Source organism: Aeromonas sp. 95A, from assembly GCF_051919235.1.
Taxonomy (GTDB): Bacteria; Pseudomonadota; Gammaproteobacteria; order Enterobacterales; family Aeromonadaceae; genus Aeromonas; species Aeromonas veronii.
In genome coordinates this window covers 2987501-3102843 of the sequence record NZ_JBQBFC010000001.1, presented here as the reverse complement: position 1 = coordinate 3102843, position 115343 = coordinate 2987501, and the positions used below count along the sequence as shown (strand labels likewise).

General features: G+C 59.0%; 96 protein-coding genes, 1 tRNA gene, 2 rRNA genes and 1 pseudogene (2 of these 100 running past the window's edge). 50 read left to right on the top strand and 50 right to left on the bottom strand.

What is annotated here, in order from left to right; genetic code table 11:
• Positions 1–1429, bottom strand: the 5' portion of a protein-coding gene (locus ACTG2U_RS14030) for a DUF2867 domain-containing protein (protein ID WP_439974638.1). It extends 5 nt beyond the left edge of the window; 1429 of the gene's 1434 nt are visible here — the first part of the coding sequence; the start codon lies at positions 1427–1429; its stop codon lies off the left edge, out of view.
• A gap of 198 nt (positions 1430–1627) precedes the next feature.
• Here ACTG2U_RS14030 and ACTG2U_RS14025 point away from each other — a divergent pair, with 198 nt between their 5' ends.
• The gene (locus ACTG2U_RS14025) at positions 1628–2719 is read left to right on the top strand and encodes a hypothetical protein (protein WP_439974637.1); all 1092 of its coding nucleotides are present in this window, start codon (positions 1628–1630) and stop codon (positions 2717–2719) included.
• A gap of 66 nt (positions 2720–2785) precedes the next feature.
• Here the strand turns inward: ACTG2U_RS14025 and priA are convergent, their stop codons facing one another.
• Complete coding sequence (priA, locus tag ACTG2U_RS14020; RefSeq protein WP_439974636.1) at positions 2786–4993, bottom strand: primosomal protein N'; 2208 nt, start codon at positions 4991–4993, stop codon at positions 2786–2788.
• Between the two features lie 147 nt (positions 4994–5140).
• On the opposite strand from priA, the gene rpmE reads away from it, so the two are divergent.
• Positions 5141–5356, top strand: a complete 216-nt coding sequence (gene rpmE / locus ACTG2U_RS14015; protein WP_005340673.1) for a 50S ribosomal protein L31 — start codon at positions 5141–5143, stop codon at positions 5354–5356.
• 100 nt (positions 5357–5456) lie between these two features.
• Here the strand turns inward: rpmE and ACTG2U_RS14010 are convergent, their stop codons facing one another.
• Together ACTG2U_RS14010 and ACTG2U_RS14005 are read right to left on the bottom strand one after the other, a co-directional pair.
• Complete coding sequence (locus ACTG2U_RS14010; RefSeq protein ID WP_005340675.1) at positions 5457–6107, bottom strand: chromophore lyase CpcT/CpeT; 651 nt, start codon at positions 6105–6107, stop codon at positions 5457–5459.
• A gap of 122 nt (positions 6108–6229) precedes the next feature.
• Positions 6230–8083, bottom strand: a complete 1854-nt coding sequence (locus ACTG2U_RS14005; protein ID WP_416033385.1) for a methyl-accepting chemotaxis protein — start codon at positions 8081–8083, stop codon at positions 6230–6232.
• Positions 8084–8229: 146 nt separating this feature from the next.
• Between ACTG2U_RS14005 and rraA the strand changes: the two genes are divergently transcribed.
• Complete coding sequence (gene rraA, locus ACTG2U_RS14000) at positions 8230–8715, top strand: ribonuclease E activity regulator RraA (protein WP_005340678.1); 486 nt, start codon at positions 8230–8232, stop codon at positions 8713–8715.
• A gap of 270 nt (positions 8716–8985) precedes the next feature.
• Here the strand turns inward: rraA and ACTG2U_RS13995 are convergent, their stop codons facing one another.
• The 3 genes from ACTG2U_RS13995 to ACTG2U_RS13985 form a co-directional block, all read right to left on the bottom strand.
• Positions 8986–9660: a 7-cyano-7-deazaguanine/7-aminomethyl-7-deazaguanine transporter gene (locus ACTG2U_RS13995; RefSeq protein ID WP_005340680.1), complete on the bottom strand. Its 675-nt coding sequence runs from the start codon at positions 9658–9660 to the stop codon at positions 8986–8988.
• A 159-nt stretch (positions 9661–9819) separates the two neighbouring features.
• Positions 9820–10107, bottom strand: coding sequence for a DUF3630 family protein (locus tag ACTG2U_RS13990; RefSeq protein ID WP_159157841.1), 288 nt, complete (start codon positions 10105–10107; stop codon positions 9820–9822).
• 10 nt (positions 10108–10117) lie between these two features.
• Entirely contained in the window at positions 10118–11545 is a 1428-nt protein-coding gene (locus ACTG2U_RS13985) for a protein adenylyltransferase SelO (RefSeq protein ID WP_416033387.1), read from the bottom strand.
• A gap of 105 nt (positions 11546–11650) precedes the next feature.
• On the opposite strand from ACTG2U_RS13985, the gene ACTG2U_RS13980 reads away from it, so the two are divergent.
• Entirely contained in the window at positions 11651–11953 is a 303-nt protein-coding gene (locus ACTG2U_RS13980; RefSeq protein WP_005340687.1) for a c-type cytochrome, read from the top strand.
• 67 nt (positions 11954–12020) lie between these two features.
• On the opposite strand, the gene recQ is transcribed toward ACTG2U_RS13980, so the two are convergent.
• Positions 12021–13856 carry an ATP-dependent DNA helicase RecQ gene (gene recQ, locus ACTG2U_RS13975; RefSeq protein WP_042081697.1) on the bottom strand — a complete coding sequence of 612 codons (1836 nt, stop codon included), beginning with the start codon at positions 13854–13856 and terminating at the stop codon, positions 12021–12023.
• A gap of 133 nt (positions 13857–13989) precedes the next feature.
• On the opposite strand from recQ, the gene ACTG2U_RS13970 reads away from it, so the two are divergent.
• Both ACTG2U_RS13970 and ACTG2U_RS13965 read left to right on the top strand, forming a co-directional pair.
• Positions 13990–14454, top strand: coding sequence for a thioesterase family protein (locus ACTG2U_RS13970; RefSeq protein WP_005355465.1), 465 nt, complete (start codon positions 13990–13992; stop codon positions 14452–14454).
• Positions 14455–14578: 124 nt separating this feature from the next.
• Positions 14579–15106: an AbiTii domain-containing protein gene (locus ACTG2U_RS13965; protein WP_005356927.1), complete on the top strand. Its 528-nt coding sequence runs from the start codon at positions 14579–14581 to the stop codon at positions 15104–15106.
• A gap of 260 nt (positions 15107–15366) precedes the next feature.
• Here the strand turns inward: ACTG2U_RS13965 and ACTG2U_RS13960 are convergent.
• From ACTG2U_RS13960 to ACTG2U_RS13920, 9 genes are all read right to left on the bottom strand, one after another.
• Positions 15367–15443 (bottom strand) — tRNA-Pro (locus ACTG2U_RS13960).
• 155 nt (positions 15444–15598) lie between these two features.
• Entirely contained in the window at positions 15599–16303 is a 705-nt protein-coding gene (locus ACTG2U_RS13955) for an MOSC domain-containing protein (RefSeq protein WP_439974635.1), read from the bottom strand.
• 45 nt (positions 16304–16348) lie between these two features.
• Entirely contained in the window at positions 16349–17194 is an 846-nt protein-coding gene (locus ACTG2U_RS13950) for an ABC transporter permease subunit (protein ID WP_005340701.1), read from the bottom strand.
• Complete coding sequence (locus ACTG2U_RS13945; RefSeq protein WP_005340703.1) at positions 17191–18096, bottom strand: ABC transporter permease subunit; 906 nt, start codon at positions 18094–18096, stop codon at positions 17191–17193. Before ACTG2U_RS13945 ends, ACTG2U_RS13950 begins: the two co-directional genes overlap by 4 nt.
• Positions 18093–19247, bottom strand: coding sequence for a polyamine ABC transporter ATP-binding protein (gene potA / locus ACTG2U_RS13940; RefSeq protein ID WP_005340704.1), 1155 nt, complete (start codon positions 19245–19247; stop codon positions 18093–18095). The genes ACTG2U_RS13945 and potA overlap by 4 nt, the downstream gene beginning before the upstream one ends.
• A gap of 78 nt (positions 19248–19325) precedes the next feature.
• The gene (locus ACTG2U_RS13935; protein ID WP_335812667.1) at positions 19326–20411 is read right to left on the bottom strand and encodes a polyamine ABC transporter substrate-binding protein; all 1086 of its coding nucleotides are present in this window, start codon (positions 20409–20411) and stop codon (positions 19326–19328) included.
• A 119-nt stretch (positions 20412–20530) separates the two neighbouring features.
• Positions 20531–21628 (bottom strand): extracellular solute-binding protein, encoded by a 1098-nt coding sequence (locus ACTG2U_RS13930; protein ID WP_005340709.1) that lies wholly within the window; start codon positions 21626–21628, stop codon positions 20531–20533.
• A 53-nt stretch (positions 21629–21681) separates the two neighbouring features.
• Positions 21682–23043 (bottom strand): aspartate aminotransferase family protein, encoded by a 1362-nt coding sequence (locus ACTG2U_RS13925; protein ID WP_058056392.1) that lies wholly within the window; start codon positions 23041–23043, stop codon positions 21682–21684.
• Positions 23044–23229: 186 nt separating this feature from the next.
• Positions 23230–24561, bottom strand: a complete 1332-nt coding sequence (locus ACTG2U_RS13920; RefSeq protein WP_013723370.1) for a glutamine synthetase family protein — start codon at positions 24559–24561, stop codon at positions 23230–23232.
• A gap of 480 nt (positions 24562–25041) precedes the next feature.
• On the opposite strand from ACTG2U_RS13920, the gene ACTG2U_RS13915 reads away from it, so the two are divergent.
• The 9 genes and pseudogenes from ACTG2U_RS13915 (at position 25042) to malZ (ending at position 33316) form a co-directional block, all read left to right on the top strand.
• The gene (locus tag ACTG2U_RS13915) at positions 25042–25428 is read left to right on the top strand and encodes a TraR/DksA family transcriptional regulator (RefSeq protein ID WP_005356952.1); all 387 of its coding nucleotides are present in this window, start codon (positions 25042–25044) and stop codon (positions 25426–25428) included.
• Positions 25429–25575: 147 nt separating this feature from the next.
• Positions 25576–26433 (top strand): hypothetical protein, encoded by an 858-nt coding sequence (locus ACTG2U_RS13910; RefSeq protein ID WP_335812666.1) that lies wholly within the window; start codon positions 25576–25578, stop codon positions 26431–26433.
• 62 nt (positions 26434–26495) lie between these two features.
• Positions 26496–26942: an Mpo1 family 2-hydroxy fatty acid dioxygenase gene (locus tag ACTG2U_RS13905; RefSeq protein WP_439974634.1), complete on the top strand. Its 447-nt coding sequence runs from the start codon at positions 26496–26498 to the stop codon at positions 26940–26942.
• A gap of 26 nt (positions 26943–26968) precedes the next feature.
• Positions 26969–27463, top strand: a complete 495-nt coding sequence (locus tag ACTG2U_RS13900) for a CreA family protein (RefSeq protein WP_005355485.1) — start codon at positions 26969–26971, stop codon at positions 27461–27463.
• Between the two features lie 74 nt (positions 27464–27537).
• Positions 27538–28527, top strand: a complete 990-nt coding sequence (locus ACTG2U_RS13895; protein WP_439974633.1) for a 2-hydroxyacid dehydrogenase — start codon at positions 27538–27540, stop codon at positions 28525–28527.
• A 92-nt stretch (positions 28528–28619) separates the two neighbouring features.
• Complete coding sequence (gene yegD, locus ACTG2U_RS13890; protein ID WP_323969297.1) at positions 28620–29981, top strand: molecular chaperone; 1362 nt, start codon at positions 28620–28622, stop codon at positions 29979–29981.
• A 165-nt stretch (positions 29982–30146) separates the two neighbouring features.
• Positions 30147–30562, top strand: a pseudogene (locus ACTG2U_RS13885) (META domain-containing protein).
• A gap of 88 nt (positions 30563–30650) precedes the next feature.
• The gene (locus ACTG2U_RS13880) at positions 30651–31481 is read left to right on the top strand and encodes an HDOD domain-containing protein (RefSeq protein WP_005355498.1); all 831 of its coding nucleotides are present in this window, start codon (positions 30651–30653) and stop codon (positions 31479–31481) included.
• Positions 31482–31486: 5 nt separating this feature from the next.
• Entirely contained in the window at positions 31487–33316 is a 1830-nt protein-coding gene (malZ, locus tag ACTG2U_RS13875) for a maltodextrin glucosidase (RefSeq protein WP_005356962.1), read from the top strand.
• A 99-nt stretch (positions 33317–33415) separates the two neighbouring features.
• Here malZ and ACTG2U_RS13870 read toward each other — a convergent pair whose 3' ends face one another.
• Positions 33416–33949, bottom strand: coding sequence for an ATP--cob(I)alamin adenosyltransferase (locus ACTG2U_RS13870; RefSeq protein WP_043821496.1), 534 nt, complete (start codon positions 33947–33949; stop codon positions 33416–33418).
• Positions 33950–34038: 89 nt separating this feature from the next.
• Positions 34039–35181, bottom strand: coding sequence for a DUF5610 domain-containing protein (locus tag ACTG2U_RS13865; RefSeq protein WP_257691412.1), 1143 nt, complete (start codon positions 35179–35181; stop codon positions 34039–34041).
• Between the two features lie 170 nt (positions 35182–35351).
• Here ACTG2U_RS13865 and trmA point away from each other — a divergent pair, with 170 nt between their 5' ends.
• Positions 35352–36485 carry a tRNA (uridine(54)-C5)-methyltransferase TrmA gene (gene trmA / locus ACTG2U_RS13860; protein WP_421345411.1) on the top strand — a complete coding sequence of 378 codons (1134 nt, stop codon included), beginning with the start codon at positions 35352–35354 and terminating at the stop codon, positions 36483–36485.
• A 67-nt stretch (positions 36486–36552) separates the two neighbouring features.
• Here the strand turns inward: trmA and ACTG2U_RS13855 are convergent, their stop codons facing one another.
• The 6 genes from ACTG2U_RS13855 to ACTG2U_RS13830 form a co-directional block, all read right to left on the bottom strand.
• Positions 36553–38286, bottom strand: coding sequence for a methyl-accepting chemotaxis protein (locus tag ACTG2U_RS13855; RefSeq protein ID WP_439974632.1), 1734 nt, complete (start codon positions 38284–38286; stop codon positions 36553–36555).
• A gap of 51 nt (positions 38287–38337) precedes the next feature.
• Positions 38338–39348, bottom strand: coding sequence for a galactose/methyl galactoside ABC transporter permease MglC (gene mglC / locus ACTG2U_RS13850; RefSeq protein WP_033136342.1), 1011 nt, complete (start codon positions 39346–39348; stop codon positions 38338–38340).
• 16 nt (positions 39349–39364) lie between these two features.
• Positions 39365–40885, bottom strand: coding sequence for a galactose/methyl galactoside ABC transporter ATP-binding protein MglA (gene mglA / locus ACTG2U_RS13845; protein ID WP_439974631.1), 1521 nt, complete (start codon positions 40883–40885; stop codon positions 39365–39367).
• A 53-nt stretch (positions 40886–40938) separates the two neighbouring features.
• The gene (gene mglB / locus ACTG2U_RS13840; RefSeq protein WP_439974630.1) at positions 40939–41925 is read right to left on the bottom strand and encodes a galactose/glucose ABC transporter substrate-binding protein MglB; all 987 of its coding nucleotides are present in this window, start codon (positions 41923–41925) and stop codon (positions 40939–40941) included.
• Positions 41926–42201: 276 nt separating this feature from the next.
• Positions 42202–45261: a beta-galactosidase gene (locus ACTG2U_RS13835; protein WP_439974629.1), complete on the bottom strand. Its 3060-nt coding sequence runs from the start codon at positions 45259–45261 to the stop codon at positions 42202–42204.
• A 189-nt stretch (positions 45262–45450) separates the two neighbouring features.
• The gene (locus tag ACTG2U_RS13830) at positions 45451–46458 is read right to left on the bottom strand and encodes a substrate-binding domain-containing protein (RefSeq protein WP_041915397.1); all 1008 of its coding nucleotides are present in this window, start codon (positions 46456–46458) and stop codon (positions 45451–45453) included.
• Positions 46459–46659: 201 nt separating this feature from the next.
• Here ACTG2U_RS13830 and galE point away from each other — a divergent pair, with 201 nt between their 5' ends.
• From galE to bacA, 5 genes are all read left to right on the top strand, one after another.
• The gene (gene galE, locus ACTG2U_RS13825; RefSeq protein WP_429117921.1) at positions 46660–47673 is read left to right on the top strand and encodes a UDP-glucose 4-epimerase GalE; all 1014 of its coding nucleotides are present in this window, start codon (positions 46660–46662) and stop codon (positions 47671–47673) included.
• A gap of 60 nt (positions 47674–47733) precedes the next feature.
• The gene (locus tag ACTG2U_RS13820; RefSeq protein ID WP_439974628.1) at positions 47734–48792 is read left to right on the top strand and encodes a UDP-glucose--hexose-1-phosphate uridylyltransferase; all 1059 of its coding nucleotides are present in this window, start codon (positions 47734–47736) and stop codon (positions 48790–48792) included.
• The gene (galK, locus tag ACTG2U_RS13815) at positions 48789–49937 is read left to right on the top strand and encodes a galactokinase (protein ID WP_439974627.1); all 1149 of its coding nucleotides are present in this window, start codon (positions 48789–48791) and stop codon (positions 49935–49937) included. Before ACTG2U_RS13820 ends, galK begins: the two co-directional genes overlap by 4 nt.
• Positions 49934–50923 (top strand): galactose-1-epimerase, encoded by a 990-nt coding sequence (gene galM / locus ACTG2U_RS13810; RefSeq protein WP_439974626.1) that lies wholly within the window; start codon positions 49934–49936, stop codon positions 50921–50923. The genes galK and galM overlap by 4 nt, the downstream gene beginning before the upstream one ends.
• A gap of 115 nt (positions 50924–51038) precedes the next feature.
• Positions 51039–51854, top strand: a complete 816-nt coding sequence (gene bacA, locus ACTG2U_RS13805) for an undecaprenyl-diphosphate phosphatase (RefSeq protein ID WP_005355537.1) — start codon at positions 51039–51041, stop codon at positions 51852–51854.
• Positions 51855–51920: 66 nt separating this feature from the next.
• On the opposite strand, the gene ACTG2U_RS13800 is transcribed toward bacA, so the two are convergent.
• The 3 genes from ACTG2U_RS13800 to ACTG2U_RS13790 all read right to left on the bottom strand — a co-directional run bounded on the left by ACTG2U_RS13800 (position 51921) and on the right by ACTG2U_RS13790 (position 53885).
• Positions 51921–52616, bottom strand: a complete 696-nt coding sequence (locus tag ACTG2U_RS13800) for a ChrR family anti-sigma-E factor (RefSeq protein WP_439974625.1) — start codon at positions 52614–52616, stop codon at positions 51921–51923.
• The gene (locus ACTG2U_RS13795; RefSeq protein ID WP_005355542.1) at positions 52609–53178 is read right to left on the bottom strand and encodes a sigma-70 family RNA polymerase sigma factor; all 570 of its coding nucleotides are present in this window, start codon (positions 53176–53178) and stop codon (positions 52609–52611) included. The genes ACTG2U_RS13800 and ACTG2U_RS13795 overlap by 8 nt, the downstream gene beginning before the upstream one ends.
• A gap of 140 nt (positions 53179–53318) precedes the next feature.
• Positions 53319–53885: an LON peptidase substrate-binding domain-containing protein gene (locus ACTG2U_RS13790; RefSeq protein WP_439974624.1), complete on the bottom strand. Its 567-nt coding sequence runs from the start codon at positions 53883–53885 to the stop codon at positions 53319–53321.
• A gap of 310 nt (positions 53886–54195) precedes the next feature.
• On the opposite strand from ACTG2U_RS13790, the gene argS reads away from it, so the two are divergent.
• From argS to mgtE, 15 genes are all read left to right on the top strand, one after another.
• Positions 54196–55941 (top strand): arginine--tRNA ligase, encoded by a 1746-nt coding sequence (gene argS / locus ACTG2U_RS13785; protein WP_439974623.1) that lies wholly within the window; start codon positions 54196–54198, stop codon positions 55939–55941.
• 3 nt (positions 55942–55944) lie between these two features.
• Positions 55945–56790 carry an SPOR domain-containing protein gene (locus ACTG2U_RS13780; RefSeq protein ID WP_005340771.1) on the top strand — a complete coding sequence of 282 codons (846 nt, stop codon included), beginning with the start codon at positions 55945–55947 and terminating at the stop codon, positions 56788–56790.
• Positions 56791–56992: 202 nt separating this feature from the next.
• Positions 56993–57526 (top strand): ATP-dependent protease subunit HslV, encoded by a 534-nt coding sequence (hslV, locus tag ACTG2U_RS13775; RefSeq protein WP_005342555.1) that lies wholly within the window; start codon positions 56993–56995, stop codon positions 57524–57526.
• 66 nt (positions 57527–57592) lie between these two features.
• Positions 57593–58921, top strand: a complete 1329-nt coding sequence (gene hslU, locus ACTG2U_RS13770) for an HslU--HslV peptidase ATPase subunit (RefSeq protein ID WP_005340773.1) — start codon at positions 57593–57595, stop codon at positions 58919–58921.
• Positions 58922–59063: 142 nt separating this feature from the next.
• Entirely contained in the window at positions 59064–59408 is a 345-nt protein-coding gene (locus tag ACTG2U_RS13765) for a hypothetical protein (RefSeq protein ID WP_236269093.1), read from the top strand.
• A 145-nt stretch (positions 59409–59553) separates the two neighbouring features.
• Positions 59554–60195, top strand: coding sequence for a TetR/AcrR family transcriptional regulator (locus ACTG2U_RS13760; RefSeq protein ID WP_439974622.1), 642 nt, complete (start codon positions 59554–59556; stop codon positions 60193–60195).
• Between the two features lie 85 nt (positions 60196–60280).
• Complete coding sequence (gene hlyD, locus ACTG2U_RS13755) at positions 60281–61249, top strand: secretion protein HlyD (protein WP_439974621.1); 969 nt, start codon at positions 60281–60283, stop codon at positions 61247–61249.
• Complete coding sequence (locus tag ACTG2U_RS13750; protein WP_439974620.1) at positions 61246–63015, top strand: ATP-binding cassette domain-containing protein; 1770 nt, start codon at positions 61246–61248, stop codon at positions 63013–63015. Before hlyD ends, ACTG2U_RS13750 begins: the two co-directional genes overlap by 4 nt.
• On the top strand, positions 63012–64121 hold the full coding sequence (locus tag ACTG2U_RS13745) for an ABC transporter permease (protein ID WP_439974619.1): 1110 nt from the start codon (positions 63012–63014) through the stop codon (positions 64119–64121). The genes ACTG2U_RS13750 and ACTG2U_RS13745 overlap by 4 nt, the downstream gene beginning before the upstream one ends.
• A 3-nt stretch (positions 64122–64124) precedes the next feature.
• Positions 64125–65213, top strand: coding sequence for an ABC transporter permease (locus ACTG2U_RS13740; RefSeq protein WP_439974618.1), 1089 nt, complete (start codon positions 64125–64127; stop codon positions 65211–65213).
• 295 nt (positions 65214–65508) lie between these two features.
• On the top strand, positions 65509–68055 hold the full coding sequence (nirB, locus tag ACTG2U_RS13735) for a nitrite reductase large subunit NirB (RefSeq protein WP_439974617.1): 2547 nt from the start codon (positions 65509–65511) through the stop codon (positions 68053–68055).
• Complete coding sequence (nirD, locus tag ACTG2U_RS13730; RefSeq protein ID WP_257687618.1) at positions 68055–68372, top strand: nitrite reductase small subunit NirD; 318 nt, start codon at positions 68055–68057, stop codon at positions 68370–68372. Before nirB ends, nirD begins: the two co-directional genes overlap by 1 nt.
• 57 nt (positions 68373–68429) lie before the next feature.
• Positions 68430–69242: a nitrite transporter NirC gene (gene nirC, locus ACTG2U_RS13725; protein ID WP_439974616.1), complete on the top strand. Its 813-nt coding sequence runs from the start codon at positions 68430–68432 to the stop codon at positions 69240–69242.
• Between the two features lie 12 nt (positions 69243–69254).
• A complete protein-coding gene (gene cysG / locus ACTG2U_RS13720) occupies positions 69255–70655 on the top strand; it encodes a siroheme synthase CysG (RefSeq protein ID WP_439974615.1) in 1401 nt (466 codons plus the stop codon).
• A gap of 146 nt (positions 70656–70801) precedes the next feature.
• On the top strand, positions 70802–72226 hold the full coding sequence (mgtE, locus tag ACTG2U_RS13715) for a magnesium transporter (RefSeq protein WP_439974614.1): 1425 nt from the start codon (positions 70802–70804) through the stop codon (positions 72224–72226).
• An 81-nt stretch (positions 72227–72307) separates the two neighbouring features.
• Here mgtE and ACTG2U_RS13710 read toward each other — a convergent pair whose 3' ends face one another.
• Complete coding sequence (locus tag ACTG2U_RS13710) at positions 72308–73249, bottom strand: hypothetical protein (protein ID WP_439974613.1); 942 nt, start codon at positions 73247–73249, stop codon at positions 72308–72310.
• 348 nt (positions 73250–73597) lie between these two features.
• On the opposite strand from ACTG2U_RS13710, the gene ACTG2U_RS13705 reads away from it, so the two are divergent.
• Entirely contained in the window at positions 73598–75589 is a 1992-nt protein-coding gene (locus ACTG2U_RS13705) for a bifunctional 2',3'-cyclic-nucleotide 2'-phosphodiesterase/3'-nucleotidase (RefSeq protein ID WP_439974612.1), read from the top strand.
• Positions 75590–75855: 266 nt separating this feature from the next.
• Here the strand turns inward: ACTG2U_RS13705 and ACTG2U_RS13700 are convergent, their stop codons facing one another.
• The 4 genes from ACTG2U_RS13700 to ACTG2U_RS13685 all read right to left on the bottom strand — a co-directional run bounded on the left by ACTG2U_RS13700 (position 75856) and on the right by ACTG2U_RS13685 (position 80609).
• On the bottom strand, positions 75856–76821 hold the full coding sequence (locus ACTG2U_RS13700) for an ABC transporter permease (RefSeq protein ID WP_005340795.1): 966 nt from the start codon (positions 76819–76821) through the stop codon (positions 75856–75858).
• Positions 76822–76823: 2 nt separating this feature from the next.
• On the bottom strand, positions 76824–77942 hold the full coding sequence (locus ACTG2U_RS13695) for an ABC transporter permease (RefSeq protein ID WP_005357011.1): 1119 nt from the start codon (positions 77940–77942) through the stop codon (positions 76824–76826).
• Entirely contained in the window at positions 77942–79525 is a 1584-nt protein-coding gene (locus ACTG2U_RS13690; RefSeq protein WP_139746971.1) for an ABC transporter ATP-binding protein, read from the bottom strand. Before ACTG2U_RS13690 ends, ACTG2U_RS13695 begins: the two co-directional genes overlap by 1 nt.
• 85 nt (positions 79526–79610) lie before the next feature.
• Entirely contained in the window at positions 79611–80609 is a 999-nt protein-coding gene (locus tag ACTG2U_RS13685) for a BMP family lipoprotein (RefSeq protein ID WP_005340803.1), read from the bottom strand.
• Between the two features lie 643 nt (positions 80610–81252).
• On the opposite strand from ACTG2U_RS13685, the gene ACTG2U_RS13680 reads away from it, so the two are divergent.
• The 4 genes from ACTG2U_RS13680 (at position 81253) to ACTG2U_RS13665 (ending at position 88553) form a co-directional block, all read left to right on the top strand.
• A complete protein-coding gene (locus ACTG2U_RS13680; RefSeq protein WP_106844241.1) occupies positions 81253–83247 on the top strand; it encodes a hypothetical protein in 1995 nt (664 codons plus the stop codon).
• 38 nt (positions 83248–83285) lie between these two features.
• Positions 83286–83708, top strand: a complete 423-nt coding sequence (locus ACTG2U_RS13675) for a hypothetical protein (protein WP_236341995.1) — start codon at positions 83286–83288, stop codon at positions 83706–83708.
• 69 nt (positions 83709–83777) lie between these two features.
• The gene (uvrD, locus tag ACTG2U_RS13670) at positions 83778–85949 is read left to right on the top strand and encodes a DNA helicase II (RefSeq protein WP_439974611.1); all 2172 of its coding nucleotides are present in this window, start codon (positions 83778–83780) and stop codon (positions 85947–85949) included.
• Positions 85950–86096: 147 nt separating this feature from the next.
• Positions 86097–88553 (top strand): hypothetical protein, encoded by a 2457-nt coding sequence (locus ACTG2U_RS13665; protein ID WP_439974610.1) that lies wholly within the window; start codon positions 86097–86099, stop codon positions 88551–88553.
• 86 nt (positions 88554–88639) lie between these two features.
• Here ACTG2U_RS13665 and ACTG2U_RS13660 read toward each other — a convergent pair whose 3' ends face one another.
• Both ACTG2U_RS13660 and ydfZ read right to left on the bottom strand, forming a co-directional pair.
• Entirely contained in the window at positions 88640–89077 is a 438-nt protein-coding gene (locus ACTG2U_RS13660) for a DUF2846 domain-containing protein (protein ID WP_439974609.1), read from the bottom strand.
• A gap of 203 nt (positions 89078–89280) precedes the next feature.
• Complete coding sequence (gene ydfZ / locus ACTG2U_RS13655; protein WP_005342516.1) at positions 89281–89478, bottom strand: putative selenium delivery protein YdfZ; 198 nt, start codon at positions 89476–89478, stop codon at positions 89281–89283.
• Positions 89479–89789: 311 nt separating this feature from the next.
• On the opposite strand from ydfZ, the gene ACTG2U_RS13650 reads away from it, so the two are divergent.
• Positions 89790–90290: a DUF1993 domain-containing protein gene (locus ACTG2U_RS13650; protein WP_439974608.1), complete on the top strand. Its 501-nt coding sequence runs from the start codon at positions 89790–89792 to the stop codon at positions 90288–90290.
• 103 nt (positions 90291–90393) lie between these two features.
• Here ACTG2U_RS13650 and ACTG2U_RS13645 read toward each other — a convergent pair whose 3' ends face one another.
• The 6 genes from ACTG2U_RS13645 to ACTG2U_RS13620 form a co-directional block, all read right to left on the bottom strand.
• Entirely contained in the window at positions 90394–90906 is a 513-nt protein-coding gene (locus ACTG2U_RS13645; protein ID WP_019445003.1) for a cupin domain-containing protein, read from the bottom strand.
• Between the two features lie 278 nt (positions 90907–91184).
• A complete protein-coding gene (locus tag ACTG2U_RS13640) occupies positions 91185–91841 on the bottom strand; it encodes a DUF3313 domain-containing protein (RefSeq protein ID WP_439974607.1) in 657 nt (218 codons plus the stop codon).
• Between the two features lie 390 nt (positions 91842–92231).
• The gene (locus ACTG2U_RS13635) at positions 92232–93362 is read right to left on the bottom strand and encodes an ABC transporter substrate-binding protein (protein ID WP_439974606.1); all 1131 of its coding nucleotides are present in this window, start codon (positions 93360–93362) and stop codon (positions 92232–92234) included.
• Between the two features lie 57 nt (positions 93363–93419).
• A complete protein-coding gene (locus tag ACTG2U_RS13630; RefSeq protein WP_439974605.1) occupies positions 93420–94055 on the bottom strand; it encodes a LysE family translocator in 636 nt (211 codons plus the stop codon).
• A gap of 40 nt (positions 94056–94095) precedes the next feature.
• The gene (locus ACTG2U_RS13625) at positions 94096–94917 is read right to left on the bottom strand and encodes a helix-turn-helix transcriptional regulator (protein WP_005357044.1); all 822 of its coding nucleotides are present in this window, start codon (positions 94915–94917) and stop codon (positions 94096–94098) included.
• A 60-nt stretch (positions 94918–94977) separates the two neighbouring features.
• Positions 94978–95694 (bottom strand): substrate-binding periplasmic protein, encoded by a 717-nt coding sequence (locus ACTG2U_RS13620; protein WP_439974604.1) that lies wholly within the window; start codon positions 95692–95694, stop codon positions 94978–94980.
• Positions 95695–95993: 299 nt separating this feature from the next.
• Here ACTG2U_RS13620 and ACTG2U_RS13615 point away from each other — a divergent pair, with 299 nt between their 5' ends.
• Positions 95994–96533 (top strand): hypothetical protein, encoded by a 540-nt coding sequence (locus ACTG2U_RS13615; RefSeq protein ID WP_224969224.1) that lies wholly within the window; start codon positions 95994–95996, stop codon positions 96531–96533.
• Between the two features lie 43 nt (positions 96534–96576).
• Here ACTG2U_RS13615 and ACTG2U_RS13610 read toward each other — a convergent pair whose 3' ends face one another.
• The 5 genes from ACTG2U_RS13610 to rfaD all read right to left on the bottom strand — a co-directional run bounded on the left by ACTG2U_RS13610 (position 96577) and on the right by rfaD (position 103046).
• Positions 96577–97776 carry a 3-deoxy-D-manno-octulosonic acid transferase gene (locus ACTG2U_RS13610; protein WP_224969223.1) on the bottom strand — a complete coding sequence of 400 codons (1200 nt, stop codon included), beginning with the start codon at positions 97774–97776 and terminating at the stop codon, positions 96577–96579.
• Positions 97777–98022: 246 nt separating this feature from the next.
• Entirely contained in the window at positions 98023–98931 is a 909-nt protein-coding gene (locus tag ACTG2U_RS13605; RefSeq protein WP_224969222.1) for a glycosyltransferase family 2 protein, read from the bottom strand.
• A gap of 31 nt (positions 98932–98962) precedes the next feature.
• On the bottom strand, positions 98963–100207 hold the full coding sequence (locus ACTG2U_RS13600; protein WP_224969221.1) for an O-antigen ligase family protein: 1245 nt from the start codon (positions 100205–100207) through the stop codon (positions 98963–98965).
• 3 nt (positions 100208–100210) lie between these two features.
• Positions 100211–101971 carry a polysaccharide deacetylase family protein gene (locus ACTG2U_RS13595; RefSeq protein ID WP_224969220.1) on the bottom strand — a complete coding sequence of 587 codons (1761 nt, stop codon included), beginning with the start codon at positions 101969–101971 and terminating at the stop codon, positions 100211–100213.
• Between the two features lie 118 nt (positions 101972–102089).
• The gene (gene rfaD, locus ACTG2U_RS13590; protein ID WP_005340846.1) at positions 102090–103046 is read right to left on the bottom strand and encodes an ADP-glyceromanno-heptose 6-epimerase; all 957 of its coding nucleotides are present in this window, start codon (positions 103044–103046) and stop codon (positions 102090–102092) included.
• A gap of 158 nt (positions 103047–103204) precedes the next feature.
• On the opposite strand from rfaD, the gene ACTG2U_RS13585 reads away from it, so the two are divergent.
• The 5 genes from ACTG2U_RS13585 to ACTG2U_RS13565 all read left to right on the top strand — a co-directional run bounded on the left by ACTG2U_RS13585 (position 103205) and on the right by ACTG2U_RS13565 (position 109253).
• Complete coding sequence (locus tag ACTG2U_RS13585; RefSeq protein WP_042054294.1) at positions 103205–103849, top strand: TetR/AcrR family transcriptional regulator; 645 nt, start codon at positions 103205–103207, stop codon at positions 103847–103849.
• Between the two features lie 115 nt (positions 103850–103964).
• Positions 103965–105155 carry a glycine C-acetyltransferase gene (locus tag ACTG2U_RS13580; RefSeq protein ID WP_224969219.1) on the top strand — a complete coding sequence of 397 codons (1191 nt, stop codon included), beginning with the start codon at positions 103965–103967 and terminating at the stop codon, positions 105153–105155.
• A gap of 55 nt (positions 105156–105210) precedes the next feature.
• On the top strand, positions 105211–106239 hold the full coding sequence (gene tdh, locus ACTG2U_RS13575; protein ID WP_005340852.1) for an L-threonine 3-dehydrogenase: 1029 nt from the start codon (positions 105211–105213) through the stop codon (positions 106237–106239).
• 197 nt (positions 106240–106436) lie between these two features.
• Positions 106437–106892 carry a c-type cytochrome gene (locus ACTG2U_RS13570; RefSeq protein WP_041234042.1) on the top strand — a complete coding sequence of 152 codons (456 nt, stop codon included), beginning with the start codon at positions 106437–106439 and terminating at the stop codon, positions 106890–106892.
• 84 nt (positions 106893–106976) lie between these two features.
• Positions 106977–109253 (top strand): putative bifunctional diguanylate cyclase/phosphodiesterase, encoded by a 2277-nt coding sequence (locus tag ACTG2U_RS13565; protein WP_005355671.1) that lies wholly within the window; start codon positions 106977–106979, stop codon positions 109251–109253.
• 2 nt (positions 109254–109255) lie between these two features.
• Here the strand turns inward: ACTG2U_RS13565 and rep are convergent, their stop codons facing one another.
• Positions 109256–111268: a DNA helicase Rep gene (gene rep, locus ACTG2U_RS13560; RefSeq protein WP_019444985.1), complete on the bottom strand. Its 2013-nt coding sequence runs from the start codon at positions 111266–111268 to the stop codon at positions 109256–109258.
• A 181-nt stretch (positions 111269–111449) separates the two neighbouring features.
• Between rep and ACTG2U_RS13555 the strand changes: the two genes are divergently transcribed.
• Both ACTG2U_RS13555 and ACTG2U_RS13550 read left to right on the top strand, forming a co-directional pair.
• Positions 111450–112670: an aminotransferase class V-fold PLP-dependent enzyme gene (locus tag ACTG2U_RS13555; protein ID WP_439974602.1), complete on the top strand. Its 1221-nt coding sequence runs from the start codon at positions 111450–111452 to the stop codon at positions 112668–112670.
• Between the two features lie 13 nt (positions 112671–112683).
• On the top strand, positions 112684–113118 hold the full coding sequence (locus ACTG2U_RS13550) for a SufE family protein (protein WP_429012125.1): 435 nt from the start codon (positions 112684–112686) through the stop codon (positions 113116–113118).
• 21 nt (positions 113119–113139) lie between these two features.
• Here the strand turns inward: ACTG2U_RS13550 and tcdA are convergent, their stop codons facing one another.
• The 3 genes from tcdA to ACTG2U_RS13535 all read right to left on the bottom strand — a co-directional run.
• Complete coding sequence (tcdA, locus tag ACTG2U_RS13545; protein WP_429012124.1) at positions 113140–113976, bottom strand: tRNA cyclic N6-threonylcarbamoyladenosine(37) synthase TcdA; 837 nt, start codon at positions 113974–113976, stop codon at positions 113140–113142.
• Between the two features lie 194 nt (positions 113977–114170).
• A 5S ribosomal RNA gene (gene rrf / locus ACTG2U_RS13540) occupies positions 114171–114285 on the bottom strand.
• Positions 114286–114406: 121 nt separating this feature from the next.
• Positions 114407–115343, bottom strand: a 23S ribosomal RNA gene (locus ACTG2U_RS13535); it runs 1953 nt beyond the window's last position.

Sequence of the window (115343 nt, the reverse complement as noted above, 5' to 3'; positions counted from 1 at the left end):
CCATCACCGGGATACCTGCCCTCGCTTCGGCCTGACGGGCGATGGCCTCGGTCATGCCCTGAAAGATAAAGAGGTGGAACGGCAGCATGGCGAGCCAGTAGGCCAGCCCCCAGGCGCCCTGCGGGTGCCAGTGAGCGGTGACCCGGATGCGGGTCAACCCGGACTCCTCCGGCAGGATGTTGAACTCCAGCCGCCCGACGCCCGGGGCCTTCATGTTGAACAACAGATCGAGCCTGCGCCCCTCATCCACCCCGAGGATCTGCCAGGAGTCGAGCATGTCACCCTTCACGAAGCGATCCGGATTGGTGCGGCCACGGGTGCGGGCCGGACCGCCGATCAGGTGATCCATCCATTCGCGCACCACCCACAGCTGGTTCATGTAGAAGTAGCGCTGCTCACCCCCCAGTTGCTGCAACACCTGCCACACCACCTCGGGAGAGGCGAGGCAGATGGCCTCGCCGCTGGCGGTACGGTCGTAGAAGCCATATTCGGGATGGCGCCAGCGCAGGCCGAGGGGGGTCTCCTGCCCCTGCTGTTCGGCACCCAGCTTCTGCTCCAGCGCCAGACTCTCCGCCAGCGCCTCGTCGAAGCTGAGCAGAGCCTGTGGCAGCAGGGCCCGCAGCGGGCCATCGTCGGCCGGGATATCGTGCTTGAGACCGCCCACCAGCGCCTTGGCCACCGGTTGCGGTACCGAAGTGACGAACTGCAGCCACCAGGCGGAGAGACGCGGGCTCAGAAACGGGATGGGAATGATGGGGCAGCGCTTGCCGATATGGGCGGCGAACTTCTGCAACTGCTGCTGATAGCTGAGCAGCTCGGGGCCGACCGCATTGAAAATGCGGCCATCCACCTCGTCGGCTTCCACCAGCCCGCCCAGATAGTGAAGCAGGTTGGACAGCGCAATGGGCGGCGTGCGCGAGCGCACCCATTTGGGCGTCACCATCATCGGCAGGTTGAACACCAGATCCCGCATCACCTCGAACGCCGCCGAACCGGGCCCGATGATGATGCCGGCGCGCAGCTCCACCGTCGGCACACCGGAGTCGCGAAACAGCTCGCCACAGTGGCGGCGAGAGTTGAGATGGCGGCTGTTGCACTGCTCAGGCTGGATCGCCCCCAGATAGATGATGCGACGCACCCCGGCGGCACGAGCGGCGGCAGCAAAGTTCTTTACCCCCTGCTGCTCCAGCCGATGAAAATCGGCCCCCGCCCCCATGGCATGCACCAGATAGAAGACTGTGTCTACGTTCGCCAGCGCAGGCAGCAAGGTGATCGGCTTGAGGCTGTCGGCGAGGCGAAACTCGACTCCCTCAGGCAAGCGGCAGGGACGGCGCGCCCCGGCAATCACCCTGTAGCCCAGCGTTTGCAGGTGGGGCACCAGATAGGAACCGATATAGCCTGCCGCCCCCATCACCAGACAATTTCTCATGTAATTCTCCCTATCCTCACCGATGCCGCTTGTCAGCCAGAGTGCGCAGCGCTACCTGAAAATGTTCAACTAGAGCGCCACTATCCAGTCTCTTGCCATCCTGCCACGCCACCACCTTGCAACCTAGTACTAACCACCTCCCTGATTAGTCCGATTTGGTGTTAAGCCCTGCTTATTCACTGGTCGATAACTGACCAGATGTATAGCGCCGAGGGCGAACGTATGCGCATCGATCACTACGACCTCCAGGGGGAGGTGCAATACCGGCAACAACAGGCCCAGAGCCGCAAGGTGCGCAAACTCGGGCCAGTGCCACCCGTCGTCAATCCACCGGAAGGCAACAACGCGGCAGTGGCCGGCAAACGCAGCAGCACCCTGACCCTCACCAGCGCCCTGACGCTGCAAACCGCGAGGCAATCCGCCGCCAGCCAGCAAGCGGCAACACCTCCCGCCCCGCCCGCAGCGGACGTTGGCAAAGAGCAGGATGGCATTCCCGACGATGGACTGGATAACCGCCAGCGGCTGATCAAGCTGATGATTGAAGCGATGCTGGGCCACGAAATCGAGCTGCCCAAGCCGATCAAGCCCACCGAAGAGGGGGGCGAAGGGGTGACCCAAGGAGAAGCCGCAGCTCAGGCTACCGAGCCGGATCAACTGGTGGAGGTGACAGACACCCTGCTGCAACAGGAGCAGCTCAACGTGGTGGCGTCAGCCAGCGTAGCGACTCGGGATGGTCAGACTATTCAGCTCGATCTCGGCTTTGTGCTCGACTGGCGTCAGCTGGAGGTGAGCCAGCGGCGCACCACCCTCAATGCCCTCAAAGATCCGCTGGTGCTCAGTCTGGATGGCAAGATTGCCGATCTGACCGAGGCACGGGTCACTTTCGATATTGATCAGGATGGCAAGGAGGATAGCCTGCCGGGTCTGCGGGAAGGGAGCGGCTTTGTGGCGCTGGATCGCAATGGCAACGGCACCATAGACGATGGGGGCGAGCTGTTTGGTGCACGCTCCGGCAATGGCTTCGGCGAGTTGGCCACCCTGGATGAGGATGGCAACGGGGTGCTGGATGAGGGGGATAGCCAGTTTTCAGCGCTGCAGTTCTGGCATCCGGAGCACGCACCTATAGCTCTGGTCGAACTGGGGATCGGCGCCATCCTGCTACGCCCCCTCGACACCCCCTTCAACCATCTGGGGGAGAGCGGCACTCAGGGGGTGCTGCGCCAATCCGGCCTCTATCTCACCGAACAGGGTAAAGGAGGCTGGGTGCAGCAGATCGATCTGCGGGTCTGAGCCTTGAAATGAAATTACCCATCGGTCGCTGACGATAACTGCTAGCGACCGGCTCCGGTGCCACCATCAACTCAGCTCGGTGGGGTCGATATCCAGACTCCAGCGCACCTTTTTGGTCTCGGTCCAGCCTTCCAGCTCCTTCACCGCCCAATCCAGCAGTTGGGCCAGCGGTGCCCGATTCGGCCCCTGCACCAGCAACTGCATGCGGAACTTGCCCGCCTTGCGCTCCATAAAGCCGCTGATGGGCCCCAGCACCTGAACGTGGGGATAGCGGGCGCTGCGCAGGGTATCGGCGAGGCGGGCGAGGAACAGCTGCACCTCGTCACGGCCATTGGCCTCGGCGCGGAACAGCCCCTGATAGCTGAACGGCGGCAGCCCCAACAGGCGGCGCTCTTTCAACGCCGTATCGGCGAAGTGGCCGTAACCGTTCTGGGTCAGATCCTGCAGCAGGGCGTGCTCGGGATGGTGGCTCTGCAGCACCACCAACCCGGGCTTGCTGGCACGACCGGCACGGCCAGCCACCTGGGTGTAGAGCTGGGCCAGTTTCTCGGCGGCGCGAAAATCGGCGCTGAACAGGGCACCATCCACATCCAGCAGACCCACTAGCGTCACATCCGGGAAGTGGTGGCCCTTGGCCAGCATCTGGGTGCCTATCAGGATCTTGTACTTGCCCGCCTTGATGTCGCCGAGATGGGTCTCCAGCTCCCCCTTGCGGCGGGTGTTGTCCCGATCGATGCGCACCACCGGATATTGCGGGAAAACCGTGGTGAGCAGCTGTTCCAGCTGCTCGGTGCCGACTCCCGATCCGATCAGTTCGTTGCTGCCACATTCGGGGCAGTGGTGGGGCAAGGGGCGCACGCTGTCACAGTGGTGGCAGTGCAGCCGTCGCCCGGCCTGATGCCAGGTGTACCAGGCATCGCAACGCTCGCAGGCGGCGCTCCAGCCACACTGGTGGCAGATCAGAGCCGGGGCATAGCCACGGCGGTTGAGAAACAGCATCACCTGATTGCCCGCCGCCAGATGCTCTGCCATCAGCTGCTCCAGCTGGGGAGAGAGCCCGGCCTGCAGCCGCACGCTCTTGATATCCAGGATCACCTGACGGGCGGTCTGGGCGTTACCGGCGCGGCGGGTCAGGGTGAGGTGGTGATACTTGCCGGTGCGGGCGTTGTGCAGCGTCTCCAGCGACGGGGTGGCCGAGCCAAGCAGGATGGGAATACCGGCACGATGAGCCCGCATCACCGCCAGATCCCGCGCGTGGTAGCGAAAACCGTCCTGCTGCTTGAAGGAGCCGTCGTGCTCCTCGTCGATGATGATGATGCCGAGGTTGTGAAACGGGGTGAACACCGCCGAGCGGGTGCCGATCAGGATGGCGGCGGCGCCGTCTCGACAGGCGAGCCAGGCATCGAGCCGCTCCCTGTCGTTCATGGCGGAGTTCATCGCCACCACCGGCACGTTGAAGCGGCGGCGAAAGCGGTTGATGGTCTGCGGGGTGAGGCCGATCTCCGGCACCATCACCAGCGCCTGCTTTCCCGCCTTGAGCAACGGCTCGAGGATGCTCAGGTAGACCTCGGTCTTGCCGGAACCTGTGATGCCATCCAGCAGGAAGGCGCCGAACTTGTCGCTCTGGCTGGTAACGGCAGAGACAGCCAACGCCTGTTCGCCATTGAGGCGCAGCCCCTCCCCCGGCTCGAAGCGGGCAGCCCAATCGCCATCGTGGCTCGGCTCCAGCGAACGCTTCTCCAGCAGCCCCTTCTTCTCCAGCGCGATGAGAGCGGCGCTCTGGATCTCCTCCTGCTTGAGGGAGGAAGAGGTCTGCGGCCCCTTGCGCAGCAGGGCGAGCGCCTGCTGCTGCTTGGCCGCCCGCTTGAGCTCGTTAAGGTCGATGGCCATGCCCGCCTCGGTGGCAAACCAGAACTCCAGTTCGCGATAAGCGGCAGGCTCCCCCTTGCGCACCAGCACCGGCAGGGCGTGAGGCAGCACTTCACCCAGCGGATGCTGGTAGTAGCTGGCGCTCCAGTTCATCAGCGCCAGAATATCCGGCCCCAGCACCGGCGTCGCATCGAGTACACGTTTGATGGGCTTGAGCTTGTTGCGGGGCACCTGGCTGTCGGCCGGATGATCCACCACCAGCCCGACCAGGGTCTGGGGACCGAAAGGGATCTCGACCCGGCAACCGGGGGCAGGTAACGGCAGGGGAGAGAGATAGTCGAAGTGACGGCGTAACGGTACCGGGACAGCGACACGAACCAGATCCAGCGTTTGGGAAGAATTCACCAGGGGTTGCCTATTTTTTCTGCGAAGCCACTTGCCTGATCTCAGGCATTTCCTATATTATTCGCAGCCTTTGAAACTGTGTTCAACAATCGTGTGGTGTCCGACAAGAGATCGGATGGCGACACGGCCTATTAATTGAGGTTGTCCATGAAAGCTGGTATCCATCCTGACTACGTAGCCATCACCGCCAAGTGCTCTTGCGGTAACGTCATCAACACTTTCTCTACCATCGGTAAAGATCTGAACCTGGACGTGTGCTCCGAGTGCCACCCGTTCTACACCGGCAAGCAGAAAGAAGTTTCTAGCGGCGGCCGCGTAGACAAGTTCAACAAGCGTTTCGGTGCGATGACCACCAAGAAGTAATTTTACTTCTGAAGAATTCTGAAAAAGGCGCCCAATGGGCGCCTTTTTTACGATCCCTGTTTTTCATCCTTCATGTTCCCGCAACCAGACGTACTCTCCCCTACTGACCAAACCCCTTGGAACGACGCAAATAGACATACCCCTCACCTGGGCTACCCCAGCGCGGACTCCCTGCGTTGTCATAGGCGCGATCCAGCAATCTGACGCTATCGGGGCCAATCCAGATATGCTGCACCAGCGTCGTGGCACCGCCAAAATCGGTGGAGCAATGGCCCACCCGGGTGTGACCGGCATATTCGCCGGAGGGGGTACGGGTCAGCCAGATCTCGCAACCGTGGCGCAAGGAGAGCTGCTGCGGGGTCAGACTGTCGAGCAGGGCGGGATCATGCCAGGCACCGGCAAAATCGGTGGCTCGGGGCATGGTCAGCTCTGCCATCAGGATCCGCCCGTCAGGGGCGGGTGAGAAGCGATAGATGCGCTGGCGAAAGGGACGGACGGAGCGCAGACTCAGGTACTGCTCGGCATAGACCCAGCGATAGCCCTGATAGCCGGGCCAGATCTCCATCAAGCGCAGTTCGGCACTGGTAAAGCGGCTGTCGTAACTGGCCTGCTCCCGGCTCGTAAAGGCCCCGTTGAACCAGCTGAGCAGCGGTTCCATACCGGGCTTGAGTGGGGTAGCCTGAGGCGCCGAACCTGCCAACACCAGACAGGAACAGAGCAGCCCGAATACGGCCACCAGCAACTTTGCCATCGAATCCTTCCGAATCATCATAGTGGCGGCGATTATATGAGCGAATTACCCCAATAACAGCCACTACGATCAAATCATTGCCACTCTGGTGCAAAAACCTCACAAGGATGCCAGTCCGCTCACTAAACCCGATATTTTGCCACCGCCTTGTTGAGCAGTTGGGCCTGCTCGTTGAGGCCCTCGCTGGATCTCGCATTTTCCTCCGCCATGATACTCGACTCTTGGGCGATGTCGCGGATGTTGTTGACGTTGCGGTTCACCTCGTTGGCCACCAGACTCTGCTGTTCGATAGCCGCAGCAATCTGGGTGCTCATGTCCATGATGTTGGTAACATCCTGAGTGATCTGCCCCAGCAACTCCCCTGCGGTACTGGCCTGATCCGAGCTGCGGTTGCCCTGCTCGCGGCAGGTCGCCATCACCTCGACGATGCTGCCGGTCTGTTTCTGCAGCGAGCTGATGATACCGGCAATCTCCTGGGTCGATTTCTGGGTACGGATGGCCAGATTGCGCACCTCATCGGCCACCACCGCAAAGCCGCGCCCCTGATCCCCTGCCCTGGCTGCTTCTATAGCCGCGTTGAGGGCCAGCAGGTTGGTCTGCTCGGCAATGCCACGGATCACGTCAAGCACGGAGCCGATGGTCTCGCTCTCTTTTTGCAGCTGGCTCACCTCGCGGGATGAACTCTCCAGATTGCCCGCCAGCGAGCGGATCTGCTCGACAGTATTCTCGACCGCAGCCCGCCCCTCCATCGCCTTGTTGTTGGTCGCCTGCGCATTGTTTGCCGCCTGCTCGGTGTTGCGGGCGATCTCTTCGATGGTGGAGCCCATCTCGGTGGACGCGGTCGCCACCATGTCGGTCTCCTGCAGCTGGCGCGCCGCCCCTTCACTGGTGCGTTTGACGTTGGCCGAGAGGTGATCCGCCGCTTCAGTCAGGGTGTGCACGCTCTGCTTCACATCGCCGATCAGATCACGAAACCCGCCCAGCATCACGTCGAGATTGCCTGCCAGCTGGGCCATTTCATCTGCCCCGCGCAGATCTATCTTCAGGCGCAGGTCATTATCCTTACGAATGCGGTTGACGGTGTCATTCACCTGAGTAATGGGACGGTCGATGCTGCGCCCCAGCAACACGCTCATGATGCCGATCAGCACCACAATCACCCCGCCACAGACCAGCATCAGGCTGTTGAGGCGAGCGCTCTGCCGCTCCAGCTCAGCGACAATGTGCTGATCGACGGCGGCAAACCCCTGTTCGGTCTGATGCACCAGATCCCGCATCTGGTTACGCAGCCCCTCATCCTCTTTCAGCCCCAGTACCTGCATCCCCTGCACCAGCGCCACAAAGTCCTGCCGGTACTGCTTGCTGGCCTGCTCCAGCTTGCCGCGCTCCCCTTCTGGCAAGGCGGCAAGGCTATCCTGAAAACTCTTGTGCAAGGTCTCGAAACGCTCCAGATACTGGATATCGGAGCGCAGCATGAAGTCCTTCTCCGCCCGCCTCAGCTGCAACATGGTGATGAGCAACCCCTGCTGATCCAGCTGCTTGAGCCCATTCTCCACCTCATGCACCGCCGCCCTCAGCTTGCCATAGAGCCCCTCCTCCGGCCCCAGACCAATCTTCTGCTGCTGGGCCACCAGATCGTTGAAGGCTTTGCCATAACCGCTGATCTGCTGATCCAGTCTGGTCAGCTCCCCCTCGACAGCCGCCAGATTGTCATCGGTCACCAGCTCCCGATTGTGCTGGTGAAAGTCTGACAGCCCCTGATTGAAGCGCTCGACGAAGGTCATATCCTTGCGGATCAGAAAATCCTTCTCGGCCCGCCGCAGGTTGAGCATGGCGATCTCCAGCTGGTCGATATTACGCTGGGCTTCGGTCAGATGACGGTGCACCTGGCTGGAGTAGATAAACAGGCCGCTCAGTACCAGCATGGCAACAGCAACCAGCACGGTATTCAGGATCAACTTATGACGGATAAGCACGATGGACCTCTCGCAAACTGACAGTGAACTGCATTGAGCTTATGCAGAAAAGCGGCGACAGGTGATCTGTGCAAGGAATATTCATTGAAATGCCACACCCACTCCTTATACTGGTTGCACCTGTTTCCAGCCGTGGATTTGACACTATGGAATACAATACTTCTGAACTGTGCGACATCTATCAGGACATGGTGGATGTGCTTGAACCCATGCTCTGCTCCTTCGGCGGCCGCGCCTCTTTCGGCGGCGTCATCACCACCGTCAAATGCTTCGAATCGAATGGTCTTATCCGTGAACTCGTCAAAGAGAACGGACTGGGACGCGTCTTGCTGATCGATGGCGGTGGCTCCATGCGCCGCGCTCTGATCGACAGCGACATCGCCACAACAGCAGCAGAGAACGATTGGGAAGGGATTGTCTGCTACGGCTGCGTCCGCGAAGTCGATATTCTGGAAGATCTGGATATCGGCATTCAGGCACTGGCAGCCATTCCGGTCGGTGCCGACAGCAAGGATGTGGGGGAGACCGATCTGCCGGTCAACTTCGGTGGCGTGACCTTCCTGCCCGACGACCACCTCTACGCCGATACCACAGGGGTGATCCTCTCCCCCGAGGCACTCGATATCGAGTAAGCCACAGACAGAGTGACGACGGGAGCCTTGGCTCCCGTTTTTTATGCCTGCAACTGGCTGAAAAATGACAAAAAAAGAGGGCCAGATAAACTGGCCCTTAACTGGAAGCAATGTGAGCAATGTCGTGCCTTCACAAGAAGTCCATCACGTTGGAACGAATGAAGTCTTTCCCGGAAAACAAGTTAACAATAATCATTCTCATTTAACTAGGCAAGCGCTATTTGCAGAAAGTGAAAAAAAATTGACCACCGCGAAGGGTGGTCAATCTGGTCAGGCTTGCCGGGTGGCCGTTTGCAGGCTGGATAATCCGGCCTCGCCCACCAGCTTGCGGCTGAGGTAGCGCAGCAAGACACCGTAGAGCGGCACGAACAAACCAAGGCTTATCAGCAACTTGAATACGTAATCGACGGTTGCGATCTCGACCCAGTGCTCTGCCATGAAAGGATCTGTGGTGCGCCAGAAGGCCACACTGAAGAAAGCGATGGTATCGACCAGATTACCGAACAGGGTGGAGGCCGCTGGCGCAATCCACCACTGCTTGAGCAGACGCAGGCGGTTGAACACCACCACATCCATGAACTGCCCCACCAGATAGGCCATAAAGCTGGCCAGCGCGATACGCGCCACGAACAGGTTGAACTCGGCCAGATGACCAACGCCCTGGAAGCTCCCTTCGAAGAAGAGCACAGAGAGCGCATAGGAGACCGCCAGTGCTGGCAACATCACGGTCTGGATAATCTTGCGCGCCAGACCGGCACCGAAGATCCGCACCGTCAGGTCAGTGGCGAGGAAGATAAACGGGAAGCTGAACGCACCCCAGGTGGTGTGGAAGCCAAACACGGTGATCGGCAGCTGCACCAGATAGTTGCTGCTGGCAATGATCAGGATGTGGAACAACGACAGGCGAACGAGCGCCGTTTGGTACTGCGCAGGGGTCAGATTCATCTTGTGACCTTTTTGGTTAATGGGGTTAGGGAACCCATATCGCCACCATTGGCGATAATCGAGGGGCGAGATTATACGCCCCCAAACCGATAGTTCAATCTTTATGCGATTAGGCTCATCCAGGTTGGCCAGTGGTAGAGCTGGCCTTGTGGTCGATATTCACGCCTTGTGCTGTCTGGCGAGCCAGAGTAGCGCCTCCCGATCCGCCGGGCGCACCGCCTCCAGCCAGCAGCCGCTGTAGTGTTCGTACTCCAGCCGAAACTGGCTCCCTTCAAACGCCAGCAACCAGCTATGGCGGTCGGCCCCCGCATCCTGCTCGAGCGGCTGCAGCTCCCACTCTCGCAGCAAGGCCTGCGCCAACAGCGGGAACGTGTCCCAGTCGAGCGCCGGACAATCCAGCGTCACCACGCCAGCTTCGCTATCTACCTGTTTGATTTGCCAACTCATGCCCAATCTCTTAGCTACTGCAGGAGAGCTCACCACCGCAATACCATGCCGGAGTCGGGGTGGCGAGATCCTCATATTCGGGTTGTTCATCATAGGGGCGCTGCAAGGCGGCGAACAGCCGCTCGAAAGGCCGCATATCCCCTGCGTCGGCGGCGTCTATCACCTGCTGGGCCAGCGCATTACGCAGTACATACTTGGGATTGATGGCATCCATCTGCGCCTTACGCACGGCATCCTCGCTGCCTTCGCGCATTAGCCGCGCCCGATAGCGCTCCAGCCACGCCTGCCAACCCAGTGGTTCAGGCAACAGGGCCAGCAGAGATGCAGGCCACGCCCCCTCTTGCGTCACCTCACCGAGACGGCGAAGGAACAGGTGGTAATCCACCTTGTGGGCCGCCAGCAACCGGAACAGCTCGCGGAACAGCGCCGGGTCATCCTCCTCCCACACTGCCAGTCCGAGCTTGGCCCGCATCAACTCGGAGTAGTGCAACATCAGCTGCTGCTCGTACTGGGCCAACGCTGCAGCCAGCGCATCACCGTCTACATGGCCAGCCAGCGCCTGCGCCAGTTTTTGCAGATTCCAGTAACCGACCGCAGGCTGCTGATCCAGCGCATAGCGGCCCGCCGGATCCGAGTGGTTGCAGACAAAATCGGGCACATAGGCATCGATAAAGCCGTAGGGGCCGTAATCCAGCGTCAGGCCGAGCAGCGACATGTTGTCGGTATTCATTACCCCGTGACAGAAGCCCGCCGCCTGCCATTTTGCAATCAGGCGCGCGGTGCGGCGCACCACTTCGGCAAACAGTTCGGCACCACTCTCCAGTTCGGGGAAGTAGTGGCGCAGCAGATAGTCGATGAGTGGCGGGATCTTCTCCCCCTGCCCGCTCCAGGCGAAATACTCGATATGACCGAAGCGCAGATGGCTGGGGGCGGTGCGCAGCACAGTCGCCCCTGTCTCAACCTGCTCGCGATAAACGGGCTCCTGGCTGCCCACCAGCACCAGCGCACGGGTGGTTGGTATGCCGAGGGCATGGAGCGCCTCGGAGGCGAGATATTCGCGAATGCTGGAGCGCAGCACGGCGCGGCCGTCACCAAAACGGGAGAACGGGGTTTTACCTGCTCCCTTCAGGTGGAGATCCCAACGCTGACCATCCGGCGCCAGCTGCTCACCCAGCAGCAGCGCGCGACCATCCCCAAGCCGGGGGCTATAACCCCCGAACTGATGGCCGGCATAGACCTGCGCTACCGGTTGCATACCGGGCAGCACTTTTCCCTCGCCACAACAGGCGATCCAGTCAGCCTCGCTGATGCCTCCCAGCCCCAACTCATCCAGCAAAGCCCGGTTGAGATGAAGCAACCGGGGTTGCTGCAGCGGCTGGGGGACCACGGGTTCACAGGCCCAGGGCAACTCGGTCGCAAAAGTGTTGATCAACTTCATGGTTGTGCCATTCGTCCCTGCGTATGCTCGTGTCACTCTTTATACTGCCGTCAGCCATGCTTGCGCTAACTGGCGACCATCATTTTTCAATTCAAGGAGAAGAAGATGCAAAAATGGGTATATGCCCTGCCCCTGCTGGCACTGGCGTGGGGTCATCAGGCCAAGGCTGCCGATATTGAAGCCGGCAAAGCCAAAGCGGCGGTTTGTGCCGCCTGTCACGGCGTGGAAGGCAAGGCGATGATCCCCAACTATCCCCATCTGGCGGGTCAGAATGCCGCCTATCTGGTTAAACAGTTGAAAGCGTTCAAGGATGGCACCCGCAAAGAGCCCTTGATGGACCCCTTCATGGCGCCGCTGACCGATGCGGATATCGACAATCTGGCGGCCTTCTACGCCAGCCTGAAATAACCTCGCGTCTAACCCTTGGTTCTTCCGAGCCGCGCTTACCGTGGTCGATTAGGCTGCCTAATCGACCCTACCGCCGGCAGTAGTCGATGATCAGATCCATAAAGGCTTCGCCAAAGCGTTCCAGCTTGCGGTGCCCGACACCGTTGATGGCCAGCATCTCGTCTTCGGTCATCGGCATCAGCTGAGCCATCTCCACCAGGGTCGCATCGTTGAACACCACGTAGGGCGGCACCTCTTCGTCCTCGGCAATCTGCTTGCGCAGGCCGCGCAACTCCTTGAACAGCCGTTTGTCGTAGTTGGCGTTGTCGAGCAGGCCATTGCGCTTCTCCTTGCGGCTGGAGATGGGCTGCAAGCGGGGCACCGCCAGCTCCAGCTTCACCTCGCCACGCAGCACGGGGCGGGCCGCCTCGGTCAGCTGCAGCACCAGATTGCGGGTGATGTTCTGGGTCAGCAGCCCCTTGTGGATCAGCTGGCGGATCACGCTCATCCAGTATTCGTGGCTCTGATCCTTGCCGATGCCGTAGGTCGAGAGCTTGTCGTGGCCGTGATCCTTGATGCGCTGGTTCAGCGACCCGCGCAGCACCTCCACCACATAACCCACCCCGAAATTCTGCCCCACCCGCCAGACGCAGGAGAGCGCCTTCTGGGCATCTTCAGTGCCGTCATAGCTTTTGGGCGGATCGAGGCAGATATCGCAGTTGCCGCACGGCTTGTCGTTGTACTCGCCAAAGTAGTTGAGCAGCACCTGACGGCGGCAGGTCTGCGCCTCGGCGAAGGCGGCCATCACGTTGAGCTTGTACTGCTCCACCTGCAACTGCTGGGGATTCTCGATGTTGTCGAGCAGGCGACGCACTCGGCCGATATCGGCGGGATCGTAGAGCAGCAGCGCCTCGGCGGGGGTGCCATCACGCCCGGCACGGCCGGTCTCCTGATAGTAGGATTCAATGTTCTTCGGAATGTCGTAGTGCACCACGAAGCGTACGTTGGGCTTGTCGATACCCATCCCAAACGCCACCGTCGCCACTACTATCTCGATGTCATCCTTGAGGAAAGCATCCTGGGTCTGCTGACGCTGCTCGAGCGGCAGCCCAGCATGATAGGGCGCGGCTTTGCAGCCGTGGCGGGATAACCGCTCGGCCACCTCCTCCACCCGGTTGCGGCTGGAGCAGTAGACGATGCCGCAGTTGCCCTTCTGGCTCTGCACGTAACGCAGCAGCTGCTCGGCCGCCTTGAACTTCTCCACCAGGCTGTAGCGGATATTGGGGCGATCAAAGCTGGCTGTGTGAATAAAGGGATCGTTGAGCTCTAGGCGGTGCAGCATGTCGCTGCGGGTCGCCTCATCGGCGGTGGCGGTGAGCGCCACCACAGGCACCTGCGGGAACCACTGTTTGAGCCGCCCCAGCGCCGCATACTCAGGCCGGAAGTCGTGGCCCCACTGGGAAACGCAGTGCGCCTCGTCGATGGCGAACAGCCCGAGCGGCAGCTCGGCCAGCCGGTCCATAAACTCGTGCTGCAGCAAGCGCTCGGGGGAGACATAGACCAGCTTGATCTCGCCACGGCGCATGGCGGCGAAGTTCTGGATCATCTCCTCCCGACTGAGGGCCGAGTTGATGTAGACCGCCGCCACGCCGTTGGCGCGCAGACTGTCGACCTGATCCTTCATCAGCGAAATAAGGGGAGAAACCACCACCCCGAGCCCGGGCCGCAGCAGTGCCGGGATCTGGTAGCAGAGCGACTTGCCGCCGCCAGTGGGCTTGAGCACCAGCGCATCGCGCCCCGCGACGATCTGCTCGATGATTTCGAGCTGACCCGGCCGAAACTGCTGATAGCCGAAGACCGCCTGCAGCAGGGCAAGCGGACTCTCTGGCTGAGGATCTGGCAGGGTTTCGGCAATCGCAGTCATGGGCTCTCCTTTGGGGTCGCCATTCTAAAGCAGCCGCCGCCCACAATAAACCTGCCATTGCGACTGTTAAGGAACTGTTGCAGACTGGCTGGAGTTTTTACTCGGCTTTGATGACAAGGATTGGGATCAGAGAATGAAACAGATGCTCAAGAAGATGGCGCTCAGTGGCATTGCCAACCTGTTTGCCGAGAAGATGCCCTTCAACAAACTGATCGGCATGCAGGTGACCCACTACGACTTTGACAAGGTGGAGCTGCGTATCAAGATGGACGAGAAGCTGATCGGCAACCCTTTCCACAACATCCTGCACGGCGGCGTCACCGCCACGCTGCTCGATGTAGCGGGCGGCATGATCGTCGCCGCATCCTGCATCGACGAGCTGGAGGAGTTCTCCCCCAGTTATCTCAAGGAGCGCTTCGCCCGCCTCGGCACCATAGACCTGCGGGTGGATTACCTACGTCCGGGGCGCGGCAACGAGTTTATCGCCACCGCCCACATCATCCGGGCTGGCAGCAAGGTCGCCGTCGCCCGGATGGAGCTGCACAACGAAGAGGGCACCCACATCGCCTTCGGCACCGGTACCTATCTGGTGGGTTGAACCAAGTTAGTGCATAAAAACCACGCGGCTAATCCACTTTTAATCATTAGATTCCTTACCCCCTCTGGCCGAACAAGGTCCATACTGATAGTCGGGATTGTGTGCAGAGGGAGGATTGCAGGCGATGAGTGCGAAACTGGCCATCAAACCATCCAGAGCCTTGTTGACACAGCTCGAGTCCATGCTCGACGAGGTGCAGACACCCGAGTGTCGCCACTGGTTGGAACAGGAGCTTGAGGGGTATTCTCTCTCCTCACCCCTGCCTTGGTATCGCATCGTTCCCTGTCGGCAACGCGGTCACTTTCTGGATCTGAAAACGGGAAAATATTTGACCTGTCATATCAACAGTCAAACGCTATGCCAACGCGATCTGGCCCAAATTCAGTTCATTTATGCCCGTGAACCCGCCGCCCACTATTTGCTGCAACGCAATTCCGGTATTGAACCCTGGCCAGAACAGCTGCTGGAAGATTATCAGGAGCAGTTGATCCCCGGCCATTTATGCCTGCAAGCCTGGCATGAGCCCGTGATTTCATTACGTGCACAACTGATGGAGGGAATAGAACATTTCATTAGTGAGTACCCCAAGCACGCGGCCTTGCTGCCTCAACACAGTTTCAAGGCTTTGCGGCATCAGCACTGGCATATCTGAGTAAGCGCCTGGCGCGCAAGGAGGGCACCATAGACAAGACCCATAGCGAGATTGCCACAATCTAGAGTGCCGGAGTCAGGACCAGACTCCACCGATGGGCCACCGAGCGGTGGCCCTTTTAATGTCTGTGGTCTTGCTTCGACCCTGCATACTGCAAGTCAGATCACTTGGCCAGGTAACAGGTCAGCAGCTAAAGAAAATCGGGAAAACAGGAAGGATAAATGCAAAAAGGCCGCTCTATTGAGCGGCCTTTTCAAATTTGGTCGGTGTGAGAGGATTCGAACCTCCGACCCCTTCGTCCCGAACGAAGTGCGCTACCAAGCTGCGCTACACACCGATGTCTGCGGGACGGGAATTTACCGAAAGCCCAGACCCGACACAAGCCTTTTTTGCATTTGGCAGGAAAAAAAGTGCCGTTCGCTCAACTATTCAGCACTCTTTTCATCCGTTTACCGGGCTGCAGCCAGCTGGTGACATTCCGGTAACCGGCTGTCAGGCCAGGTGTAGGGATGCCGGTCCCAGCAGACGGCGCTGCCAGTCAGCCACAGTGCCATGCTCCAGCCAGTCGGCTGCATGCTGGCGCCAGTTGGGGGAAAGGGCCGGATTCTCCAGCAACATCAGCAGATCCGCTTCATTGCGCACCTGATTGAACAGGATATCCGCCGTGCGCTTCACCGTCAGTTCGGGATAGGGTCTGTCTACCAGCTCCATGGCTGACTCCGGCGACACCATCCCCTCCTCCAGCACCCGCAGCAGCCAGCCACAACGGCCATTCAGTTGTATTACCTGCGACATCTGGCCATAGCCAAAGCGCTGGTTGAGCTTGAAACAGGGGGATCTCGGCTGGCTGATCTGGATCAGCGCCTCGCCGAGTCGATAGACATCGCCAATGCAGGCTTGCACCTCGGTCAGCCCGATACCGGAGAGGTTCTCGCCAAAGGCGGCAGGTTGCCAAGGTGTACGTGGCGCAGGCAAGCCCAGTGCGATTTGCCAGGTCTGCCACCAGAGATAGTGATCGGCAGGATAGTAGTGGAGCGCCCGATCCGGGCCACCGTGGTGGCGCAGGTCACACTGTTCATCCCCTTCCAGACCGGCAAAGGTACAGCGAACTGGTGCAGAGATCGGTTGCTTGTGAATGGCGCTGGTGAGGCCGGGCACCAGCTCGGTGCCACGACCGCTAAAAAGGGAGATCCGCATACTCATCCTCCAGGTTGACGAAAGTAGGCGGATCTTATCATGGCGTCAGACGACGGCCTGCATCTGGGTGGTCATGGCGATCTCGGCACGACGGCGCTTCTCCGCCCTGGCCATCAGATACCAGCTGCCGAAGGTAAAGAGCGATACCGACAACAGGATCAGGCTGGCCACCGCGTTGATCTCGGGTTTAACCCCGAGCCGCACCGCCGAGAAGACCTCCATCGGCAAGGTGGTGGAGCCCGGGCCGGAGACGAAGCTCGCCAGCACCAGATCATCCAGCGACAGGGCGAACGACATCATGCCGCCTGCCGCCAGCGAGGGGGCGATCATCGGGATGGTGATCAGGAAGAACACCTTCCACGGCTTGGCGCCGAGATCCATTGCCGCCTCCTCGATAGAGAGATCCAGCTCCCGCAACCGCGCCGACACCACGATCGCCACGTAGGCGGTACAGAAGGTGGTGTGGGCAATCCAGATGGTCAGCATGCCCCGCTCGGCGGGCCAGCCCACCAGCTGGGCCATGGCCACGAACAGCAGCAGCAGCGACAGACCGGTGATCACCTCAGGCATCACCAGCGGCGCCGTCACCATGCCACCGAACAGGGTGCGACCACGGAAGTGGGGAATTCGGGTCAGCACGAAGGCTGCCACCGTCCCCAGCGCCACCGCGGCGATCGCGGTGTAGAAGGCGATCTCCAGCGAGCGGAACACAGACCCGATCAGCTGCTTGTTGTCGAGCAGGCCGAAGTACCACTTGAGCGACCAGCCACCCCACACCGTCACCAGCTTGGAGGCGTTGAAGGAGTAGATCACCATGATGATCATGGGCAGGTAGATAAACAGCAGCCCCAGCCAGAGCATCAGTTTGGCAAAACCGAAACGTCTCATCATGCCTTGCCCTCCAGCTCTTTGGCCTGGTTACGGTTGAAGAGGATGATCGGAATGATCAGCACCGCCAGCATCACTACCGCCAGCGCAGAGGCAACCGGCCAGTCGCGGTTGTTGAAGAACTCCTGCCACAGCACCTTGCCGATCATCAGGGTCTCCGGGCCGCCCAGCATTTCCGGAATAACGAACTCCCCTACCACCGGAATGAACACCAGCATGCAGCCGGCGATAATGCCGTTTTTGGAAAGCGGCACCGTGATCTGCCAGAAACGGGTCAGGTTGCGGGCCCCCAGGTCGGAGGCGGCCTCCAGCAGGCTCTGATCGTGTTTGACCAGATTGGCATAGAGCGGCAGCACCATGAAGGGCAGGTAGGAGTAAACAATGCCGATATAGACCGCCAGGTTGGTGTTGAGGATCTGTAGCGGTTCGTCGATCACCCCGATCCCCAGCAAAACGCTGTTGAGCAGGCCGTTGTTACTGAGGATCCCCATCCATGCGTAGACCCGGATCAGAATGGCGGTCCAAGTCGGCATCATGATCAGCAGCAGCAGAACGGTCTGGGTCTCCTTGTTGGCCCGAGCGATGGAGTAGGCCATCGGATAGCCAATCAGCAGGCAGAGCAAAGTGCTGACGAAGGCCATCTTGAGGGAGCCCAGATAGGCCGCGATATAGAGCTCATCCTCCTGCAGCAGCAGGTAGTTGCCCATATTGAGCAGTATGGTGAGCTGATTGTCGGCCCAGCTCACCACGTCGGTGTAGGGCGGGATCGCCACATCCGCTTCCGCAAAACTGATCTTCACCACGATGACGAAGGGCAGCAGGAAGAAGAGGAACAGCCAGAAGAAGGGGATGCCGATCACCAGCCGGCGCCCGCCGACCCGCTTCAGTCGTTGCAAGAACTTCATGATTGCAGCACCACGCCGCTGTCATCTTCCCAGTAGAGGAACACCTGGTCATCCCAGGTTGGCCGCTTGCCGTGGCGTTCGGCATTGGCGATGAAAGCCTGAACGATTTTGCCCGAGGGCAGCTGGATGTGATAAACCGAGTGACCGCCCAGATAAGCGATGTCATAGACCTCACCCTTGGTCCAGTTGAAGTCCGGGTGCTCGATCTCCTCCGGTTTTTGCAGACTCATCAGCAGTTTTTCCGGCCGCAGGGCGTAGGTCACCTTCTTGTTCTCGGCGCGGGAGCTGATGCCGTGGCCCACATAGATGGGCTGCTCCAGATCGGCGCAGGCGATGGTGGCGTGGTCCTGCTCATCCTCCACCAGCAGGCCGTCAAACAGGTTGACGTTGCCGATGAACTCGCACACCAGCCGACTGGCCGGAGTCTCGTAGATATCCATCGGGCTGCCGATCTGCTCGATGCAGCCGAGGTGCATGATGGCGATCCGCTCCGCCATGGTCATGGCCTCTTCCTGATCGTGGGTCACCATGACGCAGGTAACCCCGACCCGCTCGATGATCTCAACCAGCTCCAGCTGCATCTTGGAACGCAGCTTCTTGTCGAGCGCCCCCATGGGTTCATCCAGCAGCAACAGTTTGGGACGCTTGGCCAGGGAACGAGCCAACGCCACCCGCTGACGCTGGCCACCGGAAAGCTGATGTGGTTTGCGACGGGCATACTGGGTCATCTGCACAAGCTTGAGCATCTCCTCCACCCGGGCATCGATCTCGGCCTTGGGCAGGCCATCCTGCTTGAGGCCAAAGGCGATGTTCTGGGCCACCGTCATATGGGGGAACAGGGCGTAGGACTGGAACATCATGTTGATGGGGCGTTCATAGGGGGGCATGTCGGTGATGTCGACCCCGTCGAGGAACAGCCGCCCCTCGGTCGGGCGCTCGAAACCGGCCAGCATCCGCAGCAGGGTCGATTTGCCGGACCCGGACCCGCCGAGCAGGGCGAAAATCTCCCCCTTGTGAATATTGAGAGATACGTTATCGACCGCCAGCGTTTCGTCGAACTGCTTGCTTACCCGATCAATTTTCACCAGCACTTCTTTGCGCTGCTGACTGCCCTCGAGGGCTTTCTTGTAGGCACTGGAGGCTATCGCCATTACCAAACTCCCCAACGTGATACCAGCCTTGCGGCCGATTCATAAAAGCGATTTGGCGCCCCCGAACGGGCACCAAGGTTAGGTACCGGACTTGATCTTGGTCCAACTCCGGGTGATTAGACGCTGTACCGAGCGGGGATGTGCTTCCTGCACATAGAGTCGCTCCAGCACGGCCTGAGGGGGATAAACCTCCTCATTGTTGCGCACCGCCTCATCCATAAACTCGCCCGCCCTTGAGTTGGGATTCGCGTAGCCCACATAGTCGCTGACCTTGGCGATCACTTCGGGCTGCAGGACGTAGTTGATGAGGGCGTGCGCCTCTTTGACATTGGTGGCATCGGACGGGATCGCCATCATGTCGAACCAGAGATTGCCCCCCTCTTTCGGAATGCTGTAGGCAATTTTCACCCCCTTGCCAGCTTCATCGGCGCGAGCAGCGGCTTGCAGGATGTCGCCGGAAAAACCGGCCGCCACGCAGATGTCGCCATTGGCGAGATCGCCGATGTATTTGGAGGAGTGGAAGTAGGCCACATAGGGCCGCACCTTGAGCAACAGCGCCTCGGCCTGCTTGATATCCCCCGTCGCATGACTGTTGGGATCGAGCCCGAGGTAGTTGAGGGCAGCAGGGATCATCTCGTCGGCAGAGTCGAGGAAGGCGACGCCGCAGCGAGAGAGTTTCGCCATGTTTTCCGGTTCGAAGATGGTGGCCCAGGAGTCAATCTTGTCGACCCCCAGCACCGCCTTGATTTTGTCGACGTTGTAGCCGATGCCGTTGGTCCCCCACAGATAGGGCACCGCGTACTGATGACCCGGATCCACCTTGTCGAGCTGCTTGAGCAGCAAGGGATCCAGGTTGGCCAGATTGGGCAGCAGGGATTTATCCAGTTTCTGGAAGGCTCCCGCCTTGATCTGCTTGGCCAGGAAATTATTGGAGGGCACCACCAAATCGTAACCGGTCCGCCCCGTCAGCAACTTGCCTTCCAGGGTCTCGTTGGAGTCAAACACGTCATAGACGGTCTTGATGCCGGTCGCCTGCTGGAAATCGCTGAGGGTGGTCTCACCGATATAGTCAGACCAGTTGTAGAAGTGCAGCACAGGGGCAGCCTGGGCCACATTCGCCAATCCCATGGTCAGCGCTATGGTTAGCAATCTGGTTGTATTCACGGTGTCAGTTCTCCTGTTTCAGTGGTTGACCGTCTGCGCATCCATTCGCGCGGCCCATCCGGATGGATGGCATCACTACCCTCCCGGCCGAACTGCGGACCGGGAGGGGCATTCGTTACTTACTTGCCGGACTTGATCTTGGTCCAGCTGCGGGTCATCAGACGCTGCACCTTGGCCGGCAGATCCGGGAAGGTGTAGATCTTCTGCAGGGTCGCCGCATCAGGGTAGATACCCGGATCGGTGCGGATCGCCTCATCCACCAGCGGGGTCGCCGCCTTGTTGCCGTTCGGGAACTGCACCACGTTGGTGATATTGGCGATCACCTCAGGCTTCATCAGGTAGTTGATGAAGGTGTGGGCCGCCTCGACGTTCTTGGCATCCGCCGGAATGGCGATCATGTCAAAGAAGCTGCCTGCCCCCTCTTTCGGAATGGTGTAGGTGAGCGCGACGCCATTCTTGGCCTCGGCTGCCCGCGCCTTGGACTGCTGCAAGTCACCGGAGTAACCGACCGCGACGCAGAGGTTGCCGTTGGCCAGATCCGAGATGTACTTGGAGGAGTGGAAATAGGCGGTATAGGGACGGATGGAGAGGAACAGCTCCTCAGCCTTCTTCAGCTCGGCCGGTTTCTGGCTATCCGGTTTGAAGCCCAGATATTGCAGGGCAGCCGGCAGCATTTCGGTCGGTGAATCGAGGAAGGAGACGCCACACTCTTTCAACTTGGCCATGTTCTCCGGCTTGAACACCAGATCCCAGGAGTTGACCGGGGCATCGGCCCCCAGCACGGCTTTCACCTTCTCGGCGTTGTAGGCATAGCCGATGGTGCCCCACAGATAGGGGATGGAGTACTGGTTGCCCGGATCGCTCGGCTCGAGCGCCTTGAGCAGGTCGACATCCATGTTTTGCCAGTTGGAGAGCTTGGACTTGTCCAGTTTCTGGAACACGCCCGCCTTGATCTGCTTGGCCAGGAAGGGGTTGGATGGCACCACGATGTCGTAGCCCGAACTACCCGCCAGCAACTTGGCTTCCAGTACCTCGTTACTGTCGAACACGTCATAAACCACCTTGATCCCCGTCTCCTTCTGGAAGTTATCCAGGGTATCCGGCGCTATGTAGTCGCTCCAGTTGTAGACGTGCAGCACCTTCTCTTCAGCCATTGCTCCGGCACTTGCCATGACCAGAGCCACAGAGGCAGCGATCACTCCTGTTTTGAAAGACATCATCCTTGTCTCCTAAGCAAATTGTATGCGCATGCCAACCTGCCCGACCCGCCTCAACCCTTCAGCTTTGCGGCTGTCAGATCCAGACTGCGCCTGGCCAGATCGACCAATTCATCAACCTGTTCCTCGGTGATGACCAAGGGGGGCGATATGATCATGGTATCGCCTACCGCCCTCATCACCAAGCCATTGTTAAAGCAGAACTCCCGGCAAGTCATCCCCGCATTTGCCTGAGCCGGGAAACGCCGGTTGGTCTGCTTGTCCTCAACGATTTCCAGCGCGGCGACCAATCCTTTGCCACGGGTTTCTCCCACCAGCGGATGATCGGCCAGCTCCGCCCAGCGGCGCTGCAAATAGGGGCCGATAGTATCATGCACTCGCTTAACTATGCTCTCTTTCTGCATAAGCTGGATATTGGCCACCGCCACGGCGCAGGAGACCGGATGACCCGAGTAGGTGAAGCCGTGGTTGAACTCGCCCCCCTCCTCCACCAGCCCCTTGGCAACCCGGTCACTGACCATCACAGCGCCGAGCGGCAGATAACCGGAGGTGATCCCCTTGGCCAGACACATCAGGTCCGGCTTGATGCCAAACCCTTCGCTGGCAAACCAGTGGCCGGTACGGCCAAAGCCGCAGATCACCTCGTCGGCGATCAGCAGGATGCCGTAGTGATCGCAGATGCGCTGGATCTCCGGCCAGTAGCTGTCAGGCGGAATGATGACGCCGCCCGCCCCCTGGATCGGCTCGCCGATAAAGGCAGCCACCTTGTCCACCCCCAGCTCCAGAATCTTCTGCTCCAGCTGACGGGCCCGCTCCAGCCCGAACTCGTGGGCACTCATCCCCTGCCCCTCACCGAAGTGGTAGGGCTGATCGATGTGCACTATGCCGGGAATGGGCAGACCACCCTGGGCATGCATCCCCTTCATGCCACCCAGACTCGCCCCCGCCACGGTGGAGCCGTGATAGGCGTTGTGGCGGCTGATGATCACCTGTTTGTCAGGCTGACCCTTGCTGGCCCAGTAGTGGCGCACCATCCGCAGCACGGTGTCGTTGCACTCGGAGCCGGAGCCGGTGAAGAAGACGTGGTTGAGATGGGCTGGCGTCACCTCGGCCAGCAGGGTCGCCAGCTCGATCACCGGCGGGTGAGCGGTCTGGAAGAAGAGGTTGTAGTAGGGCAACTGCTGCATCTGACGGGTAGCGGCATCCACCAGCTCCTGGCGGCCATAGCCCATATTGACGCACCACAGGCCCGCCATGCCGTCGAGAATGCGTTTTCCCTCAGAGTCTTCCAGATAGACGCCGCTGGCTTTGGTAATGATGCGCGAACCCTTCTTGTTCAGGGCCTGAAAGTCGGTAAAGGGGTGCAGGTGGTGGCTGGCATCCAGTTGTTGCCACTCACGGGTTGTCTGCTGCATTTGTTGCTCCTCGGTTCCTTCGATTTAGCAAGATTCAGTCGTCAAATAGTCAGGTGGGTAGTCAGGCGGGCTTGCATGCTCGCAGCCACAACCACTCACAGGTGGCTGCCGCCACCTGACTCGCGTTCCGGTCTCTTCGATACAGGGATCGGGGAGACCGACTCCGGCCTCCCCGTTACAGGGGGATCAGACGTTCAGCAGCAGGAACTCCCGCTCCCAGCGACTGATCACCCCAAAGTAGGTCTCGTACTCTTTGCGTTTGACCGCGACGAAGGCGCGGGTGAAGCGCTCGCCCAGCATCTCCTTGATGGGCTCGCACTGTTCGAGATGGCTGAGTGCCTCCTCCAGCGAGCGGGGCAGGCTGTAGGGCAGGTCATAGGCGCTCGACTTCATCTCCGGCAGCGGCTCCAGCTTCTCCATCATGCCGAGATAGCCACAGGCCAGAGTGGCGGCCAGCGCCAGATAGGGGTTGGCATCGGCACCGGCGAAGCGGTTCTCCACCCGCCGAGCGCTCGGGTCGGAGAAGGGCACCCGCAGGCCGCAGGTGCGGTTCTCTACGCCCCACTGGACGTTGCGCGGCGCGCTCTCGCCAAAGGTGAGGCGGCGGTAGGAGTTGACGTTGGGGGCCAGCAGGGCAGTCACCGCCGGGGTGTATTTCTGCAGACCGGCGATGAAGTGCATGAACTGTTCGCTGTTGCCGCCGTTCGGAGTGCCGAACAGGTTGTGGCCGTTCACATCTTCCAGACTCTGGTGGATGTGCATGGCCGACCCCGGTTCGTCGCTCATCGGCTTGGCCATAAAGGTGGCATAGATGCCGTGGCGGTGAGCGGCCTCACGCATGGTACGCTTGAACAGGAACACCTGATCCGCCAGATCGATGGCATCACCATGCAGGAAGTTGATCTCCATCTGGGCGGCGCCCGACTCGTGGATCAGGGTGTCCACTTCCAGTTCCTGCGCCTCACAGTAGTCATACATGTCTTCAAAGATGGGGTCGAACTCGTTGACCGCATCGATGCTGAACGACTGACGGGCGGTCTCCGGGCGGCCGTTGCGACCGACCGGCGGCACCAGCGGATAGTCGGGGTCTTCGTTGCGGGTGACTAGATAGAATTCCAGCTCGGGCGCCACCACCGGCTTCCAGCCCTGCTTCTCGTAAAATGACAGAACCCGACGCAGCACGGAGCGCGGCGCGATGTCGATCAGCTTGCCGTTGACGTCGAAACAGTCGTGGATCACCTGGGCAGTGGGCTCCAGCGCCCAGGGGACAAAACGGATGGTGTTGGGGTCGGGATAGAGCTGCATGTCCCGCTCCAGCGGGTCGATCATGCTGTCGTCATCCGGATATTCGCCGGTCACCGTCTGGGTGAAAATCACCTCGGGCAGACGCATGCCCCCTTCACGCAAAAACTTGTTGGCTGGGATGATCTTGCCCCGGGCGTTGCCGGTGAAATCCGGGAACAGGCACTCCACCTCCGTGATGCGATTGCTCTCCATCCAGCCTTTGATACTGTCCATGTTAAACCCCGACTTTACGGTTGCCATTGGCAAGGGTGTCTAATATATGGAACACCCTTGTTATAAAATTGTAATCAACATCACCATAAAAGCCCGCCATCAAGGGCAATGTCAAGCGGGTGTGTTTAAAAAACTATAAATAACGGCGCATATAATGACCAAGGCGGCACCAAATACTAAACACTCAAATCCGTACGAAGCCCCCCCCTCTCATCGTTGCAAAGGCGATGCCAACAGAGGGTGAAGCAGGCGCCAGATCCCGACCAATCCCCCGCAGGAACGGACCATTTTTTTGCAAGGGCGCACAATCCTTATCCTATTTGCTTTGCTTGGCTGCATTTTTTTGGTACAAGGCCCGCCCTGATTTGCACTCTCTTGCATGAAACAGGTGCAAATCGGGATACAAGGGCTTGGTCTGTAGGCAGACAGCCCCCATAAACAGGGATAATTGGGTTAGTAAACTGACTGGTAGTTAATCGTATGTGTGATTTCATGACTGAAGACCAACTGGCCTTTTACAAGGGGCAGATCGAGCGACAGATCGTCGAGCTCGAAGAGCGCCTGAACTCCCAGGCCAGCCAGGCCATCGCCACCGACACCAACGAGATGGCTGATGAAATTGACCGTGCCAGTATCGAGGAAGCCCGCCGTCTGGAGCTGAACCGCATCGAGCACGACAAGCTGCACCTGCGCAAGCTGCGGGGCGCATTGAAGCGCATCAGCGAAGGGGATTTTGGTTACTGCGAATCTTGCGGTGACGAGATCTCCCTCAAGCGGCTGCATGCCCGTCCGGAATCCCGTTTCTGCGTCGAATGCCAGAGCACCAAGGAATTTAACGATACCCACGTGTTCCGTCGCGTCGCCTGATTCTTCGAAGAACCGTCACCATTCTGGTGCAACAGACGCCAGCAAGGCAGGGCCCCGCGCTCAAACCTTGCACAACGCCTCGCAGCAAGATGATGACAAGTTCTGTTAGACTCCGGACACCTTCCGGAATCTACAGGAGAACAGAGAGTGAAATGGCTCATCAAGCTGTGTTTGTGCCTGCCACTGCTGGCACAAGCACAGGTTCTGACGGTCAAGGTCCCCAGCCGTCCCGTCAACAATCTTGACCAGGAGTACCAGTACAAGCTGCTGGAACTGGCCCTAACCCGCTCCGGGCAACCCTTTCGCATCCAGCCTGTCGAACTCGACCTCAACCAGTTCACCCTCCAGCAGCAGCTGAGCAAGGGCAAGACCATCAACGTCTTCTGGATGGGCACCTCCAGCGAGCTCGAATCCTCCCTGATTGCCGTCCCCATTCCGCTGTTTCGCGGGCTGGAAGGATTGCGGCTGTCGTTCATCCACGCGGATGCTCAGGAGAAGTTCAACCAGATCAATAACCTGGCCGACCTCAAACAGCTGAAGGCAGCGCAAGGGGTCGGTTGGGCCGATAACAAAATTCTGGAAAATGCGGGTATCCCGACCTTATCCGGCCGATACAGCAGCCTGTTTCGCCTTATCAACGACGGCGACAAGATCGACTTCTTCCCGCGCGCCCTAGTGGAAATCTTCGCCGAGCGCAGCGAGCTGGTGGCGCAGTATCCCAACCTCGCCATCGAGCAGCATCTGCTGATCCGCTACCCCTTTGCCCAGTTCTTCTTCGTCAGCCCCGAATACCCCAAGCTGGCCAAGGCGATTCAGACCGGGCTGGAGCGGGCCTATGCCGATGGCAGCTTTATGAAGTTCTTCAATGACAACCCCAAGATCCGCGAAGCGCTCGCCAGCGCCAACCTCGATCAGCGGGTCACCATCGCCCTGCCCAATCCGGATATGACCCCGTTGCTAAAATCCATTCCGGCCCAATATTGGGAGTATCCACCGCAGGGATAATCATCCCGAGCGCCTGACCATGAGGGTCGGGCAGCGAGAACACAGTGCGCCAGGGAGGTGCCTTGAAGGGAATCCAGGAGTGGTTTGCGCAGTACGGCCAGAGCCATCGCCATCCGACAAACATCGCCATCCACAAACTGGCGGTGCCGGGCATCTATCTCTGCTCGCTGGCGCTGCTCTGGTGTCTGCCACACGGGCCCTTGCCAGAGCCCCTCAACTGGGCGGCAGTGGCAGCCATTCCGGTGCTGCTGTTCTATCTGCAGCTGTCGTTTTCGCTGTTCGCGGGGATGGCGGTGCTGACCGCACTGGGACTGTGGATCTGCCACCAATGGCAGGGGCCGCTGTTGTGGCCCTCGGTGGCGGCGTTCGTGCTGCTCTGGATAGCCCAGTTTGTCGGCCACAAGATCGAGGGCAAGCGCCCCTCCTTCCTCGCCGACCTGCAATTTCTGCTGATAGGCCCCGCCTGGGTGCTTGCCAGCCTCTATCGTCGCCTGGGCATTCCCTATTGAGGAGTGCCGGGCCAACAGGAGAGACCATGACACATAACCACACGCGACATAATGCCCTGCGCCGCGCCCTGCCCCTGCTGCTGGGGGCCTTGTTTGCTGGCCCGGCGCTGGCCGACAAGGCCGACCCGGTCGGTGAAGTAAGCACCGCCTTCAAGCTGTTTGGCCCCAACCACAAGATCCTGGTGGAGGCGTTCGACGACCCACGCATCGACGGCGTCGCTTGCTATCTGGCGCGCCCCAAGACAGGTGGAGTCAAAGGCGGGCTGGGACTGGCGGAAGATCCCTCCCACGCCTCCCTGTCGTGCCACCAGATCGGCCCCATCACCCTGCCCGAAAAGCTGAAGGCGGGGGAAGAGGTGTTCGATGTCAGCACCTCGCTGGTGTTCAAGGAGCAGAAAGTGGTGCGTTTTTACGACAAGAAACGCAATGCACTGGTTTACCTGACCTACAGCACCAAACTGGTGGATGGTTCGTACAAGAGTGCGGTCAGCGCCGTTCCCATTATGCCGTGGGGACAATAACCAGCCGGTTTGTCCGGTGATAGCTGACCCATTTTGTTGTAATTTGACGACACACACGCTGCGGAGCACATACCATGAAAGTCGCCGTATTCAGTACCAAGAGCTATGACAAAGAGCATTTCAACCAGGCCAACAACCAGTACGGCTTCGACCTGGAGTTTTTCGATGTGCGGCTGGAGGCCAAAACGGCCCGACTGGCTCACGGCTTCCCGGTGGTGTGTCTGTTCGTCAATGACGATGCCGACCGCGAGGTATTGACCGAACTGGCTGCCAACGGCACCCAGGTGATTGCCCTGCGCTGCGCCGGTTACAACAACGTGGATCTGGCCGCTGCCAAAGAGCTGGGGCTGAAAGTGGTGCGAGTGCCCGCCTACTCCCCCGAGGCGACCGCAGAACACGCCGTCGGCATGATGATGTGCCTCAACCGCCGCATCCATAAGGCTTATCAGCGCACCCGCGACGCCAACTTCTCGCTGGAAGGGCTGGTCGGCTTCAACATGCATGGCAAGACCATTGGCGTCATCGGCACCGGCAAGATCGGTCTGGCCGCCCTGCGCATCCTCAAGGGGTTCGGGGTTCGCCTGCTGGTCAACGATCCTTACCAGAATCCGGCAGCCATCGAGCTGGGAGCCGAGTACGTGGATCTCGATACCCTGTTCCGCCAATCCGACATCATCAGCCTGCACTGCCCGCTGTTCAAAGAGAACTACCACCTGTTGAACAAGGAGGCGTTCGCCAAGATGAAGGACGGGGTGATGATCATCAACACCAGCCGTGGTGGCCTGCTCGACTCCAACGCCGCCATCGAGGCACTCAAAACCTCCCGTATCGGTGCGCTGGGGCTGGACGTCTACGAAGAGGAAGAGGATCTCTTCTTCTCCGACAAGTCCAACGAGGTGATCACCGATGACGTGTTCCGCCGTCTGTCCGCCTGCCACAACGTGCTGTTCACCGGCCATCAGGCATTCCTGACCCGCGAGGCACTGCACGCCATCGCCGATACCACCCTCGGCAATATCCGCGCCATCGAGAGCCAGGGCCGCTGCGACAACGAAGTGGAATAGGGGCTCGCCCTCTCTTCGTCACGCGCCGGGTTGTGAGACCCGGCGCCTTCGGGTAGGCTAGCCCCCCTTTTTTATTCAGGAGTCTGGCGCCCATGTTTATCGGATTTGATTACGGCACCTCCAACTGTGCCGTAGCCGTGATGGAACAAGGTAGCCCCAGGCTGCTGAATCTTGGTGCATCCCGCTACCTCCCCTCCACCCTGCATGCCCCCCACCGGGATGCTATCGCCGGTCTGTTGGCCGAAGGGCTGGCCCCCGCCCAGCAGGCGGAGTACCTCAAGCTGCGTGGCCCCGTGGTCACCCGCGCCCAGATGGTTCGTCGCCAGATGCGCGAAGAGGGACTGATCGACGAGCTGAGCTTTGGCGGCGCTGCACTGGAGCGCTATCTGGAAGAGCCGGACGACGGCTACTACATCAAGTCGCCGAAATCCTTCCTCGGCGCCTATGGCCTCAAGGCTCCCCAGATCGCCCTGTTTGAAGACATCGTCTGCGCCATGATGCTCCATGTCCGCCAGCAGGCGGAGCAGCAGCTCGGTGCCCCGATCCGCCAGGCGGTGATCGGCCGTCCGGTCAACTTCCAGGGGCTGGCAGGGGAAGAGAGCAACCAGCAAGCTATCGCTATCCTGACCGAGGCGGCCCGTCTGGCCGGTTTCGAAAAGGTGGAGTTCCTCTATGAACCGGTGGCGGCCGGGTTTGAATTCGAGGCGCGCCTCACCGAAGACGCCGTGGTACTGGTGGTGGATATCGGCGGCGGTACCACCGACTGCTCCATGCTGCGGATGGGCCCCAGCTACCGCGATCAGCTGGATCGCAGCGGCGATCTGCTCGGCCACAGCGGCCAGAGGATCGGCGGCAACGACTTCGACATCCGCCTGACGGTGGAGGGGATGATGCCGCTGCTCGGCATGCACGAGACCCTCAAGACCGGCAAGCCGCTGCCCCACCCGCTGTTCTGGGATGCGGCCGCCATCAACGACGTCAGCGCCCAGAGCCGCTTCTACAGCCTCGACACCGCCCGCCAGCTGCAGGATCTGCAGCTCGACAGCCAGCCCGGCAGCAAGCTGGGGCGTCTGGCCAACCTGCGGGCACACAAGCTGAGCCACCAGCTGGTATGGCGTGCCGAGCAGGGCAAGATCGCCCTCTCGGAGCAGGAACTCAATCGCCAGTCGCTGGCCGAGCTGGAAAAAGGGCTGGAAGCCGAACTGACCCGCGAACAGCTGGCCAACGCCTCCGCCCTGCTGCTGGAGAAGATTGGCGAGCTGATGGACGAAGCGATTGCCGCCGCCGGTGTGCAGCCGGATCGCATCTTCGTCACCGGTGGTAGCGCCCGCTCGCCGCTGATCGCCAGCTTTATCCGCCAGAAGCTCCCCTCCATCCCGCTTGAGGGTGGCGATGACTTCGGCTCGGTGGCTGCGGGTCTTGCCCGTTATGCCGAGCGGCTGTTCGCCAACTGAGCCCTGAGATAGCGTAAATCGATGGCAACATCACCCGTGTGTTGCCATTAAGCGACAGTCGTGCGGGACAAGGGGCGACAGAAGCGGTCGGTCGTCCCCTCTCCCGCCCTGCTCCCGACTGCCCAAAAAGGGTATTCTTGACGCTCCCCCAACCGGAGCCCCCTCATGCCCAGATTGCCCTTTTTGCTGATCCCCCTGTTACTGCTCGCTGGCTGCAGCTCGACCGCCTTTGTTCAGCAAGATCTGCAACACCACCACTGGGTACTGAGCAAACTGGATGACCAGCCGATCAAGGCCCCCCGCGACAATCCCCCCGACTTCGAGATCGGCGAGCACTTCACCGTCAACGGCATCGCCGCTGCAACCGCTACTTCGGTCAGGGCCATCTGGAAGATGACAAACTGTGGGTCACCAGTCTGGGCAGCACCGAAATGGCCTGCATGCCGCCGCTCGACACTATCGAACAGGCCGTACTGACCACCCTGACCGAGGGGGCAACCTTGAGCGGCACCAGTCAGAACCTGATCCTGCAGGGCAAACAGCACCGTTTGGAATACACCTTGCGCGACTGGGTGTTCTAGCGCTCACAAAGCCGCATCACAAGCAGGAACATGTTGTCCGGCTGTGGCACAATATGAGGCAGAGTTCGCAACGGAGGCTGCCTCAGCCATGTCGATGGATCGCCTGTTTGACAAGATCAAACAACTCCCCACTATTCCCAAGCTGCTGCACGAGTTGATGCAGAGCTTCAACGACGAGAATGCCCGCATCGACGAGATTGCGGCCAAGATCGCCATGGATCAGGTGATCAGCGTCAAGGTGCTGCGGATGGCCAACTCGGCCGCCCTGCGCCGGGGCAACGAAGTGACTTCTATTGAACAGGCGGTGATCCGGCTCGGCTTCAACCGGCTGCGCTCCGTGGTGGTCGCCTCCGGCATCATCGGCACCTTCAAGGCCCCGCCCAGCTTCGACAAGAACAAGTTCTGGACCGAGACCTTCCAGGTCGCCACCATAGCCAAAACCCTGGCCCAGGAGGCCAAGGTGATGGATCCCGAGACCGCCTTCACCTGCGCCCTGATCCACAACATCGGCGAGCTGCTTATCCAGAGCACCTTGCCGGAAGAGGCCGAGCTCATCAACATGGCGATCCAAAACGGCAGCAGCCGGGTCGAGGCCCAGCGGGAGATGCTGGGCTACGACTATGCCCAGCTTGGTGCCGAGCTGGCGCGGCGCTGGAACCTCTCCGAGGCCTTCGTCGATGCTATCTCCCAACAGCTTGACCCGCTCTCCCACGATCCGGTCAGCAAGGAGGCGGTGCTAATCCGCCTCGCCGTGTTTATCTCCTTCGCCTGGAACGCGGGCGTGCCTGCCCAGGCCATCATCGCCCGCTTCCCCAAACCGCTCGCCGACCAGTTGGGACTGGATCCCAAGTCGCTGGCAGGCCAGCTCGAAACATTGCATGAACAGGGTAATGCCCTCGCCGATCTTCTGACTCAATAAGCATCATGACCCATCCGTTTCTGTTTCATCCCCAGGTGGCGCCCTGGTTCAAAGAGAGCGCCGACGCACTGCAATTGACCCTCTTTAGCGAGCTGGATGCGCCGATCCGCGAGGTGTGGCTGCGCCACGAGCCGGATAACGAGGAGTACCTGATCCCGATGACGGCGGTCTCCACCCGCGATCGACTGCAGGTGTGGCAGGCGACACTGCCGCTCATCAAGGGACAGGATATCCACCTCTACAGCTTCAAGTGCCTCACCGACGAGGAGCAGTGGTGGCTGCACGGGGCGGGCGTCAGCGCGTCCATGCCGCCACGGGAGCAACATTTTCGCTTCAACAGCCTGCACCAGCCACCGGCCTGGGTGCAGGATCAGGTGTTCTACCAGATCTTCCCCGACCGCTTCTGCAACGGCGATCCGTCCCTGAGCGTCAAGCATCACGAGTACGAGTACCGTGGCAAGGCGGTGATCAGCAAGGCGTGGGGCGAGCCGGTCAGTCGACATGAAGAGGGCCACGGCGCCTGCGAATTCTATGGCGGCGATCTGGCGGGCATCGATGCCAAGCTGCACTATCTGCAATCTCTCGGGGTGACTGCGCTCTACCTCAACCCCATCTTCGATTCGCCGAGCAACCACAAGTACGACACCCAAGACTACTTCAAGGTCGATGCCCACCTCGGCAGCAACGAACAGTTCGCCGAGCTGACCCGCAACCTGCACCAGCGCGGCATGAAGATCATCCTCGATGCGGTGGTCAACCACACCTCTACCGAGCATCCCTGGTTCTGCCCGCCACTGGGAGCCCAGAGCAACCCGGACTCCCCGTGGCGCAGCTTCTACACCTTTGATAAAGAAGGGGATTACGTCAGCTGGAAGGGCATTCGCAGCCTGCCCAAGCTCGACTTCTCCTGCGAGAAGGTACAAGACGCCGTCTATCGGGCCGACGACGCCATCCTCCGTTACTGGATGCGTGCCCCCTACCAGATCGATGGCTGGCGCTTTGACGTCATCCACATGCTGGGCGAGCGCGGCACCGCCGAGGGCAACCGCAGCCATGTGCGCGCCATTCGCGGCGCGGTGAAGCAGGAGAATCCGGACGCCTATGTGCTCGGCGAACACTTCTTCGAGGCGAGCCAGTGGCTACAAGGAGATCAGGAGGATGGCGCCATGAACTACTATGGCTTCGCCCACCCGATCCGCGCCTTCCTTGCGGGGCAGGATATCGCCTACCACCCCATCAAGATCAGCGCCGAAGAGCTGGATCGCTGGCTCAAGCTGGCGCGGGCCCACATCCCGTTCAAGAACCAGCTGGCCCAGTTCAACCTGCTCGACAGCCACGATACCGCCCGTTTCCTCCACCTGCTGGGAGAGGACAAACAGCGGATGCAGCTGGCCGCCACTCTGCTGCTCACCTATATCGGTGTGCCGTCCATCTACTACGGCGATGAAGTGGGGCTCTCCGGCGGCAACGATCCGGACTGCCGCCGCTGCTTCCCGTGGGATACCACAGACTGGGATCACGTGCTGCACGACCACTATCGTCGGCTGATCCAGATCCGCCGCCAGCGCCCCTCCCTGCGCCGCGGCGATATCCAGACCCTCTATGCCGGGCCCCACAGCTATGTGTTCGCCCGTACCCTGCAAAGCGATCAGGTGGTAGTAGCCTGCAACCGCCACCCGAGCGAGCCGCGCACCATCAGCCTGCCCCTGTGGCAGACCGCCAGCCCTGCCAGCCGCTTCACCGACGCCTTCAACGGCGAGAAGTTTGAAGTGGTGCAGGGCGAGGTACAGCTCACCATCCCCGCCAACTCGGCGAGAGTACTGATCTCCAGCTGAGTGGGCAACTGACATGCTGAAAAACAAAACCGGAGCCCAAGGCTCCGGTTTTTTATTTCGTTCAATTCACCATGACGTTTGGCTCTTTGCCTGCCGTCATCAGTAGTTGATGCTGACGTAGGGCACTTCCGGCACCTGCCAGCGCTGCTTGAGGTAGACGGTGAGCACGAAGAAGAAGTTGGCCAGCAAGTTGGCGAAGCGATAGAGAATGGGATCGAAGGCCACCCCGCTCTCTTCCAGCCTGACCAGCAGCCGCACCACCTTCTTGCTGCCGCAGCGGCACAGATGGAGGGTGGGAATGGGCTGTGGCCCCTGTGGCAGCACAAAACCGGTGACGCTGCCGCGACTCGCCTCGTTATAGTGGTCGTAACGGGCCTTGAGCCACTCAAGATCTGCATCGAAGATCCCCAGTTTGCCGCGCACCGAGCCGTTGAGGTTGTAGATAAGTCGCTGCAACGCCGCGAGATCCGCCAGCATGGGCTCAGTATCGGCATCCGGCGCAAGGTGTGACAGCACGGCCCCAACCTGACAACAGAGCTCGTCGGTGGCGATTTCAAAATCACATTTGAGCGAGGTTTCGAAAATAAAGGGGTAGCAGAGCTCGCGCTTGTCTCTTGGCTTCTTGGGGTTCATGGGGCAACCGGATTGGAGAAAAGGCCAGTTTGCCAGCCCCGGGAAGGGCTGGCAAACGGCAGCTCATTACTTGCGTTACGCGCTGTGGCTCAGGCGTTCTTACTGGCGGGCTCGGTGGAGGGCTGGAACTGGTTGATCATCCGCAGCGCCTCCAGCATCCGCTGGTTGAAGCTGGTGAAGCGATCGACCTGTGCAGGTTCCCCTTCCCCTCTCGCCGCCAACACGGCCGGGGTCAGCGCCTGTTGCTGGGATGGTGGCAGCAGGGTATCTGCCTGTTTCTGTACCTGATCCAGCTTCGGCAGGTAGTCGGCAAACGGCTTGATCAGATCCTGCAGGGAGTGCGCCCCCTGATAGGTCTGGCTCAGCTTGACGCTCTGCTTGAGCTTGAGGGAGTAGGAGGCCAGCTGGCTGTCATCCAGTTTCAGCTCGCCCGCCTTGTCCAGCAGATCCTCGAAGTTGCCGGAGAAGAAGCTCCCCGCCAGCTCGTCGAGCCCCTTGACCAGCTTGCCGATGGACTCCATCTCGTCGCTGCTGAGATCTCCCTCCAGCGAGAAGCTGAAGCTCTGGCTCGACTTGAGGCTGAACTGACTGCCGCTCTCGCTGCTCTGGGACTTGGTCTGCCAGCTATCGTTGAAGCGCAGCACCACCTTGTCGCCATCCTTGGTCTGGATCTCCAGATACCCCTGCTGGCGACTGGCCATCTCGGCCTGTCCCATGTCGGTCGGAGAGACCTTGCCAAAGAACTCCTTCTCGAACTCCTCGAGCCCTTTCTGGATCAGCTTGTAGCTCTGATCGATACCGGTCTTGATATCCTCGTTGTCAGTCGCCCACTTGCCGAGCTGCTTCTTCGCCTCGTCAAAGCCCTTGTCGACCCCCTTGCGGGCCTGCTCCATCATCCCGGTCAGGTCGTCGTCGGATTTGCCATCAGCCCGCGCGGCACCAAGCCGCCCGGTCACGAACTGCAGCACGTTGTCCGCCACCGACTGGAAGTCGAACAGGGTCTCCGGGGTGATCTCCTCAGGTTCTTTCACCTTCGGAGCCTGATAGCCCTGGCCGTTGATCTCCAGCGAGAACTGCAACGCCTGCTGGATCAGCACCTGCGCCCACTTGGGCGGCTTGTGCAAGGAGACCTCCTCCTCGCTCTTGACCTGTTTCTGCTCCGCCTGTTGGGGCGATTTGGGAGAAACACCCACTCCCTTGGGTTGGGCTGCGCCCACGCCTTCGATCTGCATAATGTGTCCTCCCACCATGCCTGTAGATCAGCTATCGGCCTGACTGAACACTTCTTGACCACAAAATGCTGGACAATCTGCGGCTGGCTTTTAAAATCGGGCCCCTTTGGGTGGCCTGTTGCCTTCCCCCGATTTCGACCCGGCCCGGCCGGTGTGCATGTGAGGTATTTATGACCCAATCCCAACAGCCTTCCGCGAACGCTCCGGCGCCTAGAACCGCGGCCGACTATCAGGCCCAACTCGACGAAAAGCGCGCTCGCCTCACCGAGCTGTTTGCCGGCTTCACCCTCCCGGCGCTGGAAGTGCACAGCTCACCGGCGGAGTTCTACCGGATGCGCGCCGAATTTCGCATCTGGCACGAAGGGGATGACCTCTTCCACTGCATGTATGCCCCGGCGACCAAAGAGATCATCAAGATAGACCACTTCCCTACCGCCAGCCGCCTCATCAACCAGTTGATGCCGCTGCTGCTGGAGGGGCTGCGCCCACACCCGGTGCTGCGCCGCAAGCTGTTCCAGATCGACTACCTCTCCACCCAGTCCGGCCAGATCATCGTCAGCCTGCTCTATCACCGCAAGCTGGAAGCAGAGTGGCAACAGGCCGCCGAAGCGCTGCAGGCCGATCTGCGCGCCAAGGGGTTCGAGCTGCAGCTGATTGGCCGCGCCCACAAGCAGAAGATCTGTTTGGGGGATGACTTCGTCATCGAACAGCTCAACGTGGCGGGTCGCCAGCTCATCTACAAGCAGGTGGAGAACAGCTTCACCCAGCCCAACGCCGCCATCAACGAGCAGATGCTGGCCTGGGCGCTGGATGTGACCAAGGGGAGCGAAGGGGACCTGCTGGAGCTCTATTGCGGCAACGGCAACTTCTCCATCGCGCTGGCGCAGAACTTCCGCAAGGTGCTGGCCACCGAGATCGCCAAGCCGAGCGTCGACTCCGCCCAGTTCAACATCGCCGCCAACGGCGTCGACAACCTGATCATCCTGCGCATGTCGGCAGAGGAGTTCACCATGGCGATGCGTGGCGAGCGGGAGTTCAACCGCCTCAAGGGGGTCGATCTCAAGAGCTACCAGTGCAACACCATCTTCGTCGACCCGCCCCGCGCCGGTCTCGATGATGCCACCGTCAAGCTGGTGCAGGAGTACGACAACATCCTCTACATCTCCTGCAACCCAGATACCCTGCAGGCCAACATGGCCGTGCTGGGCGAAACCCACGAGATCGCCCGTTTCGCCCTGTTCGACCAGTTCCCCTGGACCCATCACATGGAAGCCGGGGTCTATCTGCGCCGCAAGGCCGGTTGATTCAGGCAGACAGGAAAACAACAACAGGGCCGGATGGCCCTGTTTTGTTATTGACTGAACATCGGCCTCACTCCAGCCGGAAGTGACCCACGATCTCCCGCAGCCGGTCGTAGGTCTGCTGCATCGCAGCGGAGCTGGCAACCGTCGCTTCGCCATTGTGGGTCAGCTGGCGGATCACTTCGGCGATGGCGCTCATGTTGCGATTGATCTCTTCGGCCACCGCACTCTGCTGCTCCGCCGCCGTGGCGATATGGCTGATGAGATCGTTGATCTCCACCACTTCTCCGGCCATCAGATCCAGCGACTCGTTGACCCTGGTGGTGTTCTCGGCCGCCCCCTGACAGCTCTGCTTGGTGTTGCCCATGGCATCCACCACAGTTCGGGTGCCCCGCTGCAGACTGGCCAGCATGGTCTGGATCTCGGCTGTGCTCTGCTGGGTACGGGCCGCGAGGGAACGCACCTCGTCTGCCACCACCGCAAAACCTCGCCCCTGTTCACCGGCGCGGGCCGCCTCGATGGCGGCGTTGAGGGCCAGCAGGTTGGTCTGTTCGGCAATGCTGCCGATCACCCCCAGCACAGAGCCAATCTGCTGCACATCCTGCTGCATCGCCTCGATGGAGCGAGCAGTGGCTTCCACTTCGTCCACCAGCGCCATCACGCTGGCCATGGCCTGATCCACCACCTGACGGGACTGGCTCGCCAGCTGCTGGCTCTGGCCGGTAAGCTGGGCGGTGCTGGCCGCACTCTCGGAGACGGAGACCGCGGTGCGGCTCATCTCGTTGATGGCAGTCACCACCTGCTCGGTCTCGCGCACATGGTCCGCCAACAGGGACTGAGCGGCGCCGGTCTGGCTGGCCAGCCCCTCGATGCCGCTGTTGAGCTGACCGCTCGCCTCCTGCACCTCCCCCATCATCTCCTGCAGCCGCTCGATAAAGCGGTTGATACCGGCTGAAATCTGGCCAAGGTCATCCTTGCTGGTCACCGCCAACCGGCGGGTGAGATCACCACTGCCGCGAGAGAGCTCCAGCACCAGATCCCGCAGCGAGAGGATGGGGCGATAAGCCACGTTGAGCGCCAGTATGGCGAGTACCATCACCACCACGGCGACGCCAAGCAGCGCCATGATGATCTGGCCGTTGAGTGACCGGGTCATGGCACGGATATAGTCAAGATCGATGTAGCCGGTCAGCGTCCAGCTGTTGCCGCGAATATCCAGCTGGTTGGGGCGCGCTTCACTCTCCCCCTGCGGCTTGCTGTCATAGAGGCTGTTGCCCTGACTGTCGGCCAGCGAGAAGTAGCGCCCCTCGCCGCTCATCTTCTCCAGCAGGCTTTTGAACTCGCTCATGTCGAGGTAGTAGAGATAGGCGGAATCGGCGCCGCGCGGCACCAGAATAGTGATGACCGGCTTGCCATCCACCTGTTGCAGCGGGCTGACGGTGATCTGGTTGTTGGCGGCGGGGATCAGCTTGCGCAGCGCATCAACTTTGGCCGTATCGTTGATGACGCCGCTCACGTCGAATGCCATATCGCCGATCACCTTGACGATGTTGTGAAAGCCGGTCTCTTGCAGGGTCTTCTTGACGTTGGTCACCCCGAAGTTGAGGTTGGCGGCCAACAGGATTTTCTGATTGATGTCGCTGGCCAGCTTCTCTTTGACCAGAGTGATCTGCTCGTTGATGTTGTGGGTGGCCTGAGTGCGAATGTAGCCACTGATGAAGTGATTCACGCTGAGCCCGGCGGTGCCGATGGTGACCAGAATGGCCAGTAGCAGCAAGAGGTAAATCTTGACCTTGAATGGCATGGGTTCCCTCCAAAAGAGAGGGCTGGCAGCGCCAACCCTCCCTGCCAATCGTTATTTCTTCTTGGCGTACTTCATGGAATCCAATGCCACCGCCAGAATGATGATGCCGCCCTTGATGATGAACTGCCAGTAAGGGCTGACCCCGATATAGGTCAAACCATAGTTGATCAGGGTGAAGATAAGTACGCCGGTAATCACACCCGCGACCGTTCCCACCCCGCCGGCAAACGACACGCCGCCCACCACGCACGCCGCGATGGCATCGAGCTCGTACATGAAGCCGAGGTTGTTGGTGGCGCTACCGATCCGGCCCGCTTCCAGCATGCCGCCGAAGGCGTAGAAGACCCCTGCCAGCGCATAGATCATTACCAGATTGACCGCCACGTTGACGCCGGAGACCTTGGCCGCCTCGGGGTTGCCGCCGATGGCGAAGATGTTCTTGCCAAAGCGGGTCTTGTTCCACAGCACCCAGACAAAGACGCTGGCGATGGCCGCATAGAAGGTGAGATACGAGAGCTTGAATCCTCCTATCCGGATAAAGCCCTGCGCGAAACTCGAGAAGCGGGGGTCAAACCCGGCCACCGGCGACGCTCCTACCGAGTCAAAGTAAAGGGAGTTGATACCGTAGACGATGATCATGGTGCCCAGGGTGGTAATGAACGGGGTGACGTTCAGGTAGGCCACGATGAGGCCGTTGACCAGACCAATCAGGGCACCCACCACACACACCAGCAGGATCACCACCGGAATGGGTACCTCTCCCAGCGTCGGGAACACCTTGTTGACGTTGGTCAGCGCCTGCAACATGGTTGCCGCGATGAGAGCCGCCAGACCGACCTGACGACCGGCCGAGAGATCCGTCCCCTGGGTGATGATGATGCCCGCCACCCCCAGCGCTATGATGACCCGCACCGAGGACTGGGTCAGGATGTTGCTGAAGTTGGTGAGGCTCAGGAAGGAGGGCTCCTGGATCACGATGACCATGAGCAGCACCAGCAGCACCAGATAGATGGCGTTTTCCTTGAGCGCCTGCATCAGATTGAAATTTTTAGCCGACTCCATAAATGTCTTCCTGTCTCTAGAGGTACAGAGATGCCAGGCGCAGTATCTCGCTCTGGTCAGTTTCTTTGGTATTGACGATCCCGGCGACCCGGCCATTGCTCATCACCATGATGCGGTCGGTGATCCCCAGCAATTCCGGCATCTCTGACGAGATGATGATGATCCCTTTGTCCTTCTTCGCCAGCTCCAGGATGAGCTGGTAGATCTCGAACTTGGCCCCGACGTCGATGCCGCGGGTGGGCTCGTCGAGCATCAGGATCTCCGGCTGGGTCAGCAGCCAGCGACCGATGATCACCTTCTGCTGGTTACCCCCGGAGAGAGAACCGATCTGGGTCTGCTGGGTCGGCGTCTTGACCCGCATGGAGTCGATCACCCACTGGGTATCGCTCTTCATCTTGTTGTCGCTGAGCAGCCCCATGGCGCCTTTGTAGCTGTCCATGTTGGCGATCAGGGAGTTGAAGGCGATATCGAGACGGGAGTAGATGCCGGTGGAGCGGCGCTCCTCGGTCACCAGCGCAAAACCGTTGCGAATGGCCTCGTGGGCGTTGTGGTTGGCTACCTCTTTGCCATGCAGCTTGATGCTGCCCTGGCTGCGATCGCGAATACCGAACAGGGTCTCGACGATGTCGGTGCGCTTGGCCCCCACCAGTCCGGCGATGCCGAGGATCTCCCCCTTGTGCAGGTTGAAGGTGATGTCCTGAATGGAGGGCTGGTTCTTCGCCGTCAGGTGTTCGATCTCGAGGATCACCTCTTTCGGCTGATTGGTCTTCTCCGGGAAGCGCTGGGTGAGCTCACGGCCGACCATCATGCCGATGATCTGATCCATGGTCATCCCCTTGAGCGGCTGGGTCGCCACCCACTGGCCATCCCGCAATATGGTGATCTCGTCACAGAGCTGGAAGATCTCCTCCATCTTGTGAGAGATGTAGACGATGCCGCACCCCTTATCCTTCAACTTGTTGATGATTTTGAAGAGGTGGTTCACCTCTTTCTCGGTCAGGGAGGAGGTGGGTTCGTCCATGATGACGATCTTGGCGTCATAGGAGAACGCCTTGGCGATCTCGATCATCTGCATCTGGGAGACCGACAGGGTCGCGACCTTCACCTTGGGGTCGATGTCGATATCCAGCTCATCGAAGATGCGCTTGGTGTCGTCATACATCTTGCCGTGGTCGATAAACCACCCCTTGGTGGGGTAGCGGCCGAGCCACATGTTGTCCATCACGGTACGCTGCAACACCAGGTTGAGCTCCTGATGCACCATGGATACGCCATTTTCCAGCGCCTCTTTCGAGGAGGTGAAGTTGATCTCCTGCCCCTTGAAGAAGATCTTGCCCTGATCCTTCTCGTAAATGCCGAACAGGCACTTGAGCAGTGTGGATTTTCCCGCTCCGTTCTCGCCCATCAACGCATGCACAGAATGAGGACGGACCCGTAAATTGACATTATCGAGTGCCTTGACGCCGGGAAAGCTCTTACTGACGTCAATCATCTCCAACAGCCATTCTGATTGTTGCTGTGTTGTCATATCAGCCATCACATCTGGTTGAAAAAAGGGCAAGGGGATCTCCCTTGCCCTGGAGGAGGGAATTACTCGAATTGGGACAGGTTGTCTTTATCCACACCGACGTAGGCAACACGTACTACCTTGTCGACGATATTCCACTTGGTGCCTTCACCGGCCGGTTTGCCTTCAGCCAGGTTCTTGGCCAGCTCGAAGGTGGCTTTAGCCTGGTTGGCCGCATCGTTCAGCACGGTACCCGCCATGGCACCGCTCTTGACCATGGCCAGCGCTTCCGGCAGCGCATCGACGCCGAATACCGGAATGGCAGTCTTGCCCTGGGCTTTCAGTGACTCGACCGCACCCATTGCCATGCCGTCGTTGTTGGCGATGACCACTTCGATCTTGTTGGCGTTGGGGCCGGAGATCCAGGCGTCCATCTTGTCTTTCGCCATCGCGGTATCCCACATACCGGTATCCATGTGCAGTTGCTCGGTCTTGACGCCACCATCGTTCAGGGTCTTGACCACGTAGGAGGTGCGCGCTTCGGCATCCGGGTGGCCCGGCTCCCCTTTCAGCAACACGAACTGGATCACGCCATCCTTGTTCAGATCCCACTCCGGATGGGCTTTCCAGTGTTTGGCAATCAGCTGACCCTGGATGATCCCTGACTCCTTGGAGTCGGTACCCACGTAGTAGGCCTTGTCGTAGCTGGCCAGATCGGTAGCGCTCGGCTCCTTGTTGTAGAAGACCACCGGGATCTCTTCGCCACGGGCTTTCTCAATCACCACCGGAGCCGCAGCCGGGTCTACCAGGTTGATGGCCAGCGCCTTCACCCCTTTGGCCAGCAGCACGTCGATCTGGTCGTTCTGTTTGGACTGGTCATTCTGGGAGTCGTTCATCAGCAGCTCCACCCCCGGAGTGGCTGCCGCCTCCTTCTCGATGGCCTTGCGCACGACCGCCATGAAGTTGTCGTCATATTTGTAGACGGTTACCCCGATACGGGTGTCAGCCTGGGCATTGGCTCCAGCCATCATGCCCATCAGCAGGGCGGCAACTGTGGTCAGTTTTTTCATTATGTGTGCTCCGATGTGTCTATCTGTGTTGTAGGGTGGCGAGCAATTGAGCAAGCGCCAATCAATGTAATCAGTTTGTTGTCATTTCTTCTGTGATCATGACGACAAAATGAAAACGTTTACACTCTGTTACATTGAAACTTTATATTTATTTTTCAAATACATATAAATAAAAATCAGATTTGAGACTCAATCTTTCCCACAGCATTGAGGCTAGTCGTTACTGGTCTGTTGTCAAAATGGCGCACTGGCTAGACAGTCGCTTCAATAGCTGGATTAGCGGAGAGTGCAGCCCCAACGGTAACGACGCTCGAGCAGTTGATACTCGGGACGCACGCTCTGACTCCAGGAGTCATCCCCGCCCACCCCCATGTGGGCGCCATCGAGACAGACCCACAGCCCTGCTTCAGCCACCAGATCGCTCTGGTGACGGGCGGCGGCCAGCTGCTGCTGACTGAAGCGGCTGGCACTGAAATGGAAGCTGCCGCTCACCGTCGTGCTGCCCAGCTGCAACTGGCGGGTATCACAGCGCAAGCCGTTGTCACTCGGGAAAATGTAAGGGGTATGCATCGCCTCCAGCGGCAGACTCCAGCGCCCCAGATCGGCGCCCAGCAGGCGATCCGGATAGTTCTCGTGCGGCCCACGCCCCAGCCATTCGGCTCGCGCTGGCACCTTGGCCAGATGAAGCAGCAGGCCGATCCGCGGCAGCGACGGCAGCACCTGTGCCAGCTCGGTCTCTATCTCGAGGCTCATGGCGCCATCGTCGGTAAAGTGATGATACCAGTGACTCACCAGCAGCAGCTCATCGTGATGGAAGTAGCCATGACTGACCCGGATATCCCCTCCGGCGACCGTGATCCCCAGACAGCGTTGCTGCCACTGACCGAGACCACAGCCCTGCCAGCGAGCAATCCAGGAGTTGGGGTCGGCGTGATCCGCTTCGCTGGTGCCAATGTCGTTGTCGAGTGGCGCCCGGTAGAAGTGATCCATGATCGGCGCCAGCAACTGCTCCTGCCCCGATTTTTGCCAACTGGTGATGCGACCGCTCAGCTTGTCGAGCCACCACTGGCTGTTTGCGGCAGTGACCAACCAGCCATCCGGCTGCTCGCTCAGGGTAGCGGCAGCGACCGGCGCTGGCAGGGCAAGGGGGGTCGGCAGGGTGAACTGCTGACGGGCGACCTTGTGATCCGCCTGCGACCATAGGGTTTCCTGTGGCTGCACGATGGCCAGATCGAGCCAGGCCAGTGAACCTGCCGCAAAGGTGGGCAACGCCTCGCTCAGGGTCAACTCGATCACCCCCTGTGGCGCCAGCTCAAGGGAAACCTCCCCCTGCTGCTGCACATGGCCGTTCTCGCACAGCAGCCAGCAAAGCCGCTCGTTATCGGTGGAGCGGAACAGGTATTCACTCTCGATCCGCACCCGCAGCGGGGTGCGCTCAAGCAGAGTGAAGCGGAACGGCTGCTGGGCACGCTTCGCCTCGAACAGGGCTGGATGCGGAGTGCGATCCGGGAACAGCAGGCCGTTGCAGCAGAACTGGCGATCGTTTTGCACATCACCAAAATCGCCGCCGTAGCCCCAGTAGTGGCGACCATCGGCGGTGTATTTGTCGAGCCCCTGATCGACCCAATCCCAGACAAACCCGCCTTGCAGGCGTGGATGATCGCGAAACGCCTGCCAGTAGTGGGCGTAGCCCCCCAGGCTGTTACCCATGGCGTGGGCATATTCGCAGAGGATCAGCGGCCGGTGCTCGCCGGGCAGACCGATCCACTTGGCCAGCGCCCACTTTGGCACCGCCGGGAAGGGTTGATCCTGATGGGTTCTGGCATACATGGGGCAGATGATATCGGTGGCCGGGGTATCGGCCCCGCCCCCCTCGTACTGCACCGGACGGCTCGGGTCGCTGCGCTTGATCCAGCCATACATGGCATCGTGGGCCGGGCCGTAACCCGACTCGTTGCCCAGCGACCAGATGATGATCGAGGGGTGGTTGAAATCCCGTGCCACCATGCGGGTCGCCCGCTCCAGAAAGGCATTGCTCCAGGCGGGATCCCGCGCCAGCCGCCCCATCGGGGTCATGCCGTGGGTCTCCAGATTCGCCTCGTCCACCACATAAAGACCGAGCCGATCGCAGAGGCGATAGAAATCGGGGTGGTTGGGATAGTGGGAACAGCGCACCGCATTGAAGTTGTGCCGCTTCATCAGCAGCAGATCCCGCTCCATGGTGGCGCGATCAACGGCATAACCCTTGGCGGGATGGTGTTCATGACGGTTGGCACCACGAACAAGCAGCGGCTGACCGTTGACCCGCAGCAGGCCACCACGGATCTCCACCACCCGAAAGCCCACATCGCACGCCTCGCTCTCGATAACCTGGCCCTGCTCGTCCAGCAGGGTCAGGGTCAGGCGATAGAGATGGGGCGTCTCGGCGCTCCACTTGCGCGGCGCAGCCACGTCGAGCCACAGCTCGGCGTGATCGTCGTACGCCCCTTTTTCATCAATGACTTGGGTGCCGATTGGCTGGCGCAGGGTCGCAACCCGCTCGCCACCGTCATAGAGATTGGCCTCCACCGACAAACCGGCCCCATTAGCCACCTGCAGTGCAATCTTGAGACGGCCATCCCGATAGCAGGCATCCAGCTCGGGGGTCACCCGCATATCCATCAGATGGCGGGACGGTTTGTGCAGCAGGCTGACGGAGCGGAAGATCCCCGACAGCCACCACATATCCTGATCTTCCAGATAGGAGCCATCGGACCAGCGCAGCACCAGCACCGCCAGCCGGTTGCGACCGCTCTGCAGATAAGGAGTCAGATCGAATTCGGCGGGCAGGCGGCTGTCCTGGGAGTAGCCGACCCAGAGGCCGTTGCAAAAGAGGTGGAAGGCACTGCTAACCCCGTCAAAGATGATCCGGCTCTGGCCGTTTGCCAACCAGTCGGCGGACAGTTCGAACTCGCGGGAGTAGCAACCGGTGGGGTTCTCTGCTGGCACTCGGGGCGGATCGCAAGGAAAGGGGTACTTGATATTGGTGTAGATGGGGCCATCGGTGAGCGGCCGCGCAGCCGGATAGGCGGCATCCAGCTGCCAGTTGCCCGGCACGGTGATGGGAGTGGCATCCGCCAGATCCTGCACCAGCCAGCTCTCGGGCACCAATTCGGGGGCGGCAAAGAAGGAGAAGCGCCACTCGCCATCGAGCAAGAGACGGGAGGAAGAGGCCAGATCACCCCTGGCATCCGTTTCGCTGCGCCAGCTGAACATGGGGGTATGGGCTGCCAGCCGGTTTACCGACGTAATAGCCTGAGTCTGCCAATCCTGACGCGCCACTATCTCCCTGAGCATTCACTCTCTCCCTACCGATTGGAAAACGTATTCAGTCTAGAGAAGTATGACGCAGGGAACGGCGATCTCGCTCACACAGATGTAAACGATTACACTAATTTTGTTAAGTAAAGCGGAGTAAAAATGATTAAAAATAGGTAAAACAATAACCGTGCAAGAGACGGCCCCGAACAGGGCCGCAAAAGGGGGCTATCCGGCCCGAACCGGTGCCACCGAGTGGCGATTGATCAGGGTGGGGGTATAGATCCTGCTCTGGGTCGCGTCACTCTCCCCCGCCGCCAGCTGAATGGCCAGCTTGGCCGCCTGGGCCGCCATCAGCTCGATGGGATAGCGCATGGTGGAGAGCTTGGGGCGCAAATATCTGGCATAGATGATGTCATCGAAGCCCACCACCGAAACCTCCTCCGGCACTCGCAGGCCGTTGTCGGCCAGCACGGAGATGGCGCCCGCCGCCATGGCATCGTTATAGGCCACCACGGCGGTCACCTTGAGCCCCTTGGCCAGCAGGTTGAGCATGGCACGCTCCCCCCCCTCCTCGTTCGGGGTGCCACTCTCGATAAGCTCGGGATCGGCTGCCAGACCGGCTTCCATCAGCCCATCCTGATAGCCCTGCAGACGCAAGGTGGCATCCTCGATGGCGTGATCCGAGCTGATGAAGGCGATATGGCGGTGGCCCAGTTCGATCAGGTGGCGAGTCGCCGTAGCCGCACCCAGCCGGTTATTGAGGGCAATGCAGCGTCCCTTGAGGGCCGGAATATCGCGGTTGATCAGCACCATGCCGGGCACCCGCATGGCGTAATCGTAAAGCTCCTCGTCGCTCAACGCCTTGCTGTGCACCACCAGCGCCTCGCAGCGCTTGCCGATCAGCAGCTCGATCGCTTCACGCTCCTGACGCGCCTTGTGAAAACCGTTACCCATCAGCAGGTGAAGGTTCTGCTCGACGGCGATGCCGGAGACACCCTTAACCAGTGCACCGAAGAAGGGATCGGCCACGTCACCGACCACTACCCCCATGGTGTCGCAAGTCTGGCTGACCAGTGCCCGCGCGTTGGCGTTGGGGGTGTAGCCCAGTTCAGCCATGGCCTTCTGCACCACTTCGCGAGACGCGGCACTGGCCTTGGGGGAGTTGTTCATCACCCGTGAAACCGTTGCCACCGACACATTGGCCAAACGGGCGACATCCTTGATGGTGCTCATGCTGTTTTCACTTCTTTCACTGTGCAATAGAGCGCCATTATACCCAGCAAACCCATTGAAAACAGGGGTGAAACGCATATCTGCCGTCAGGATGACCATAAAAACAGTGTAATCGTTTACACTATTTTGCAAGCAAGCTCACAGTTTGGTCGCCACACCCTCGGCTAGACTCCTTCCAGACACTTTTCAGTGGAGAGCAAGATGAATGTTCTAGTCACCGGCGGCTGCGGATATATCGGCAGCCACACCTGTCTGGCCCTGCAAGCGGCAGGCATGAATCCCGTGGTGGTCGACAACCTCGGCAACAGCAAGCGCAGCGTACTGGCCAGAGTCGCCGCCATCAGCGGCCAGCAACCCTTGTTCTATCAAGGGGATATTCGCGATGCCGCCCTGCTGGACCGGATCTTCGCCGAGCAGCATATCGACGCAGTGATCCACTTTGCCGCCCTCAAGGCGGTCGGTGAGTCGACTCGCATTCCACTGGATTACTACGAGAACAACCTCGGCGGCACCCTCACCCTGCTGCAGGCGATGAAGCGGGCCAATGTGCACAATCTGGTGTTCAGCTCCTCTGCTACCGTCTATGGCGATCCCGCCAGCCTGCCGATCCGCGAGGATTTCCCTCGCAGCGCTACCAACCCCTACGGACGATCCAAGCTGATCATCGAGGAGATCCTCGAAGATCTGCAATTGGCCGAGCCCCACTGGAGCATGACCCTGCTGCGCTATTTCAATCCGGTCGGCGCCCACGAATCGGGCACCATGGGTGAAGACCCGCAAGGGATCCCCAACAACCTGATGCCCTATATCACCCAGGTCGCCATCGGCCGTCGAGACTGCTTGTCTGTCTTTGGAAACGATTACCCCACCCCGGACGGCACCGGTGTGCGCGACTACATCCACGTAATGGATCTCGCCGAGGGGCATGTCAAGGCACTGCAACACTGCGCCGGCAAGGGTGGCGTGCACACCTACAACCTGGGCACCGGTCAGGGCCAGAGCGTGTTGCAGTTGGTCGCCGCTTTCTCTGCCGCCTGTGGCAAGCCGCTGCCATTTCGCATCGAACCGCGCCGCCCGGGCGACATCGCCGCCTGCTGGGCCGATCCGGCCAAGGCGCAGCGTGAACTGGGCTGGCAGGCGACCCGCAACATCGACGCCATGTGCGCCGACAGCTGGCGCTGGCAATCCGCCAATCCGAACGGTTACGAGGAGTAGGCCAGCCTACTCACCGTCAATAAACGACTTTATTTTTCAATACCTTATTCAGGAGAGATGATGTTCAACCCCGTCGATCATCCTCATCGCCGCTTCAACCCGCTGACCGGCCAGTATGTGCTGGTCTCCCCCCATCGGGCCAAACGCCCCTGGCAGGGACAGGTGGAGAAGGTGAGTCAGGCCCCCAAACAGGCCCACGATCCCGACTGTTTCCTCTGCGCGGGCAACACCCGGGTCACCGGCGACATCAACCCCGACTATCAGGGCACCTTCGTTTTTACCAACGACTTCGCCGCCCTGATGCAGGATACCCCGGCCGCCGATAGCGCCAGCGATCCCCTGCTGAAGCTGGAGGCCGCCCGCGGCACCAGCCGGGTCATCTGCTTCTCGCCGGATCACGGCAAGACCCTGCCCGAGCTGCCGCTGCCCGCCATCGAAGGGGTGATCACCACCTGGATGGATCAGGTCGCCGAGCTGTCAGCCCAGTGGAAGTGGGTGCAGGTCTTTGAAAACAAAGGGGCCGTCATGGGCTGCTCCAACCCGCACCCCCACGGCCAGATCTGGGGCAGCGACTTCCTGCCCAACGAGATCGCCCGCGAAGAGCAGCACCAGCGCGACTGGCTGGCCGAGCATGGCCGCCCCATGCTGCTGGAGTATGTGGAGCGGGAGCTGGCGGATCGCTCGCGCATCGTAGTGGAGACCGAACACTGGCTCGCCGTGGTCCCCTTTTGGGCCGCCTGGCCGTTCGAAACCCTGCTACTGCCCAAGGCGCACGTCCCCTCCATCCTCAACCTGACCAAGGCCCAGCAACAGGATCTGGCGGTGGCGCTCAAGGAGCTCACCAGCCGCTACGACAACCTGTTCGAGTGCAGCTTCCCCTACTCCATGGGCTGGCACTTTGCACCGCCCAAATCGGATTGCCCCGAGGCGTGGCAACTGCATGCCCACTTCTATCCGCCACTGCTGCGCTCCGCCACCGTGCGCAAATTTATGGTGGGCTTCGAGATGCTGGCCGAAACCCAGCGCGACCTGACTCCGGAGCAGGCCGCCGAGCGGCTGCGCGCTCTGAGCCCCATTCACTACAACCAGACCAGCCACACCAATGAGGAGCCCCTATGACCCCCAGCCAACGCGTCAGCACCGTTTTTGCCGAGCAATTTGCCAAAGCGCCCGATCTGCTGGTGCGCGCCCCCGGCCGCGTCAACCTCATCGGTGAACATACCGACTACAACGACGGCTTCGTGCTGCCCTGCGCCATCGACTACGAGACCTGCGTCGCCATCGGCCTGCGCGATGACCGGCAAGTGCAGGTGATCGCCGCCGACTACGACAACCAGCGCGACCAGTTCGACCTCGACCAGCCCATCGAGCACCACCCCAGCCAGCGCTGGAGCGACTACATCCGCGGCGTGGTGAAATATCTGCAGGAGCGCGGCTATACCCTGCGCGGCCTCGATCTGGTGGTCTCCGGCAACGTGCCGCAGGGGGCGGGGCTCTCCTCCTCAGCCTCACTGGAAGTGGCCATCGGTCAGGCCTTCAAGGAGGCGCTGGGGCTCGACATCAGCCAGGCCGAGATCGCCCTCAACGGCCAGCAGGCGGAGAACAAGTTCGTCGGCTGCAACTGCGGCATCATGGATCAGATGATCTCCGCCAGCGGCAAAACGGATCATGCCCTGCTGCTCGACTGCCGTTCGCTGGAGACCCGCCTCATCCCCATGCCGGCGGATCTGGCGGTGCTGATCGTCAACTCCAACGTGCGCCGCGGTCTGGTGGACAGCGAATACAACACCCGTCGCCAGCAGTGCGAGGCCGCCGCCCGTCACTACGGGGTCAAGGCGCTGCGCGACCTCGACCTGATCGGACTGGAAGCGGGCAAGGCCGGGCTGGATGATGCTTGCTATCGTCGTGCCCGCCACATCGTTGGGGAAAATGCCCGCACTCTGGCGGCCGCCGATGCGCTGGCGAGCCACGATCTGACCCGTCTCGGCGAGCTGATGGCCCAGTCGCACGCCGCCATGCGCGATGACTTCGAGATCACAGTGCCCGCCATCGACGGTCTGGTGGAGATCATCAAGGCCAGGATCGGCACAGATGGTGGCGTGCGGATGACTGGTGGCGGCTTCGGCGGCTGCGTGGTCGCCCTGCTGCGCCCGGAGAAAGTGGCCGAGGTGATTGCCGCCGTCGAGGCGGAGTATCCGGCCATCTCGGGCCTCAAGGCCGACTGCTACGTCTGCCGCGCCAGCGCCGGTGCAGGCAAGCTATGAGCAGCGCCATGACCCCGTTCGAGCTGGAAAATGAAGAGGGGCTGCGCCTGCGCGGCCTCGACTTCGGCGCCACCCTCACCTCCCTAACCCTGCCGGTGGCGGGTAAACGGCGTGAAGTGCTGCTGGGCTGTGCCGACGACGCCTATCCCACCCAGCAGGTGTGGCTGGGTGCGGTGGCAGGACGCTTTGCCAACCGCATCGGCGGTGCCGAGCTGGTGCGTGATGGACAGCACTGGCCGCTGAATGCCAATCAGGCACCCAACTGTCTGCACGGCGGGCAGGCTGGCTTTCATCGCCAGCGCTGGCAGATCAAGGAACTGGAAGCAGATCGGGTCAAGCTGGCGTTGCTCTCCCGAGCGGGGGATCAGGGCTTTCCCGGCAATCTGCGGGTCACCCTGGAGTACCGGCTTGAGCAGAGCGATCTGGTGGTGGATTTCATCGCCAGCACGGATGCCGCTACGCCGGTCAGCCTCACCAGCCACGCTTACTTCAATCTCGATGGGCAAACCGATGGCGAAGATGTCCGTGACCACCTCATCAGCATCAATGCCGACCACTTCCTGTCGACCGACCCGAGCGGTTTGCCGATCACCATCACTCCGGTGGAGGGGCCATTCGATCTGCGCCAAGAGCGCCTTGTCGGGCAGGATTGGCTGAGTCATCCCCAGCAGCAACAAGCCAAGGGGTACGATCATGCCTTTGTGCTCAACGGCCCAACGCAAATGTGGGCTGCTCGCGTGGTATCAGGGGACAGGCAGCTGGCGATGGAGGTCTACACCAACCAACCCTCGCTGCAGTTTTACACCGGCAACTGGCTGGCCAATACCCCGAACCGCAGCGGCCTGTCGCACCGGGATCACGACGGCTTCTGTCTTGAGGCGCAACAGCTACCGGACAGCCCCAATCGCCCCGAGCTGGGCAACCCCTGGCTGCTGCCGGGCGGGCGTTATCACCACCAGACCCGCTACCGCTTTATCCGCGACTAACTTAAAGAATTCATGATTTTTACATAGCCTCAGCAGTCACAATCGAGCAAGATATGCCGCCCCGAGACCCTTTCGGGGCGTTTTTACATCAACGAAGTTAAGGATTGTTTGTTCGATGACTGACACTTATAGCCTGCTGGTCGCCTTTATTCTGGGCGTCGTCGAGGGGCTGACCGAGTTCCTCCCCGTCTCCTCCACCGGCCACATGATTATCGTCGGCCATCTGCTGGGCTTTGAAGGGCCCAAGGCTGCCACTTTCGAAGTGGTGATCCAGCTTGGCTCCATCCTCGCCGTAGTCGCCGTCTTCTGGCGCCGCCTGTTTGGCCTGATTGGCATCCACTTTGGCCAGAAGCCGTCCCGGGATCACGCCACCCTGTCGCTGGTGCATGTCATCCTCGGCATGATGCCCGCCATCGTGGTCGGTCTGGCCATCCACAGCTGGATCAAGGCCAACCTGTTTGGCCCGCAGACCGTCATGTACGCGCTGGTCGCGGGGGGCATCCTGCTGATCATCGCTGAGAAGTTCCGCCCTGCAGTCACAGCCGAAACCCTGGATGACATCAGCTACAAGCAGGCGTTCGGCATCGGTCTGTTCCAGTGTCTGGCCCTGTGGCCCGGTTTCTCCCGCTCCGGCGCCACCATCAGTGGTGGCATGCTGATGGGGATCAGCCGTCACGCCGCCGCCGAGTTCTCTTTCATCATGGCGGTGCCCATGATGGTGGCGGCCAGTGGGCTTGATCTCTACAAGAGCCGCGATTTCCTCTCGATGGCCGACTTCCCGATGTTTGCTGTGGGCTTTATCACCGCCTTCGTGGTAGCGATGTTTGCGATCAAGACCTTCCTGACATTGATCCGCCGCATCGACTTTATCCCGTTCGCCATCTACCGCTTTATCGTGGCATTCGCCGTCTATCTGGTGTTTGTCGCCTGACCGGCAACCAGCAATCAAATGAAAAAAGGGACCAATCTGGTCCCTTTTTCTATGGCGTCATGGTGCTTAGTAGAGGTGCTGGCTGATGCCATTCAGCAGCCGCGACAACCCCTTGGTGAACTGCACCGGCGCATCCTGCACCGTGTAGCAGAGGCAACCGTCCGGCGTATGCGGGCTGTGGGAGTGGCTGGCATCACGCCAGATGAAATCTCCCGCCTTGTAAAGGGTATCGCCATCCTGAATATTGCCCTCCAGCAGTAAGGTCAGCTCATAGCCCTGATGGGTGTGCTCGGGGATGCGACCGCCCGCTTCGATATGGAGCAGGCTGGCGCGCGCCCCCATCTCGTCCAGCGGCAGACTCTGCTGACGAATGGCCCCGATATGGCGCCACTTGGGCGAACGATAGCGGGCCAGCACCCGTGGCAAACGGTAGGCGTGACCGGCCACCTCCAGCTCGCCGGGCTGCGTTCGGGGCTGGTCATGTGTTGGCTCGGATAGGGGCTCTGCCAGCGGCTGCGCCAGAATATCCGCCAACATGGCGTCGAATCCGGCGTCCAGTCCCACTTCATCGCGGGAGTCCACGTCGGGCTCTGCTGGCGAAGCAAGATATTGCTGCGCCAGCTCATCTTCGAATGTCTTCAGTCGGGCAGCACAATCGGGGCAGAGTTCACAGTGGGCGGAGAGCCCCACCGCCAGCGGCAGAGGGAGCTCGTCGGCGGCGAAGGCACGCAGCATAGGGTCGGTCGGATGGGCTTTAATCATGGCCTTGCTCCACTTGCTCTTTCAGTTTCTGTAACGCCAGCCGGAGGCGGGACTTGATGGTACCGAGCGGCACGCCGAGTCTCTCCGCCAGCTCCTGCTGGGAGAACTCCTGCAGATAGATGCCGCGCACCACCTGCTGTTGCGGCTCCGGCAGGGTGCCCAGGTAGTGGGCCATCTGACGGGTCAGCACGGCATCCTCGCCCCCGCTCAGGTGCTCCTCTTCGGCCTGAAACTCCAGCACCGGCCACAGCTCCTCGGCACAGAGATCCTCCTTGCTGGCGCGACGACGGCGCAGCATGTCAAAGCACTGGTTGCGCATCACGGTGTAGATCCAGGTGGTCGGCGCCCCCTTCTCGGGGTGGTAGAGACGCGCCTTCTGCCACACCAGCAGCATGGTCTCCTGCACCAGCTCCATGGCGTTGGCTTCGCTGCCGAGGTGGCGCAGGCCGTAGCTGCGAATACGCGGCGCAAAGTGTTGGAACAGGCGGGCAAAAGCAGCCTTGTCGGCCTGCTCTGCCACCCTGATCAGCAGAGATTTGAGGTCGCCATCCGGGTTATCCATCACGGGCGAGGTCCTGCGTATGGTCGAGTGTGGTTGGCCAGTATATGCCATTGCGCCATCCCTTTGGTGTGCTGTCGAACATGCTGTGGTGATGACTTGTACGGCGCTGCGGCGCTGGCGGATCAGCAGGTCAGAAAAAATCAGTGGCTGGCCACCAGCACCCCCTTGAGCAGGGCGATGGCGGGCTGATTGTCGGCAGCGGCCAGCAGCAGCTGCTTCTGTTCAGGGGGGATCGGCAGCACCTCCAGCCAGCGCTGGGCCACCCAGTTGCCATCGTCCCAGCAGGGGGCGGGATAGAGGGCGGCATAGTCGGGATAGTCGGCAAACACCTCTCGCAATGCCTCGACCAGCGGTTGCTGATCGGGATGGAGCCGGCGGGGCAGCCAGGCCGTCAGCGGCGTCACCTCGCCGATGCGCAGGCCGTCTGGCTCCTGCCACAGATCCTCTATCTGCACCCGCTCCATCCCCTGCACCGTGATCCCCAGCATGCCGTCCGGCAGCCGGTCGAAATCGATGATGGTGACCCGGGTGGCGATGGGCAGCATGTTGCGCAGGGCGTCGGGCTGACGAGGGTCCACCATGCAGAGGGCAAAGCCGGACTCCCCCGCCTCGGCGATCATCCGCTGGTATCTCGGTTCGAAGATCCGCAGCGGCATGACGCCGCCGGGCAGCAGGTGGGCAGATAGGGGAAACAGCGCCAGTCGCATCGCAAACTCCTCGGTTGGGAACCTCTTTTGATACGCCGGGCCAGAGGGAGGAGATCATTCCCGTCATCGGAAAGGAAAAACCCTTAACAATCAGGGGAAAATAGCCTGGACAAGCCGCTTTGATATGCAGTAGAAATGGATAAGCACCGTAATTTCCGCCCAATATTCTGGAATATGGCGCCAAACGCAGTGAAATATCCGCCCGACAGCGAGCGGCGGGTCATCCCTATAGTTTTCTCGGGCCGATGCGGGTAAAATTCACGCCCTTATATATCAGTCATTTTTCGACGCGCAACCTTGGTGGTCAGTTATGAAAGAGCATATTCATCATCTACTTGAACAAACGGTAGCCAATCTCAAGTCAGCAGGCGTCCTGCCGGCGGACCTGGAAGCCCGCGTGCAAGTAGACCGATGCAAGGAAAAAGCTCACGGCGACCTGGCTACCAACCTGGCCATGCTGCTGGCCAAACCGGCCCGCAAGAATCCCCGTGAGCTGGCAGCGGCCATCATCGAGCACCTGCCTGCCTCCGACCTGATCGCCAAGGTCGAGATCGCCGGCCCCGGCTTCATCAACTTCTTCTTCGACCAGCACTGGCTGGCCGGTCAGGTCGAGGCCATGGTGACCTCTGCCAACGCCAACGTACGGTTGCCCGCGCCACAAACCGTGGTGGTGGACTACTCTGCCCCCAACGTGGCCAAAGAGATGGCGGTGCACCACATCCGCTCCACCGTACTCGGTGACGTGGCTGCGCGCGCGCTGGAATTCCTCGGCCACAAAGTGATCCGTGCCAACCACATCGGTGACTGGGGTACCCAGTTCGGCATGCTGATCGCCTATCTGGAGAAGATGTCCAACGAACACGCCAGTGACATGGCGCTCAAGGATCTGGAAGCCTTCTACACCCAGGCCAAGCGTTGCTACGACGAAGACGAAGCCTTCGCCGAGCGCGCCCGTAATTACGTGGTCAAGCTGCAGGGCGGCGATGAGTACTGCCGTACCATGTGGAAGAAGCTGGTCGACATGACCATGGAACAGAACCAGATCAACTATGACCGCCTGAATGTCTCACTGACCAACAAGGACATCATGGGCGAGTCCATGTACAACGACATGCTGCCGGAGATCGTTGCCGACCTGAAAGCCAAGGGGCTGGCGGTCGAGAGCGAAGGCGCCACCGTTGTCTTCCTGGACGAGTTCAAGAACAAGGATGGCGAGGCCATGGGCGTCATCATCCAGAAGAGCGATGGCGGTTTCCTCTACACCACCACCGACATCGCCTGTGCCAAATACCGTTATGAAACCCTGGGTGCCGACCGTGTCATGTACTTCATCGACTCCCGTCAGCACCAGCACCTGATGCAGGCCTGGACCATCACCCGCAAGGCGGGCTATGTGCCGGAATCCGTACCGCTCGAGCACCACGCTTTCGGCATGATGCTGGGCAAGGATGGTCGTCCCTACAAGACCCGTTCCGGTGGCACCGTCAAGCTGGTTGACCTGCTGAACGAGGCCGAAGAGCGCGCCGCCGCCCTGCTGGAGAGCCGCAACAGCGACCTCTCTGCCGAAGAGAAGGCCAACGTGGTCAACGCCATCGCCATGGGCGCGGTCAAGTATGCGGATCTCTCCAAGAACCGTACTACCGACTACATCTTCGACTGGGATCTGATGCTCTCCTTTGAAGGCAACACTGCCCCTTACCTGCAGTACGCCTACACCCGTATCCAGTCCATCTTCCGCAAGGCCAACATCGATGCCGAAACGCTGACCGGCAACGTGACCCTGAACGAAGAGGCCGAAGAGGTGCTGGCCCAGAAGCTGATCCAGTTCTCCGACGCGGTTAACGGCGTGGCCGAAAAAGGCATGCCGCACCTGCTCTGTACCTACCTGTACGAGTTGTCCGGCAACTTCATGACCTTCTATGAAGCCTGCCCGATCAACAAGGATGGCGTGGACGAAGCGACCCGTCAGAGCCGTCTGCTGCTGTGCGCCGCCACCGCCAAGGTGCTGAAGCTGGGCCTCGGCGTACTGGGCATCCATACCCTGGAGCGCATGTAATAGATGGCAACCCGGGATTATGTCGGCAGCCGCCCGCGACGTCGGGCGGGTGGCCGCAATACCAAGAAAGCGGCCCCTCGCCGCTTTCCTGTTATTCCAGTGCTGCTGGTCGTGGCACTGCTGGCAGGCTTTGGTGGCTTCCTTTACATGATCAATGGCAAGGGCAACGACGCCCCCACCATTGAGGAGCAGGTAAAGGCCAACAAGCCAAAAGCGCAGAATAACGGGCTGCCTCAGGAGAAGTGGAGCTACATCGAACGGCTTGAGAACAAGCAGGTCGATATCATAGAGCCGCCGACCCAGCCGGGTGTGCTGCCGCCACCACCGGCAGATACCATGACCCTGCAACCGGAAAAACTGCCACAGCCGGTGCCGACCGACATTCCCCAACCGGGAACGCCCATCGGCCAGCCCAAGCCCTATCAGCCCAATCCGGCGACCACCCCTTCCACCTCCGGAGCACCGGTTGCCAGCGCGCAAGAGCAGGTGATCGACCGCAAGGCAGAGCGGGAACGGATGGAGCGGGAGATCCGTGCCGAGCTGGAACGGGAGCGCGCCGAAGCGGCCAAGGCCAAAGCGGCCACCCCGCCAGCCCAGACCGCAGCCGCCGACAGCGGTCGCTATATGATGCAGTGCGCCGCCCTGCGCTCGCAGGATTCCGCAGAGTCGCTCAAGGCGCGTATCGCCTTCACCGCCGGCCTCTCTTCCAGCCTGCAGGTGATCAATGGCGCCAACGGCACCGTCTACAAGGTGATGGTGGGCCCCTTCAACGGCAAGGCGGCCGCCGACGCGGCCAACAGCAAGCTGCAGAGCTCCGGCATCAGCGGCTGCATTCCCAAGAAAGGGTAATCCGCTTACCGATGACGCAGGGCCGGGTGGCAACACCCGGCCCTGTTCTTTTGGTGTCACTTCTTTTGGTGTCACTCGCACCCACGCTCTTTACTACCCCGTTTATCCCGACCAAGGGCAGGGTTGAAAAGCCCGTTTGCCATCCCCATCTTTCTTGCCATGCACAGTCAGGCCGTCATTCGGCTCAAGCGAGGTAAGTAAAGTGACTACCATAGTTTCAGTTCGCCGCAACGGTCAGGTCGTCATCGGTGGCGATGGCCAGGTCTCTCTTGGCAACACCGTCATGAAGGGCAACGCCCGCAAGGTTCATCGTCTCTACAACGGCAAGGTGCTGGCCGGTTTCGCTGGCGGTACCGCCGACGCATTCACCCTACTCGAACGTTTCGAAGCAAAACTGCAGGCCCATCAGGGTAATCTGGAGCGCGCCGCCGTGGCGCTGGCCAAAGATTGGCGCACCGATCGCGCCCTGCGCCGCCTCGAAGCGCTGCTGGCCGTGGCCGACGAACACAAATCCTTCATCATCACCGGCAACGGTGACGTGGTGCAGCCGGAGCACGATCTCATCGCCATCGGCAGCGGTGGCAACTTCGCCCAGTCCGCCGCCATCGCGCTGCTGGAAAACACCGAGCTGGATGCCAGGACCATTGTCGAGAAGTCCCTCAAGATTGCGGGCGACATCTGCGTCTTCACCAACGGCAACCACACCATCGAAGTGCTGGACTACGCCGCCAAATAAGGCCGCCAGCCAAACCCAATTTCCCAAGGGGTGGGCACTGCCCGCCCCGGATACAGGAACACCATCATGTCCGAGATGACCCCGAGAGAAATCGTCCACGAGCTGGACAGACACATCATTGGTCAGGCCGATGCCAAGCGCGCCGTTGCCGTTGCCCTGCGCAACCGCTGGCGCCGGATGCAGCTCAACGAAGAGATGCGCCATGAAGTGACCCCGAAAAACATCCTGATGATCGGCCCGACCGGTGTCGGCAAGACCGAGATTGCCCGTCGTCTGGCCAAGCTGGCCAACGCCCCCTTCATCAAGGTGGAAGCGACCAAGTTCACCGAAGTGGGCTATGTCGGCAAGGAAGTGGACAGCATCATCCGCGATCTGACCGATGCCGCCATCAAGCTGGTGCGCGAAACCGAGATGGAGAAGATGAAATACCGCGCCGAGGAAGCCGCCGAAGAGCGCATCCTCGACGCCCTGCTGCCCAACCCGCGCAACACCTGGGGTGAGGAAGAGAAAGCCGACAACTCCAACACCCGCCAGATCTTCCGCAAGAAACTGCGGGAAGGTCAGCTGGATGACAAGGAGATCGAGCTGGAGCTCTCCGCCTCCCCGATGGGCGTCGAAATCATGACCCCACCGGGCATGGAAGAGATGGCCAACCAGCTGCAGGGACTGTTCCAGAATCTGGGCCAGAACCAGAAGAAGAAGCGCAAGATCAAGGTCAAAGAGGCCATGAAGGCGCTGATCGAAGAGGAAGCAGCCCGTCTGGTCAATCCGGAAGAGCTGAAGCAGAAAGCGATCGCAGCGGTCGAGAACAACGGCATCGTCTTCCTCGACGAGATCGACAAGATCTGCAAGCGCGGCGAGAGCTCGGGCCCCGATGTCTCCCGTGAAGGGGTACAACGCGACCTGCTGCCGCTGGTCGAGGGCTGCACCGTCAACACCAAGCACGGCATGGTCAAGACCGATCACATACTGTTTGTCGCCTCCGGCGCCTTCCAGATCGCCAAGCCGTCAGATCTCATCCCCGAGCTGCAGGGCCGTCTGCCGATCCGGGTCGAGCTGACAGCCCTGACCACAGATGACTTCGAGCGGATTCTGACCGAACCGAACGCCTCCCTGACCGATCAGTACAAGGCGCTGATGGCCACCGAAGGGGTCAACATCGAGTTCACCAAGGATGGCATCCGCCGTCTGGCCGAAGCGGCCTGGCAGGTTAACGAGCGTACCGAGAACATCGGGGCCCGCCGTCTGCACACCGTGATGGAGCGCCTGATGGAAGATATCTCCTACGACGCCTCCGAGAAGTCCGGCGAGACCTTTGTCATCGACACCGACTACGTCAACGCCCACCTCGGTGCGCTTGTCGAGGATGAGGATCTGAGCCGCTTTATTCTGTAAGCGCAGTTCTGTTTGTAAAAAAACGCCTCCAGAAATGGGGGCGTTTTGCATTTTAAGCCCCTAACCACCCTCTCCAGTCATTGACGAGACTGTCAACTAAAGCACTGATATTATTGGTTTTCCTATCTAATGGAGCATGCCAATGACTGAACGTGAACCGGATATTGTGACAGTGAATGGTCGTCAGATTGATTTCATTGAGATCCATGAGGACGACCCCCTTGTGCCACTTATTTTGAGCAGATCACAGGGTGGCGGAGTAATCCAACTCGGAGGCTCAGGACAAAAAATTCGCCTGAGCATCAATCCAGGCAGCAGCGATTGGCAATGGCTTGACTCAATATCTCGGCAAAGAAGATACAGCTTGGATTTTGAATCTGCTTGCATCGCTACATTAAGAAAAAAGATCGGTAAACGTGGTTCTATTGTCGGCAATACCCACGACACTTGGTATCTCGAGTTTCCTGACTGGGACACCAGCCAATAAGCGACATCATGGACGCCTCCCTATGTGGAGGCGTCCTTTTCATCTCCGCTGAAATTCGCTCAAAAAAAGATCTGTCTACTTCTGTGCAATTGATTTATACATACGTATAAATCAGATCACAATCTGTGCAACAGGAACCAGAAAGATGAATCCAACCCGGCAGAAACTGCTCGATACCGGCCTCGCCATCGCCACCGAGAAGGGGCTGCGCGGCCTGACGGTGCGCGAGCTGGCGGCGGCGGCAGAGGTGAACCTCGGCTCCTTCGTCTACCACTTCGGCAACCGCGACGCCTTTATCGACGAGCTGGTCGAGCTCTGGTATGCCCCCCTCTATGACGAGCTCAAGGCGGTGGCAGCCAAAGGCTCCTACCCCTCTGCCATTGCCATGTTCGAGGCCACCATGGAGGCGCTGATCGGGCTGGTGGCACGCCAGCGCGGCTTTATCAACCACCTGTTTGGCGATGCGCTGGCGGGTGAAGGGGCGGCCCAGCGCTTTCTGCTCAGCCTGCCGCGCCGCCATCCCCTGCTGCTGATCGAGCAGGTACGGATGGCACAGGCGGAAGGGTCGCTGGTCGCGGGTCACCCGCTCCAGCTGATGATCTTCATCATGGGGTCGGTCGGCCTGCCGCTGGTGATCGCTGGCAGCGGTCGTCAGCTCGGCTGGCTGCCTGAACAGGCCGCCCCCTTTATCAGCCAGATAGACAACCCCGAGGCCGCCAGACAGCGGCTGGTATGGGCCCTGCGCGGCCTGCGCCCCACCAATATGAAAGAAGGAAAAGCAGCATGAAACAATGCATCGCGATGGTAGCTCTGCTGCTGGCCGTTCTCAGTGGTGACCTCTGGTTGCAGAGCCATCCTCAAGGAGAAGTGGTATGAAGCAACGCATTGCAATCGTGGCCCTGCTGCTAACCGTTATCGGTGGCTACCTCTGGTGGCAGGGGCGACCCGCCGACGGCTCCATCCTCTACGGCAACGTCGATATTCGCGACGTCAATCTGGCCTTTCGGGTCAGCGGACGCGTCGATCAGGTGCTGGTCGATGAGGGGGATAGGGTAAAAGCCGGTCAACTGCTGGCCCGCCTCGATCCGGTTCCCCTCACCCATAGCCGCGACAGCGCCCGCGCCAATCTGGCTGCGCTCACGGCCGCCAACACCTTGATCCACAAAGGCTATCGCAGCGAAGAGACCGACCGCGCCCGGGCCGCACTGGCCGCCGCCGAAGCCGCTGCGCTGGAGGCCGACCAGCAGTGGCGCCGCCAGAGCGCATTGGCAGCCACCGGCGCCATCTCCCGCGGTCAGCTCGATACCGCCCGCTCCCAGCGGGATCAGACCCGGGCGCAGGTACGCTCCGCCCGCGAACAGCTCGCCCAGCTCGAAACCGGCTACCGCCCGGAGGAAATCGCCCAGTCCGATGCCCAGCTGGAAGGGGCCAAAGCGGCGCTCGCCAGTGCCGAACTGGCGCTGGCGGATGCCAGCCTGACCGCCCCCAGCGACGGCATCATCATCAGCCGCGCCATCGAGAATGGCAGCATGGTGCAAAGCGGAGCGACCGCCTTCAACCTCTCCCTGACCGCGCCGGTCTGGGTGCGCGCCTATGTGGAGGAGCCCTGGCTCGGCCACTTCCCGAGCGGAGCCAAGGTGACCCTTACCACCGACTCGCGGTCGGATCAGCCCTATCACGGGGTGGTGGGCTTTGTCTCACCGACCGCCGAGTTCACCCCGAAATCGGTGGAGACGCCGGATCTGCGCACCCACCTCGTCTATCGGCTGCGCATCGTGGTGCAGGATCCCGACCCGGCCCTGCGCCAAGGGATGCCGGTCACCGTCAGGCTGGCGCCATGAGCTGCGCCATCTCCCTTGAGGGGCTCACCAAACGCTTTGGCGAGCGGGTCGCCCTCAACGCCATCTCCGCCACCATTCCGGCTGGCGGCATCACCGGGCTGGTCGGCCCCGACGGCGCGGGCAAGAGCACCCTGCTGCGCCTGCTGGCCGGTCTGCTGATCCCCGAAGCGGGCACCATCCGGGTGCTGGGGCTGGATCCGGTGAGCGAGGGGGATCTGCTGCGCCAGCGCCTCGGCTACATGCCCCAGCAGTTCGGCCTCTACGAGGATCTCAGCGTGCTGGAGAACCTCACCCTCTACGCTGACCTGCGCGGCGTACTGGAGCCCGAACGCACGCCCACCTTCGCGCGGCTGCTCGCCTTCACCGATCTCGCCCGCTTCACAGCACGACCGGCAGGCAAGCTCTCTGGCGGGATGAAGCAGAAACTCGGTCTGGCCTGCGCCCTGCTCGGCACCCCGGATGTGCTGCTGCTCGACGAACCGGGGGTCGGGGTCGATCCCATCTCCCGCCGCGCCCTCTGGCAGATGGTGCGGGAGCTGGCCAAGGGGGGGATGACGGTGCTCTGGAGTACCGCCTATCTCGACGAGGCAGAGCTGTGCGACCACGTGCTGCTGATGGCAGATGGCGAGGTGCGCACCAGCGGCACGCCAGCCGATCTGATGGGGGCCATGGCCAGCCGCTGCTGGCTGCTGGAGGCGGGGCAACTGGATGGCCGCGAGCGACGCGCCCTGCTGCGCCGGGCACTGGCTCACCCGGCAGTGATGGATGGCGCTGTGGCGGGGGAGCGGGTTCGCCTGCTGCTGCACCCGGGCATGACGCCCCCGCCGCTGGCGGAGCTGCAATTGACCAACGGCGCCTTTCAACCGGCTCAGCCCCGGCTGGAGGATGCCTTTATCGACCTGCTCGGCGGCGGCCCCGGCGGGGAGTCGAGTCTGGCGGCCGGGATGCGGGAAGCCGAACTGCCGCAGGGGGTCTCCCCCGAGGCGGTGATCGAGGCGCGCCACCTCACCAAGCGGTTCGGCGATTTTGCCGCCACCGATGATGTCAGCTTTGCGGTACGCCGCGGCGAGATCTTCGGCCTGCTCGGCCCCAACGGGGCGGGCAAGTCCACCACCTTCAAGATGGAGTGCGGCCTGCTGCGCCCGAGCGAGGGACAGGCGCTGGTGACCGGCATCGATCTGGCCCATAGCCCCTCAGCGGCGCGCCAGCGCCTCGGCTACATGGCGCAGAAGTTCTCCCTCTACAAGCAGCTCACCGTGGCCCAGAATCTCTCCTTCTTCGCTGGTATCTACGGCCTGTTTGGCCGCCACCAGCAGACGCGGATCGACGCCATGGTGGCCGCTTTTGCCCTCACCCCCTGGCTCGATCAGAAGGCGGAATCCCTGCCGCTCGGCCTGCGCCAGCGCTTGTCGCTGGCCTGCGCCCTGCTGCACGAACCGCCGCTGCTGTTTCTCGACGAGCCCACATCCGGGGTCGATCCGGTAACCCGGCGCGAGTTCTGGTCGCACATCAACGCGCTGGCCGACCACGGCGTCACCGTGCTGGTCACCACCCACTTTATGGATGAGGCGGAGTATTGCGACCGCATCGCCCTCATCTATCGCGGCAAGCTGCTGGCGCTCGGCACCCCGGACGATCTCAAGGGGCTGGCCGCCAAAGAGGCGGCGACCTCTTTGCCAACCGGCTCCTTGCCGACCTGTTCTTTGCCAACAATGGAAGAGGCCTTTATCACTCTGGTCGAGCGGGCCAGCGAGGAGGACGCATGAGCATCAACCGTCGGCGACTGCTGGCCCTCTGCCGCAAGGAGACGCTGCAAATCGTCCGTGACCCGAGCAGCATCCTCATCGCCTTCATCATGCCGGTGGTACTGCTGGTAGTGATGGGTTACGCCATCAATCTGGATGTGGACCATTTGCGCCTCGGCATCTGGCGTACCGACAGCGGCGCCCCGGCGGTGCGGCTGGAGCAGGCCCTGCGCGGCTCTACCGCGCTGGAGATCCACAGCGGCCCGAGCAAGGAGTCCCTGCTCGCCAGTCTGGCCCGTGGCGAGATCCGCGGCCTGCTGGTGATCGATGACGACTTCTCCCGCACTATGGCCGGTCAGGGCAATGGCACGCCGCAGGCACTGCTGCTGACCGACAGCTCCGAGCCCAACACCGCCAACTTCGTCACCAACTATGTGCAGGGGATCTGGCAGGGATGGCTCGCTGGCGAGGGGGTCGCCATGCAGGTGTCGATAGAGAGCCGCGCCTGGTTCAATCCGGCGCTGGTGAGCCGCAACTTTCTGGTGCCGGGCTCCATTGCGGTGGTGATGACCATCATAGGCGCCCTGCTCACCTCGCTGGTGGTGGCGCGGGAGTGGGAGCGCGGCACCATGGAGGCGCTGCTCGCCACCCCGGTCACCAAGGGGGAGCTGCTGCTCTCCAAGCTGTTGCCCTACTATGGCCTTGGCATCATCGCCATGCTGCTCTGCCTGCTCTTCTCGGTGGCGGTGATGGGCGTGCCATGGCGCGGCTCCCTACTGCTGCTCTTTCTGGTCACCAGCGTCTTTCTCGGCAGCGCCCTCGGGCTCGGGCTGTTTCTCTCCACCGTGATGCGCAGCCAGTTCAACGCCGCGCAGGCGGCGCTGATCGCCGCGTTTCTGCCCGCGGTGATGCTGTCGGGTTTCGTGTTCGAGATCGCCAGCATGCCACCGCTGCTGCGGGCCATCACCCACCTCATTCCGGCCCGTTACTTCGCAAGCTCCTTGCAAACCCTCTATCAGGCGGGCAGCGTCTTCTCGATCCTGCTGGTCAACGGTTTCTGTCTGCTGCTGCTGGCGGGTTTCTGGCTGGCCCTGACCGCCCGCAAGACGCGGCGCACTCTGGAGTAACCCATGCTGATCCGACTCTGGTGGCTGATCCGAAAAGAGCTGCAGGCCCTGATGGGCAATACCCAGGGGCGCTTTCTGCTCATCATGCCGGTGCTGCTGCAAACCGCCCTCTTCCCGTTCGCCGCCACCCTGGAGGTGACCGGCAACACGCTGGCCATCTACAACCAGGATGGCGGTGCCCAGAGCCGCGAGCTGCTGGAGCGCCTCACCCATATGCCCGCCTTTACCACCATAATCCCGGTGCAGGGCGAGGCGGGCATGACCGAGGCCATCACCGGGCAGCAGGCACTGCTCGGGCTGATTATTCCGGGGGATTTCTCGCGTCGGCTGGCGCGGGGCGAACCGGCCAAGGTGCGGCTGATTATCGATGGCCGTCGCTCCAACGGCGGTCAGGTGGCGGCGGGCTACATCAGTCAGGTGATCGCCCGCTGGCAAAGTGAGGGCAAGGGGCAACCCGAGCTGGCGGTACGTAACCTCTACAACCCCAACGTCGAGTTCCACTGGCATATCCTGCCTGCACTGGTAGCTATCATCACCACCACCGGCTGCCTGATTGTCACCGCCCTCTCGGTCGCACGGGAACGGGAAGAGGGCACCTTCGATCAGCTGCTGGTCTCCCCCCTCACCGCGGGCTGGATCATGGCGGGCAAGGTGGTGCCCGGCATCATGGTGGCGGTGGGACAAGGGTGCATAGTCGCGCTGGCCGCCCGTTTTGTCTTTCACCTCCCCTTTGCCGGCAGCCTCAGCCTGCTGATGGCGGGCATGGTCTGCTACGGGCTGGCACTGGCCGGGATCGGGCTCTTCATCTCGTCGTTCTGCTCGACCCAGCAGCAGGCCTTTCTCGGGGTCTTCTCCTTCACCGTACCGGCGGTGATCCTCTCGGGCTACATCTCGCCGGTGGAGAACATGCCGCAGGTGTTCCAGTGGCTGGCGGCCATCGACCCCCTCACCCACTTCATCGTGCTGCTCAAGGGGGTCTTCCTCAAGGGGTTCGACTGGTCGGCCTCCTGGCCCCTGCTCTGGCCACTGCTCGCCATCGCCGGCGTCACCCTGTCGCTGGCGTTCTCCATGTTCCGCCGCCATATCGCCTGACACGCCGCCTTGCTCGGCTGATGCCGGTCTCGCCCAGTGCGAGATCGGCTTTTTCCGCCAGAAGTTTTCACTCCCCGGCTTTTGCTAAAGCGCTCTTGCTCTCCACCATCCCTCACCCAAAGCCAGTACAGGAATCATCAACTGGTATACCTATTTTTGTATATCTTTGAATTTTATCGAATTACCCCTGACGAGATATATAAATAGACACTTGATTTGCATCAATTGCCCGCCCCGACTGACTGGGTAGCCTAGCCCCAGAATGATGTTTTATTACTCCAAACTAGAGGCAATCATGAGCAAAGTCAGACTGGTCGTTGTGGGCAACGGCATGGTGGGGCACCGCTTCATCGAAGAGTTGATCGAGCGGGCCGAGCCGGGCCGCTACGAGATCACCGTCTTCGGTGCAGAACCCCGTCCCGCCTACGATCGCGTCCACCTCTCCTCCTACTTCTCCCATCACACCAGCGAAGATCTCTCCCTCGTCAAACCCGGCTTCTACGACAAGCATGGCATCCGCCTGCTGCTCGGCGAAGCGGTGAAAAAAATCGACAGGGCCACCCGCGAAGTGCACTCCAACAAGGGCACTGTGGTCGGGTACGACAAGCTGGTGCTGGCCACCGGCTCCTACCCCTGGGTGCCGCCCATTGCGGGCAGTCAGCACCACGAGTGCTTCGTCTATCGCACCATCGAGGATCTGAAAGCCATCCGCAGCGCCGCCAGGAGTGGCAAGAGCGGGGTGGTGATCGGGGGCGGCCTGCTTGGCCTCGAAGCCGCCGGCGCCCTCAAGGCACTGGGCCTCGAGACCCACGTGGTGGAATTTGCTCCGGTACTGATGGCCGAGCAGCTCGACGGTCAGGGCGGCCAGCTGCTGCGCCGCAAGATTGAATCCATGGGCGTGCAGGTACACACCAGCAAGAGCACCAGCGAGATCCTGATGCATGGCGGCGAGCAGGCGAAACACCGCCTCGCCTTTGCCGATGGCAGCCAGCTGGAAGTGGATGTGGTGGTCTTCTCCACCGGCATTCGCCCGCAAGATACCTTGGGCCGCTACGGTGATCTCGCCATCGCCGAGCGCGGCGGCATCGTCATCGACGATCACTGCCTCACCTCCGACCCCGACATCTACGCCATCGGCGAGTGCGCCGCCTGGCAGGGCCGCTTCTTCGGGCTGGTTGCGCCGGGCTACAAGATGGCCCAGATCACCGTCGACCACCTGCTCGGCGACGACAGCCGCTTCGAGGGGGCGGACATGAGCGCCAAGCTCAAGCTGCTCGGCGTCTCCGTCGGCTCCATCGGCGATGCCCATGGTCGCACCCCGGGCAGCCACAGCTATGTGTTTCAGGACGATCAGGCCGGCGTCTATAAGAAGATCGTGGTGAGCGAAGACAACAGCCGATTGCTCGGCGCCGTGCTGGTGGGTGATGTGGAAGATTACGGCAACCTGCTGCAGATGATGCTCAACGCCCTGCCGCTACCGAGCCACCCGGATACCCTGATCCTGCCCGCCTACGCCGGCGCCAAGCCGACCCTGGGAGTGGATGCCCTGCCGGAAAGCGCCCAGATCTGCTCCTGCTTCGACGTCTCCAAAGGCGACATCGCTCAGGCGGTGGCCGAAGGTCACACCACCCTTGCCGCCATCAAGCAGCACACCAAGGCCGGTACCGGCTGCGGCGGCTGCGTGCCGCTCATCAGTCAGGTGCTCAACGCCGAGCTGGTGAAGCAGGGGATCGAGGTCAACAACCACCTCTGCGCCCACTTCCCCCACTCCCGTCAGGAGCTGTTCCATCTGGTCAAGGTGGAGGGGATCAAGAGCTTCGACGAGCTGCTGGCCAAACACGGTCAGGGCTATGGCTGCGAAGTGTGCAAACCGACCGTCGGCTCCATCCTCGCCTCCTGCTGGAACGAGCATGTGCTGAGCCCGCGCAACATCCCGTTGCAGGACACCAACGATATCTTCCTCGGCAACATGCAGAAGGACGGCAGCTACTCCGTCATCCCGCGCATGGCCGGTGGCGAAGTGACTCCGGAGGGGCTGCTGGCGGTGGCCGAAGTGGCCCGCGACTACAAGCTCTACACCAAGATCACCGGCGCCCAGCGCATCGGCCTGTTCGGGGCCCAGAAGGATGATCTGCCTGCCATTTGGCGCAAGCTGCTGGCGGCGGGTTTCGAGACCGGTCAGGCCTACGCCAAGGCACTGCGCATGGCCAAAACCTGCGTCGGCAGCACCTGGTGCCGCTTCGGCGTGCAGGACAGCGTTGGCCTCGGGGTCTTCCTCGAGAACCGCTACAAGGGGATTCGCACCCCGCACAAGATGAAGTTCGGCGTCTCCGGCTGCACCCGCGAATGTGCGGAAGCCCAGGGCAAGGATGTCGGCATCATCGCCACCGATGCGGGTTGGAACCTCTATGTGGGCGGCAACGGCGGCATGAAGCCGCGCCACGCCGATCTGCTGGCGTCTGACCTCGACCGCGAGACCCTCATCAAGCTGATCGACCGCTTTATGATGTTCTACGTCACCAGCGCCGACAAACTGCAGCGCACCTCGGTCTGGCTCGGCAATCTGGAAGGGGGCGTCGACTACCTGCGCGAGGTGATCGTCGACGACAAGCTGGGGCTGGCCGAGACGCTGGAGCGCGATATCCAGACCCTGATCGACAGCTACGAGTGCGAATGGTCGCGCACCCTCAACGAAGAGGAGGCACTCAAGCGATTCAGCCACTTCATCAACAGCGACAAGCGCGACCCGGACGTTCAGTTCGTTGCCGAGCGCGACCAGCACCGACCGGCGACCCCGGCCGAGCGCATCCCCGTCTACCAGATCGAGGTGGAAACCAAATGATGAAACTTGCCTGCCAACTCAACGACATCCTGCCGGGAACCGGCGTCTGTGCACTCATTGAAGGTCGCCAGATCGCCCTGTTCCGCCCGAGCGCGGCCGCCGAGGTGTTCGCCATCGACAACCGGGATCCCTTCTTCGCCGCCAACGTGCTGTCGCGGGGCCTGATCTGCGAACACGACGGCGAGCTCTGGGTCGCCAGCCCGCTCAAGAAGCAGCGCTTTCGCCTGAGCGATGGTCACTGCTTCGACAACCCTACGATGTCGGTGCAGAGCTATCCCGTTGAAGTACGCGGCCAGCAGGTCTGGGTCGCTGTCTAAAGCCAAATTCACTCTCTTTCGGGCTGCCTGTGGGCAGCCCTTTCAAGGACTCACAAGATGTACACGGAAACCATTAACAAGTGCGCCGCCAACGCGGCCCGCATCAACCGCTTCGAGCGCAGCGACAAGCTCGGCTTCTGGCTCAGCTCCGCCATGGCGGGGGCCTATGTGGGCCTCGGCATCATCCTTATCTTCACCCTCGGCAATCTGGTGGATCCCGCCATCCGGCCGCTGGTGATGGGGGCCACCTTCGGCATCGCCCTGACGCTGGTGATCATCGCCGGCTCCGAGCTGTTTACCGGCCACACCATGTTCCTCACCTTCGGGGTGAAGGCGGGCAAGATCACCATGGCCGACCTGCTGCGCATCCTGCCCCAGACCTGGGTCGGCAACCTGATTGGCTCCATCGTGGTGGCGCTCATCTACTCCTACGGCGGCAGCCTGCTACCGGATGCAGGCAGTCTGGCCCACAAGGTGGCGCTGGCCAAGACCCAGGCACCGGCCCTGACCCTGTTTATGAAGGGGATCCTCTGTAACTGGCTGGTCTGCCTCGCCATCTGGATGGCGCTGCGCACTGAAGGAGCCGCCCGCTTCATCGCCATCTGGTGGTGCTTGCTGGCCTTTATCGCCTCCGGCTACGAGCACTCCATCGCCAACATGACACTGTTCGCCCTCTCCTGGTTTGGCGCCCACTCCGAGGCCTACACCCTGGGCGGCATCGGCCACAACCTGCTGTGGGTGACGCTGGGCAACACCGTCTCCGGCGTCCTCTTTATGGGCCTCGGCTACTGGTATGCCACCCCGAAAGCAGAGCGCCCGGTTGCAGTGAGCGAGACCGCCAGCACCGCCAACCAGACCCGAACCGCCTGATCCGGAGGCCCCATGGACTACTTGCCCATCTTTTGCCGACTCGACAACAAACCCGTGCTGCTGGTCGGCGGCGGCGAGGTAGCGGAGCGCAAGGCGCGCCTGCTGCTGGATGCCGGTGCTCGCCTCACCGTCGTGGCGCCCGAGCTCGACCCCGAGCTGGCGGAACTGGCTGCCAACGGCAGCATCGAGTGGCTGGCCGGTGAATTTGTGCCGGAACAACTGGCGGGCAAGTGGCTGGTGGTGGCAGCAACCGATCGGCGCGAGGTGAATGCACTGGTTTACCAAAGCGCCAATCAGGCGCGGATCTTTGCCAACGTGGTGGATGACCCGAAACGCTCCAGCTTCATCATGCCGTCGATCATCGACCGCTCACCGCTGATGGTGGCCATCTCCTCCGGCGGCAAGGCGCCTGTGCTGGCCCGGCTGCTGCGGGAAAAACTGGAAGCCCTGCTGCCGCAACATCTGGGGGCCGTGGCGACCTTTGCCGGCAGCCTGCGGGAGCGGGTCAAGGCCCGCTTCGCCACCATGGGGGAGCGACGCCGCTTCTGGGAGCGGCTGCTCGGGGCGGATCGGCTCGGTCAGGCGCTGGCGCGGGGGGATAGCGCCTCTGCCAACCAGCTGGCCGACAGCCTGTTTGCCGACGAAAGCCAGAGCGCTGGCGAGGTGGTGCTGGTGGGAGCAGGCCCCGGCGATCCGGGTCTGCTCACCCTGCACGCCCTGCGCCAGATGCAGCAGGCGGACGTGGTGGTCTATGACCGACTGGTCTCCGACGAGGTGATGGCGCTGGTGCGCCGGGATGCCAAGCGCATCTTCGTCGGCAAGCAGGCGGGCAACCACTGCGTGCCGCAGGAGGGGATCAACCAGCTCTTGCTGGAGGAGGCGAAAAAGGGCCAGCGGGTAGTGCGGCTGAAGGGGGGTGACCCCTTTATCTTCGGCCGTGGCGGCGAGGAGCTGGAGACGCTCGTTGGTACTGGGATTGGCTTTCAGGTGGTGCCGGGGATCACTGCGGCCAGCGGCTGCGCCGCCTACGCCGGTATTCCGCTGACCCACCGCGATCACGCCCAGAGCGTGCGCTTCGTCACTGCTCACGGCAAGGGGGGCGCCCGGGATCTCGACTGGCCGCTGCTGTCCAAAGATCGGCAGACGCTGGTGTTCTATATGGGGCTCTCATCCTGCGCCACCATTCGCGAGCAGTTGCTGGCCCACGGCAAGGCAAGCAATACGCCGGTAGCGCTGATCGAGCGCGGCACCCAGCCCTGCCAGCGGGTCATTCGCGGCACTCTCGATGAGCTACCCGCGCTGGCGGTGGGGGTCGAAAGCCCGGCGCTCATCATGGTGGGATCCGTGGTGACCCTTGCCGACCGGCTCGCCTGGTTTGGCGAGGCACCGCAGGTTCAGCAAGCCCTCGCCTAAGGGATCCTCGGCAACTCACCATGAGGCCACCAGCAGGTGGCCTCACTTTTACCTCTCTCTTCCCCCATCACGGTCATAACCTGTTGTTTTAAGTCTGGTATCCTATGGGCATTGAGCCCTTGGCTACCATCTCAGGAATTCATCCCATGTCTCTTCCCATCAAGAACAGCGCCCGGCAGCGCGCGGATGACAGATCCCGCATTCTCACCCTGCTGCTGCGCGATGATGCCCTCACCGACAGCCTGCTCGATCCGCAGGTGGTGCAGGATGCCGAGCAACGCGATCAGACCAGCGAACTCACCGCGCTGGTCAACGGGTTGCCCGCCGCCGACGTCGCCGATGCGCTGGAATCGCTGCCGCCCGATGAGCGTCATGCCCTGTGGGCGCTGGTGGAGGAGGAGAAGCGCGGCCAGATTCTGGTCGAAGCGTCGGAGACGGTGTGGGACAGCCTCATCAGCGGCATGAGCGACAAGGAGCTGCTCCACGCCCTGCGCACCCTGGATATCGACGACCAGATCTATCTGGGCCAGTACCTGCCACGCAACCTGATGGGGCGGCTGCTCACCTATATGGCCCCCGCCGAGCGGGATCGGGTGCGGGAGGTGATCCGCTACGGCAAGCACACCGTCGGCGCCATGATGGACTTCGAGATCATCACCATCCGCCCCGAGGTGACGCTCGCCACGGTGCAGCGCTATCTGCGCCTGCGCGGTAAGATCCCCGCCAACACCGACAAGCTGTTCGTCATCGATCGGCGCAACCACCTGCTGGGGGAGCTGGCCCTCACCACAGTGCTGCTGCACAAACCCGCCACCCTGGTGAGCGACGTGATGGAGCGGGATCCGGTCACCTTCGATCCGGAGGATAACGACGAAGCGGCGGCCCGCACCTTCGAGCGGGATGACCTGCTCTCCGCCGCCGTGGTGGATGGCAAGGGCAAGCTGATGGGCCGCCTCACCGTCGAAGAGGTGGTGGATCTGGTCTATGAGGAGAGTGACACCGACCTGCGCCGGATGGGGGGTATCAGCGAGGATGAAGACGTATTCGCGCCCGTCTCCAAGGCGGTCAAGACCCGCTGGGCCTGGCTTGCCATCAACCTCTGCACCGCCTTTGTCGCCTCGCGGGTGATCGGCCTGTTCGAGCACACCATCTCGCAGCTGGTAGCACTGGCGGCGCTGATGCCCATCGTCGCCGGGATCGGCGGCAACACCGGCAACCAGACCATCACCATGATAGTGCGGGCGCTGGCGCTGCAGCACATTCAGGCAGGCAACCTCTCCTTCCTGCTGCTGCGGGAACTCGGGGTCGCCTTTATCAACGGGCTGGTGTGGGGCGGCACCATGGGCATTGCCACCTATCTGCTCTATCAGGATGCGGCGCTCGGCGCGGTGATGACCCTGGCCATGATGCTCAACCTGCTGGTGGCCGCCCTGATGGGAGTCATTATCCCCATGACCATGAACCGGCTCGGCCGCGACCCAGCGGTGGGAGCCAGCGTGATGATCACCGCCATCACCGACACCGGCGGCTTCTTTATCTTCCTCGGGCTGGCGACCCTGTTCCTGCTGTAAACCGTGCGTTGAAAACAACAAGGGAGCCACTGGCTCCCTTGTTGTTTCAGGCGCGTTTGCCCGCCCCTGCCGTTGGGCTGCTTATCGCTTGTCAGCGGTGATCAGCAAGCCATTGGTGTCGGGGAAACCGATGACCAGCGCCTCTTTTTTGGCATCCGTGGTATAGGTGGCGACATAGGCGACGCGGTTATCCATCGCCCGGGCCAGAGCGGCATTCCAGAGGTTTTCGATCGGCGTGGCGGAAGCGGATTGCTTGAAGTTGCACTTGCCAAACCCGGTCATGGTCAGCTTGCTCAACCCGGTAGTGGCACTCCCCTCGCCCACCAGCGTACAACCTGCCGCCGGAAACTCGATCGCCACCGTCAGCTTGCCGCCGTTGTTGGTGGTATCCACCTTGCCCACCATGTCGCTGCTGAAGCCATCGCTGTCCGTGGCACTCCAGCTGGCCGTGGTCACCGCTTTGGTGGTCAGGGCAGTCACCGCCACATGACCGCTGAAACCGGAATAGATGGGGGAGTTGTCGGAGAACTTGGTGCCGGTCCGGGTGAAATCAAAAACCCAGCGCTTGATCTCCTTGCCCTGCAGATCGATGACCGGCTGATCCTGGAAGGTGATGAGGTTGTGGTCGTTGGTCACCGAACTGAGCGCCGTGCTGGTGCCGAGCCGTTCGCTGTTGCGGATCAACTGCACCGGGTAGATCCCGTCTTTGTCGGCTTTCTGGTCAGCCTGACCCAGCCACTGGCTGTTGGTCTCGACCTTGCCCACCTGATGATCCACCCAGACACCCCAGTGCTGCACGTTTTCACCCTTCGGGTAGACCAGCGCCAGACCATCCAGATCCTTGATCATGCGCGGCGTCGCCTTGTCGCCGTCGCGGCTCATCAGATTCGCTTGGTAAAGACCCGCCTCAGGCAGAGCCAGTGGCACCCGCTTGGCGATGCTGTTGGCAGCTTTTTCGCTGTCACAGGCAGACAGGGCCGCAGCGCAGGCGATGGCCAGCAGCGCTTTGTTGTGCATTTTCATGAGTTTTTATTCCTTGCTGTCGCTTTGTAATTTTTAGATGCAATCAATCGCCGCTGAATTTAAGGGAAAGGTCATCTATCAGTCGAATGGAGATCTGTAACCAACCATTACAGCCTCGCAGGAACGGCAGGCCGCGCAGCTTGCCCCGACCGCACTGCGGTGACTACAGGGAGACTCACGGCGGAAAAGCAGCGAGGGTAGCGACCCGAAAAAACAGATTAAAATCAGAGTCATAACTCTATTAACAGGAGGGTAATTAGCCCGAATTGCCAGCCTGCTCACAATCGGATTCTTTTGCTGTCGATAGAATGCACCACGCTGGCATACCCATAACAAGAGAATCCAACAATGAAAACCACCCTCAAACTGAGCGCGGTGGCAGTTATCTTTTTGCTGTCCGGCTGTGATGACAACAACTCTCAGGCCCCCGGTGATCTCACCCTGCGGCTGATCGAAACCTCTGATATCCACTCCAACCTGCTGAGCTACGACTACTACCAGAACAAGCCGGATGCCTCGCTGGGCTTCGCCCGCACCGCTGTGCTGATCCGCAAGGCCCGCGAAGAGAACGCCAACAACTTGCTGATCGACAACGGCGACCTGATCCAGGGCACCCCGCTGGCCGACTATATCCACGACCAGCAGGTCAAACAGCAGTGGCTGAGCAAGCAGACCCACCCCGCCATCAAGGCGCTCAACACCATGAGCTATGATGTCGGCAACCTGGGCAACCACGAATTCAACTTCGGTCTCGACTTCCTCTCAGAGACCCTGAAAGGGGCCAACTACCCCTACATCAACGCCAACGTCTTCCAGGCCGATGCCTTCAGCCGTGATGGCAAGGGCACCATCGACTGGAGCAAGCAGAAGTTCAAACCCTATGTGGTGCTGGATCGTCAGGTGAAGGATGCCAACGGCAATACCCAGACCATCAAGGTCGGGGTGCTGGGCCTGACTCCGCCCCAGATCACCCAGTGGGACAAGCGCAATCTGGAAGGCAAGGTGGTGGTGGCCGATATGGTCGAGACCGCCGAGCACTATGTGCCCGAAATCCGCGCCAAGGGCGCTGACATCGTCGTGGTCGTGGCCCACACCGGCATCATAGGTGACCCGCGCGAACCCATGATGGAGAACGCAGCCCTGCCGCTGGCCAAGGTGAAGGGGGTCGATGCCCTGCTGCTGGGCCATGCCCACCGCACCTTCCCGGGTGACTACCCCAACATGACCGACGTGGACAACGAGAAAGGCACTCTGGCGGGCGTACCGACCGTGATGCCGGGCGTCTGGGGCAACCACCTCGGCATCATCGACCTGCACATGACCTGGAAAGAGGGTCGCTGGGAAGTGGCCTCCAGCCAGTCCCAGCTGCGCAAAATCGACAGCAGCGCCACCAGCACCGAAGATCAGGCGGTGGTCGATCAGGTCATTGCCGAGCACGAGCAGGCCAACCAGTGGCTGGACGAACCCCTCAGCAAGATCACCAAGCCGATCCACAGCTTCTTCGCGCTGGTGCAGGATGACCCCTCCATCCAGATCGTCAGCGACGCTCAGCTGTGGCACGCCAAGAAACTGCAACAGGATGGTCAGCTCAAGGAGAAATGGCCCATCCTCTCCGCCGCCGCGCCATTCCGTGGCGGTCGCAACGGCCCGACCGACTTCACCTATGTACCGGCTGGCGCTATCTCCCTGCGCAACGTGGCCGACCTCTATGTCTACCCCAACACCCTGCAGGTGGTCGCCATCAATGGCGCGACCGTACAGGAGTGGCTGGAGAAGAGCGCCGTCCAGTTCAACAAGATCGATGCCGCCAGCACCGCCACCCAGTGGCTGGTGAACGAGAAGTACCGCACCTACAACTTCGACGTGATCGACGGTGTGAACTATCAGGTCGATGTGACCAAACCCGCCCGTTACGATGTGGATGGCAACAAGGTGAGCGACAGCTATCGCATCACCAACCTCACCTATCAGGGCAAGGCGATCGACCCGACCCAGATGTTCTACGTGGTGACCAACAACTACCGCGCCAGCGGTGGTGGCAACTTCCCGGGCATCAACGCCAAGGTGATCGTCCATGAAGATCAGTTCGAAACCCGCGAAGTGCTCTCCGAATACCTCAAGGATCTGGCAGAGAAGAATCCGGCCGGTTTCGAGCCACCGGCAGACAACAACTGGCAGTTGGCCCCCCTGCCCGCCAATCTGGATCTGCGCATCTACAGCTCGCCACGCAGCGAAGCGCAAGCCCTGACCGGTGGCAAGCTGAACTATGTGGAGACCCTGCCGCCCACCGATGCCAAACACCCCGGCTTTGGCGTCTACAAGCTGGTGCTGGCTCCCTGAGCCTCAGGGTTCATCCGGCAATAACTTCTGCAACCCCCTCCTGATACGAGGGGGTTTTTGATGGTGCAAGCAGAGGGGTCAGCGCCTGTACGCCAGCCGCTACCCGCAGCAACTCACGCAGCCCATTTATCCCTTCACGCCATCGCCTCCCTCTGTCGAACCATCCAGATCCCGGCTGATCTGCCCCATACCGCCCATAAAAAAACAGGCCCACCGAAGTGGGCCTGCTGTTATCAGGGTGGGTGGGAGTATCGCGATAAAGGGCGCTACTCCCGCTCCTTCACATAAGGTGTACCAAGCGCCTTGGGCGCCACCGCACGGCCGATAAAACCGGCCAGCAGGAACACGGTCAGAATGTAGGGCAGTGCCTCGATGGCCTGCACCGGAATGGCGAAGCCACCGATGCTGACCCCTTGCAGCCGGATGGCGACCGCATCGAGGAAGCCGAACAGCAGACAGGCTGCCATGGCGTTCCAGGGGCGCCACTTGCCGAACACCAGCGCCGCCAGCGCCATAAAGCCCTTGCCCGCACTCATGTTGGGGATGAACTGGGCCGTCTGGGCCACCGCCAGATAGGTGCCACCGATACCGGCCAGCAGGCCGCCGATGAGGAGCGCGGTGTAGCGCATCCGCACCACAGAGATACCGGCGGTATCGACCGCTGCCGGTGCCTCGCCCACCGCCCGCAGACGCAGACCGAAGCGGGTACGGAACATCACCCACCAGGCCAGCGGTACGCAGGCGAACGCCACGTACTCCAGCAGGGAGTGGCCACTCAGCAGCTCGCTGTAGAGCTGGCCGATCACCGGCACATCCCACAGCTCCTTGGCATAGGGCAGATCGATGGGGGCGAAACGGGCATCACCGGAGAGCGCCGGAGTCTGGCCACCCTGATCGAACCAGTAACGGCCCAGGGTGACGGTCAGACCGGCAGCCAGAATGTTGATGGCCATGCCGCTCACCACCTGATCACCGCGGTGGGTGATGGTGGCAAAGCCGTGCATCAGGGCAAACAGGATGGAGACACCCACCCCGGCACCCAGACCTACCCAGGCAGAACCGGAGACCGCCGCCGCCGCACCACTGGCGAACGCTGCTGCCAGCAGTTTGCCTTCCAGCGCGATATTGACCACCCCGGAGCGCTCGCAGAACATGCCCGCCATGGCGGCGAGAATGAGCGGCGGCGCGGTACGAATGGTCGCATCCAGCATCAGGATCAGAATTTCAAACATGATCAGACTCCTTTAGCTTGCGCGGCTGAGCGGTTGGCAAACGCCAGATAGAGCTGCTCGATGCGCGGACGCATCATGTGCTCAAGGGCGCCACAGAACAGGATCACCAGACCCTGCAACACCACTACGATGTTGCGGTCGACACCGAACTCGAAGCTGAGCTCTGCGCCCCCCTGATAGAGGAAGCCGAACAGCAGGCTGGCGATGATGACCCCAACCGGATGGTTGCGCCCCATCAGCGCCACCGCGATACCGGTGAAGCCGAACCCTTCCACGAAGTTGAGCTTGATTTGGTGCAGCTCACCCTGCAGCACGTTGAGGGCAAAGAAGCCCGACAGCATGCCGGAGATGACCATGGCCAGGATTACCACCTTGGGATAGGAGATACCGGCGTAGGCGGAAGCACTTTGGCTGGCGCCGACCGAGCGGATCTCGTAACCCCAGCGGGTGTGCCAGATAAAGACCCACACCAGCGCGGCACAGATCAGCGCCCAGAAGAAGCTGATATTGAGCGGGCTGTTGGGGATCTCCATCCCGAACAGGTTCGCCAGCCCGCTCATCTTGGGCAGCCAGCTTGCTTCGGCAAACACCTTGCTCTCGGTCGCCATCGAGCCGGGCGGCTTGAACACCTCCACCAGCAGATAGGCCATCAGCGAGGCGGCGATGAAGTTGAACATGATGGTGGTGATCACGATATGGCTGCCGCGCTTGGCTTGCAGCCAGGCCGGAATAAAGGCCCAGGCCGCACCGAACAGACCACCGGCAATGATGGAGAGCGGCAACAGCAGGGCAAACGGCAGCACATCGCCGAGCATCAGACATACCAGACCGACACCAAGCCCGCCGATATAGGCCTGACCTTCACCGCCGATATTGAACAGACCGGCGTGGAAGGCGACCGCCACCGACAGACCGGTAAAGATAAAGCCGGTTGCGTAGTAGAGGGTGAAGCCGACCCCTTCACCGGTGCCGAACGCGCCGTACCACATGATCTTGGCGGCATCGACCGGGTTGATGTCGAGGTAGTAAAACAGAATGGCCGACACCAGGAAGGCCAGCAGGATGTTGACCGCAGACAAGACGCCTACGGAGACCCAGGCAGGAATACGTACTTGGCTCATCAGTGGGCCTCCTTGGCTACGCCAGACACGCCAGCAACTTCGTCCGGCACTATGTTCGCCATCATCAGACCAATGGTGCGCTCATCCGCCTTGGCACCATCCAGCTCGCCAACGATGCGACCATCGGCAATGACCAGAATCCGGTCTGCGAGGCTCATGATCTCGTCCAGCTCCACCGAGACCAGCAAGACAGCCTTGCCCTTATCGCGCATGGCGATGATCTGCTGGTGGATATACTCGATGGCGCCGATGTCGACCCCGCGGGTCGGCTGGCCGATCAACAGCACATCCGGGTCCTGCTCCACTTCACGGGCGATCACCAGCTTCTGCTGGTTGCCACCGGAGAAGTTGGCAGTCTTGTGATCGGGATGGGGCGGGCGCACGTCCCACTTCTCCATCTTGGCCTGGCAATCCTGCTGGATCGCCTCCTTGTTCTGCAGCCACCCCTTGTTGTATTGCGGGCGGCGGTGATAGCCGAGAATGAAGGCCTCTTTCGCCTCGAAGCGGTTGATCAGCCCCATCTTGTGGCGATCTTCCGGCACATGGCCGAGGCCGTAGTTGCGCACCAGCTCGGGATCGGCCGGGTGCTCCGCGCTCACCTTGTGCACGCCGCTGCGGCTGCTGATGGTGAAGCCGCCCTTGCTCGGCTTGAGAATGCCGCCAAGCAGGCTGAGTAGTTCGGACTGACCGTTGCCGGAGACCCCTGCGATGCCGACCACTTCACCGGCCCGCACCTCGAAGCTGACCGATTTGACCCGCTCCACCTTGCTGGCGTCGAAATAGCTGAGCCCTTCGATCTTCAGCTTGGCTTCACCGGGTTGGGTTGGCCCCTTGTCGACCTTGAGGCGTACCTTGCGGCCCACCATCAGCTCGGCCAGCTGCTCCTTGTCGGTATCCTTGGTGGCGACGTGTGCCACCATCTCGCCACGGCGCATGATGGAGACCTGATCGGTAATGGCCAGGATCTCCCGCAGCTTGTGGGTGATGAGGATGATGGTCGCCCCCTGATCCCGCAGCTTTTTCAGCACCTCGAACAGGTGATCCGCCTCTTGCGGGGTCAGTACCCCGGTCGGCTCGTCGAGGATCAGGATGCGGGCGCCGCGATAGAGCGCCTTGAGAATTTCGACCCGCTGTTGCAAACCCACCGGCAGATCTTCGACCTTCTCGTGCAGCGGCACGTCGAGGCCATAATCCCGCGCCAGTTCGCCCAGCAGCTTTTCGGCTGACGCCACGCTCTGCTGAAGGTGCCAGCCGTTCTCAGCGCCGAGGATGACGTTTTCCAATACAGTGAAGTTATTGACCAGCATGAAGTGCTGGTGAACCATGCCCACCCCTGCGGCAATCGCATCTTGTGAGCCATGGGGTTTGAAAGGATTCCCGTCGATCAGCATCTCGCCTTTGTCGGCATGGTAGAAACCATAAATGATGCTCATCAGGGTGGACTTACCGGCGCCATTTTCGCCGACAATGCCGTGGATACTGCCTTTGCGAACCTTAAGGTCGATCAGCTTGTTGGCGTACACTTCGCCGAACCGCTTATCGATACCTCTTAATTCGATGGCATAGCGATCTGTCTGGTCCATGATGCAGCCCTGCGTTTCATGAAATAAGACTAAAAACCGGCCCGTGCGGGCCGGTGGTGCGTTGAGAGTCGTAGCAACTATCTAATTAGTATTTGCAGGTGTTATCGCTCATGTAGTCATGAACCTTGACCTTGCCAGCGATGATTTCAGCCTTGATGGCATCCACCTTGGCTTTCATTTCCGGGGTGATCAGCTTCTCGTTGTCCTTGTCGAGCGCCCAATCCACACCGCCTTCGGCCAGACCCAGGTTCTTGATACCCGGCTTCCACTCGCCTTTGGCAGCGTCATCCCAGGTCTGGTAAGCGGCCAGACCCACAGACTTGACCATGGAGGTCAGCATGGTGCCCGGTTGCAGGTGGTTCTGGTTGGAGTCCACACCGATGGCGAACTTGCCGCTGTCCTTGGCTGCCTGATAGACACCGATACCGGTACCGCCAGCTGCGGCGTAAACCACGTCAGCGCCCTTGGCGAACTGGGACTTGGCAAGCTCGGCACCTTTGGCCGGGTCAGCAAACGCGGCCGGGGTAGAGCCCGCCATGTTCTGGAACACTTCGATCTTCGGATTGACGAACTTGGCACCCTGCTCGTAACCGCACTGGAATTTGCGGATCAGCGGGATATCCATGCCGCCCACGAAGCCGACCTTGCCGCTCTTGGAAGCGATGGCTGCCAGGGCGCCAACCAGGAAGGAACCTTCATGCTCCTTGAAGATGACGGACTGGACGTTCGGCTTGTCGACCACCATGTCGATGATGGTGAACTGGGTTTTCGGGAACTCGGTCGCTACTTTCTCTACCGCGGAACCCATGTTGAAGCCGACGGCAACGATCGGACCGTTGCCACGGCTGGCCAGACGACGCAGACCCTGCTCGCGCTGGGCTTCGTTCTGGGGTTCAAACTCTTTGACCTTGACGCCCTTGTCCTTGTTGTAGAGCTCGACGCCGTTACGGAACACGGCTTCGTTGAATGATTTGTCATACTTGCCCGCGGTGTCATAAATGACGGCTGGCTCGGAAGCAGCCTGAGCAGAGAGAGCAGCGAGAGTGAGGGAGGCCACAGTGGCCAGCTTGAGCACTTTAGTCACGATCGTATCCTTGATTGTTATTAAGTGAGGGAACTTGCTTGCCTGTCAGAGCAGGCTATCTAGCACGCAGGCTTACTCTAAGTCAGCCCCGATGCGGGTCAAGCAAATGATAAGGGAAAAACGTTTGCGTTAACGGTTTGAATTCTAAGCAAATAACCTTATAAGCAGTTGTTTTTTAGCTACTTTTCAGTTTTTTATGCTGACAACCAAAAGACCCAAACGACATTTCTCTTATTGTTCAGCAAGTTACTGTAAACCGTTTTCCCCTGTTATTCATCCAGCCCCCCGGCAAGCCCGTGATCCGGCTCGCAAAATCCCCACAAACCGCGTGAGCAAGGATTGGCTACAGCTGGAAACGACCAAAGCTCACAGACCCTATCTCTAATACTCTCCGGTCAACATTCCCTAACCAACAATCAGCCCCCGCTTCCACTTTGTTGAGCAAGCTCACAATTCATATGAACTCGAGATCCAGATCAAGTTGAAAACCATATGAGCCCCTGTATGATGCCCGCCGCATAGATCTCAAATGAAACTAACAAAAACATCAATTGGGCTTCTTTTGCATCAATTCATGCCACCCATTCTGACTTCCTCAGCCAGGTGCCGGTGACATATGCATCGTTGTTTCAGGAAAATAAAAATGAAAAAAAATATTCTGGCTTTATCGGTTGTGACGGCGTTATCCAGCTTGGCGCTGGCAGGTTGTGGCGGTGGTGGCGACAGTGCCAGCACAGATAATGGCAATAACAGTGGCAATGGTGGAAACGCCACCAAACCAGCGTTGACTGCCACCTTTATTGATAGTGCGGTAGCCGGTTTGAACTACACCTGCGGCAATTACTCGGACGTCACGAACTCGCAAGGTCAGTTCCTCTTTAATGACGGTGACACCTGCACCTTCAAACTGGGCTCAATCCCGCTTGGGGAAACTCAGGTTAAAAAGGGCCAGACCCTGGTAACCCCATACACCATCGCCGAGAAAGGTGACAAAGATCGCGCCATTCGTATCGCTGCACTGCTGCAAACTATGGATGCTGACGGTGATGCAAGTAACGGGATTACTCTGAAAACAGAGGATGTGGTCAAGCTAGGCAACACTCTTCGTTTTGGCAACGATGATGAGTTTAACACCAGCCTGAATGAAGCCCTGAAACAGGCACAGCTCGACAAAAAAGTTGTTGATACAACAGCTGCCGCAGCACATATGAATGCCTCGCTGGCAGTGATTAATGGTCAATCAGTTGCTGTAGATAAAGTTCTGCGAAGCCTGCTCGAAGAAAGCCAAGATTGGCAAAAAACCAACTTTGAAAACAAACTGCGTGAATACAAGGATATCTTGAACGCAGAAACCGGCGATCAGGGCAAAGCCGATCGCGAGGTGGTCAAATCTGTCATTACCTTGATGGAAATCACCAATGACCCCATCGTCAGCAACCGCTTTGATATCCAGCCCCCTTCGGCTCTTGGCCAGGGATACCAGACCTCACTGGCTAAAATTCTGGATATCATCGTCAATCCATCCGATATGATCACTTTTGCTATCAAGGAGCAGCCCACCCAGACCGATGATATCTCTCGTCTAATGGGTAAGTATGCTCTAGAGCTGGAAAGTATCAGTAATATCTTGGCAAATATTGTCAAGCCTGATTATCTCGCAAAATATGGTGATGATGACAAGCTGACCCTGAATTTTGCCCAAGTGCAAGAGTTACGCGCAACGGCCCTGGCTATGTCATCGGCAATGAATGTGATCTCTGCATATCAATATGGCTCTGCCAGCCAGTTTAAAGTTGCTCAAGAAAATGTCACCTTTGACAAATTCAGTACCAAATACAACTGGATACCTGGTAATCCAGGTCAGTCTGAGCGTACAGTTACTTTTGGCACCGAGACTGTTGACGCAGAATATCTGAATATCAATATTCGCCCCGCCGAACTGCTAAAAGACAACAACTTCTTCAAGTTCAATTCGAACTATGGAACCCTACTGGCAAAAGCCAAAACGCAGCTGCAACAAGCCATCCAGCTGACGCTCGCCACATCGTTGCCAGAGTCAGACTCTGATTTGAACCGGGAGATGCTGAAAGACCTGCAAAAACACCTTACTGGCGACAAGAGCACAGTTGAACTCAACGACTATGTGTTGATCGATGATGAAGGTGAGTGGCTGGGCCAACATGTCGAGACCAAGTACACCGTCAACCTGAACAGCTACTTCTCATCCGGTATCGACCGCGATGCAATAGACATTGGTGTGACGGAATATTGCAAATACAGAGGGGAGACGATTGGCGAATATGACGTTAATCTATCCAAAGCCCTAGACACCGCCATGTGTCACCTGACTGAATCTGAGGTTAAATACATTTATCAACAATTTGATACCCATCACTCATATTATCCATTTTATTTCCTTCGGGTAAGCCAGGAAATAAACCCTGAGACTGGCTATCCAGACTACACACCTCATTATGCCCAAGGCTTCCCAATGCGCTGGTTTGCAGATATCCGAGCAAAACAGGGTGGGAATTTTGGCAAGGTATTCGTCTCTTGTAAAGCTCGTCTACCTGCAGCCGGCCAAGAGTGGCAAGAGAAACCTTGTGATTGGCTGCTCTCCAACAGCCTTTCTGAATAATGATTAAAGGCATTATATTTATATGCCTGTTCACCCCGATGGCTAACGCCATCGGGGTTATTTCGCAATATTCAGATTTGCGGCAGTCTTATTTTGATGCTGATGGAAAATTCAAATACCGCATTACTGTCAAGAAATACAAAGAAGACTTTTCTGCGATCAAATCCGCCAATTGGCTAAGTCTGATGTCAATTAGCCGTTTGCAGAGTCAGAGCGTTGCTCTTGGCCAAGGAACATTTGAAACCTTATCAACCAATATTAGATTCACACATGGCACCTATAGTCGCGGTAACATTGTGTTATTCAATGCCTATGGTTGTAACCAGTCGAACTGTTTCTCCAGCCATGAAGTCCGCATTCGCCCAAGCGACCTTCAATTGCAAGCCGGACGAACCATGCTGTTTGATACCAATGGCCACGCGTTTGCACACAAACGCAGCTATCAACTCTCTCTTCGCTAACGCAACAGGTTAGCCATTCCATTCACATGGCCGTATAATCCCCGCCTGTATAAATAAACAGGAGTGGTGATGGACGTTTCAACCCTGCTCGACGGGCTCAACGACAAGCAAAGAGATGCCGTTGCGGCGCCCCGCAGCAACCTGCTGGTGCTGGCCGGTGCCGGTTCGGGCAAGACCCGGGTACTGGTGCACCGTATCGCCTGGCTGATGCAGGTGGAACGCTGTTCACCCTTCTCCATCATCGCGGTCACCTTTACCAACAAGGCGGCGGCCGAGATGCGCGGCCGGGTCGAGAAGGTGATTGGCGACGGCGTGCGCGGCATGTGGATCGGCACCTTTCACGGTATCGCCCACCGATTGCTGCGGGCCCACCATCTGGATGCAGGCTTGCCGCAGGATTTCCAGATCCTCGACTCCGACGACCAGTACCGGCTGATCCGCCGGGTGCTCAAGGCGCTCAACCTCGACGAGAAGCACTGGGCCCCCCGCGCCGTGATGGGCTACATCAACGGCAAGAAGGATGAGGGCTTACGCCCCGGCGACATCGACCTCTATGGCGACCCCGTCACCCGCACCTATCAGCAGATCTACAAGACCTATCAGGAGACCTGCGATCGCTCCGGTCTGGTGGACTTTGCCGAGCTGCTGCTGCGCGCCCACGAACTGTGGCTCAACAAACCGCACATCCTCGAACACTACCGCGACCGCTTCCAGAACATTTTGGTGGACGAATTTCAGGATACCAACGGCATCCAGTACGCCTGGCTGCGGATGCTGGCGGGTAACAGCGGCAAGGTGATGATCGTCGGCGACGATGACCAGTCCATCTACGGCTGGCGCGGCGCCAAGATCGAGAACATCCAGCGCTTCCTGACCGACTATCAGGGGGCCGAGACCATCCGCCTCGAGCAGAACTACCGCTCCACCGCCAATATCCTCAAAGCGGCCAACAGCGTCATCGCCAACAACGCCGAGCGCCTTGGCAAGGAGCTGTGGACCGAAGGGGCCGAGGGCGAGCCCATTTCCCTCTACGCCGCCTTCAACGAGGTGGACGAAGCGCGTTTCGTTGTCGGCCGCCTCAAGGATTGGAAGGAAAAGGGCGGCCTCCTGGCCGACTGCGCCATCCTCTATCGCTCCAACGCCCAGTCGCGGGTGCTGGAAGAGGCGCTGATGCAGGACGCCATGCCCTATCGCATTTACGGCGGCCTGCGCTTCTTCGAGCGGCAAGAGATCAAGGACGCCATGGCCTACCTGCGGCTTATCAACAACCGTGGCGACGACGCCAGCTTCGAGCGGGTGGTCAACACCCCGACCCGCGGCATCGGCGATCGCACCCTCGAGATCCTGCGCGGCAACGCCCGCGATCAGGGGCTCAACCTGTGGCAATCGGCCAAGGGGCTGCTCAACGACAAGGTGCTGACCGGTCGTGCCGGCAACGCGGTGCGCGGCTTTGTCGAGCTGATCGACGCGCTGGAGGAGCAGGTCTCCCTGCTGCCGCTGCACCAGCAGGCGGATATCGCCATCCAGAACTCCGGCCTCAAGGCGATGTATCTGGCGGAAAAAGGCGAGAAATCCCAGGCGCGGGTAGAGAACCTGGACGAACTGGTCACCGCCTGCCGCCAGTACCAGCGTCCGGACGAGCTGGAGGATATGAGCGATCTCTCCGCCTTCCTCGCCCACGCGGCGCTGGAGTCCGGCGAGAATCAGGCCGACGAATATGCCGACGCGGTGCAGCTGATGACATTGCACAGCGCCAAGGGCTTGGAGTTCCCGCTGGTGCTGCTGGTCGGCGTTGAGGAAGGGATGTTCCCCAGCCAGCAATCCACCGAGGAGTCGGGCCGGCTGGAAGAAGAAAGGCGCCTGTGTTACGTCGGCATGACCCGCGCCATGGAGAAGCTCTACATCTGTTATGCCGAGAGCCGCCGCATCTACGGCCGCGAGATGTTCCACAAGCCGAGCCGCTTTATCCGCGAGATGCCCGCCGAATGTCTGGAAGAGATCCGGCTGCGCACCCAGGTCAGTCGCCCCACCCAGTACGGCCGCTTTAGCCAGAACGAGGTGCAGCAGAGCTTCGACGCCAGCGGCATCAAGCTCGGCCAGCGGGTGCTCCATCCAAAATTCGGCGAAGGGGTGGTACTCAACTTCGAAGGGGTCGGCCAGCAGAGCCGGGTGCAGATCCAGTTCGACGAGGTCGGCGCCAAGTGGCTGGTGACGGCGTATGCGAGATTGGAGGCATTGTAAGCGCTATATTTGATGAGAATAAAAGGAGCAGTCAGCTCCTTTTATTTAAATATCCTATGGCCTCAGAAGCATATCGCTTATGTCTTCACGAAACATTACGTACAGAGTAGAATGAAACTCATTTCATTGTGATTCTGGATAAAGTTAATGGGAATACTAAGTGATATTTTAGCCAACTATATTAACATTGTAAGTGACACATATACATTGATGGCTGGTTTTGTTGCTATTGGAATCCCCTTATCACTTCAATTCGCAGGACAAGCATCAGAAAAGTATGATAATGCAACCTTAATAAGATATTATTCTTCTAGTAAATACGCATCGCCAACCATAATAATGATAATTTCCGTATTATATATATTGTCAAGTCTTTTGCTAAAAGTCATAAGCAATAATAATGATGTTGGTGATATTGCTCTGTGCAAATATCTTGCATATATATCTTCTTTTTTATTCACCTTGATTCTTATATTGTCAGCTTTTTTTTACCACAACCTATATAGAGGAGTGTTAAAAACCACAGCGCAACACATTCCTCTATTATTAAAAATACAAGAAAAACCTTCCCTTATTAAAAGGGTTATTCCAAAAAACTTAATTAAAAAGAAGGGGCCATCTAGGTATAATTATAAAGACTATGCAATAGTTAGCGCTGGCTTAGAGGTTTTAATCGCAAAGGTAAAGACAAATGCATGGGGTGATTCATACAAAAACATCATATCAACCATGCATTTTGATTTTATTAAAGTGTACTTTGGTAGAAACAATGATTTACCATCTAAACTTAGTGATGTAGACATTAGATTCTTGAAGCTATATTGGGAGTCACTGCTTCTTATAATTAAGAATACAGGTGAAAGTTATAATGCAGAGTTGTCCTTTAAAACTCAAAGATATCTTTTTAGTATTCTTGGTAACATAATTCATAATCCACAGTATCATTCTATCGTGTCTGAAAGCTCATATGACAGCCAAGAGAAAATTCATTTATTTAAAGATGTCTATGAGATGGCTAGATGGCAACTTCATAAAAAAAATGAAATATCAAGTTTATTTATAGAGTGTGAGTGGTTTTCTGCTGTTAGTAATATCATTTTAAAATCTGACATTAGATTTAGTGGGGGTGGTGGTTTATCTGCATTTCAGTGTTTGAATTCTATATGGGAGTTATTGGTCAAAGATAGCCCTGATAAGATTTTATCTGCATATAAAAATATCACTGAACATTTGCCAAGTTTTCACGGTGATGATTATTGGTATTGTACTTACGCTCCATTCTATAATCCCGAGTATTACTGGGCTCGAAATTTTTTCATTGATTTTTATAACTCTAAATTCACTTTGAGTGATGGCGGAAATATTGATGAAAAACTGAATGAGCTTGTAAATGGAAAAGCCATCATTAAATATGGTCAGTTTGGTGTATCAATTCCTCTTAGTGCAGAGCAATATAACGATATAATTATAAATATCAATTTTGAAGACCTATATAAAAAAGCATTTTTATATGACGCTGAGTTTTATTCATTAAAAATATTAGCAATGCTATGCCTCTTTAATCGCAATGAGGAAATTGAAAAATGCCTCAACTGGAGGCAACCTGAGGATGCTCAAGCTCACTACCTTGGGAACAGTTTTTTCCCAGAAAATACAGAGCAATTAATAAATTTCATCTCAAATCAATATCATAGAATTTGTGGAGATAATTGGTTTTATGAGAGGCATGACTTAGAAATTTATGTCTACAGGGCCTCACTATTACTTATGAAAACTTATAGTGGCAGAGACTCCATCAACGATATAAATGAAGTTCTCCCATCAAAGCATATGTTTTCTGATAGAAACAAAGCATACCGTATATTACTTGGCATGAGTAAGCAGATCGATACTGTTGACTTTTTTGATATCAATCAAAAAATGGCCATAAAGAATAAGTTTGATGAGATATTGATCTTGATTCAGCATGAGCATAAGAATCAATTATTAACAACACCTTTAAACAATAAAACCATTGAAAAATTCAAGTCGGATTTTATCGATGGGTGGCGCTCGTTGTTTGAAAAAAACTCATCAATATTGACGCTATTTTCATTAAAAAAAACAAAGACAATACAAGATATAGATGTAGAAGTTCTTAGGAAAACTCTGAAAAGAGAGGCGTTAATAAACGACCAAGTGACTATACATGGTCTTAATCTATATGGTGAGAGCGCCTATAAATATTTTATTGTTGTGATATATAGACATTTATTACACACCGCCCGCAGTATAGGCAATAAAAAGACTGCTGATTTTTCAGGGATGCTTTTATTTGCACCTAAAGTTTTTTTGGAAAGCAATGGTTTTTCATTTTCACCCTCAAATAAAAGGTGGGAACACAAGGTTTTTGAAGGCTGCTTTGGTCTGACTTGCGACAGCGATGAGGTATTGGTTGTAGACCCTAAGACCATAGAGATTAATTTATCTTTGAACTGTGTTGACAAGTCCCCATTATTTATTTTATTTGATGACATGAACGATGAGGATATAACTTTAAAAATGAACATTTACTACAGTTTAATAATCAAGAATAATAGTGAATGTTATTTATTAGATACCTAAGTGGTTAGGATATCTGGGACGTACTGCTTTCTGACAGAGGCGCAGCTGATAAAGCTACGCCTCGTTCGTTAGATAAATGTATCGGATCACTTAACCAGTTTGCTCTCCATTACCCCTTGCTTGCCCTCCTCTTCACTGACCTGGCTCAGCTTGGAGCGGGCCATCAGCAGGCCCATCTTGACCTCCTGCCAGACGTAGTAGTTTTTACCCGCCTCGGTGCTGAGAGTCAGGGTGGCATCGTTCTCCGACTTGGAGGTGATGGTGTGGCTGCCCGGTGTCACCTGCTTGAGGATGTAGGTGTGGGCCACGGTATCGCCGACCGCCACACCATCCACCAGCAGCGGCATTTTGACGGCCGCCCCGAAGGTCTCGTTGCGATAGATATAGAGGTTGGCCGCATCCTTGGGCGCCACAAACTGCTTGGCCTGCGCGTCTGCGGTGGCATCGGCCATGGGTACGGAAGCACAACCGGAAAGCAGCGCCGCCGACAGCAGGGCGGCACTCATCACTATTTGCCTGAACATAGTCGTTATTTTTTAGTGGGTTAACGGGATTTAAAGGTTCGCATGAGCCTGCGCTGGCTGACAATCGCTCAAATCGGTCGGGGTGTGACCCGGTTCAATTTTTCGGCATTTGGTGGGATGAAGGGGGGAACTCAGAAACCCGGCCGCCAGATGGGGCGCGGCGGTCGGGTGAATTGTAAAGAGTAGGGTGACAGGGAAAGGGATCAGCCTAGTCTAATCAACTCGATGGGGGCGTAGCGCTCACCGGAGTTTGCCAGCAGCACGCACTTCTCATGCTCCGCCTGATAGGGGGTCATATTGTCGGTGTGGGCCTCTTTCAGAAAATCGACTGCGCCAGTGGCGGCAATCATCACGCGCTGACCCAGGTTCAGCACATTGCGGTTACGGTCATAGATCTTCATCTCATTCTCCTTTTCTTGTGTCCTGGCGAATGCGCAGGCGCGTGTCCAGGACAACGGCATTCAGCCTACGCCCCTGAAAAAAGGTGATTTATGTCACAGATCAAAAAAGGGGCGATAAGGGACTCGCAGGTTCAAAAAGCGAGCATGGCTCCTTGGCCAGCGGTTGTCGCGCGAAGTAGCGCAGCCCTGCCCTTTTCGTCATGGCGGGCTCGAACCCGGCAGCGGTTGGGGTATATTGGTGGCCGATTAGCCAGTCTCATTCACCGTGGCCGCGCACGCGGACCGCTGTTTCAACAAGATGGAGAGTGCTCATGAATCGCGATATCACCGCCCAGTTCATCAAGATGCTGACCAATCTGGATCACTGTCTGGCCAAGGCCGAGGCCCACGCCGCGGCGAAGCAGTTCAACGTGGAGAACTTCTTCGGCGATCGGCTGATCGTCGATATGCTGCCGCTGTCCAAGCAGGTGCTGATCTGCTGCGATTCGGCCCGCGCCGTGGTGGCCACCGCCAGCCACAGCGAGCAGCCGGCCATGGGCGATGACCCCAAAACCATGGCGGATCTGCGCGCCCATATCGGCAAGACCATCAGCTATCTGCAAGGCAAGCTGGACGCGGACTACAGCCAGTACGCCAGCGGCCGTTACGTGCCCCACTGGGCGGGCGGCAAGGGGATGGATGGCCATACCTGCGTCCATGAGTACGGCATTCCCAACTTCTACTTCCACCTCACCATGGCCTACGCCCTGCTGCGCCGCGCCGGGGTCGATCTCGGCAAGCGCGACTATCTGGGCGGGCTCAACCTGCAATAAGCGCCGCGCCGCCACAGGCGGCAAACAGAGAGCAAAAGCCTGCCATGCGGCAGGCTTTTTTATGTCGGGTGGTGCAGGGCTGGTGCGCAGAAGGGCAAGCGCCCTAGAAGGGGCCGTTGCTCTCGCGAAGTTTGTCAGGCAGGCCGTCGTGATCACCCAATTCGCGCTCGGGCACATCATCCCAGTGCAGCTTGCCGAGGGTGATATTGCGCTCGGGGTGCACGGCGTAGTGGATGCGGTTGTCCTCCCGATCGGTATCGCCAATGCAAAGCAGCCGGACAGTCTCTTCGGTGTTGTTGATAAAGGCGTGGGCCAGCCCATCACCGGCCTTGAAGCCGACCGAGTCGCCCGGTTGCAGCCGATAGAGCACGCCATCGAGCCAGACATCCGGCGTCCCTTCCAGCACGTGGACAAACTCGTCTTCAGTCTTCTCGGCATGGGGCCAGCTGGTGCGGTGGCCGGGCTCGACAATCTCGTGGTGAATGCCGATGCGGCTAAAGCCGAAGTGTTTGCCGAGGGCGCAGCCGCGCGACAAGGGCTCCTGACTGCCGGAGTAGTAGCGCGGCGTCTGCTCTTGCAGCTCGCTCCAGTGTTTGATGCAGGGGTGGCGATTCATAGCGGTTCCTTTTCCATGAGGATGCAGTCACGAGAAGGGTCATCCTAACTGCCAGAATGCGGGCGAGAAAAGCAGAAATCGGTCAGCCCACTTCGCAGCAGATGGTGAAAAGACGGACTCGGCTGCGGGTCAATTCCCATCCTGCAAGGGCTGCGCAGCCATGCGACCGGCAGTTGCGCGGGCAAAAATAGAGACAAAAAGAGGGAGCCACTGGCTCCCTCTCTCGATCTGTCTGCACCCGTTTTCTGAGGCTGACATTCCGCTCTTATTTCCCGCTCTTATTTCCCAAGATTGTCCGCCAGCTGTTTGGCGCGGCTGGCCGCCCACTGGTCGATCATCTTCTCCATCTCCCCGGCGGTGATGGGCTCATCCTTGTGGGTGGTATCCGGACTCTCGCGGGCATCCATCACCCGCACCAGCAGCTTGCCGCTCTGGGAGTCGAGCAACTGGGCCATGCTGCCCACCTTGAGCAGGTAGGGCTCCTTGCCGATCACTTCGCGGGTGACGTTGATGGCGATCTTGGCCGGCAGCAGGTCACGCAGCTTAGGGTCGGGGCGGGTCAGGTCGAAGTTGGTGACGGCGGCCTGGATCCGCATGACTTTCGGGCCGGGGGTGGTGGCAATCTTGACGCCCTGCTTGATCAGCTCGCTCTGGAACTTGTCGTGGTAGTAGCGGCCGATCTGGTTCTGTTCATTGGCGGTCAGCAGATACCACTGACCGTTCTCCTGCCGGATAAACTGCAGCGGATCGAGCAGCACCTCATTGTATTGCCGCAGGTCAACGCCCGGCTCCTTGTAGACGCGCTGATTGGGGTTGCTCTCGCTCTGCTGGAAGGCAGTCAGCGGGATCGCCTGCAAGCTGTGGGATACCTGATTCTTGACGGCGCAACCACCCAGAAGGGCCGCAGCCACGGCAACCATCACGACCTTTTTCATATTTGCTCCTGCATTTTACTGTTTGTTTTTGCTGTGGATTTCGCACCACATGGCTGGAGAACCCGTGCCGGATGCCGCCAATGTCACAGACAAATAACCTATTCATCACCTTCCCACAAGGGACAGTTCAGGATTGTTCAGCTCACATCCAAGTTGTCACAATTGAGGCACTTTTGTACAGGGTCAGCCAGGGTATGAACGGCAATCTGGCGAGGGTTCGGTTGTTTAATCCGGCTAAATGGGGTTGCGGTAAGCGCTCGGTTTTTTCAAACGATGGGGGCCAGCGAGCAGCGTGAGTTGAACGGGGGAATGCTCTGGAACGGGCGATGACCGATCATCAGCCATCTTGCGCAAACTTGCCTGCCGCCGGACAAGCGGCAGGCTCATTCATCAGTTATCGAGATCCCAGGGGCATTGCTTGACCAGCCCCTCTTTGCCGCTGGCGACGATCGCCTGCTGCACCATCCGTTTGTAGCGATTCTTGATATGGGCGGGCAACGCGGGCACCAGCAGCCGCTCGTCAAACTCCGGCAGCGGGCGATCCGGCAGCACCGCCTGCTCCTGCGGGCTGAGGGGCGGCCGGGAGGCCATATTGCTGGCCGAGATGGTGGGCGTGCCCACCAGCATCTGGCGTTGCAGCGGCGCGCTCAGCAGAAAATCCACCAGCAGGTAGGCGGCCTTGAGCCGTGCGGGATCATCCCCGACATGGCGGGCGATGGAGATCGCATCGAGGGCATAGATGGCCCCCTCCTGCACCATGGCGATCCGCCACTGCTGATCGTTCTGCTTGTTGCACTCCACCAGCTCCAGCCCCCAGGTGGTGGCAAAGGTCTGCTGGCGCAGATCCTCACAGCGGTTGGCCTGATTGAACCAGAAGCCGCGACTGGCTCGCAGCCGCTGCGAGAGCTGCTGCTCCACCTCTTGCTGCAAGGTCTTGTCGGCCAGCATCTCGCCGCTGGCAAACAGGGCGGGCGACTTGCCCAGCGAGAGCAGCACCGAAAAGAGCAGCGGCTCGAACTGGTCGCAGAACTCGGCAAACTGGCCTGGCGGCGAGCTGTTGGCGAGCACCTGCCAACTGGTCGGCGCTTGCGGCACCTGCTTGCTGTCATAGGCGAGGCTGAACATGGCGTAGGAGAAGGGCACCGAGTAGTTGCGCTCCCCCTGCTTGTCATACTCGGTGTTCTTGAGTGCGGGCTTCACCTCGGCGTAGTGCTGCAGGCGACTGAAATCGATGGGGAGCAGCAGCTTGAACAGCGGCTGGTGATGGGCCTTGTAGAAATAGCTGGTCGGCAACACCACATCGGCGCTGCGGGTGCGCAGGGCGCGGTAGACGCTGTCGAAATCGGTCAGCAGCGGCTCGATCCGGCTGACCGTCGCCTCCACCCCATGGGCTTTGGCGTAGTCGGCAAACTGTTGTTCATAACCCGCAGGCAGATAGCCCCACTCCAGCAATCTGAGCTGAACCGGGGCCGCCAGCGCCGGGGTCATCCCCAACAACCAGCAAAGAGGCAGTAGACGCATGGCCGGGCACTCCTGACAGGTAAACCTTGTTGGAGTATAGGCCCATGCGCCGACGCGTCAGACCATCAGCTCGGCGCCCATGCTCGCCAGAATGGAGAGGCTGACCACCGCAAACAGCACGCCGGTCACCAGATTGAGCGGCCGCTGCACCCGCAGCAGCAGGCGCTGGGCGCGATCGGTGGAGAGGCTCCACGCCAGCAGCCCGAACCAGCAGAGGGAGATGATGAAGAGCTCGCCCACCAGCAGGCTGCGGGTCATCCCGTCCACCTCTGGTGTCACCATGGCGGCCAGCAGACCGATAAAGAACACCAGCGCCTTGGGGTTGAGCAGATTGGTGGCAAGGCCCGTGCGCACGCCCCTGCCCCAACCATGCAGCTCGTTGGCGGCGTTGGCCATCACGGTACTGCTCTGCTGCCGAGCCGCCATCAAGGCGCCCCACCCCAACCAGCCCAGATAGAGGGCGCCGCAGCACTTGATCACCATAAACAGCAGCGGGTGGCTGGCGATCAGCATGCTGATCCCGGTCAGGCTCAGGGTGGCGTGCACCATGATCGCCAGCGAGATGCCCAGCGCCGCGCCAAGGGCGGTCGGCCGGTGCAGACTGGTGCGCAGGATCAGGGCGAAATCGGGGCCGGGGCTGGCCAGTGCAATGAGGTGCATCAGGCCGAGGGTAACGAACAGACTGGTCAGCATAACAACTCTCGCTTTAACGACGGAGAGCCAGCATGGCGGATCAGCGGGGGGCGCGGCTTGTAAAAGATTGCATCTGGGCACGAAATTCGGCGGGCGTCAGACCGAATGCCTGGCGAAAGCCGTGGTGGAAGTGACTCTGATCGAAGAAGCCGACCGCCAACGCCACCTCGCTCACCGCCATCCCGCTCGCCAGCAGCCGTTTGCCCTGCTCCAGCCGCAGCCGTTTCAGCCAGGCGTAGGGAGTCATGCCGCTGCGCTTCTTGAACTGGCGCAGGAAGGCGAAACGGTCGAGCCCGAGCAGCCCCGCCAGCTCTTCCAGCGAGTGGGGCTCGTCGAGGGCGGCCATCAGGTAGTCGCGCAGGAATCGCAATTGGGGATCCGCCAACTGGTGTACCTCGGGGGCCAGATGCAGCAGCTCCCCCAGCAGGGCAAGCAGCTGGCTCTCGATCAGCAGGCCATCGGCCTTGGGGTTGTCGAGATAGCCGTGCAGCTGGGCAAAGCCCTGATAGAGGTCGGGGCGGCTCTGCAATCCCTTGTCGAAGAAGGGTTCCGGCTGCTCCGGCAGCCAGAGCGCCAGCTGCTGCGGATCGATGGCGAAGACCCGCACCTCGTACCCTTCCGGCAGCAGGCTGAGGCCGTCGTGCACCTCATCCGGGTTGACGGTAGAGAGCACCCCGCGCACCAGATGGTGGCTGTTTCCCTTATGGATAAACTTCTGGCCACCCCGCTGCACCAGCCCGATATGGTAGTCGAGATGGACATGGCGGCCGTAGCTGAACGCCCTGTGGTGGGAGTGTGACAGCTCGACCCCCGGCAGGTGCGGGGATTGCCAGTAGCGGATGAGGGAATCGGTGGTATTCATGGCTTATAGATACACCAGAAGCGGGCCTTGGACTTGTAGATTATTGCACGCAAGCCCCTCTCAACGCCCCCACAGCCGAGGGGTTGGTTCTACCAGCGAGGCGAGCGGCACCCGCTCCACCATCTGACGTATATGTTGCACCAGTTCGGGATTGCCATCCCCCAACGACTTGTTCAGCACAATATGCACCTGCAGCGGGGTGACCGGCAGGTAGATGAGGCGGGTCGCCGCAGGAAGTTTGGCGCGAAAATGGTTGGCGGAAATATCGTTGGAGAAGAGCGCGGCATCAATCCGCCTGCGCAGCAACTTCTGCATGTTGCCATGCTCCCAGCTGAGCTGGGAGAGGGTGTCGATGTGGATCTGCGGATGCTGCAACAGCAGCGGCACGATCGCCTGACTCGACCAGCCGATGGTGGTGCCGTAGAGATCTTCTTGCCGTTCGACCGAGTGAAGCCGCGATGGCACCAGTACCACCAACACCGGCCGCAGCAGCAACAGGTGGGGGTCTATATAGCGGAAGTGACGAGCACGCTCGGGACTGTAACTCAGCAGCGGGGTCAGATCGCACTCGCCGCTCTCGAGGTTGCTGAGCAGCCGCGCCACATTGAGCCCCTGCCACTCGATGGTGCGTCCGATTACGGGTTCGATATGACGGCGAAAGTAGTCGATCACCGGCCCGGAGACCTCGCCCTGCTGATCGATGGTGACCAGCGGCGCCAGCTGAAAGACGCATCCCCGCAGGGGCGCGTTGATCGCCACGGCCTGGCTGATGGTCATAAGAGGGAGAAGAAGTGCCGATAGCAGTAATAACAAACGCATAGCCGAACGAGAGATGCCCATAGGTGCCGACCCGATGCCCTGATAGCCATCAGCATGGCACAAGGCAAAGGGGCGGGCTATCCGCTCCCGCCGCGCTTCGACCTCTTGTGCCCCCTACTCCCATGACCAATGGGCCCCCGTTTTATTGCGGTGAAAATCAATACTTCCGCGGCTTTGATGGATTTTGGTCTCTTGAGATATAGTGCGGCCCCATTCATCAAACCGGCGGATGAGCGCCCCGCCGGACAGGTAGATTCATGAGACTGTTTTTGCTGTTGTTGTCGTTGTTTGCTGCGACCGTAAATTCTGATGAAAAGCCGCGCCTGCCCTATTACGACTGGGGTCGCTGCCCGTTTGAAGGTTGCACCTATCAGACTTGGACCACCAAGCAAGAGGTGATCGTCAGAGCCGAGCCATCCCTGACGGCCAAAGAGCTGTTCCGGCTACCCCGCGGCCAGCAGGTGGAAGGACTAACCGGGGTCGTCATTACCGAACAACCGGGGATCGTCGAGATACTCAGGTCGGTCAAGCTGGGCTATAGCAAGGAGGGAAAAGGGCCACTGTTGAATATGAAGGCAGGGGAAACGCTTTATATCCTCGGCGGACTGGGCGAAGGCAACAGCCTGTTCTGGTACAAGGGCAAAACCTACATCCTCGATTATGACTATGCGCGCAAAGAGATCAGATACGGCCGGTCACCGCAGAACCTGTGGTGGGTAAAAATCCGGGACAAGCAGGGGCGTGAGGGTTGGGTTGCCGAAGCCAAAAACTTCGCCCATATGGACCGTTTCGAATAGTGACAGCCAGCCCACCGAGATCGGGGAGCTGGCCGTGGATGACTCACTGCTTGGGTTGCAGCTTCATCTCTTGCAGATACTCCAGCACCTGGGTTTTGTAGTCCGCCTGATAGGAGAACTTGGTGCTGTCGCACGCCGCGATCAGGTTCACCGCGGTGCAGAACAGGGTGGCTGCCAGCAGCCCCTTGCCAACCCACTGCGGATAACGGCGGCTCCAGCGCACCAGTAACAGCAGGATCGGGAACAGGGCGTAGGGGAAGATCAGCATCAGGTGCCAGTAGTTGAAGATGATGGGCGAGAGCGCCGCACTCACCAGCACCGCCAGCACCGCCGCCAGCGTATAGAGACCGAGCCAGCTTTCACCATCCACTGGCGCGCGGTCGCTACGCAACAGACGCGGCTTGAGTTCGCGCCACAGCTGCCAGTTGGCCTTGGCCGCCAGCAGCACGGTCGCCGAGCCTACCCCGTAGATCACCACCCGCCACAGCCAGACTGCCGCCATCTGCAGGTATTCGTGCCCAGCCAGCCAGATGAACTGGGTGTCGTTGACCAGCTTGCTGGCAAACAGCCAGGAGCCGTAGCGCAGCCAGTAGAGCACTGATTTCAACACCGGATAGACATGCACCAGACCCCAGCCGATATAGCGCTGACGCGCCTCGGGATCGACGTTCTGGGTAATATGGCTGTTGCTCATCACTTCCATGGCGTAAGGGATCAGGGAAGCACCGATCAGCAGGGTTGCCACCACAACCCCGCTCCAGCTCACCTTGAGAATACGGCGCCAGAACAGATAGGTGGACATTACCGCCAGCAGCGGCCAGGAGTAGTGCAGTTGCATCGCCATGCCGATAGCCAGCAGGTGGACGATCATGTGCCAGAAGGAGGCCCGCTCGCGCATATGCCAAGCCGACCAGCAGTGCATGGCCGAGAAGAGGAACAGATAGGAGGGGTTGTAGAGCAGACTCTCGTACTGGAACCAGGGGTTGAGCCAGCAGAGCACCAGAAACAGCAGACGCACCCTGTCATCAAACACCTGACGGATCACTGCATCAAACAGCAGGAATCCGACCAACCGCATCGCCAGTAGCAACACCATGGGGGCATAGGGAGAATCCCACAGCAGCAGCGGCCCGCCGATCAGCCAAGCCGACAAGCTCCCCGGCACATTGCCCACCGCACTCGCCGCATTGCCATAGCTGAGCCAGACCCCCTCATAAGCCCCAAGGTAACCCTTGTAGAGCATCTGGGTCTGATCGCCGGTGAGGAGTTGGTGGCATAAGAACAATGCGCTACAAAATAGACCTAATAATAACACCCCCCCCCATAAAACTCCGTGACTTGATTTTGAATTATAATTATTTTTTAACACGGACATCTCCAACACGCTTATTAAAACCACTTAATATGGATATATAACCCACCAAGTTTTCCATGTCTATAATACTAACACAGCTATCTTGCCATGCCATTTACCAACCTAGTTACCACATTAACATACGTTCCTCTGGTGATGCCTCATAGAATTCCCCAGCTTTGCCGAGCAGATCATAAAAAAAAGTACTCTCCAGCGGCCCCTGAACCTGACACAACGTATCAGTTCTTTTAAAATAAATTTAAACTTAATGACTGATGCGCTAAGCCAGGAATAGTTTTTGCTTAAAAAATAGAATAACGATATGTAAAACTCTTTTTCTATATTAATATTTCTTGTCGTACTTCCACCACCAAGATGCACTATTTTAGAAGATGGTACATAACTCACCTTCATATTCTCACGCTGCAACCTCAAACAAATATCCTCTTCTTCACAATATAAGAAATAGTTGCTATCGAAGCCGCCGACTTTAAAGTAATCACTTTTTCTAAAACACATTGCAGCCCCAGAGCCCATCTCGACATAAATAGGCTCACAGTACTCTTTCTTACGATCAGGAAATCTACGCCCTTTAAAAGCACAATATACTTTATCACCAAAAATAGAATTTATTATTCCTGGTAGATAAGCAAATGATGCCGTTCGTCTACCATCAACTTCATAAATAGAAGGAATCGAAAGAGACACTTGATTATTTTTTTCCATGTAGGAAATCAACTCTTTCAGAGCGTTTTTTTCTACTGTTGTATCATTATTTAAAAATAAAATATAGTCACCAACAGCATTATTTGCGCCAATAACATTCCCCATAGCGAAACCATGATTTATTTTATTCTTTATGAGCCGAATATGACTGCAATTTATTTTATTTAAGCCTGCTGCCAACAGTTCAACATCTGCAGATAATGAACTATTATCGACAACAATAATTTCAAAATCTTGATAATCACTTTGCAACAGGCTCTCAATACATTTAATAGTGTATATTGATGAGTTGTAGTTCAATAAAACTATTGAAATCATATCTCCCCCAAGTAAAAGACATTCCAGCTTGTCACACTTCTTCTCTATGTGCTTCATTTAGTGAAGTAATTAATAATGAAAAACATACAAAGAAAAATACAATCCCAGAATTATGGCTAATAAATGCTTGGGAAAGACTGTAATCTATGAGTGTTAGCGATGCCACAGCCATTAAAATATAATTCATCGATAAACTTTTTTTATACTTATAAAAAACTGATATTGGATAAAAATATACTAAACAAAGTGCAAACAATCCAATTATGCCACGTTTCGCCATCTCATCCAAAAACTGATTGTGAGCATGATAGTTGAAGTTATATATAAACTCAGAAATTTTACCCTGCGCTAACTGTTGCTTGTGTATCTGCCGAATACCATTATTACCCCAGCCAAATATTGGTTTTTTTTGAAAAGCATCCCAAGCACTTGACCACAATTGAAATCTAATACCTAAAGATGTATCCAGATTCTCACCATCAATGAACTGAACTATATCACTTTTTGCTGTTTTAATTCTGTCTAACACTCCAGTCTGAGGAGTTGAAACAATACCAAAACCACCAATAACAATGCATGTAAATACCCATAACAAATAACGACGACCTGATCTTTGATAATGCATAACTATTGTGGTGATAATGACCGGAAGCAACACCCAGCCTCCTCTAGTGCCAGAGAGAAAACTCCCCAACATCCCCATCAGACATGCCGCAAGCATAATTTTAGAAAAAACGTACTCATTATTTTCTCTATGCCAAAAATATGCACACAGACAAAACAGACCGAGTGTCATACTTATATTTCCTGATTGAATAGGCATTCCATCACCAAATGCACGCTCCATGCCAATATATATCTTGTCATATATTGCAATGAAACCGGATATGACAGCACCCAAAGCGAATCCGGATATGATGGAAACGAGGTGTACTCGATGTTTGGATAATAATGGTAAAATAATGGCCGCCATTAAGGCTCTACTGGGTCTGTCTAGTTCTTTGAGTGCACCATTATCCAAGGAAATCGATATGGCCTGAACCATAAAATAAAAAATAAATATCCAGAAAAGGATCTTCGCCTCTCGTGACATGGCTAACCAATAATCAGCTCGCCAAAAAACAAACAGGCTCATTATTGATAATAAAACTGGACCATATGAATAACCACTAGGAATAGCTAAGCAAAGAGCACCAAACAAAAATGCTGATGTTTGTACTAAGTTATGAGTCAGATGGCTGCGAAAAGGCATGATCAGTGGTGAGCAGATGGCCATTCATTACTTCCTGAATACATAATTACCGCGAATTTTGCGCCACAGCCCGAATACATCAGTGCGGGGGAAGATGGCGATCCGGCGGATCTGGAAAGGGTCCTGGTGCATCGCTTTGGGGCCGCTATTGGTAGCGACGGCAAAACGATACCCAGCGGTGATAGCCTGTTCCTTGGCACTCTCGTTCATATCTCCGTAAGGGTAGGCGAACGAGAGCAACGGATGACCAAGCAGGGCCTCCAGTTGGCGTTTATTCTCCTGAATTTCATGGGCTTGTTGTTCGGGTGTGAGCTTGCTCAAGCGGGGGTGAGTCAGGGTATGACCCCCAATCTCCACATGACCGCTAGCGGCCAGCGCCTTGATCTGCTCACCACTCATCAATGAAACCTTGGTGTCCGGATTGGTCGGATGCTCCACATCCCAACGGTTATAACCTTCGCCGGTAACCACGTACACCACGGCTTTGTAACCATATTTTTCCAGCAGTGGCAGCATGCGGGTCAGGTTGTCCTGATAGCCGTCATCGGCAGTGATCATCAGGTACTTCTTGCCGTATTGCAGACGGTGGATAAAGCCATTGTCCGCCAAATCGCGGAAAGTCAGGGTCTCGTAGCCGAGCCACTTCATCAGGCGTAGGTGCTTTTCGAACATGGCGATTGGCATCCAGGTGCCGTGCACCCCTTTCTCGCTATCCTGCTCGATAAAGCGGTGGTACATGATGACCGGCATCTCGCGGCGCAGGGTTTCGACTAAGGCATCCTGGTAGATGGATTCCAGCCCGGATACCACACCCTGCAAGCCATACTCATCCTGAATGCGTTGGCGAATGGCTTCCGGCACCACCTTGTTCGCAAGCGCAGATTCAACCTCTCCCTTCAACCCAGCAAAATCGATAGCCAGATCCTTGGGACCAATATCACCGAAGTTGCTGGCAAACGCCTCATCCAGATTCTGTTCCGTCACCAGACCGATGGCCTTGGCCTCACCGATGGCAAAGGCGGGCCGACCGCAAAGCAGCGCTTCCATCGCTACCCGACCGGCGCCGATCACCAGATCGCTACCCGCCAGCAGAGCAGGCACATCATCGACATAACCAACAAACTCGGCACGGCCTTCGAAACGGGCAAAGCGCTCCGGCACCTTGGTACCGCTGACAATCCGCACCCGACAGGCATCAAGATCAAGCACTTCATCGAGCAGGCGGTAACAGAGCTCCCCTTTGGGGCCACTTAGGCGACCTATGATGGCGATCACCGGCTTGGGATTCTCAGGAGCTGGCACAGGCTGGAATTTGTCGGTTTCGATACCATTGCGCAGCACCTGCACGATCGCAGGATCGACCCCCAGATTGTCGACAATCTGATGGGCAATATCCTCACAAACGGCAACAGCCCTAAACCCAAGAGCATGGAAGGCTTTGCGCGAAGCATGCACCGGCTGGCGACCATGAACCGTGGTGATCATCGGGGTGCCAGTCAGCTTGCAGGCCACATAACTGCTCCAGCCGGAGGCGCGGGAGTGAGCATGCACCAACTGGATATGGTGCTTCTTGATGAGATAGATGAGGTAGAAGACATGCCAGAAGCGGCGCAGAATGCTGCGCTTGTTGAATCTCAGCTTGAAGACGGGGCCAAGCGTCGGCTTGGTCAGGGTATCTGACACATAAAAGACGTTGTGACCACGCCGGGTCAGTTCGTTACCGACCGTGGTGGCATAGACCTCAGCTCCCGTTACCTCGAGCTGGGAGAGTGCCATCAATATATTCATCACGCGGTTACCCGGTAGAGAAGAGAGGAACGGCAAGCAGCCACAGAGACCAGAAACCGGAAGCAGGCGAGTGCCCACTTCCGGTTTTGCGCTCAAACTGCCGCGTTGTGCTCACCTGTTAGCGGTTGAGCCAGGCCATGTAATCCGCTACCCCTTCGGCAACGGTTTTGAACTCGGCGTCATAACCCACGCTGCGCAGCTTGGTCATATCAGCCTGGGTGAAGCTCTGGTAGCGGCCCTTGAGGTGATCCGGGAAGGGAATGTACTCAATGGCTCCCTTCTGATGATGCTTGATCACCGCTTCGGCCACGTTCTGAAACGGCTCGGCACGGCCGGTACCGCAGTTGAAGATGCCGGAGTGTTGCGGATTCTGCCAGAACCACAGGTTTACCTTGCAGACGTCGTCGATATAGATGAAGTCACGCATCTGACCACCGTTCGGGAAGCCATCGCAACCTTCGAACAGCTTGGGATTCTCGCCCTTCTTCACCTGGGTATTGAGGTGGAAGGCGACGGAAGCCATGGAGCCTTTGTGCTGCTCGCGCGGGCCGTAGACGTTGAAGTACTTGAGGCCAACGACCTGAGAGTTGATCTCCGGCATCCAGCGGCGCACGTACTGGTCAAACAGCTGCTTGGAGTAACCGTAGACGTTGAGCGGCTGTTCGAACTTGGGATCTTCGATGAAGTTGTCGTTGCGGCCACCATAGGTCGCGGCAGAAGAGGCGTAAATGAACGGGATTTCACGCTCGATGCAGTAGTGGAACAGATCCTTGGAGTACTCGTAGTTGACCTCCATGATGAACTTGCCGTTCCACTCGGTGGTGGCAGAGCAGGCGCCTTCGTGGAAGATCACCTCGATGCCGTTGTCCCACTCTTCAAACTCGTCGCCGGAGACGATGCGAGCCTGAAACTCGTCTTTGTCCATGTAGTCAGCGATGGTCAGATCGACCAGGTTGACGAACTTGGTGCCGTCGGTCAGGTCATCAATGACCACGATATCGGTCCGTCCTTGAGCGTTCAGCTGCTTGACCAGATTGCTGCCGATAAAGCCAGCACCGCCAGTTACTACGATCATGGAGTTTGCCTCTCGTACGTTGATGGCTACATGTGACTGCTTGTTAAAGCTGTGTATAGTGAGCCAATTTGAAATTGCCGAAAAGTTTATCACGGGCCGCCCGGGGATTCGACCTTGTTCAAAACTGCCCCGTTCGGAACCTGTTGGAGGAATGAGTGATGAAAACCAGAGACAGGATCATTCACAGCGCGACCGAGCTGTTCAACGATCAGGGTGAACGCAACATCACCACCAACCACATTGCGGCGCACATGGGTATCAGCCCGGGCAACCTCTACTACCACTTCCGCAATAAAGAAGACATCATCCACTCCATCTTCGACCAGTATGCCCGTCACCTGAGCGAGAGCTTCGTGCCGACCCGCAACCGTGAAATCACCCTGCAGGATTTGATGGGTTATCTCGATGCCATCTTCTATCTGATGTGGCAGTTCCGCTTCTTCTACGCCAACCTGCCAGACATCCTGAGCCGTGACGAACCGCTGCAACAGAAGTACCTCAAGGCCCAGGAGCAGATGCGCTCCTCCGTGGTCGCCCTGCTCAGAAGCCTGCGCGAAGGGGGCATCATAGATGTCAGCGATGAAGACCTGCCGGATCTGGGCCAGACCATCAAGATGGTGGTGACCTGCTGGATCCCCTTCCAGATTGCCCAGGCCCCCAACACCCGCATCACCAAACCGCTGCTCTATCAGGGCGTATTAAAGGTGCTGTTCCTGCTGCGCCCCTATGTGCAACCCCAGGTAGCCGGACAGATCCAGCAGCTGGAACTTCACTACCGTCAGCTGGCCCAACCAGCTGGGTGAGATCTGTTTCACATTTGTTGAATATCAGCACAATCATTTGAATTTACCGCAACAGATTGCAGTAAAATGTCGCCCTCTGTTGATACGCAGCTGAAATAGCCAATAAGGATCGAGGATGTCTAACGGATTCTATCGTCACCTGACCGAGCAACTGAACCAGGTGCAAGCTGAAGGGTTGTACAAGCAGGAGCGCATCATCACCTCCGCCCAACAGGCCAGCATCGCCGTCGGCGGTGAGCAGGTACTGAACTTCTGTGCCAACAACTATCTGGGGCTGGCCAACCACCCGGATCTGATCGCTGCCGCCCATCAGGGGCTCGACAGCCACGGCTTCGGCATGGCCTCGGTGCGCTTCATCTGTGGCACCCAGGATCAGCACAAAGCGCTGGAGCAGAAGATGTCTGCCTTCCTCGGCACCGAAGATACCATCCTCTACTCCTCCTGTTTCGATGCCAATGGCGGTCTTTTTGAAACCCTGTTCGGCGCCGAAGATGCCATCATCTCCGATGCCCTCAACCACGCTTCCATCATCGACGGCGTGCGACTGTGTAAGGCCAAGCGTTATCGCTACGCCAACAACGACATGGCCGAACTGGAAGCCCAGCTCAAACAGGCTGACGCCGATGGCGCCCGCTTCAAGCTGATCGCCACCGACGGTGTCTTCTCCATGGATGGGGTCATCGCTGACCTCAAATCCATCTGCGATCTGGCAGACAAATACGATGCGCTGGTGATGGTGGATGACTCCCACGCCGTCGGCTTTATCGGTGAAAATGGTCGTGGCACCCACGAATATTGCGGCGTGATGGATCGGGTCGACATCATCACCGGCACCCTGGGCAAGGCGCTCGGCGGCGCGTCCGGTGGCTATACCTCCGGCAAGAAAGAGGTGATCGACTGGCTGCGTCAGCGCTCCCGCCCGTACCTCTTCTCCAACTCGCTGGCCCCCTCCATAGTCTCTGCCACCATCAAGGTGATCGACATGCTGGCGGAAGGTCACGACCTGCGCGCACGTCTGAAAGAGAACAGCCGTTACTTCCGCGAGCGGATGAGCGACGCTGGCTTCACTCTGGCTGGCGCCGACCACGCCATCATTCCGGTGATGCTGGGGGATGCCAAGCTAGCCTCCGAAATGGCGAGCCGCATGCTGGCAGCCGGCATCTATGTGGTGGGCTTCTCCTTCCCGGTCGTGCCCAAGGGTCAGGCGCGTATTCGCACCCAGATGTCTGCCGCCCACACCCGCGAGCAGCTGGACAAGGCGATCGACGCCTTTATCCGCATCGGCCGTGAACTCGGCGTTATCTGATTTGAATCAAGGGGCTGCAGCCCCTTTTTTTAGCATTCATATTGAAGGAACAGCCATGAAAGCACTCTCCAAACTGCACAAAGAGGTCGGCATCTGGATGACGGATGTGCCGGCCCCCGAGCTCGGCCACAACGACCTGCTGATCAAGATCCGCAAAACCGCCATCTGCGGCACCGATATCCACATTTACAACTGGGACGAGTGGTCCCAGAAGACCATTCCGGTACCCATGGTGGTCGGCCACGAATATGTCGGGGAAGTGGTCGCCATCGGTCAGGAGGTGCGCGGCTTCGCCATCGGCGATCGGGTCTCCGGTGAAGGGCATATCACCTGCGGTCACTGCCGTAACTGCCGCGCCGGACGCACTCACCTCTGCCGCAACACCATCGGCGTTGGTGTCAACCGCCCGGGCGCCTTTGCCGAATATCTGGTGATCCCCGCATTCAACGCCTTCAAGCTGCCGGACAACATCCCGGACGAGCTGGCCGCCATCTTCGACCCGTTCGGCAATGCGGTGCACACCGCCCTCTCCTTCGATCTGGTGGGTGAAGATGTACTCATCACCGGAGCAGGCCCCATCGGCATCATGGCCGCCGCAGTCTGCCGCCATGTGGGTGCGCGCCACGTAGTGATCACCGACGTCAACGAATACCGGCTGGAACTGGCCCGCAAGATGGGCGCCACCCGCGCAGTCAACGTGGCCAAGGAGAAGCTGGCCGACGTGATGAGCGAGCTCGGCATGACCGAAGGGTTCGACGTGGGGCTGGAGATGTCCGGCGTCCCGAGCGCCTTCCAGGAGATGCTCGACAAGATGAACCACGGCGGCAAGATCGCCATGCTCGGTATCCCCCCCTCCACCATGGCCATCGACTGGAACAAGGTGATCTTCAAGGGGCTGTTTATCAAAGGGATCTATGGCCGCGAGATGTTCGAGACCTGGTACAAAATGGCCAGCCTGATCCAGTCCGGGCTGGATCTCTCCCCCATCATCACACACAGATTCCACATCGACGAATTCCAGCAGGGGTTCGATGCGATGCGCTCCGGCCACTCCGGCAAGGTGATCCTGAGCTGGGACAAATAACCCATTTCACCCCTTGGTTACTCGAAACCCGGCGAATGCCGGGTTTCTTTTTATCTCCACCACCCAAATTGCCGTGATATCTGCCAAAACTTTGTACGCAGAGTGTTTAACACTTCACACACAAGCGTTTAAATGGCTGTAACTATTCGGTTATAATCCCGTCGTTTACATGGATAATAAAAGACTGCTGGGAGTATATGAGCGTGTTGAAAAAACTGAGCTATTTGCTGGCTGTCGGGATGACGGCCGCCAGCTTGTCTGGGGCAGTGCTTGCTGCCGATGAGATGTCACCGGAAGCCATTGCCGAGCGGATCAAACCAATCGGTCAGGTCTATACCGCCAAGGATCTGGAAGGTATTGCCGGCGCGAGTGCTGCACCGACGGCGGCCGCCTCTTCCGGTCCCCGCGATGGCGAAACGGTATACAAGGGCGCCTGCTTTGCCTGTCACGACACCGGCGCCGCCGGTGCCCCCAAACGGGGTGACAAGGCAGCCTGGGATCCTCGCATCGCCCAGGGCATTGATACTCTCAAGAAACATGCCATTGAAGGCTTTACCGGCAAGTCCGGCATGATGCCTCCGCGCGGCACCTGTGCGAACTGTAGTGATGAAGAGATTGAAAACGCCATCCACTACATGATCGACAAGCTGTAAGTATTTGAAAGGGCCGCAATTGCGGCCCTTTCAATCTATCGGCTTCCGACTACTCTTGTAAGGTAGACATATCGGGAGTTGCACATGTCGGCCCAATCCATCGAACCCCACTACTCAACTCCTCTGTTGGCGTTGGTCTCTGCCATTATGGACTTCCCGGCGCCACAAACCGCCACATCTGACGATTACGATGCCCTGATCCAGCAGATTGACCAACTCTGCCCGCTGCAACATTTCGGCATGCTGGGCCTCTCCGATACCGGTCTGAACTGGCTTTACGCCTACAAGGTCAGCGACATCTTCAAGCAACAGCTGGGTCGGGAGCAGTCCCGCATCACCGATCAGCTCACCCAGCTGGATGAGGCCGAAGGGTGGTGCGTCTTCCCCATCGAGCATGGCCAGATACAGTGGTTGCTGGCGCGCGGCACCCCCGCCGACCTGCCGACCCTGCGCCTGCTGCTGGAGTGTCTGGCCAAACGGCTGACCGAAACCCAGGCGGGCTCCCATCTCACCGAGCTCCCTTCGCCGCTGATTCGCAAAGACCCGAACTGGAAAAAGAAAATCGAGAGCATCAGCCGCATCATGCGGCTCGCCAATACCCTGCCGGCTCAGGCGCTCTTCTCCCAGCTGGAAGCGGTACTGCGCCAGATGCTCACCATTGAGGACATGCTGCTGGTCAGGTTAACCAGTCAGAAGCTGGAAAAGATCTACCCTGCCCATCCCCATCAGGGAGACGAGTTCATCAGCGGCTTGTGCCACAGCACCAGCAATATCGAGGTGAGCAGGGAGTCACGCTACTGGCACAGCATGCCGCTGCGGCTGCAACAACAGTACTTCGCCCACTTCATCATCAGCACGGCTCAACCGCTGGAGACCGACGACAAGCTGTTTCTCGACTTCCTGCGTGGTCAGCTCACCCTGCTGCTGGAGCTGAGACGGATCCGCCAGCAGCTCAACGACATCAATACCGAAGACTCCATCAACCAGCGGCTGCAACAGCTGCGTCAGACCAACCTCAGGCTGCAAAAGCAGCTCAAGCAGCATCAGGAGCTGGAACGGCGGCTGCAATTCGATGCGCTTCACGACCCGCTGACCCAGCTGCCCAACCGCGCGCTGTTGATGAACCACCTCAACCATGCCATGACCCACTACAACCGCTACAAATCGCCGGGATTTGCGGTGATATTCATCGATGTGGATCACTTCAAACAGATCAATGACACCCTGGGCCACAGCGCTGGCGATCAGCTGCTCAAGGAGGTGAGCCGCCGCCTGCAGACCTGCATCCGGCAAAACGATCTGGTGGCCAGACTGGGGGGCGACGAATTTGTCATCTATCTGGACAGCAGCAAGAGCGACGATGACATCAGCCCGGTGCTCAACCGCATTATCAGCCGTCTCTCCTACCCGTTCCGGCTACTCGGCAACGAGTTGAGCATTACCGTCAGCCTTGGGGTATCGAGCGTCTCCGAGCAAACCTCAGATATCAGCCAGCTGCTCCATCAGGCCGATCTGGCCATGTATCAGGCCAAGCGCAATGGTCGCAGTCGCATCGTCAGCTACTCGGATGATTGCATCAACCAGAACTGGAATTCGCCGGAAGAGATGCTGGCCAGAGCCCTGCGGGAGGGGCGTATCGTCCCCTACTTCCAGCCGGTGATCCGGCTGCAGGATAGCCGCCTGACCGGACTGGAGGTGATGGCGCGCTGGCTGACCGAGGAGGGGATTCTGAAGGATGCGTTCGACTTTATTCCGCTGGCAGAGCAGTGCGGTCTGATACTGGAGCTGGATTACCAGATCCTGCGTCACACCTGCCAACAGCTGAAGAACTGGCTGCCAATCTCCGGGCAGGGCAAGTTCAAGGTCGCCATCAATCTGTCGGGCAAGCATCTGGTCAACCATGACCACATCATGCGGCTGATGGGAATTATCGAAGAGGAAGGGGTCGCCCCCGGCTATCTGATTTTTGAATTCAACGAGCGGGAGCTGTCGCGACAAGATTCCGATGCACTGGCATCCCTGCATGACCTGAGGGCCAAGGGTATCCAGATCAGCCTCGATGATTTTGGTACTGGCTTCTCCTCTCTCAACGCCCTGTTCCACTTCCCGGTGGATTACATCAAGGTGGATGACAGCTTTACCCAGCGGATGCTGCAATCGCCCAAAGATTTGGCGCTGATCCGCGCCATGCGGGATATCTGTCAGGATCTCGATTACACCCTGGTAGTCGAGGGGATCGAGAACCAGCAGCAATTGCAGAAGCTGATTGATATCGGCTGCCGGATGGGGCAAGGGCGCTATATCTCTCCGCCCATGCCGGGAGCAGATATAGTACCGCTACTGACCCCAGCCAATCCTTAGAGTTAATCCTTCTTGAACAACGCCCGCAGGTTGGCAACACCGACCTGCCCCTTCTGCTGGCGCTCCTCGGCAGTCACCTTCTTCTGGTTTTCCCATTCAAGATCATCCTGCGGCAGCTCCAGCAGGAAGCGGCTCGGCTCTGGCCGTACCGACTCGCCAAACTGACGCCGCTCCTTGCAGAGGGTAAAGGTCAGTTCGGTCTGAGCCCGTGTGATCCCCACGTAGGCGAGACGCCGCTCCTCCTCCACATTGTCCTCGTCGATGCTGGTCTGGTGGGGCAGCAAGCCCTCCTCCATCCCCACCATATAGACATAGGGGAACTCCAACCCCTTGGAGGCATGCAACGTCATCAACTGCACCTGATCGGCGTCGTCCTCCCCCTCGTTGCGCTCCATCATGTCACGCAGGGTGAGGCGAGTGACCACCTGAGCCAGCGTCATCGACTCCTCCAGCTCATCCCCTTCCAGCATCTCGGTGATCCAGCGATAGAGGGTGGAGACGTTCTGCATCCGCATTTCGGCCGCTTTCGGGCTGGGGGAGGTCTCGTAGAGCCACTCTTCGTAGTGGATCTCCTTGATCATGTCCCGCACCGCCTCCACCGGATTGCCACGCAGCGCCTGATCGCCAAGGCGTACCAGCCAGTTGGTGAAGGCCTGTAATGCAGTGAGGCCACGGCCGGATAGGTGCTGCTCCAGCCCCAGCTCGAAGCTGGCGGCAAACAGACTCTTGCCGCGCTGGTTGGCATACTGACCCAGTTTTTCGAGGGTGGTGGGGCCAATCTCGCGGCGCGGCAGGTTGACCACCCTCAGGAAGGCGGTGTCCTCATCCGGATTCACCAGCAGCTTGAGGTAGGCCATGATGTCCTTGATCTCGGTGCGGGAGAAAAACGAGGTACCGCCGGAGATACGATAAGGAATCCGGTTGGTCATCAGCGCCTTCTCGAAGATGCGCGACTGATGGTTGCCCCGATAGAGGATGGCGTAATCCTTGAACCGGGTGCGGTTCATAAACTTGTGGCCCATCATCTCGGCAGCGATCCGCTCCGCTTCGTGCTCCTCGTTCTTGGCGAACAGCACCTTGAGCTTCACCCCCTCATCCAATTCGGAGAAGAGCGCCTTGTCATAGACGTGCGGGTTGTTGGCGATCAGGATGTTGGCGCACTTAAGGATCCGCCGCTTGGAGCGATAGTTCTGCTCCAGCTTGATCAGCTTGAGGCTGGGGAAATCCTCGCTCAGCAGCACCAGGTTCTGCGGCTTGGCACCGCGCCAGGAGTAGATGGACTGGTCATCATCCCCTACCACGGTAAAACGGGCCCGCTCGCCGACGATCTGCTTCACCAGCTCGTACTGGCTGGTGTTGGTGTCTTGGTACTCATCGACCAGCAGATAGCGGATCTTGTTCTGCCAGCGCTCGCGCACCTCCTGATTGCTCTTGAGCAGCAGGGTCGGCATCACGATGAGGTCGTCAAAATCCAGCGCGTTATAGGCCACCATCTGGCGGTGATAACGCTCATAGAGCTGGGCCATCAACACCTCGTCCGGCCCGCGAGCAATACGCATGGCGCGGGCGGGCAGGATAAGGTCGTTCTTCCAGTTGGAGATTTGGCTGATAAGGGCCGAGAGCTTGTCCTTGTCGTTGTCGAGCTCGTCTTCAGTCAATTCTTTCAGCAGCGCCAGCTGGTCGGTGTCATCGAACAGGGAGAAGTTCGCCTTGAGATTCAAGCTCTTGTGCTCACGACGAATGATATCGAGCCCCAGGGTATGGAAGGTGGAGACCATCAGCCCCCGCGCCTCCTTGCGGCCCAAAGTCTGGCCGACCCGCTCCTTCATCTCCCGCGCCGCCTTGTTGGTAAAGGTGACCGCTGCTATGTTGCGCGCACTGTAGCCGCACTGCTGCACCAGATAGGCAATCTTGTTGGTGATGACGCGGGTCTTGCCCGATCCGGCACCCGCCAGCACCAGGCAAGGGCCGGAAACATACTTGACCGCTTCGTTCTGATTGGGGTTGAGCTTCATGGGCCGGATCTCTTGGCTTATGATGAGGGGCGGCATTGTACCAGAAATCTCTCGATGAGCCGTACCTGCTGCACGGCAGGCAACCGCCCATCGGGCTTATCGCGCCTTGTGTTCGGGCGCTATTTTCAGGATCATGACCGACCTTTCGAGATGATGACTTTTTCCGGATGATGAGGGGAGCATGAATCAGCAACAGCACGACCAACTACGCAGCCAGTTTCCGGCCTTGGCGCAGGAGGTAAACGGCCACCCTCTGGTCTATCTGGACAACGCCGCCACCACCCAGAAGCCGCGCGCGGTACTGGATGCCATCGCTCACTACTATCGGGCCGACAACGCCAATGTGCACCGTGCCGCCCATGCTCTGAGTGGCCGCGCTACCCGCGCCTTTGAGGCTGCCCGCGAGACGGTCGCCCGCTTTATCAATACACCCCGCAGCCAAGAGGTGATCTGGACCCGCGGCACCACGGAGGCGATCAATCTGGTGGCCCAGAGCTGGGGGATGAGCGAGCTCAAAGCGGGGGACGAGATCATCCTCAGCACCCTGGAGCACCACGCCAATATCGTCCCGTGGCAACTGGTCGCCCAGCGTACCGGCGCGGTGATCCGGGTGATCCCCCTCAATGAGCGGGGCGATCTCGATCTGGCCGCCTATCACGCCATGCTGGGGCCACGTACCCGATTGGTGAGCGTGGCCCATGTTTCCAATGCCCTCGGCACCGTCAATCCGGTCACCCGGATAGTAGAGGCCGCCAAAACGGTTGGCGCCGTGACGCTGATCGACGGCGCCCAGGCGGTGGCTCATCTCGAGGTGGATGTGCAAGCCATCGGTTGCGACTTCTACGCCTTCTCCGGTCATAAACTCTATGGCCCGACCGGCATCGGCGTGTTATGGGGCCGCACCGAGCTGTTGGAACAGATGCCGCCCTGGCAAGCCGGTGGCGAGATGATCGATCGGGTCAGTTTCAGCGGCACCACCTTCAATACCCTGCCCTTCAAATTCGAGGCGGGCACCCCCCATATCGCTGGCGCTATCGGCCTCGCCGCCGCCATCGACTTTGTGATGGAGCAAGACCGGCAATGGCTCGCCAAGCATGAGCAAGTACTGACCGACTATCTGGTCGCTGGCCTGCAACAGGTGCCGGGGTTGCGTCTGGTCGGCGAGCCCGGCCAACGCGCCGGTGCTGTCTCTTTCTTGCTCGACGACATCCACCCGCAAGATGCTGCTACCCTGCTCGACATGCAGGGGATCGCCCTGCGAGTCGGCCATCACTGCGCCATGCCGCTGATGGAGTCGCTCGGGATCGGTGGCACCATGCGCGCCTCGCTGGCTTGCTACAACAATCGGGACGATGTCGACGCCCTGCTGGCCGCCCTGCACAAACTCAGTGACTTCTTCTAAGGCAGACAACCGAATGAGTGACCTCGCAAGCTATACCCAGATTGGCCTTGAGCCCAACGCCGACACCATCCGCCAGCAGTTTGCCGCCGCTCATGGCTGGGAGAACCAGTACCGGCTCATCATCCAGCTCGGCAAGCAGCTGCCAGCGCTACCCGCCGAATGGCAACAGGAGGAGTTCCGCCTCAAGGGGTGTGAAAGCCAGGCCTGGCTGAAGGGAGAACAAAGCGAGGATGGCTGCTGGCACTTTGCCTGTGATTCCGATGCCCGCATCGTGCGGGGCCTTATCGTCATCGTGCTGGCGGCACTCAACCACCAATCGTCTGCGGCGATCCAGGCTTTTGATATGGAAGGGTATTTCACCGAACTGGGACTTGAGAAACACTTGAGCCCGTCACGAGGTAACGGGCTCAGAGCGATCGTGCTGGCGATCCGGAAGCAGGCTGTCTAACCCGCTCTATGCAGAGGTCGATTAGGCTTCATCAATCGACCCGGCTTCTTCATTCCCGGCCTCTTTCTCGGCGCGGGCGCCCCGCTCGGCAATCTTTTTCAATACCCGGGACGCGGCAACCAGCCCAAAGGTTGCCGTCACCGGCGTCACGGCACCAAAGCCGGAAGCGCAATCCATCTTCATGGTGCCATCGCTGGCCGCTTTGGCCTGACAGGTACCGCCATTGCCATCCGGATAACTCAACTGCTCGGTTGAGAAGACACACTCCACCCCGAACTTGCGCGCCGGATTCTTGCTGAAGTTGTGCAGCCGACGCAGGTCGGAGCGCACCTTGGCAGCCAACGGGTCCTGAATGGTCTTGGCCAGATCGGCCACGGTGATCTGGGTCGGGTCCATCTGCCCGCCAGCACCGCCGGCCACGATCACCGGGATCTTGTTGCGCTTGCAGAAGGCTATCAGCGCCACCTTGGCCTTGACCGAGTCGATAGCATCCACCACATAGTCAAACTCCCGCTTGATATGCTCGGCCAGGTTATCGGCGGTGACGAAATCGTCTACCTCGATCACGTCACAATCCGGATTGATGGAGCGAATGCGCTCGGCCATCACCTCGGTCTTGAGGCGACCAACCGTCCCCTGCATAGCGTGGATCTGGCGATTGGTGTTGGTGATGCATATATCATCCATGTCGATCAGGGTGATCTGGTTGATACCGGCACGGGCCAGCGCCTCCGCCGCCCAGGAGCCCACGCCGCCGATCCCCACCACACAGACCTTGGCCTGGCTAAAGGAACGCAGTGCGCTCTGACCATAAAGACGGGCAATGCCCCCGAATCGCTGTAGATATTCTGCTTTCATACCACCACCTTGCTTGAGGGCGGCCATTATAGCGACAACCACCGCCAGCGGCGATGGCATAACCGGAGAAAATCGGGGAGGAAGAACAGAGAAAACGGCAGAGAAGAGAGAATAAAAGGTCAGTTATTAGACGATTTTATGAATTGTAGGCAATAAAAAACCCCGCTCGATGAGCGGGGTTTCTTGTATTGAGTGCCTGGCAGTGTCCTACTCTCGCATGGCGAATGCCACACTACCATCGGCGCTACCGCGTTTCACTTCTGAGTTCGGCATGGGTTCAGGTGGTTCCACGGCGCTATGGCCGCCAGGCAAATTCTTCAATCTGAGAAAGCTGACGTGAGTAGTGATGTTGCGCTTGGCTTGTCACTATCACTGAATTAGTAGTTCGCTTAGGTTTGCTACAAGCCTTAGAACACTTCTTGGGTGTTGTATGGTTAAGCCTCACGGGTAATTAGTATGGGTTAGCTCAACACGTCGCCGCGCTTACACACCCCACCTATCAACGTTGTGGTCTCCAACGGCCCTTTAGGACCCTCAAGGGGTCAGGGATGACTCATCTCAGGGCTCGCTTCCCGCTTAGATGCTTTCAGCGGTTATCGATTCCGAACTTAGCTACCGGGCAGTGCCACTGGCGTGACAACCCGAACACCAGAGGTTCGTTCACTCCGGTCCTCTCGTACTAGGAGCAACTCCCTTCAATCATCCAACGCCCACGGCAGATAGGGACCGAACTGTCTCACGACGTTCTGAACCCAGCTCGCGTACCACTTTAAATGGCGAACAGCCATACCCTTGGGACCGACTTCAGCCCCAGGATGTGATGAGCCGACATCGAGGTGCCAAACACCGCCGTCGATATGAACTCTTGGGCGGTATCAGCCTGTTATCCCCGGAGTACCTTTTATCCGTTGAGCGATGGCCCTTCCATTCAGAACCACCGGATCACTATGACCTACTTTCGTACCTGCTCGACCTGTCCGTCTCGCAGTTAAGCTGGCTTATGCCATTGCACTAACCTCCTGATGTCCGACCAGGATTAGCCAACCTTCGTGCTCCTCCGTTACTCTTTGGGAGGAGACCGCCCCAGTCAAACTACCCACCAGGCACTGTCCGCGAGCCCGATTCAGGGCCCTGCGTTAGAACATCAAACATACAAGGGTGGTATTTCAAGGACGGCTCCAGCGCAACTGGCGTCACGCCTTCAAAGCCTCCCACCTATCCTACACATGTAGGTTCAATGTTCAGTGCCAAGCTGTAGTAAAGGTTCACGGGGTCTTTCCGTCTAGCCGCGGGTACACCGCATCTTCACGGCGAATTCGATTTCACTGAGTCTCGGGTGGAGACAGCATGGCCATGGTTACACCATT

Excerpts from the sequence above, each read along its gene's own strand:
- ACTG2U_RS14025 (WP_439974637.1), top strand. The coding sequence starts at position 1,628 with ATGTATAGCGCCGAGGGCGAACGTATGCGCATCGATCACTACGACCTC.
- rpmE (WP_005340673.1), top strand. The coding sequence starts at position 5,141 with ATGAAAGCTGGTATCCATCCTGACTACGTAGCCATCACCGCCAAGTGC.
- ACTG2U_RS14010 (WP_005340675.1), bottom strand. The coding sequence starts at position 6,107 with ATGGCAAAGTTGCTGGTGGCCGTATTCGGGCTGCTCTGTTCCTGTCTG.
- rraA (WP_005340678.1), top strand. The coding sequence starts at position 8,230 with ATGGAATACAATACTTCTGAACTGTGCGACATCTATCAGGACATGGTG.
- ACTG2U_RS13995 (WP_005340680.1), bottom strand. The coding sequence starts at position 9,660 with ATGAATCTGACCCCTGCGCAGTACCAAACGGCGCTCGTTCGCCTGTCG.
- ACTG2U_RS13990 (WP_159157841.1), bottom strand. The coding sequence starts at position 10,107 with ATGAGTTGGCAAATCAAACAGGTAGATAGCGAAGCTGGCGTGGTGACG.
- ACTG2U_RS13985 (WP_416033387.1), bottom strand. The coding sequence starts at position 11,545 with ATGAAGTTGATCAACACTTTTGCGACCGAGTTGCCCTGGGCCTGTGAA.
- ACTG2U_RS13980 (WP_005340687.1), top strand. The coding sequence starts at position 11,651 with ATGCAAAAATGGGTATATGCCCTGCCCCTGCTGGCACTGGCGTGGGGT.
- recQ (WP_042081697.1), bottom strand. The coding sequence starts at position 13,856 with ATGACTGCGATTGCCGAAACCCTGCCAGATCCTCAGCCAGAGAGTCCG.
- ACTG2U_RS13970 (WP_005355465.1), top strand. The coding sequence starts at position 13,990 with ATGAAACAGATGCTCAAGAAGATGGCGCTCAGTGGCATTGCCAACCTG.
- ACTG2U_RS13965 (WP_005356927.1), top strand. The coding sequence starts at position 14,579 with ATGAGTGCGAAACTGGCCATCAAACCATCCAGAGCCTTGTTGACACAG.
- ACTG2U_RS13955 (WP_439974635.1), bottom strand. The coding sequence starts at position 16,303 with ATGCGGATCTCCCTTTTTAGCGGTCGTGGCACCGAGCTGGTGCCCGGC.
- ACTG2U_RS13950 (WP_005340701.1), bottom strand. The coding sequence starts at position 17,194 with ATGATGAGACGTTTCGGTTTTGCCAAACTGATGCTCTGGCTGGGGCTG.
- ACTG2U_RS13945 (WP_005340703.1), bottom strand. The coding sequence starts at position 18,096 with ATGAAGTTCTTGCAACGACTGAAGCGGGTCGGCGGGCGCCGGCTGGTG.
- potA (WP_005340704.1), bottom strand. The coding sequence starts at position 19,247 with ATGGCGATAGCCTCCAGTGCCTACAAGAAAGCCCTCGAGGGCAGTCAG.
- ACTG2U_RS13930 (WP_005340709.1), bottom strand. The coding sequence starts at position 21,628 with ATGTCTTTCAAAACAGGAGTGATCGCTGCCTCTGTGGCTCTGGTCATG.
- ACTG2U_RS13925 (WP_058056392.1), bottom strand. The coding sequence starts at position 23,043 with ATGCAGCAGACAACCCGTGAGTGGCAACAACTGGATGCCAGCCACCAC.
- ACTG2U_RS13920 (WP_013723370.1), bottom strand. The coding sequence starts at position 24,561 with ATGGACAGTATCAAAGGCTGGATGGAGAGCAATCGCATCACGGAGGTG.
- ACTG2U_RS13915 (WP_005356952.1), top strand. The coding sequence starts at position 25,042 with ATGTGTGATTTCATGACTGAAGACCAACTGGCCTTTTACAAGGGGCAG.
- ACTG2U_RS13900 (WP_005355485.1), top strand. The coding sequence starts at position 26,969 with ATGACACATAACCACACGCGACATAATGCCCTGCGCCGCGCCCTGCCC.
- ACTG2U_RS13895 (WP_439974633.1), top strand. The coding sequence starts at position 27,538 with ATGAAAGTCGCCGTATTCAGTACCAAGAGCTATGACAAAGAGCATTTC.
- yegD (WP_323969297.1), top strand. The coding sequence starts at position 28,620 with ATGTTTATCGGATTTGATTACGGCACCTCCAACTGTGCCGTAGCCGTG.
- ACTG2U_RS13880 (WP_005355498.1), top strand. The coding sequence starts at position 30,651 with ATGTCGATGGATCGCCTGTTTGACAAGATCAAACAACTCCCCACTATT.
- malZ (WP_005356962.1), top strand. The coding sequence starts at position 31,487 with ATGACCCATCCGTTTCTGTTTCATCCCCAGGTGGCGCCCTGGTTCAAA.
- ACTG2U_RS13870 (WP_043821496.1), bottom strand. The coding sequence starts at position 33,949 with ATGAACCCCAAGAAGCCAAGAGACAAGCGCGAGCTCTGCTACCCCTTT.
- ACTG2U_RS13865 (WP_257691412.1), bottom strand. The coding sequence starts at position 35,181 with ATGCAGATCGAAGGCGTGGGCGCAGCCCAACCCAAGGGAGTGGGTGTT.
- trmA (WP_421345411.1), top strand. The coding sequence starts at position 35,352 with ATGACCCAATCCCAACAGCCTTCCGCGAACGCTCCGGCGCCTAGAACC.
- ACTG2U_RS13855 (WP_439974632.1), bottom strand. The coding sequence starts at position 38,286 with ATGCCATTCAAGGTCAAGATTTACCTCTTGCTGCTACTGGCCATTCTG.
- mglC (WP_033136342.1), bottom strand. The coding sequence starts at position 39,348 with ATGGAGTCGGCTAAAAATTTCAATCTGATGCAGGCGCTCAAGGAAAAC.
- mglA (WP_439974631.1), bottom strand. The coding sequence starts at position 40,885 with ATGGCTGATATGACAACACAGCAACAATCAGAATGGCTGTTGGAGATG.
- mglB (WP_439974630.1), bottom strand. The coding sequence starts at position 41,925 with ATGAAAAAACTGACCACAGTTGCCGCCCTGCTGATGGGCATGATGGCT.
- ACTG2U_RS13835 (WP_439974629.1), bottom strand. The coding sequence starts at position 45,261 with ATGCTCAGGGAGATAGTGGCGCGTCAGGATTGGCAGACTCAGGCTATT.
- ACTG2U_RS13830 (WP_041915397.1), bottom strand. The coding sequence starts at position 46,458 with ATGAGCACCATCAAGGATGTCGCCCGTTTGGCCAATGTGTCGGTGGCA.
- galE (WP_429117921.1), top strand. The coding sequence starts at position 46,660 with ATGAATGTTCTAGTCACCGGCGGCTGCGGATATATCGGCAGCCACACC.
- ACTG2U_RS13820 (WP_439974628.1), top strand. The coding sequence starts at position 47,734 with ATGTTCAACCCCGTCGATCATCCTCATCGCCGCTTCAACCCGCTGACC.
- galK (WP_439974627.1), top strand. The coding sequence starts at position 48,789 with ATGACCCCCAGCCAACGCGTCAGCACCGTTTTTGCCGAGCAATTTGCC.
- galM (WP_439974626.1), top strand. The coding sequence starts at position 49,934 with ATGAGCAGCGCCATGACCCCGTTCGAGCTGGAAAATGAAGAGGGGCTG.
- bacA (WP_005355537.1), top strand. The coding sequence starts at position 51,039 with ATGACTGACACTTATAGCCTGCTGGTCGCCTTTATTCTGGGCGTCGTC.
- ACTG2U_RS13800 (WP_439974625.1), bottom strand. The coding sequence starts at position 52,616 with ATGATTAAAGCCCATCCGACCGACCCTATGCTGCGTGCCTTCGCCGCC.
- ACTG2U_RS13795 (WP_005355542.1), bottom strand. The coding sequence starts at position 53,178 with ATGGATAACCCGGATGGCGACCTCAAATCTCTGCTGATCAGGGTGGCA.
- ACTG2U_RS13790 (WP_439974624.1), bottom strand. The coding sequence starts at position 53,885 with ATGCGACTGGCGCTGTTTCCCCTATCTGCCCACCTGCTGCCCGGCGGC.
- argS (WP_439974623.1), top strand. The coding sequence starts at position 54,196 with ATGAAAGAGCATATTCATCATCTACTTGAACAAACGGTAGCCAATCTC.
- ACTG2U_RS13780 (WP_005340771.1), top strand. The coding sequence starts at position 55,945 with ATGGCAACCCGGGATTATGTCGGCAGCCGCCCGCGACGTCGGGCGGGT.
- hslU (WP_005340773.1), top strand. The coding sequence starts at position 57,593 with ATGTCCGAGATGACCCCGAGAGAAATCGTCCACGAGCTGGACAGACAC.
- ACTG2U_RS13765 (WP_236269093.1), top strand. The coding sequence starts at position 59,064 with ATGACTGAACGTGAACCGGATATTGTGACAGTGAATGGTCGTCAGATT.
- ACTG2U_RS13760 (WP_439974622.1), top strand. The coding sequence starts at position 59,554 with ATGAATCCAACCCGGCAGAAACTGCTCGATACCGGCCTCGCCATCGCC.
- hlyD (WP_439974621.1), top strand. The coding sequence starts at position 60,281 with ATGAAGCAACGCATTGCAATCGTGGCCCTGCTGCTAACCGTTATCGGT.
- ACTG2U_RS13750 (WP_439974620.1), top strand. The coding sequence starts at position 61,246 with ATGAGCTGCGCCATCTCCCTTGAGGGGCTCACCAAACGCTTTGGCGAG.
- ACTG2U_RS13745 (WP_439974619.1), top strand. The coding sequence starts at position 63,012 with ATGAGCATCAACCGTCGGCGACTGCTGGCCCTCTGCCGCAAGGAGACG.
- ACTG2U_RS13740 (WP_439974618.1), top strand. The coding sequence starts at position 64,125 with ATGCTGATCCGACTCTGGTGGCTGATCCGAAAAGAGCTGCAGGCCCTG.
- nirB (WP_439974617.1), top strand. The coding sequence starts at position 65,509 with ATGAGCAAAGTCAGACTGGTCGTTGTGGGCAACGGCATGGTGGGGCAC.
- nirD (WP_257687618.1), top strand. The coding sequence starts at position 68,055 with ATGAAACTTGCCTGCCAACTCAACGACATCCTGCCGGGAACCGGCGTC.
- nirC (WP_439974616.1), top strand. The coding sequence starts at position 68,430 with ATGTACACGGAAACCATTAACAAGTGCGCCGCCAACGCGGCCCGCATC.
- cysG (WP_439974615.1), top strand. The coding sequence starts at position 69,255 with ATGGACTACTTGCCCATCTTTTGCCGACTCGACAACAAACCCGTGCTG.
- mgtE (WP_439974614.1), top strand. The coding sequence starts at position 70,802 with ATGTCTCTTCCCATCAAGAACAGCGCCCGGCAGCGCGCGGATGACAGA.
- ACTG2U_RS13710 (WP_439974613.1), bottom strand. The coding sequence starts at position 73,249 with ATGAAAATGCACAACAAAGCGCTGCTGGCCATCGCCTGCGCTGCGGCC.
- ACTG2U_RS13705 (WP_439974612.1), top strand. The coding sequence starts at position 73,598 with ATGAAAACCACCCTCAAACTGAGCGCGGTGGCAGTTATCTTTTTGCTG.
- ACTG2U_RS13700 (WP_005340795.1), bottom strand. The coding sequence starts at position 76,821 with ATGTTTGAAATTCTGATCCTGATGCTGGATGCGACCATTCGTACCGCG.
- ACTG2U_RS13695 (WP_005357011.1), bottom strand. The coding sequence starts at position 77,942 with ATGAGCCAAGTACGTATTCCTGCCTGGGTCTCCGTAGGCGTCTTGTCT.
- ACTG2U_RS13690 (WP_139746971.1), bottom strand. The coding sequence starts at position 79,525 with ATGGACCAGACAGATCGCTATGCCATCGAATTAAGAGGTATCGATAAG.
- ACTG2U_RS13680 (WP_106844241.1), top strand. The coding sequence starts at position 81,253 with ATGAAAAAAAATATTCTGGCTTTATCGGTTGTGACGGCGTTATCCAGC.
- ACTG2U_RS13675 (WP_236341995.1), top strand. The coding sequence starts at position 83,286 with ATGGCTAACGCCATCGGGGTTATTTCGCAATATTCAGATTTGCGGCAG.
- uvrD (WP_439974611.1), top strand. The coding sequence starts at position 83,778 with ATGGACGTTTCAACCCTGCTCGACGGGCTCAACGACAAGCAAAGAGAT.
- ACTG2U_RS13665 (WP_439974610.1), top strand. The coding sequence starts at position 86,097 with ATGGGAATACTAAGTGATATTTTAGCCAACTATATTAACATTGTAAGT.
- ACTG2U_RS13660 (WP_439974609.1), bottom strand. The coding sequence starts at position 89,077 with ATGTTCAGGCAAATAGTGATGAGTGCCGCCCTGCTGTCGGCGGCGCTG.
- ydfZ (WP_005342516.1), bottom strand. The coding sequence starts at position 89,478 with ATGAAGATCTATGACCGTAACCGCAATGTGCTGAACCTGGGTCAGCGC.
- ACTG2U_RS13650 (WP_439974608.1), top strand. The coding sequence starts at position 89,790 with ATGAATCGCGATATCACCGCCCAGTTCATCAAGATGCTGACCAATCTG.
- ACTG2U_RS13645 (WP_019445003.1), bottom strand. The coding sequence starts at position 90,906 with ATGAATCGCCACCCCTGCATCAAACACTGGAGCGAGCTGCAAGAGCAG.
- ACTG2U_RS13640 (WP_439974607.1), bottom strand. The coding sequence starts at position 91,841 with ATGAAAAAGGTCGTGATGGTTGCCGTGGCTGCGGCCCTTCTGGGTGGT.
- ACTG2U_RS13635 (WP_439974606.1), bottom strand. The coding sequence starts at position 93,362 with ATGCGTCTACTGCCTCTTTGCTGGTTGTTGGGGATGACCCCGGCGCTG.
- ACTG2U_RS13630 (WP_439974605.1), bottom strand. The coding sequence starts at position 94,055 with ATGCTGACCAGTCTGTTCGTTACCCTCGGCCTGATGCACCTCATTGCA.
- ACTG2U_RS13625 (WP_005357044.1), bottom strand. The coding sequence starts at position 94,917 with ATGAATACCACCGATTCCCTCATCCGCTACTGGCAATCCCCGCACCTG.
- ACTG2U_RS13620 (WP_439974604.1), bottom strand. The coding sequence starts at position 95,694 with ATGACCATCAGCCAGGCCGTGGCGATCAACGCGCCCCTGCGGGGATGC.
- ACTG2U_RS13615 (WP_224969224.1), top strand. The coding sequence starts at position 95,994 with ATGAGACTGTTTTTGCTGTTGTTGTCGTTGTTTGCTGCGACCGTAAAT.
- ACTG2U_RS13610 (WP_224969223.1), bottom strand. The coding sequence starts at position 97,776 with ATGCTCTACAAGGGTTACCTTGGGGCTTATGAGGGGGTCTGGCTCAGC.
- ACTG2U_RS13605 (WP_224969222.1), bottom strand. The coding sequence starts at position 98,931 with ATGATTTCAATAGTTTTATTGAACTACAACTCATCAATATACACTATT.
- ACTG2U_RS13600 (WP_224969221.1), bottom strand. The coding sequence starts at position 100,207 with ATGGCCATCTGCTCACCACTGATCATGCCTTTTCGCAGCCATCTGACT.
- ACTG2U_RS13595 (WP_224969220.1), bottom strand. The coding sequence starts at position 101,971 with ATGAATATATTGATGGCACTCTCCCAGCTCGAGGTAACGGGAGCTGAG.
- rfaD (WP_005340846.1), bottom strand. The coding sequence starts at position 103,046 with ATGATCGTAGTAACTGGCGGTGCTGGCTTTATCGGCAGCAATCTGGTC.
- ACTG2U_RS13585 (WP_042054294.1), top strand. The coding sequence starts at position 103,205 with ATGAAAACCAGAGACAGGATCATTCACAGCGCGACCGAGCTGTTCAAC.
- ACTG2U_RS13580 (WP_224969219.1), top strand. The coding sequence starts at position 103,965 with ATGTCTAACGGATTCTATCGTCACCTGACCGAGCAACTGAACCAGGTG.
- tdh (WP_005340852.1), top strand. The coding sequence starts at position 105,211 with ATGAAAGCACTCTCCAAACTGCACAAAGAGGTCGGCATCTGGATGACG.
- ACTG2U_RS13570 (WP_041234042.1), top strand. The coding sequence starts at position 106,437 with ATGAGCGTGTTGAAAAAACTGAGCTATTTGCTGGCTGTCGGGATGACG.
- ACTG2U_RS13565 (WP_005355671.1), top strand. The coding sequence starts at position 106,977 with ATGTCGGCCCAATCCATCGAACCCCACTACTCAACTCCTCTGTTGGCG.
- rep (WP_019444985.1), bottom strand. The coding sequence starts at position 111,268 with ATGAAGCTCAACCCCAATCAGAACGAAGCGGTCAAGTATGTTTCCGGC.
- ACTG2U_RS13555 (WP_439974602.1), top strand. The coding sequence starts at position 111,450 with ATGAATCAGCAACAGCACGACCAACTACGCAGCCAGTTTCCGGCCTTG.
- ACTG2U_RS13550 (WP_429012125.1), top strand. The coding sequence starts at position 112,684 with ATGAGTGACCTCGCAAGCTATACCCAGATTGGCCTTGAGCCCAACGCC.
- tcdA (WP_429012124.1), bottom strand. The coding sequence starts at position 113,976 with ATGAAAGCAGAATATCTACAGCGATTCGGGGGCATTGCCCGTCTTTAT.